The sequence below is a fragment of the Burkholderia sp. A9 genome (assembly GCF_000801975.1).
Genome location: NZ_JSZN01000004.1, coordinates 1 through 113,276 on the forward strand (window position 1 = coordinate 1; position 113,276 = coordinate 113,276).

Genomic DNA, 113,276 nt, shown 5'->3' on the forward strand with positions numbered 1-113,276 from the left:
CCTGTTACTGTTTTCGGTTCGGTTAAGAACCGGTCGCTCACTCAAAGCTGACAGGAATATGAATTGCTTCATAAACCTGACTTACTTTAGTGTGAGACTCTTGATACTTTCGCTATCTGATCCGAAGATCAGCTCGCTACCATCAAGCGCCCACACTTATCGGCTGTTAATTTTTAAAGAGCATTTCTGCGAGAAACTTCGTGTTTCTCAGCAGCGCTGCGTTTTCAGCAGCAGAGAAGCGAGATTATGAACCGTCTTTTTCAACTCGTCAACAACTTTTTTAACTACTTCGTTGCGACGGTTGGGGTTCAACTTCGTGTGCGCCTGGGCCTCTACCACCAACCCCGACGGCACCGCTTCCCTTCCCTCCCGCGCTGCGTTTCCGTTAGCGCGAAAGAGGCGTGATTCTATGCAGTAGCTGGCGATCGCGCAAGGGGTTTCTCGAAAAAAATTCAAGGCCCCGCACGCTACCGCGTGCGGGGCCTTGAATAGAGGCAGTCGAATCGTCAGGCGACACGCACCTGGCGTGCGACGATCTCCATATAGTGATCGAGGTCCGGCGTCGCCTTGCCCTCTTCCTTTGCCGTATCGTCCCAGCGGCGCAGGCGCAGCGCGTCCTCCGCAAACGGACGCCGCAGGAACGCCGCTGCCTCCTCTTCACTGAAGATGCCGCCCTGCAGCGCAAGGCTGCGCACCGAGTCCGGCGACAGGCTCTCGAAGTAGCCTGCGTCCGTCCGGCACAGGCAGCGCTTCGCATCGACGTGCAGCCGGATCGGCTCCAGCACCGCGTCGGTCAACAACGGCCGCAGGAACGGCAGCACGTAATACTGATGCAGATCGTCGATCCCCCGCGCGCTCGGCGTCTCGCCCTGCCGATTCAGCAAATGTCCGAGATCGTGCAGGAACGCCGCCGCGACCAGCGCCTCGTCGGCGCCCGCCTCCTCCGCCAGCAAACCGCTCTGCAACGCATGCTCCAGCTGCGTGACCGGTTCGCCGCTATAGGCCACATGGCCGTGCGCGCGATACAGCCCGTGTATCTCTTCTACCGTCAGTGCCATCCACTTACTCCCACGGCAGCGAAAACGTCTTCAGGTTCGTGAAGCTCTTCATCGCTTCCTGAACGCCTTCCTTATAGCCGAGCCCCGAATCCTTGATCCCGCCGAACGGCGACAGCTCGATCCGGTATCCGGGCACTTCCCATACATTCACCGTCCCGACGTTCAGTTCGTTCACGAACCGCACCACCGCCGCCGTGCTGTCGGTACACACACCGGACGACAGCCCGAACGCCGTTCCGTTGCTGATCCGGATCGCGTCGTCGATCGTATCGAACGTGATCACCGGTGACACAGGCCCGAAGGTCTCCTCGCGCACGATCGTCATCGACGGATCGACGTTGTCGAGCACGGTCGGCGAATACAGCGCGCCGCGCCGCACGTTGCCGGTCAACAGGCGCGCGCCCTGCGCGACCGCCTCGCCGACGCGCGCCTCGAACAGCCGCGCCGCCGCGTCGTCGATCACCGTGCCCATTTCGTTCGCCGGATCGAACGGATCGCCATACTTCCATGCGCGCGTCTTCTCGACGAGCAGCTCGGTGAACGCCGGGGCGATCGAGCGCTGCACCAGGATCCGCTTGACGGCCGTGCAGCGCTGCCCCGAATTCCGGTACGAACCGAGCACCGCCAGCGACGCCGCACGGTCGAGATCGGCATCGTCGAGGACGATCAGCGGATCGTTGCCGCCGAGTTCCAGCACGATGCGCCGGTAGCCGGCGCGCGCGGCGATCGCCTTGCCGATCGACACACCGCCCGTAAAGGTAATCAGCGACGCATGCGGATGCGTGACGAGCTCGTCCGCGATTTCACGCGGGTCGCCGGTCAGCACCTGCAGCATCGGCTCGGGCAAGCCGGCCTCGTAGAGCAGGTCCGCCAGATAGAACGCCGACAGCGGCACCTTCTCCGACGGCTTCACGATCACGCGGTTGTTGGTCGCGATCGCCGGTGCGATCTTGTGCGCGACCTGATTCATCGGGTGATTGAACGGCGTGATCGCGACGATCACGCCGTCGAGCGGCTGTCGCTGCGAGAACACGCGTCGCGCCTTGCCGTGGGGCGTCAGGTCGCACGAGAAGCTCTGCGCGTCGTCGCGCAGCGCCTCGACGGCTGCGAACTTCAGCACGTCGGCGACACGGCCGATCTCGTAGCGGGAATCCTGTTTCGACAACCCCGATTCGAGCGTGATCAGGTCGGACGCTTCCTCGGTACGCTCGCGCAGCAGCGCGGCCGCGCGCTCGAGGATCTGCGAACGCTCGTAACGCGTCAGCGCCGGCCGGTACGCCATCGCGTAATCGAACGCGGCGCGCACGTCGTCGACGCTCGCCAGCGGCGCCGTGCCGACACGCGTGCCGGTGTACGGATCGATGACGTCGAAAACGCGGTCGCGCGCTGCACGCGTGCCGCACCAGCGCAGCGCCTCGGCGCGAAACGCGGGGTGATCCTGTCGGGGATGAGCCATCATGATCCGATCCGGTTCAGCACGAAATCGAAAACGTCGAAGTTGCGCGGACGACGCGCAGGATCGTCCCGCTCGATCCGACGGTTGAACAGCAGCGGCACTTCCTGCTCGGACACGCCGCCGTGCGAACGCAGCGGCACGGTCAGGCCGGACAGATCGTGTTCGCGCTCGCGCGTGCCGAGCGTCATGTCGCGCCGACCGATCACGACGAGATCCCCGATCCGGTCGGCCGGCAGTTCGAAGCGCGCGGCCGCTTCCGCGTTGTCGAGCACGAGTTCGACGCCATCGAGCCCGCCGACGCGCCACATCGCGTCGGTCCGGTCGACGCCGGGCGCCAGATAGACGGTCGCGAACGAGCCAAGCGCGCCGTGGTGCACGACATACGGGTCGGTGATCGGCAGGATCACGCGTGCAGCCTGCGCACCGAACCAGCCGTCGAACGCGTCCTGCAGATAGATCACGTTCGGGCGGCCCGTTGCCGGATCGTGCTTCGCGTTCATCCCGTGATCGGCCGTGAGCCCGATCGCCCAGCCAAGCGCGTCGAGCTCCGCGAGATAGCCGTCCATCATCGAATAGAACGCGTTCGCGCCGGCGCTGCCCGGCTCGCACTTGTGCTGCACGTAGTCGGTGGTCGACAGGTACATCAGGTCGACCTGGCGCGTCTGCGCGAGCCGCACGCCGGCCGCGAACACGAATTCTGACAGCGCCGCGCTGTAGACGTCCGGCGACGGCAGGCCGACCCAGTCGAGCACGTCGACGATCCCGTTCTCCGCGAGGTTGGCCTGCGCGGCCTTCTCGGCGGAGAAACAGATGCCGTTCATCTGCCAGCCGAGCAGCCGGCGCAGCTTGTCCTTCGCCGTGACGACCGCCACCCGCGCGCCGGCGTCGGACGCCGCCGCGAGCAGCGTCCCGGCGCGCAGGTAGGCCGGATCGTTCATCATCACTTCCGCGCCGCGACCGCCGTCGGCGGCCGGATCCCAGAAGTAGTTGCCGCAAATCCCGTGGACCGACGGCGGCACGCCGCAGACGATCGACAGGTTGTTCGGGTTGGTGAAGGTCGGCACGACGCAATCGGCGCGCCACGCGGTGCCTTCCGCGATCATCCGGCCGATGAACGGTGCGACGCCCGCTTCCACCGCGCGCTCGAGATAGTCGTACTCGCAGCCGTCGACGCAGACGACGACGGTCGGTTCGACCGGCAGCCGGTAACGCCGGCCGTTGACGTCGACGGAACGTCCCGCGAGCTCGGCCGATACCTTGCCCGCCTCCGGTTGCGCGCCGGGCTGCCGCAATGCGAACGCGGCGTTCATGATGCCGCCCGCTTGCCGCGCGGCACGCGCGCGGCGATCAGCAGCAGCGCCGCGAGCGACGCGCCGAGCATCAGCAGCGACAGCGCCGAGGCGGGAAGGTAATAGCCGCGTTCGACCTGGCCGATCACGACGATCGGCACGGTCGCGAACCCGGGCGGGTAGACGGTCAGCGTCGCGCCGAGCTCGCCGAGCGACAGCGCGAAGCCGAGCGCGAGGCTCGCGCGCAGCGCCGGCACGAGCTGCGGCAGCAGCACGCGGCGCAGCACCATCGCGGGCGGCGCGCCAAGGCTCGCCGCCGCTTCCCGCAGCACGGTCAGCTCCGGGCGCAGCGCGGCGGCCGCGCAGCGATAGCAGAACGGCAGAATCAGCGCGAGCTGCACGAACACGACGATCGCCGCGGAACTCGACAGGTCGAGCGGCTTCTGGTGATACGCGATCAGCACCGCGAGCCCGAGCACGACGCTCGGCACGCCGTTCGGCACCATCACGACCGCGTCGACGACCGCGCCGAGGCCGCGCCGGTCCCGCCCTTCGAGCGCGAGGGCGAGCCACAGTCCGAGGATCGTGCCGATCGCCGACACGCCGAAGCCGATTTCGAGGCTCGTCAGCAGCGCGTCGTACTCCGGCGACCCGAGCCGCGCGAACCAGCGCAGGCTGTAGCCGGCCGGCAGGATCGTGCCCGACCACTGCGTCGACACGCTCGACAGTGCGACGACGACGACCGGCAGCACAAACAGCCAGAAGCAGGCGAACGCGGCGAGCGCGAGCGCCGCGCGCGACGCATGCTTGAGCAGCGTGTCGCCCCAGCCGATCTGGTGGCGTGGCACGGCTTGCCCGATACGGAATTCAGCGGACATCGTTCCCTCCCGTCGCACGCCGGTTCACCCGGCGATAAACCGCATACAGCGCCAGCGACAGCGCCAGCATCACGACCGCGCCGGCCGACGCGGTCGGCAGGTCGAGGTCGACGGTCGCGCTGCTGTAGATCGCGACCGGCAGCGTCACGAGCCGCGCACTGCCGAGCACGAGCAGGATGCCGAACTCGTTCAGCGTCAGCAGGAAGCACAGCACGGTGCCGGCGGCGATGCCCGGCCACGCGATCGGCAGCACGACGCGGCGCGCGAGCATCCAGCCGGACGCGCCGAGACTGCGCGCGGCTTCGATCAGGCGCAGGTCGAGCGTCGCGAACGACGCGAGCGTCGGCCGCACGACGAACGGCGTATAGAACACGGTCTGCGCGAGAATCACGCCGCCGATGCCGAACAGGAAGTCGAGCGGCGGATTCTCGAGATGGAACAGGTGCTGCAGCGCGATGCTGATCGAGCCTTGCGAGCCGTACAGGAAGATCAGCGTGAACGCGACGAGGAACGACGGGAACGCAACGTACAGTTCCAGGAAGCGCGTGACGAGCGACGCGCCCGGGAACGGCTTGAAGAACAGCAGCGCGGCCAGCAGCACGCCGAGCACCGATGCGGTGCCGGCGCTCGCGAACAGCACGCCGACGGTCGTCAGCAGCACGTTGCGCGTATCGGGGTTGCCGAAGAACGTCCGGTACGCGGCGAAGCTCAGCCCGTGATCGCCGGACACGCTCAGCAGCACGAGCCGCACCAGCGGATAGACGACGAGCGGACCCAGCACGACGATCGCGAGCGCGGCGAGGTGCAGGTCGCCCATGCGCTTGCGGCGCCGCGCAGCGGCGGCATGCGCGGCGGCCGACGCGAGCACGTGCGGCGGCAGGCCGGCTTCAGGGCTCGATAAGGACGACATCGTCTGCCTCGCAATGCAGGGAAACGCGCGCACCGCGCTCGGGAGCCGCGCCGCGGCCGCGTTGCATCGTGACGCGCACGGGTTCGTCGGGTGCCGCATCGATCACGACCGCAATCGACAGGTCCGCGCCCTGCCACTCGACGGACGACACCGTGCCGTGCAGCCCGCCCGCAGCGGGCGGCATCACGGTCAGGCGCTCGGGGCGCACGCATGCCACCTTGCCGCGCACGTCATGGCGCGGATCGCCGAGCGGAAAGATCACGTGCGGCGGCAGCAGGTTGGCCGGGCCGAGATAGCGTGCGACGTAGCCGTCCTTCGGCGCGTCGTACAGCTGCTGCGGCGTGCCGAGCTGCGCGATGTGACCGTCGCGCATCAGCAGCGCGCGGTCGGACAGCACGAGCGCGTCGTCGCGGTCGTGCGTCACGCAGACGACGGTCAGGTTCGGCAGGCGCTCGTGCAGCGCCTTCAGTTCGCTGCGCACCGACGCGCGCAGGTTGGCGTCGAGTGCCGACAGCGGCTCGTCGAGCAGCAGCACGTCCGGCTCGATCACGAGCGCGCGAGCCAGCGCGACGCGCTGCTGCATCCCGCCCGACAGCTGCGCGGGCAGGTGGTGGCCAGCATCGCCGAGCTGCACGAGCTTCAGCGCGTCGGCAACGCGGCGCGTCACTTCCGACGACGCCATGCCGCGGGCGCGCAGCCCGAATGCGACGTTCTCGAACACCGACAGGTGCGGGAACAGCGCGTAATTCTGGAACAGCAGACCAAGATTGCGCTTGTGCGGCGGCGCATAGGTCAGGTCGCGTCCGGCCACGGTCAGCGTGCCGGTCAGGCCGTCGGCCTTCACGAACCCGGCGATGAAGCGCAGCAGCGTGGTCTTGCCGCAGCCGCTCTTGCCGAGCACGGTCAGAAATTCACCGGCGCCGATCGACAGCGACAGATCTTCCAGCACCGTGCGTGCGCCGTAGCGCACGCTCAGGTGCTCGATCTGCACGCCGCCCGGCGCGCCGGACCGCAGCGTCGCTTGCGGTTCGGCGGCGCCGAATGCGCCGGGATGGGTCAAGGTGGTTTCCACCGGGTTCATCCTCTTGCTCACGAATACAGGCGGCGTGCGCCGATCACTTCGGCTTGACGACGTCGAGCTGCTTGCCCGAGCTGCCGATCACGTCCTTCTTCCAGCGCTCGATCCACACCGGCTTCTTCGCCATCACCTGGGTCCAGTCGACCGGAATCAGCTTCACGCCCGCGATCGCCTTCTTGACCGCTTCGCCGTTCTTGCCGGCCAGCGGCACGTCGGTGCGGCCCGGGATGCCGTACATGTCCGGCACCTTCGACTGCACGTCCGTCGACATCAGGTAGTCGATCAGCTTCTTGCCGACGTCCTGGTTCGGGCCGCTCTTGATCAGGCCGATGCCGTACGGCAGCTGGAACGTGGTCGGCTGGTCGCCTTCCTTCGCCGCCAGGAAGATCGGCTTGACGGACAGCGCGCCGTGTTCGGCGTCGTCGAGGTCCATCTGCAGGTCGCCGTTGGCGACGCTGATCTCGTTACGCGACAGCAGCACGTTCAGGTAGCCCGTGCCCTTGGTGTGGAACTTCACGCTCTGCGACAGTTTCGCGAGGTAGTCGAACGCCTTGTCCTCGCCCATCAGCGAGGTCGTCAGGATCAGCACGGCCATCCCGTCGCCGGCCGTGGCCGGGTTCGAGTAAGCGACCTTGCCTGCGTAGGCCGGCGACAGCAGGTCGGCGAACGTCCTCGGCTGGTTCTTCACGACGTCCGGGTTGATCGCGAACGAGAAGTAGTTGTTCACGAACGTCGCCCACGTGCCGTCTTCCGCCTTCGCGATCGCCGGCACGTTCTTGTAGTTCACGCTCTGGTACGGCTGCAGCAGACCCATCTGGCCGGCTTGCTGGATGAACGGCGGCAGCGTGACGATCACGTCCGCCTTCGGGGAATTCTTTTCGATGTTCGCGCGGTTGACGACCTCGCCGCTGCCCGCCGTCACGATGTTGACCTTGACGCCTTCCTTCTTCTCGAACGCCGGCAGCACATCGCGATAGAGGTTCTCGAGACCGTCCGCCGTATACAGCACGACCGCGTTCGCCGCATGCGCGGGCATCGCCACGCCTTGCAGCAGACCGGCGGCGCAGGCGGCCAGCGCGAGCTTGCGGAACGCGCCGGCAGCGGCGCGCGAGGAATTCTGCAGTGTCATCTCACTTCTCCGTAGGCGGAACACCAAACGGCCGGGGCACGATCCGGCTCCTTTTAGTCGGGCAAGCCGACAACCGGCCTGCCTCGCTGCCGCGCTGCAGGTGGTTTCGCGCGGCAACCGAAGGATCACAGCGTTCGATGACAACGCCGTGACGAGTGCCACAATTTCCAAAAAATGACACATTTTGCCAATATCATGCAAGTCATTCAGAAATGCCGCCCCGGCGTTTCGTCCGACCTTTGCCGGAGAAAAACCATGTCCGACCCGATTCTGCTCACGCCCGGCCCGCTCACCACGTCCGCCACAACACGCCACGCAATGCAACATGACTGGGGCTCGTGGGACGCTGCTTTCAATCAGTTGACGGCCAGCGTCTGCGCGGATCTCGTCGCGATCGCAGGCGGTGGCGACGAATACGTGTGCGTGCCGATGCAAGGAAGCGGCACGTTTTCGGTCGAGGCCGCGCTCGGCACGCTGGTGCCGCGCGACGGCGTCGTGCTCGTGCCGGACAACGGCGCGTATTGCGCGCGCATCCTGAAGATCCTCGGCCGGCTCGGCATCGACGCAATCGCGTTGCCGTTCGGCGAGGACGCAGCGGTCGACCCGGCGGCGGTCGAAGCCGCGTTCGCGCGCGAGCCGCGCATCACGCATGTCGCGCTGGTGCACCTGGAAACGAGCGCCGGCATCCTGAATCCGCTCGACGCGATCGCCGCCGTGTGCCGTCGGCACGGCAAGCGGCTGATCGTCGACGCGATGAGTTCGTTCGGCGCGCTGCCGATCACGCTGGCGGACAGCGGGATCGACGCGCTGATCTCGGCGAGCGGCAAATGCCTGGAAGGCGTGCCGGGGATGGGGTTCGCGATCATGCGGCGCGACGCGCTCGACGCGTGCGAAGGCAACTCGCCGTCGCTCGCGCTCGACCTCCACGATCAGTACGCGTACCTGCGCAAGACGGGCCAGTGGCGCTTCACGCCGCCGACGCACGTGATCGCCGCGCTGCGCGCCGCGCTCGACCAGTACCTGGGCGAAGGCGGCCAGCCCGCGCGCGGTGCGCGCTATGCGGAGAACTGCCGGACACTGGTCGAATCGATGCGTGCGCTCGGCTTCACGCCGTTCCTCGACGCCAGCGTGCAGGCGCCCGTGATCGTCACGTTCCACGCGCCCGACCATCCGGCCTACGACTTCCGCCGCTTCTACGACGCGGTGCGCGACGCGGGCTTCATCCTGTATCCGGGCAAGCTGACGCAGCTCGAGACGTTCCGCGTCGGCTGCATCGGCGCGATCGATGCGGGCGACATCCGGCGCGCGGTCGCGGCGATCGCGCAGGCAGTCGAATCACTCGGCATCGCGGTGCAGCGCGCATAAGGCGCCGGCGGCGCGCCAGCGGGCACACCGCCGGCGCGCAAACAAAAGCCCGGCGGCCAACCGGCCGCCGGGCGAACGCACTGGATGTGCGTGGAGCCGGTACTTACAGCTCGATCCGCTTGATGTCGCCGACGACGAAGATGTACGACAGCGCGCCGATCAGCGCGATCACGCCGATGAACACGAGCGCGCCGACGAACGAACCGGTCGATGCGACGACGAAGCCGACGACCAGCGGCGTAACGATCCCCGCAAGGTTCGCCGCGAAGTTGAAGATGCCGCCCGTCACGCCGAGCAGGCCGTCCGGCGCGATGTCCGACACGAGCGTCCAGCCGAGTGCGGCCATCCCCTGCGCGAAGAACGCAACCGACATGATCGCGATCACGGCTTCGTTGCTCTTCACATAGTTCGCGAGAATGATCGTCGACGCGAGCAGCAGGCCCGCGATGATCGGCAGCTTGCGCGCCAGGTTCGCTGACTTGCCGCGACGCAGCAGCCAGTCGGAGAAGATCCCGCCGAACATCACGCCAACCGACGCGGCGATGAACGGCATCACCGCGAAGAAGCCGATCTTCAGCCAGCCCATGTGGCGTTCGGTCGCGAGATAGGTCGGGAACCAGGTCAGGAAGAACACGAGCGTCGAGTTGCCGGCGAACTGGCCGAGGCAGATGCCCGCGAGCTGGCGCTTCTTCAGCAGCCGGCCGGCCATCGACCAGCTGAACTTCTTCTGTTCGCCCTTGCCGGCCTTGTCGGCCGCTTCACCGTTGCCGCCCTTGCGCGCCCCGTGCACGAGACCACCGCCCGCTTCGATGTACGCGAGTTCCTCCGAGTTCGCACCCGGATGGTTGCGCGGCTCGTGGTAGAGCTTCCACCAGACGAGGCCGAACACGATGCCGACCGTGCCGACGACCCAGAACAGCGAGCGCCAGCCGAACGCACCCATCAGCGCGAACAGCACGGGGCTGAAGAATGCGAGCCCGATGTACTCGCCGACGGTATAGGTGCCGGTCGCCATCGCCCGTTCGTTCTGTGGGAACCACGTCGCGACGACGCGGCTGTTGGTCGGGAAGCACGGTGCCTCCGCGACGCCGAGGCCGAGCCGGCATGCGAGCAGCGTCCCGACGCCGGGCACGAAGCCCTGCAGGAACGTGCACAGCGACCACAGCGTCATCGACCAGTAGTAGGTGACCTTGCTGCCGAAGCGGTCGAGAAAGAGGCCGCCGGGCACCTGCGAGGCGACGTACGTCCACGAAAACGCGGAGAACATGATGCCCATCACCGCCGCATTGATGCCGAGCTCCTTGGTGAGCTGCGGCGCAGCCACCCCCAGCACGGTGCGGTCGAGATAGTTGATCATCGTGCCGATTGCAAGCAGCGCGAGAATCTTGTAGCGCGCCGACGTGCGGCGGACCGCGCCGGCCGCCTGCGCGGGCGCGGCGTTCGTGTGGGTAGTGTGCTGCATGGTCGTCTCCTGGTCTCTCTTTCCAGCTAGAAATTAGGGTCAGCGCGCGACGAGCGACTGAAAGTGATCGAACATCCGCTCGTCGTCCGGCGTACGTCCGGTGAAGATCTCGAATGCGTCGACGGCCTGGTACACGGCCATTCCGCCGCCCGGCAGCGTGGCGCAGCCGGCCGCGCGCGCGGCGCGGATCAATTCGGTTTCGAGCGGGAAATACACGATGTCGGCCACCCACATCCCCGCATGGAGCAGTTCGGCAGGCAGCGGCAGGCCCGGGTGCTTGGCCATGCCGGTCGGCGTTGCATGGATCAGGCCCGTCGCGGCGTGCATCGCGGCCGCGAGATCGCTGCCCGGCGCGACCCGGGCTGCCGGGAAGCGCTGCTGCAGCTCGGCCGCGAGCGCGGTGGCGCGCGTGGCGTCGACGTCGAAAATCGTCAGTTCCGCTGCGCCCATCTGCAGGGCCGCATGCGCGACAGCCGCGCCCGCGCCGCCCGCGCCGAGCTGGACCACGCGTTCGAGCGACACGTCGGGCAACCCGCGGCGGAACGATTTCGCGAAACCCGACCAGTCGGTGTTGTGGCCGATCCGCTTGCCGTCCTTGAACAGCACGGTGTTCACCGCGCCGAGCGCGCGCGCGTCGTCCGACAGCGCGTCGAGGTGCTCGATCACGCGCTGCTTGCACGGATGCGTGATGTTGAGCCCGTTGTAGCCCATCCGCTGCGCGGCATCGAGCAGTTGCGGCAGCGCGTCGACGGTCACGCCGAGCGCGTCGAGATCGATGCGCCGGTAGACATAGCCGAATCCCTGGCGGAAGCCTTCTTCCTCATGCATCGCGGGCGACAGCGAACCGCCGATGCCCTGGCCGATCAGGCCGATCAGAAACGACGGGCGGCTCATCGTGCGGCTCCTTGCGTGAAAAGGGTCGACAGGCGCTGCAGCGCAAACACGTAGCCTTCGGTGCCGCAGCCGCAGATCACGGCTTCGGCGACGGCCGACACATACGAGTGGTGACGGAATGCCTCGCGGCGATGCACGTTCGAGATGTGCACCTCGATCACGGGTTTCGCGATCGCGGAAAGCGCGTCGGCCAGCGCGACCGACGTGTGCGTATAGGCGGCCGGGTTGATCACGATGCCGTGCGTGTCGTGACGCGCGGCATGCAGCCAGTCGATCAGCTGGTGCTCGGCGTTCGACTGGCGGAAGTCGATCTCCAGACCGAGCCCCTCGGCCGCCACGCGGCAGCGCTGCTCGACATCGGCGAGGGTTTCCGCGCCGTAGATATGGGGCTCGCGGGTTCCCAGCAGATTCAGGTTCGGGCCGTTCAGCACCAGCACCTTGTACTTGCTCATGATGATTTCTGCTCCAAAAACGGGGGCGGAGCGTTGCCGGCACCACCCCGTGACAACAGGAAGTGACGCTAGTGTGCGCCGGCACGCGCACGCTGTCTTTTCGGGTTTTCGCTAATTTGTACCATCTAGTTAGTTTGTATAATTCACCTCACTTCCCTAGTAAATTCGGGATATGGCGCGTACCCTGAATTCAATGACTGGTTCATTTGGGTCCGGTTCAGCCGACGCCACACCCCGCTCATCCGCAGGATTCGCCCATGCAGCGCTCGATCGCCACCGTGTCACTGTCCGGCACGCTCGCCGAGAAGCTCGCCGCCATCCAGGCCGCAGGCTTCGACGGTGTCGAAATCTTCGAGAACGACCTCGTCTACTTCGACGGATCGCCCGCCGACGTGCGGCGCATGGCCGCCGATCTCGGCCTCGACATCGTGCTGTTCCAGCCGTTTCGCGACTTCGAGGGCGTAAGCCCGGCCCAGCTCGCCCGCAATCTCGACCGCATCCGGCGCAAGTTCGACGTGATGCACGCGCTCGGCACCGACCGCATCCTCGTGTGCAGCAACGTATCGCCCGACACGATCGCGGACGATGCGCTGCTCGTCGACCAGCTCGGCGCGCTCGCCGAAGCCGCGCGGCAGGCCGGCGTGGTCGCCGCGTACGAGGCGCTCGCGTGGGGCCGGGTCGTGAACCGGTACAGCCACGCGTGGCAGCTCGTGAACGCGGTGAACAGCCCGCACCTCGGCCTCGCGCTCGACAGCTTCCATACGCTGTCGCTCGACGACTCGCCGGACGCGATCGCCGACATTCCGGGCGACCGGATCGCGTTCGTGCAGATCGCCGATGCACCGAAGCTCGCGATGGACGTGCTCGAATGGAGCCGCCACTACCGCTCGTTCCCCGGCCAGGGCGACTTCGACCTCGCGCGCTTCACGGCGCGCGTGATCGAGTCCGGCTATACGGGGCCGCTGTCGCTCGAGATCTTCAACGACGGCTTCCGCGCGGCGCCGACTGCGATCACGGCCGCCGACGGCCACCGCTCGCTGCTCTATCTGGAAGAACTGACGCGCGCGCGGCTCACGCAGGACGGCCGCACGCCGGCCGCCGATCAGCCGCTGTTCGCGCCGCCGGCGCCGCCCGCGCACGTCGGGTTCCAGTTCATCGAATTCGCGGTCGACGCGCAGGCGGCGGCCACCGTCGGCGAGTGGCTCGGCCGGATGCGGTTCCGGCTCGCGGGCCGCCATCGGTCGAAGGACGTGACGCTGTTCCAGCACGGCGCCGCCTCGATCGTGCTGAACGCCGAGCGCGACTCGTTCGCCGACGCGTTCTTCCAGCAGCACGGGTTGTCGCTGTGTGCGTCGGCGTTCAGCGTCGACGACGCGAAAGTGGCATTCGAACGCGCGGCCGGTTTCGGCTATGCGCCGTTTTCAGGGCGCGTCGGCCCGCACGAACGCGTGCTGCCGAGCGTGCAGGCGCCGGACGGCAGCCTCGAGTATTTCGTCGACGAAGCGCCGAACGCGCCGACGCTGTATGAATCGGATTTCGTGCTGACCGACATCGACGGCCCGAGCGAGGTCGGCCCGCTGACGGGCATCGACCACGTCTGCCTCGCGCTGCCGGCCGACGCGCTCGATACGTGGATCCTGTTCTTCAAGACCGCATTCGGTTTCGAGGCCGAGCGCAGCTGGCTCGTGCCCGATCCGTACGGCCTGATGCGCAGCCGCGCGGTGCGCAGCGCGGACGGCTCGGTGCGGATCGCGCTGAATGCGTCGGTCGACCGCCATACGGCCGTCGCCGAATCGCTCGACCGCTATCACGGCACGGGACTGAACCACGTGGCGTTTCGCACCGACGACATCGTGAAGGCGGTCGCCTCGTTCGCGGCCGACGGCGTGCCGTTCCTGCGGATTCCGCCGAACTACTACGACGACCTCGCCGCGCGCTACGCACTGCCGGACGAACTGATCGACACGCTGAGCGCCCACCACCTGCTGTACGACCGCGACGAGCACGGCGGCGAATTCCTGCATGCGTATACAGAACTGGTCGACAACCGCTTCTCGTTCGAGATCGTCGAGCGGCGCGGCGGCTACGACGGCTACGGCGCGACCAACGCGGCCGTGCGGCTCGCCGCACAGGCCCAGCGCAGAAAATAAGGGCGCGAAGGGAAATTTGCCGGGGGTCGGATCGGATGTGCAAACCGCGCCGCCCGCGGCACGGACGCACCATCGTGGTGAATCCTGCGGCGCGGCCCCGCCCGGCAAGGCCGACCGCTTTCGATCCGAAACGGCCGCCCGGCGGGGGTTACATCCGGTAATGTTTGCCGCGTCGCAGCATCCGCGCCGTCGCCGCGGTTTTAAGAATCGCTTAAGTCTTCGTGGGCACCATCCGCAACCAGTACCCGATGGATATCTCGAAAAGGAGGACAGCGATGAGCGCCGTAGATGCACCCGCGGGCCGCCCGGCCGCCCCACCTGCGAAGAAGACGATGCTGCGCCGTTTGCTCAGCCATCACGAAATCGCGACGCTGCTCGTGCTGCTGCATGCACCGATCGGCGCGAATGCCAAACCCGAATTGCCGGCGCTTCAGGAAGCCGGCCTCGTCGAGATGGTCAAGCTCGACGCCGACACCGCACCGAGCTTCCGGCTCACCGAAGACGGCACGGCCGTCCTGAAAGGGCTCGGCTACCGCTGAGCCGCCGCTTTCCCGTTCCCGTCCTACCCCCGATCATTGCGGCACGCCGGCCTGGCCGGCGCGTCGCGTCACACTGCCCGGTCCTGCTGCATCAGCCGGTATTCCGTCGGCGTCACTCCCACCGTCGCCTTGAACTGGCGCGTAAACGCACTGTGATCCGTATAGCCGCATAGCGCCGCGACGTCGGTGACCTTGTCGTGCGTGACGAGCAGCGCGGTGGCCGCATCGAGCCGCGTTTTCAGCAGCACCTGGCGCGGCGTCAGGTGAAACACCTTGTGGAAGTAGCGTTCGAGCTGCGCGACCGACATCCCGGCCATCTGCGCGAGCTGCTTCAGGTTCAGCGGCTGCACGTAGTGATCCTGGATATGCTGGACCACGTCGGCGAGCTTGCTGTAGGCCGGATGCGAACCCTCATGCGCCTTCAGGTCGCGCGAGATGCCCGCGAGGCCGACCACCTTGCCGGCCGCGTCGCGCAGCGGCTCCTTGCAGGTCAGGCACCAGCCCGGCTGGCGGCCCGGATACAGATGCAGCTCGAGCTGGTCCATCAGTTGCTGGCCGGCGTTGATCGTCGCCATGTCCTGCTCGAAATAGGTACGGCCGAAGCGGCGCGGAAACACTTCGTCGGTCGTCTTGCCGAGCAGGTCGCGCTTGTCCTTGTAGCCGCAGCGCAGCGCCAGCGTGCGGTTGACGAGTGCGTAGCGGCCGTTCGCGTCCTTCACGAAGAAGGCGACGTCGGGCAGCGCGTCGAACACCGGTTCGAGCAGGCGGAAGTGCGCGAGCATCGCGCCGAAATCGGCATTGTCGGGCTGGTAGCGCAACGTATCGGACAAGCTCATGGGCGGTGCGGCAAGAAAGGTCGTCATCCCGGCATCTGCGAAGGGCGTGGCTGATGGCGTCGATTATAGGAGCGCACCCTCGAACGCGTCGCGGCGATCGCGGGGCGGATGATCCCGGGCGCGTGATCGGGTGTTCGCGAACGGTGGCCCGCGCGCCGCGCCGCCGATCGACGACGAGCGGACGACCGCAGGCGGTGGCGCGTAGTGCGTGGCGCGGTTGTGCGCGCAACCACTGCGCCGCTCGCGTGCCCGGCGGCGGCGATTTCGCATCGGGTCGCCGCCTGCCCGCGCGGATCCGTCGGCGCTGCCGGCGCACCGCACGGGCACCGAGACAACGCGCGCCCGAACCCGCCATCGTAAAAATGCCGACGTGTCGCGTCTTGGCGCGTTTGCGCATTCAGAATGACGATTTCAGCATATATCAGGGTAATCGACGATATGCCGAAATCGTCGCCAGCCACGCACCGAACGCGCAAGACGCGCGCATTTTCGCTACCTAGACTTCGATCAACGGTTACGAGACGACATCCCGCCACCGCGGCGCACGCCGATTCCGGCACAACCCGCGCAGCGCACGGCACACCCCGCACGGCTTTCGCAAAGCCCTGCAAACCGATACGTCTCGCCCGGTTTACCGCACCGGCCCGCTGGCCGGCGGCGGCCCAACCACGCCATCAAGGGGAAGTGAAAGTGAAGCTGAAGGTATCGCACGTCGCGCTGGCTGCCGCCTGCGCACTGTCGGGCGCACACGCCATCGCCGCCGACGTCGTCAAGATCGGTTTCGCCGCACCGCTGACGGGGCCGCAGTCGAACTACGGCGCGGACATGCAGAAGGGCGTGCAACTCGCGATCGCCGATTTCAACGCGACGCATCCGACGATCGGCGGCAAGCCGGTCACGTTCCAGCTCGACTCGCAGGACGACCAGGCCGACCCGCGCACCGGCACGACCGTCGCGCAGCGGTTGATCGACGACAACGTCCGCGGGGTCATCGGCCACTTCAACTCGGGCACGAGCATTCCGGCGTCCGACCTGTACGATCGCGCAGGGCTGCCGCAGATCTCGATGGCGACGTCGCCGCAGTACACGGCGCGCGGCTACAAGACGACCTACCGGCTACTGACGAGCGACGCGCAGGCCGGCCGCATCGTCGGCATGTATGCGGTGAAGACGCTGCACTTCAAGCGCATCGCGATCATCGACGACCGAACCGCCTACGGCCAGGGCATCGCCGACGAATTCGCGAAGGCCGTGGAAGCCGCGGGCGGCACGATCATCAAGCGCGACTTCACGAACGACAAGGCGCTCGACTTCTCGGCGATCCTGACCAACCTGAAGGGCGTCAACCCCGACGCGATCTTCTACGGCGGCGGCGATGCGCAGTCTTCCCCGATGATCCGCAAGATGCGCCAGCTCGGGATGAAGTCGGCATTCGTGACCGGCGAGATGTCGCGCTCGCCGACGTTCCTGAAGGTCGGCGGCGAAGCGGCCGAGGGTGCGATCGTCTACATGGGCGGGCTGCCGAAGGAAAAGATGCCGGGCTTCGCCGGCTACGCATCGCGCTACAAGGCGCGCTTCAATGAAGACGTGATCACCTATTCGCCGTACTCGTACGACGGCACGATCGCGCTGCTCACTGCGATGAAGGACGCGAACTCGACCGACCCGAAGGTCTATACGCCGTATCTCGGCAAGGTGTCGATCAAGGGCGTGTCAGCCCCCAGCATCGCATACGACGCGAAGGGCGACCTGAAGGATGCACCCGTGACGATCTACAAGGTCGAGCACGGCGCGTTCAAGCCGGTCGACACGATCGCCGGCAACTGATCACGCAGATCCTGTCCCGCGCGGCGCGGCAAGCGGTTCCCCCGCCTGCCGCGCCGCGTGCGTTTCGGCATCACGAAGTCCGAAGCATTCCTCGGCACGCCCCCGCGCGCGCGCATTTCGCGCTCCTGTAGAATCCTCCCACCCGCTTTGACGCTTCGTCTCCGTCGTGCCCCATCCCGGTGCGACGGCGCGTGTCACGTGCCCTATCCGGCGCTCGGCACACGCTCGACGATGCAGGCCGCGCCTAGCCAGTCCATGCCGATAGCGGGCCCTGGAGACGCAGCACCGACAACAACATTCGAAAACCGATCGTCCTGACCATGCAAGCTTCCGAATTGAGCGGCGTGCCTCGCGCCGCCGACCGCGCACTCACGCGCAGCGACTACAAGACCCTCGGCCTCGCCGCACTCGGCGGCGCCCTCGAGTTCTACGACTTCATCATCTTCGTGTTCTTCGCGCCCGCGATCGGGCAGCTGTTCTTCCCGCACGACATTCCCGACTGGCTGCGCCAGTTGCAGACGTTCGGCATCTTCGCGGCCGGCTATCTCGCGCGCCCGCTCGGCGGCGTGATCATGGCGCACTTCGGCGACCTGTTCGGCCGCAAGCGGATGTTCACGCTGAGCGTGCTGATGATGTCGGTGCCGACGCTGCTGATGGGCCTGCTGCCGACCTACGACTCGATCGGCATCTTCGCGCCGGTGTTGCTGCTGCTGTTCCGCGTGCTGCAAGGCGCGGCGGTCGGCGGCGAAGTGCCGGGCGCATGGGTGTTCGTGTCGGAGCACGTGCCGTCGCGCCACATCGGCTACGCGTGCGGCACGCTGACCGCGGGCCTCACGGCCGGCATCCTGCTCGGCTCGCTGGTCGCAGCGGGCATCAACAGCCGTTACTCGGGCGCCGAAGTGACCGCGTTCGCATGGCGCATTCCGTTCCTGCTCGGCGGCGTGTTCGGCCTGTTCTCCGTGTACCTGCGCCGCTGGCTGCACGAGACGCCGGTGTTCGCCGAGATGAAGGCGAAGAAGGCGCTCGCGGCCGAGATTCCGCTGAAGGCCGTGCTGCGCGACCACGGCCGCGCGGTGATCGTGTCGATGCTGCTCACGTGGATGCTGTCGGCGGCGATCGTCGTCGTGATCCTGATGACGCCCGCGCTGCTGCAGAAGCAGTTCCACCTGACGCCCGCGACCACGCTGTTCGCGAACAGCGTCGCGACGCTGTGCCTGACGGCCGGCTGCATCACCGCCGGCTCGCTCGCGGGCTGGATCGGCGCGAAGCGCGTGCTCGGCATCGGCGGCCTCGTGCTGGCCGCGTGCTACTACCTGCTGTTCGCGCAGGTCGCGGCCGACGCGTCGACGCTGCCGCTGTACTACGGGATCGCCGGCTTCATGGTCGGCACGATCGGCGCGGTGCCGTTCGTGATGGTCCGCAGCTTCCCGGCCGTCGTGCGCTTCTCGGGCATCTCGTTCTCGTACAACGTCGCGTATGCGATCTTCGGCGGCCTCACGCCGGTGATCGTGTCGCTGATGATGAAGTCGAATCCGCTCGCACCGGTCGTCTATGTCGCAGCGATCTGCGTGCTCGGCGCGATCGCCGTGCAGTTCTCGAAGGATGCAAAGGACCTGAAGGACGCACGCTGAACGTCGGCGCGCACGCGCCGGCTGCATGAACAAAGGGCCGAATCCCGCGGTGCGCAGGATTCGGCCCTTTTGTCTTGCTTCGGCGCGACGCCGTGCGTGCGTCCGACGCTCAGCTCAACTCGGTTCAACTCAGCGCAGCGCGCCGTACGACGAACTCGGCCGGCGCAGCGCGTCGATGCTGGCGCTGCCTGCGCCGGTCACGAACAGCAGCAGGAACCCGCCGGCGATCGCGATGTTCTTCCAGAAGTGGATCACCATGTCGTGCTGGACCGCGGCGTCCGTCGCGTCCCAGAAATTGTGCCCGACCATCGCGGTCGCGACCGTATAGAACGCCATCAGCAACGCGAGCGGCTTCACCTTGTAGCCGACGATCAACAGCAGGCCGCCGAGCGCTTCGATCGTGACGACGACCGGCCCGATCACCTGCGGATAGGGTACGTTCAGCCCGTGCAGATAGCCGATGAAATCGCCATAGCCGAGCAGTTTCATCACGCCACCCCACAAGAACAACGCCGCCAGCGCCAGGCGTGCGAACAAGATGACGCCGGAATCGACGGAACGCGTCATGCCTTTCTCCTCGTATGCAATTCGGCCGCCTGCACGAGTCGCGCCCGTGCGGTCCGGGGCCGCGCGGCCCTGCTGGGCCCGCGGCAAATGGGCCAGCATAGAGGGTCTTTCCGCGCTGTCCAAGAAAAAGGTTGTAGCAAATCTTTACACTGCGGCGGTGCCGCCGGCAGGGCTGCGCCACGAAAAACGGCGTGACGGCCATTCCCGCCGATAACGGGAACAGGCCCTATTCAGCATCGCTCAACAGTACACCTTTCTTGAACAGGAAGCAGCCGTAGCCGCGCAGCTCGCCGGTGACGATCACCGCGTACGCCTGCTGCGCGCGCTCGTAGAACGCGAAACGGTCGACACCCGCGAGCGGCACCGCGCGCCCTTCCGCACGATCGATCTCGGCCTGCACCTCGCGCTGCACCGGCGGCACCGCGGCCGGATCGCCGACGACCTCCATCCGCCACGCGGGCGTGTCGACGAACGTGTCGAGCGGCAGCACCGACAGCACCGCGCGCGCGACACGCGCCGAGTCGGCGCCGTCGATGCGCAGCGCGCGGCCGACCACCGTGTGCTCGGCGACGGATTCCGCCGGAAAATTCGCATCGCAGATCGCTACTTCATCTCCGTGGCCCATCGCGCGCAGCGCGTGCAGGATGTCGGCGTGCAGCAGCGGATCGAGATTCTTCAGCATGTCGGCAAGTCTCCGGGATCAGGAACGAATTGCATAACGTTACCCGATCCCGGACGCCGCCGGGCATGCGCGGCTCGCGTCACGACGCCGCGACCGGCATTTCGTCGATGAAGCCCGTGACCGACTTCAGGCGGCCGGACGCGTCGACCGTGCCGAAATCCGAGCCCTTCACGATCGCCGCGCCATCGGGCGACACGAGCGCCCACGAGAAACGCAGGTGCTGGCCAAACGCGTCGACGTCGGTCGTGCGACGGAAGCGATACGCGGGGAAGCGCGCCTGCACCGCTGCGATCATCGTATCGATGCCCGCGTGGCCGTCGCCGGTCATCAGCGGGTCGCGATACGCCGCGTCGCTCGCGTAGGTCGCATCGATCAGCGCGCGCCGGCGCGCGACGTCGGGTTCGTTCCATGCATCGATATAGCGGTCGATCAGGTCGGCGTGAGCGGACGGGACGGTTTGGGCGGTGTGCATACGAGGCTCCTGGTCTGGATGAAGGGAGGACAGCGCCGCGGACGTTTCAGGTTCGCGTGCCGCTATCGTCGCCGGCCTCGCGCGGGCGGTCGATTACGTACGAGGTAAGGAAATCGCGCCGCCCCAACGAAAACGGGCGCCCGAAGGCACCCGCATCGGCTGTCGTCGCAACCGCGCGCGTCAGGTCACCGGCGCCGGGTTGAACAGCGTCAGCGCATTCGCGAGCTTCCATTGCTCGGCCCACGTGCGGCGCTTGCCGCTCGCGACGTCGAGCATCAGCCGGAACAGCTCCCAGCCCACGTCCTCGATCGAGGCCGCGCCGGTCGCAATCTGCCCCGCGTCGAGATCCATCAGGTCGTGCCAGCGGCGCGCGAGATCGCTGCGCGTCGCGACCTTGATCACCGGAACCTGCGCGAGGCCGTACGGCGTGCCGCGGCCCGTCGTGAAAATGTGCAGGTTCATCCCCGCCGCGAGCTGCAGCGTGCCGCAGATGAAGTCGCTCGCGGGCGTCGCCGCGTACAGCAGCCCCTTCTGCCGCGCCCGATCGCCGGGACGCACGACGCCGGCGATCGGCGCGCTGCCCGACTTCACGATCGAACCCATCGCCTTCTCGACGATGTTCGACAGGCCGCCCTTCTTGTTGCCGGGCGTCGTGTTCGCACTGCGGTCGACGCGGCCGCGCTCCAGGTAGCGGTCGTACCAGTCCATCTCGCGGATGATCTCGCGGGCGACGTCCTCGTTCGCCGCGCGCGACGTGAGCTGCGCGACGCCGTCGCGCACTTCGGTCACTTCCGAGAACATGATCGTTGCGCCGGCGCGCACGAGCAGGTCGGCCGCGAAGCCGACCGCCGGGTTCGCGGTGAGCCCCGAGAACGCGTCGCTGCCGCCGCACTGCACACCGACGACGAGATCCGACGCCGGGCAGGTTTCGCGACGGCGGCGGTTCAGCCGCTCCAGATGCGATTCGGCCATCTTCATGATCGAATCGATCATCGAGTTGAAGCCGACATGCGCGGCGTCCTGCAGGCACACGACGCCGCCGTTGTCCGTCGCGCCGTCGGCCGCCACCGGAATCACGCCGGGCGGCAGCAGGCGCTCGGGCTGCAGCTTCTCGCAGCCGAGGCTCACCGTCATCACCTCGCCGCCGAAGTTCGGGTTCAGGCTGATGTTGCGCAGCGTGCGGATCGGGATGTCGGCGTCGGGCGCGTCGATCGCGACGCCGCAGCCGTACGTGTGCTCGAGTCCGACCACGTCGTCGACGTTCGGGTAACGCGGCAGCAGTTCCTCCTTGATCCGCTTGACCGCATGCTCGACGACACCCGACACGCACTGCACGGTCGTCGTGATCGCGAGGATGTTGCGCGTGCCGACCGAACCGTCGGGATTGCGGAAGCCCTCGAACGTATAGCCCTCGAGCGGCGCCAGCGACGGTGCGGCGCGCGTGGCGAGCGGCAGGTCGTCGAGCCCCGGCGGCTCGGGCATCCGCATCGTGCGCTCGTTGACCCAGCTGCCGCGCCGCAGCTCGGTGAGCGCGTAGCCGATCACGACGTTGTAGCGGACGATCGGGTCGCCGGCCGCGAGATCGGCCAGCGCAACCTTGTGCCCTTGCGGCACGCCTTCGCGCAATGTCAGCCCGTCGGCGAACGTCGCGCCCTCGGGCAGGCCGCCGTCGTTGACGACGATCGCGACGTTGTCGTCCGGATGCACGCGGATATAGAGAGGGGAAGCAGTCATCGGAATTCCTGGGAGGCTACCGGTCAAATCGTTAGTCATCATACGACATTCGACACCAATCCGCGATGCTACGTAAACCCTTATCCGGAAAGACCCTACCTTCGATCGGCCAGCAAACCGCTTGCGTCACCCCTCCCCTCGTTGTACGATGACATACAACGACATCGCCAATGTGGCCCGGATGCCGTGCCCGACGAACCCAGCACTCGCGCTAGACGGACGACCCAACCATGACTTCACCGCAAGAACTCAAACAGATCATCTCCCACGGCCTGCTGTCGTTTCCGCTGACGGATTTCGACGCAGACGGCAGCTTCCGCCCGACCACCTATGCCGAGCGCCTGGAATGGCTGGCGCCGTACGGCGCGACCGCGCTGTTCGCGGCCGGCGGCACCGGTGAATTCTTCTCGCTCACGCAGCGCGAGTATTCGGATGTGATCCGCGTCGCGACGGAAACCTGCAAGGGCAAGGTACCGATCCTCGCCGGCGCCGGCGGCGCGACGCGCGTCGCGATCGAATATGCGCAGGAAGCCGAGCGCCTCGGCGCGAGCGGCGTGCTGCTGATGCCGCACTACCTGACCGAAGCGAGCCAGGAAGGGATCGCCGAGCACGTCGAACAGGTGTGCCGTGCGCTGAAGATCGGCGTCGTGGTGTACAACCGCGCGAATTCGAAGCTGAACGCCGACATGCTCGAGCGCCTTGCCGACCGTTGCCCGAACCTGATCGGCTTCAAGGACGGCGTCGGTGAAATCGAGAGCATGGTCACGATCCGCCGCCGGCTCGGCGACCGCTTCGCATACCTCGGCGGCCTGCCGACGGCCGAAGTCTACGCAGCCGCTTACAAGGCGCTCGGCGTGCCGGTGTACTCGTCGGCCGTGTTCAACTTCATCCCGAAGACGGCGATGGAATTCTACGAAGCGATCGCGAAGGACGACCACGCAACCGTCGGCCGCCTGATCGACGAGTTCTTCCTGCCGTACCTGAAGATCCGCAACCGCCGCGCGGGCTACGCCGTCAGCATCGTGAAGGCGGGCGCGAAGCTCGTCGGCCACGACGCGGGTCCGGTGCGCGCACCGCTGATCGACCTCAACGACGACGAACTGGCCGAACTCGACGTGCTGATCAAGAAGATGGGCCCGCAGTAAGCGGGGGCGGCCGGCGCGGCGCCTTCGGTGGCGCGGCGGCCGGCTTGTGTGCTTGTGTTGCATCGCGGCCGGCGCTTGCCGGCCGCGGTCGTTTGCAGCGACAGCGATGCCACGCATCCCGCCGCGCTGCGCGCCGTCACATCTGCGCGATGACTCCGATGATCCGGTAACGCACGTTGCCAAGCTTGATCCGGGTCGCTTCGATCTGTCCCTGCGCGCCCGCACGCACGCGTGTGCTCGATTCGCCGCCAAGAATCTGCCCCAGCACGTCGCGGTCGACGACCGCATCGAAGAACCGGCCGACCGTGATCGTTGCCGACTGCTTCGCGGTCAGGAGCGCGCTGTTGGCCTGCATCAACGCTTCAGTGCGCAGGCTCTGGTCGCGTTCGTCGATGCCGCGGCGGTGCTCGAGCGCGAACACCAGCGCTTCCATGTCCTGCCTGAAACGGCGCACGGCGAGGCCGAACACGAGCGAATGCGCGTCGGAGCCCGTGACGGGCCGCCCCTGGTTGATGGTCACGTCGAATTCGCTGCCGCCCAGGTCGCGCTGGAATTCCAGCAGCGCATTCGCGAGCACGCGCCCTTCGCTGTATTGGCCGATCCGGCTGCGCACCGAATGCGCGACGTCGCCGATCGCCTTCCACAATCCGGCGGCGAACAGGTGGTCGCCGCGCTTGCTGATGTTCATCGGATGGTTCCCTCTTGGTCTTTTGTCGGTCTCTCAGGCCCGCCTGCGGGCCGGTCGGCCCGAGGCCTCGCTACTGTAGGAGAAATTCCGTCGACGCGGAAGCCGACGCCCATCTCGTCAAGGCGACACGTCATTGAAAGCATCATTTGATGCCGCAATTGATGCATCGACGTTCTCGGAGGCCGCTCATGCGCACCACCTTGTCCCTCGACGACGCACTGCTCGCCAAAGCGCAGCAATTAACCGGCATCACCGAAAAATCGGCACTGTTGAGAGAAGCGCTGCGCGCATTGATCGCGCGCGAAAGCGCACGACGACTCGCCCGCCTCGGCGGTACCGAGCCCGACCTTGGTTCTGTTCCGCGCCGCCCATCGGAGCCCGCATGATTCTGGTCGACACTTCAGTGTGGATCGACCACCTGCGGGCCGGTGACGCAACGCTCACGACATTGCTGGAAGCTGAACGGGTGCTGATCCATCCGTTCATCATCGGCGAGCTTGCGCTCAGCAGCATGCGCGATCGCCAGACCGTACTGGATGCGCTGCGCGACCTTCCCGCCGCCACCCCGGCAACCGACGACGAAGTCCAGCGCATGATCGATGTGATACCGCTTCACGGGCTAGACATCGGTTACGTCGACGCACATCTGCTTGCCTCGGTCAGACTGACCGGAGACAGCAAGCTGTGGACACGCGACCGGCGCCTGCTGGCCGCAGCCGAGCGCCTGCAACTTGTCGCTCACCCCGCTCACTGACCGAGCGGAACCGGCGGGCGCCAAAGCCAGCCATCAATAAAAAAGGCGGAAGCGGCCTATAGGGCCACGTCCGCCGCCGTGTTTCAACGTGCCTGAACGCGCCCCTCGCGGGACGCTGCCTTCAGCCGTTCCTCCTCGTCACTCCGCCTTCCCGTCCCGCAGCCGCGGAATCGCGAGCGGATTGCTTTCCTGCAGCCCTTCGGGCAGCAGGTCGTCCGGGAAATCCTGGTAGCACACGGGCCGCAGGAAGCGGTCGATCGCCGTCGCGCCGACCGACGTGACGGCCGGGTTCGACGTCGCCGGGAACGGGCCGCCGTGGACCATCGCGTCGCATACCTCGACGCCGGTCGGGTAGCCGTTGACGAGCAGGCGGCCGGCCTTGCGTTCGAGGATCGGCAGCAGGCGGCGCGCGAGCGGCTTGTCGTCAGCGTCCATCTGCAGCGTGGCGGTCAGCTGGCCCTCGAGCGCGTCGAGCACGCGCGCGACTTCGTCGAGATCGCGGCAGCGCACGATCAGCGACGCCGGCCCGAACACCTCGTGGCTGAACGCCGGCTCGGCCAGGAACGCCTGCGCGCCGGCCTGGTAAAGCGCACCGCCCGCCTGGCATTCGGTCTGCGCCGGCTCGCCCGCACCGATTTCGCGCACGTCCGGCAGGTCGGCGAGCTTGCCGCGACCGTTGCGATACGCGTCGGCGATCCCGCGCGTCAGCATCACGCCGGCCGGCTTGTTCGCGAGCGCCTGTGCGGCGACGGACTCGAAGCGGTCGAGGTCGGGGCCATCGATTGCCAGCACCAGGCCCGGGTTCGTACAGAACTGGCCGACGCCGAGCGTCAGCGAATCGACGAAGCCGGTCGCGATCGCGTCACCGCGCGCCGCCAACGCGGCCGGGAACAGCACGACCGGGTTGATGCTGCTCATTTCCGCGTAGACGGGAATCGGCTGCGGGCGCGCGTTCGCGAGCTGCACGAGCGCCATGCCGCCCTGCCGCGAACCGGTGAAGCCGACTGCCTGGATCGCCGGATGGCTGACCAGCGCCGCGCCGATCACGCGGCCGGGGCCGATCAGCAGCGAGAACACGCCGGCCGGCATCCCGCATTTCGCGACGGCTGCGCGGATCGCACGGCCGACCAGCTCGGACGTGCCGAGGTGTGCCTCATGGGCCTTCACGATCACCGGGCAGCCGGCCGCCAGTGCCGACGCGGTATCGCCGCCGGCCACCGAGAACGCGAGCGGGAAGTTGCTTGCGCCGAACACGGCGACGGGCCCGAGCCCGACCTTCTGCAACCGCAGGTCCGAGCGCGGCAGCGGCGTGCGCGCCGGCTGTGCGGGATCGATCGACGCGGCGAGGAACCGCCCGTCGCGCACCACGCGCGCGAACAGCCGAAGCTGGCCGACGGTGCGGCCGCGCTCGCCCTGCAGGCGGGCGACCGGCAGGCCCGTCTCGGCGTGTGCGCGCTCGATCAGCGCGTCGCCGAGCGCGACGATTTCGTCGGCGATCGCTTCGAGAAACGCCGCGCGGGCCGCGAGGGGCTGCGTGCGGTACGCGTCGAATGCGTCGCGCGCGAGTTCGCATGCGCGCTGGACATCGGCCAGCGTCGCGACGCCGAATGCGGGCGCATCGATCGGCGCGCCCTTCGACGGGTCGAACGCGCGCAAGGTACCGGCCGAGCCGGCCACCGCGTCGGCGCCGATCAGCATCTCTCCAGTCAGTTGCATGGGGTGTGCTCCGTGGTTCGGGAATGATTCGGCCATTGTAGCGCAACAGATACGATGTCTGCCGACATTGTTTCAATATTCCCGCGCCCCGCCTGCCACGGAGCAACAACCCGGAATCCCTTATCCATCGGGCAAAGTCGCGATTTTTACGGCCTGGCACTACGTTTCAAAGGGAAAACCCGAGGTTTATGCGTGCGGGCATTGCCAATAAACTTCCGTCCATGTCATACGACGACGTACATTAAAGTGCCCAATCAGACCACCCCCCGCGATCTTCCGATCGATCTCGCCGGCAGCGCGCGCCGCACCGCCGTGCGCTACTGGATCCTGGCGATGCTGTTCGTCGTCACGACGCTCAACTATGCGGATCGCGCGACGCTGTCGATCACCGGCACGCCGATCCGCAAGGCCTTCGGCATCGATCCGGTGACGATGGGCTACATCTTCTCGGCGTTCAGCTGGGCGTACGTGCTCGCGCAGTTGCCGAGCGGCTGGCTGCTCGACCGCTTCGGCGCCCGTCGCGTGTATGCGACCAGCATCTTCCTGTGGTCGGCGTTCACGCTGCTGCAAAGCACGATCGGCCTCGGCGGCAGCGCCGCGTTCGCGGTGACCGCGCTGTTCGTGATGCGCTTCGCGGTCGGCATCGCCGAGGCGCCCGCGTTCCCCGCGAACGCCAAGGTCGTCGCGAGCTGGTTCCCGACCGCGGAGCGCGGCACGGCGTCGGCGATCTTCAACGCCGCGCAGTATTTCGCGGCGGTGGTGTTCTCGCCGCTGATGGCGTGGCTCACGCACGCGTACGGCTGGCACCAGGTGTACCTGTGGCTCGGCCTCGCCGGCATCGCGCTCGCGTTCCTGTGGCTGCGCGTGATGAAGGACCCGGTCGACCATCCGGCGGTGAACCGCGCGGAACTCGAGCATATCGAGCAGGGTGGCGGCCTCGTGCGCACCACGGCGCACCGCAACGGCGCGGCGTCCGAAGGCAGCCGCGTCGCGGGCTGGTACTACGTGCGCCAGCTGCTGTCGAACCGGATGCTGCTCGGCGTCTATCTCGGCCAGTACTGCGTGAACGTGCTCACCTACTTCTTCCTCACGTGGTTCCCGATCTACCTCGTGCAGGCGCGCGGGATGTCGCTGCTGAAAGCCGGCTTCATGACGTCGCTGCCGGCGATCTGCGGGTTCCTCGGCGGCGTGCTCGGCGGGATGCTGTCGGACACGCTGATCCGTCGCGGCGTATCGCTGACGCTCGCGCGCAAGATTCCGATCGTCGGCGGGATGCTGCTGTCGATGGTGATCATCGGCTGCAACTACGTCGACAGCGAAGCGCTGGTGATCGTGCTGATGGCCGTGTCGTTCTTCGGCAAGGGAATCGGCTCGCTCGGCTGGGCCGTCGTCGCGGACACCGCGCCGAAGGAAGCGATCGGCCTGTCGGGCAGCCTGTTCAACATGTTCGGCAACACGGCCGGCATCGTCGCGCCGATCGCGATCGGCTACCTGGTCGGCGCAAGCGGCTCGTTCAACGGCGCACTCGTGTTCGTCGGGCTGAACGCGCTCGTCACGGTGCTCAGCTATCTGGTGATCGTGAAGGACATCAAGCGCGTCGAGCTGCGTCATCGCGACGCCTGAGCTGCGGCGGGAACGGCAGGGAGACGACGGCGGCCGCGCAAACGGCCGCCGTTGTTACATCAGGCCGCGGAATGCGTGACGCGCAGCATGTCGTGCACGCCGGAAGTCATGAGCGCGAGAAACGCGAGCAGGCCGACGTAGCAGAGCGCGTAGGTCGTCTTCGTCTCGATCGACGTCGCGTAGTACGCGCGGTTCTCCGGTGCGTCCGGATCGTAGCGCCAGGCGCGCTTCAACTGCGGCAGCGCGAGGATCGCCATCACGATCAACAACGGGCTCGGCCGGTACGCGAACAGCACGATCAGCACCGGCACGCCCGCGAACCAGATGCGCGGCGACAGCACCGCGGTGATCCGCCCGCCGTCGAACGGCGACAGCGGAATCATGTTGAACAGGTTCAGGAAGAAGCCCGTATAGGACAGCGCGAGCAGCAGGTTGCTGTCGTAGTGCCGTGCAGCCGCGTAGCAGGTCAGCGCGCCGAGCGTACCGACGAACGGGCCGGCCAGGCCGACATACGCCTCGGTTTCGGCGTCGTGCGGCATGTCCTTCAGCTGGATCCACGCGCCGACGAACGGGATGAAGGTCGGCAGCCCGACGTCGAGCCCGCGCCGCCGCGCGGCCACATAGTGACCGGCTTCGTGCACCAGCAGCAGTGCGCCGAAGCCGGCCGCGAACCGCCAGCCGTAGAACAGCGCGTAGACCGCGATCGACGCCAGCATGGTGCCCGCCGACATGAGCACCTTGCCGAGCTTCAGGCCGCCGAAGAGCAGCAGCAGCAACTTCGTCATTCCTTGCGCTCCGCGCCGGACACGGCGGCTGAGTCAGTTGCATCGGCGACGACCGGCACGGGTTCCTGCTTCGGCCTGGCGCCGAAGAAGCGCTTCAACGCCGCGCCGCCCGCCAGCAGCGCGACCGCGCCGATCTTGAAGAACTTCACGGCGAACGCGCCGATCAGCGCGAGCAGGCCGAGCTTCTTCGCGCCGACGCCGACGATCAGCGCCGCGAGACCATACTCGGCGACATGGTCGGTCGACTTGTTGAAATCGGCGTAGCGCTTGCCGTCGTTGAAGCGGATGTTCGCGAGCAGGTCGTCGGCCGAGGCCTTGTATTTCGGCAGCTCGGCGAGCGTCGACGCCATCGTCAGCGACAGGTAGCCATCGCGGCCGAGCACGAGCGTCCGGTAGTTCACGCCGTCGTGCTCCGCGTTCGCGGTCGCGCCCTTGTCGCGGATGATCGCGGACCATACGAGCCGGTGCGTGGCGGCGTCGTACGCGGGCGCCTGCGCCCAGCCGACCACCTCGGTTTCGGGCAGGCCGCGCTCCTTGCGTGCCGGGTTGTCTTCCTCGGTACCGGCCTGCAGGCTTTTCAGCAATTCGTCGGGCTTCCAGTCCTTCGCGTCGTCGTCGCGGATGTAGCCGCTCGGCTCGAACGACACGACCGAGATCCAGTCGGCGTCCGGATCCTCGGGCAGCACGAGGCCGACCAGCTTCGACTCGTCGATCGAGTTGCCCATCGAGCGCAGGTAGCGGCCGGCTTCGGCGGCCGGCACGAACGATTCGCCTGCCTTCAGCTTCAGCACCGCTTCGTGCTTCACGTCGATATCGGCCGGCCCGTTCACGACGGCCTTGTTCGCTGCCGCGGCGGCGGCTCTCATTTCGACCTGCGCGGCTTCGGTTTGCGCGTGGCCGCTGGTCGCGGCGCATGCGAGCATCGCCACGCAGGCGACGCGGACGGCGAGTTTTTTCATTATTGGATTCCCCTGGACTGCCTTGTCGTGAATGTGCGCGGCGTCCGGGCCGGGCGCTGTGGTCGCAGGTCCGGCGCCGCCTCTCAGGTGGCACGGGGGCTATGGTAACGCAGCGTCGGGGCGCTTCCGGGAACGAAATGCGGCGGGTGGGACGGGAGCCGCAGGCAGCGGCAGGCGCGATCGGCTACGCACGTCGAACCGGATTGCTTACCTGGCAGGTAATGCCCGGCGCGCACAGGATTGCCTATCATCGTCCTCATGAACTCGACCGCCGCCCGCCACTCGCTTCCCCCGTCCGCCGGCCGCGCGTCCGGCGTCGGCCCGCTGCTGCGCACGTGGCGCCAACGCCGGCGCCTGAGCCAGATGGCGCTTGCGGTCGATGCGGAGGTGTCCGCGCGGCACCTGAGCTTCGTCGAATCGGGTCGCGCACAGCCGAGCCGCGACATGGTGCTGCATCTCGCGGAGCGCCTCGACGTGCCGCTGCGCGAGCGCAATGCGCTGCTCGTCGCGGCCGGCTATGCGCCGCTGTTTCGCGAGCGGCCGTTCTCCGATCCGCAGCTCGACGCGGCGCGCCACGCAGTCGAAGCCGTGCTGCGCGGCCATGAGCCCTACCCGGCACTCGCGGTGGATCGCCACTGGACGCTGCTCGCAGCCAACCGGATGCTCGGCGCACTGGTCGCGCAGGCCGATCCCGCGCTGTTGCAGCCGCCCGTCAACGTGCTGCGCCTGAGCCTGCATCCGGACGGCCTCGCGGCGCAGATCGTCAACTGGCACGAATGGCGCGCGCATCTCCTGCATCGGCTGCAACGACAGATCGACGCGAGCGGCGACCGCATGCTGCATGCATTGCGCGACGAACTCGCCGCGTATCCGGCGCCGGCCGGCCAGCCTGACGACCCCGACGCGCGCGCCGACCATGCGGACTTCGCAGTGCCGCTGCGGCTGCGCACGGCGGCCGGCGAGCTGACGTTCTTCAGCACGACGACGGTGTTCGGCACGCAGGTCGACGTCACGCTGTCGGAGTTGGCGATCGAGGCGTTTTTTCCGGCGAATCCGGAGACGGTGGACGCGATGCGGGCGCTGGCGGACACGTTGCCGGCGTAGTGAGCATCGTCAGCGGCGCTCGAACGCCAGCTTCACGCCAAGCGCGAGCAGCACCACGCCGCTCACCCGGTGCATACGGGTCAGGATGCGCGGATTACGCCGAATCGACGTCGACAACAGGCCCGCGAACAGCGCGACCGGCCCCTTGACGAGAAACGTCAGGCCGGCAAACGTCGTGCCGAGCACGAACAGCGACAGCATCGGATGCGCGGCGCCCGCGGGGACGAACTGCGGCAGAAACGCGAGGTAGAACAGCGCGACCTTCGGATTCGACACGTTGGACAGCGCGCCTTGCGCGAACGTGCGCAGCCGCGATGCCGGCGCGTCGCGACTGCTTGCGAGCGTCAGCTCGCCCGACGAACGCAGCAGCGTGATGCCGAGATACAGCAGATACAGCGCGCCGACGACCTTCAAGGCCGTGAACAACCATTCGGAAGCCTGAAGAATTGCACCCAGACCGAGCGTCGCGAGCATCGTATGCACGAGCAGCCCGACGCTGACGCCCGCCGCGGTCACGAGGCCGGCGCGCGTTCCGCCGGATAGCGTGCGCGACATGACGAGCACCATGTCCTGGCCCGGCGTCAGAATGATCAGAAGGGATGTCGCCATGAACGGCAACCAGGCTATGTGCGGCATCGGGACTCTCCTGAAAGCGGCGCCGGGCGGGACGGGCGGGAATCGCACGCGTCCACGGAGCCGTGGCAGTCATCCGATTATCGGCAACTTGCCGTGGAGAATGGCTGCGAAGTCGGCTACTTTCGATGGCGGATTTGGAGTTACCCTCCATCATCAGCCATATCGGTAGTCAAAAATGCCAATCAAACTGGACGCGATCGATCGGCGCATTTTGCGTGCGCTGCAACGGGATTCGAACCAGACGAACGCCGAACTCGCGCAGCAGGTCGGTCTGTCGCCCACACCCTGCCTGCGCCGCGTTCATCTGCTCGAGGAACAGGGCGTCATCGACGCCTACGTCGCGCTGCTGAACCCGGCGGCCGTCGAACTGCGATTTACGGCATTCGTGCGCGTCACGCTGGAGCGCCAGGACAAGACGACCGTCGAACGCTTCGCCCGCGAGATGGAGCAGGCGCCCGAAGTGCTCGAATGCCACCTGATGGCCGGCAGTTACGACTATCTGCTGCGGGTCATCGCGAAGGATCTCGATGACTATCAGCGCTTTCAGATGGAGACGCTCACGCAGATCGAAGGCGTACGCAACGTCGAAACCGAGATTCCGCTGAAGCGCATCAAGCAGACGGTGCGTCTGCCGATCTAGGCATCCAGAAACGCGACGGGCTGCCCCGCCGGCCGGCTGGTCAGCGCGCCGTCGCGCACCGCGACCTGCCCGCGCAGACCGTATGCACCGACCTGCCGGTCAGCGCCCAATCGTCGTACGGCGTCCAGCATTCAGGCGCTGTAACCGTAGGCAACGAAAGGAGCGGCCGCAACGCTGCGCAAGGCATGCCGATTGAAAGGTGTGGTTGCTAAGCTGCCTGGCGAGTCCGTCGGTCCCTCGTCGGCCCCTCCTGCACACCATGAAAAATAAAACGCTTGCCACGCTGTTACTGTGCGCCGCCGTGCCCGGCGTGGCGCTCGCACAATCGATCGCCGCGCCGGCGCTGAAGCCGGGCGACACCTGGACCTACGTCAACACGGTTGAAATCGGCCCGAACGGCTGGCACCAGACACGCGACCAGATTTCCGTGCAGCGTACGACCGCCGACCACATCTATATCGAAACGCAGCAGAGCGGCGCGACCCAGGCGCCCCGCGAATTGATCGTCGACGCGGACTGGAGCCGCGCGCGCAGCGTCAACGGCACCGAAACCGTGGTGAACCGCCCGCTGGCGTTTCCGCTGACGGTCGGCAAGACGTGGACGATCAGGTATAGCGAAGCGCATCCGAATCCGCAGCACGCATCGGAAACGTACGACACGCATTACAAGGTCGTCGGGCCCGACACCGTCACCGTGCCCGGCGGCAAGTTCGATGCGGTCAAGATCGAGGCCGAAGGCACGTGGAAAGCCGAAACCGCGTCGCGACAGTCGACCGTGTCGGGCGTATCCCGCAATGCAGGCGGTTCGACGATCGTGATGCAGAGCCGCAACAGCGGGACGGCGGAACAGACCGGCAAGACCTACAAGGCGTTCTGGTACGTGCCGGCGGTCGGCCGCTGGGTCAAGTCGGTCGAGGAGTACTACGACGTGAACGGCGTACGGACGGCGCGCTATTCGAACGAACTGGCGTCGTACAAGCGCGCAGGTACGGACAGCGGCTCGCGGTTGGCCGGCGGGCCCGCACCCGTGACGCCGGAAGGCCCGCCTCCCGGCGATCAATGACGGAGCGCGCGCGCACTTACGTATAAAGCGACGCCTGCGGCAGCTCCCCCGTCAGCGCGAACCGGCCGACATCGCGCAGCCGATAGTCGAGCGGATCGTGCAGCGTATGCGTGCGCGCATTGCGCCAGAAGCGGTCGAGGCCGAGCGCTGCGGCCGTCGCCCGCGCGCCGCACGCATCGAACAGCGCCTCGCCGTTCTCGAGCGCCGCGCGTTGCGCGACGATCTTCGCGTCCGACACGGCGAGCGCCACTTCGGCGCGTTCGTCGGCCGTCAGCGCTTCGCGCCGCGACCATGCGCGCTGCAACGCGACGGCCGCGCGATCGGCCAGTGACGCCGCGGCAACCGCCTGCACGCGCATGTCGCCGAAGCGCTGCAGCGTGTAGGGATCGTCGCTCGCCTGCGCGGCGCCCGAGTGAATCCACGGCCGGCCATGTGTCAGCACATAGTCGCGCGCCTCGGCGAGCGCACCTTCCGCGAGCCCGACGAACAGGTTCGTCAGCACGAGCTGCGACACCAGCGTGCGCAGCGTCGCGCGCGGCGTCGGCGGCACTTCGGACCGGTGCAGCACTTCGTCGGGCGCGAGCGTCACGCCGTCGAAGCGCACGCTGCCGCTATCGGTCTGGCGCTGGCCGATCGGGTCCCAGTCTTCGTTGACCGTGATCCCGCGACGATCGGTCGGCACCACGCCGAACACGGCGCGGCCCGTTGCGGGATCGTGCGCGGACACCGTCATCCGCTGCGAGCCGCGCGTGCCCGAACAGAAAACCTTCACGCCGTCGAGCCGGTAGCCGCCATCCGGCGTTGCAGTCGCCACCAGCCGCGTGTCGAGCGGATTGACCGCATTGCCCCACCACCAGCGATGCTCGACCGTGCCGCGCAGATAGCGTTCGCGCTGTGCCGGGCCGCCCCACACGTCGACGCTGACCACCTGCAGGATCTGAAACCCGACCAGATGCGCGAGCGCGCTGTCGACGCGCGCGATCCGCCGGATCGTGTCGTAGATCGCCGGCCACGCGGCTTCCTGTCCGCCGAATTCGCGCGGCACCGCGAGCGTCAGCAGGCCCGCGTCGGCGAGCCGCTGCTTGTCGTCGGCCGCGTGACCGCCCGTGCGATCGCGCGCGGCAGCCGTCGCGCGCAGCGCATCGAGCGCGCGCGCCAGCACGTCTTCGTCGACGGCAGGCGCCCCGCTATCCGGCGCAAGCGTCGCCGGGCCGCGTGGATCGTTCATGCGACGGCTTCCTGTGCAAGGGTTTCGTCCGACAGCGGCACCAGCGCGCCGAGCCGGCGACCGGTCAGCCGCGACAGGATCTCGCGCCGCCAGTCGTCGTAGATCGTGCGGTATTCGGCGATATCCGCGCCGAATACGTGTGCGGTATGCGCGTATTCGTCATGCAGATAGCCGTCGAGCCGCGCCTGCGTTTCCTCGTCGGCCGCGATCACGCGATCGATCAGCGCGTCGCGGTCGGCAGCGGGCAGCGCCTCCAACGTGTCGAACCACCACTGGACGATCTGCACGCGATGCCACTCTTCGTCCGGGCGAATCCGGTTCTCGCCGTGCTCGCGCATCGCGCCGTCGGCGATGCGGCCGGTCTTGCGCTGGATCCACAGCTTCGCGAGGATGTGCAGCTCGTAATGCCATTCGAACGCGAGGAAGCCCGCGACGTCGCGCACCGCGATGTCGCCGATGCGTTCCCAGTGCGCGGCGACGAGCCGCTCGACTTCCGGCAGCGGATCGCGCCCGGTCAGTTCGGTCACGCGTTCGCGGCCGATCACCGCATGCGCGCCGTCGTCGCCGAGCTGGCGCGACAGGATCAGCTGGAAATGCGGATCGTCGCGAAACAGCGTGTCGATCGCCTTCGCGACGACCTGCACGATGAACAGGTCGTGCGACGCCATCTTCGTGTAGTAGTCGGCGACGGCGGCCAGTTCGTCCTCGCTGCGCGGCTCGCGCGGCGGCGTCGCGAGCTTGTCCGGAAAGCCGGGACGATGGCGTCGTGCGACATCCAGAAACAGCGCTTCCTCGAATTGTCCGTTCCATTCGCGCGGCGCGCCGATGGGTAAGGTCATAGGGTTCGTTCTCTCAGGGTCTTGAATGAAAGGAGTCGGCGCTCGTGGCGCCGCTCAGGTGCGCCGGGTCAGATGTCGGACCAGACGGTCGCCCGTGATTTGCACGGCCGAGACGAGCGCGATCAGGATCACGATCACGGTTGCCATGACGGTGGTGTCGAAGCGCTGATAGCCGTAGCGGATCGCCAGATCGCCGAGCCCGCCCGCGCCGACGGCACCCGCCATCGCGGTCGAGCCGATCAGCGCGACGACGGTGATCGTGAAACCGCCGAGCATGCCGGGCAGCGCCTCGGGCAGCAGCACGTGCCACACGATGTGGCGGCGCTTCGCGCCCATCGCGAGCGCGGCCTCGATCAGCCCGCGATCGACTTCGCGCAGGCTCACCTCGGCAATCCGCGCGAAAAACGGAATCGCGGCGATCGACAGCGGCACGACGGCCGCCCATACGCCGATCGTCGTGCCGATCAGCACGCGCGTGAACGGCAGCAGCGCGACGAGCAGGATGATGAACGGCGTCGAGCGGAACACGTTGACGAGCGCGCCGAGCACCGCGTTCACGCCACGTCGCGCGTAGATGCCGCCGGGCGCGGTCGTCACGAGGACCACCGCGAGCGGGATGCCGAGCAGCGCGGCGATCGCGGCCGATGCGGCGACCATCGACAGCGTGTCGCGGATCGCATCGAGCAGTTCGGGCCACCAGAGTTCAAACATAGCCGAGCACCTCCGCGTGATTCGCGTGGCGGCGCGCGCGTTCGAGCAAGGCGGCGACCGCGCCGCCGCCTGCGGGCGACTGACCGGGCGACGCAGCGATCACGAGGCGCCCCTGCGCATGCCCCTGAATGCGCTCGATCCCGCCGTGCAGGAAGCGCACCGAGCCGCCGAGTGCCGCCGCGAGCGCGCCGACGTCCGGTTCGCCGCCGCTTTCGCCCGTATAGCGGACGTCGAGCACGACCTGCGCGCCATCGGGCAGCGCGGCCTGTGCCGGCAACGGCTGCACGCGCGCGGCCAGTTCGGCCGGCAGGTCGTGCACGAGCGTGCTGAGCAGCGCGCGCGTCGCGCCGTGGCGCGGATCGCCGAACACGCGCCACACCGGGCCCGTTTCGACGACTTCACCCTGCTCGATCACCGCGACCGTGTCGCACACCGCGCGGATCACCTCCATTTCGTGCGTGATCAGCACGATCGTCAGCCCGAGGCGGCGATTGATGTCGGCGAGCAGCGCGAGGATCGATTGCGTCGTCTCGGGATCGAGCGCCGACGTCGCCTCGTCGCACAGCAGCACCTCCGGATCGTGCACCAGCGCCCGCGCGATGCCGACGCGCTGCTTCTGGCCGCCCGACAGGCTCGCCGGATACGCGTCGCGCTTCGCGGCGAGCCCGACGAGCTCGAGCAACGCATCGACCTTGCGCGCGCGCTCGGCCTTCGGCACGCCGGCGATCTTCAGCGGCAGCGCGACATTCTCGAACACCGTCTTCGCCGACAGCAGGTTGAAATGCTGGAACACCATGCCGGTGCGGCGACGCAGCGCGACGAGTCCGTCCTCGTCGAGCGCGCCGACGTCGACGCCCTGCACGCGCACGCTGCCCGAACTCGGGCGTTCGAGCCCGTTGACGAGCCGCAGCAGCGTCGACTTGCCGGCGCCGCTGCGGCCGATGATCCCGAACACCTCGCCGCGCCGCACGTCGAGCGTCACCTCGCGCAGCGCGGCGGCCTGGCCGCGCGGCGTCGCGAACACCTTGCCGACGTTCGCCAGCGACACGGCAGGGCCGTCGGCCGACACGGCCTTTTCCTCATGCGCGCGTGCGCCGACGCCGACGCCGGCGCCGGCACGCACGGCCGATGCCTCGATAAAACCCAGCGTATCGAACAATTGCGTCATCGCTTCGCTCCATCAGGTTCATGCATGCGCGGGATGCGCCGGTTCCGGTGCCGGCGCGGCGGCCGGCCGGTGCTGCGCGCCCGTATGCCATGCGGGCAACCGCGCGCCCGCGCCGAACAGCTTCTCGCGCAGCGTCGGCGCGGGATCGTAGTCTTCCTTGTAGATGCCGCGGTTCTGCAACTCGGGCACGACCCAGTCGACGAAATCCTCGAACGACTCGGGCATCACGGTGCGCGTCAGGTTGAAGCCGTCGATGCCGGTCTCGTCGATCCACGACTGCAGTTCGTCCGCGACTTGCGACGGCGAGCCGACGATCGGCGCATAGCGGCCGCCGAGCGACATCTGTTCGAGCATCCTGCGCACGGTCCACGTGCCGGTCGTGCTCTTGCGCGAGATCGCGTCGACGGCCGACTGGATCGAATCGGTCTTCACGTACGAGATCGGTTCGTCGAGGCCGTACTTCGCGAAGTCGATGCCGGTCGAGCTCGCGAAGTGCGCGAGCCCTGCCTCCGGGCTCGCATAGCGCCGGTATTCGTCGAATTTCTCGCGAGCGAGCCGCTCGGTCTCGGCCGTCACGACGCTCACGCCCGCGAAAATCCTGATCGACGCCGGATCGCGGCCCTGCCGCGCGGCAGCCGCGCGGATGTCGAGCGCCGCCGCGCGCGCGGCGGCCTTGCTCTGGCCATTCACGAACACGCATTCGGCGTGACGGCCCGCGAACTCGACGCCGCGCGCGGACGAACCGGCCTGGTACAACACCGGCGTGCGCTGCAGCGACGGCTCGCTCAGGTGAATCGCATCGATCGAATAGAACGGCCCGTCGTGCTTCACGCGCCGCACCTTGCCAGGCTGCGCGAACACGCGCGCCTGCGCGTCGCGGATCACCGCGTCGTCGTCCCAGCTCTGTTCCCACAGCTTGTAGACGACGTCCATGTAATCGTCCGCGCGTTCGTAGCGGTCGTCGTGGCCGATCTGCTGTGCCAGGCCCATCCCGCGCGCGGCGCTGTCGAGATAGCCGGTGACGATGTTCCAGCCGACGCGCCCCTTCGTCAGGTGATCGAGCGTCGACATGCGGCGCGCGAACAGGTAAGGCGGTTCGTAGGTCAGGTTCGCGGTCACGCCGAAGCCGAGATGCCGCGTGACCTGCGCCATCGCGGGCACGAGCAGCAGCGGGTCGTTGACCGGCACCTGCACCGATTCGCGCAGCGCCGCGTCGGGGCCGCCGCCGAACACGTCGTACACGCCGACGATGTCGGCCAGAAAGATCCCGTCGAACTTGCCGCGTTCGAGCGTCTTCGCGAGATCGGACCAGTAGTCGAGATCGGTGTAGTGCGCGGAGCGGTCGCGCGGATGCGTCCACAGTCCGTGGTTGATGTGCCCGACGCAGTTCATGTTGAACGCGTTGAGCAGGATCTTCTTGCGGTTCGCCGTCGTCATGTCCGCCTCCGTCACCACGCGATTGCGTACAGCGAGCCGAACGCGTTGTCGAGCGCACGGCGCACCGCCGGCGAGTGCTGGTAGATCGCGATGAACTTGCGGATGCGCGGATCGTTCACGCTGTCCGGCCGCACGACCCACTGGATCGCGAAGCTCTTGTTCTCGGTGCCGTCGAACAGCAGCGCGCTGTTCGGGTCGGTCGTGCCGGCGAGCTTGATGAAGCTCGGGTAGCCCTGCGCGAGATCGACGTCATCGAGCGAGCGCGCGAGCTGCGACGCTTCGAGCGGGATGATCTTCAGGTGCTTCGGGTTGGACACGATGTCGTGCGTCGTCGCGCGGTAGTCGGTGCCCGGCTTCAGCGTGATCAGCCCCGCGCGCTGCAGCAGCAACAGCCCGCGCCCGCCGTTCACCGGATCGTTCGCGATCGCGACCCGCGCGCCGTCCTTCAGCTCGTCGAAGCGCTTCACCTTCTTCGAATAGAGGCCGATCTTCATGATCGTGCCGGGTGCGATCGATACGAAGTCGTAGCCGCCCTGCTTCTTCGCGTTCTCGAGAAACGGGATGTGCTGGAAATAATTGACGTCGATGTCCTTGTTCGCGAGCGCCGCGTTCGGCGTATTCCAGTCGGTGAATTCGACGATCCGCACGTCGAGCCCCTGTGCCTTCGCCTCCTTCGCGGCGATCTTCAGCGCGTCGATCTGCGGGCTGGTCGAGATGCCGACCTTCAGCGGCGCGGTGTCGGCGCGGGCGCCGTTCAGCATCACAACGCCGAGCAGCGCGGCTGCCAGCAGGCGGGCAACACGGCCGGAGGAAAAGCGGGCGGAAAAAACGGCATGCAGCATGGGAACCACTCTCCTGTCCATAGACGGTATCGACGGATGAGCGACGCCGCGGCGAACGCACGGGCGTTCTCCGGACAGTCGTCGTCGCATCGGAAAAGGATCAGCCGATGATAGAGAGCGGCGCGGGGGCGGTCTACGAAGCGATTCTGCGAAGAAAATCGCGTGCGGCGATATGGCGCGCGATCACCCGGGACCTGGCGCCCGGCCGGCTGCCAGGCCGAAATCTCGGCCTGGGCGCCGGGCGAATTCCGAAATCTCGGCCTGCCGGTCGCGGCGGCCCTTTCCACAGACGAAACAAATCCATTATGAATCAATGAATTAGAAATATTCCGTCAGACCGGATTCCTGGCACGGGGGTTGCGTAATAGACGTCACACGATGCCGCGAAGCAATGCAGGCATTCCAACATCAGGAGACACGTCTTGCAGACCTCTATCCATACCCAATCCCGTCCGGAGGCGATTGCCGAAGCCGGTCCCGCCACGCGCGAACGCTTCTGGCCGGAAGGCTGGTGGAAGCTGATGGAAATCCGCGTCGGCATCATCCCGCTGCCGGTTTACGTGATCCTGCTCGCGCTCATCGTCGGCTTCTCGGTGACGGGCAAGGTGCCCGGCGAGATCTCGATGGCGATCGCCGTGCTCGCGTTCTTCGGCTTCACGTGCGCGGAACTCGGCAAGCGCCTGCCGCTGTTGCGCAACATCGGTGCGGCCGCGATCTTCGCGACCTTCGTGCCGTCGGCGCTCACCTACTATCACGTGCTGCCGAAGCCGGTGCTGAACCTGACGGTCGAGTTCACGAAGTCGACAAACTTCCTGTACCTGTTCATCGCGTCGATCATCGTCGGCAGCATCTTGAGCATGGACCGCCGCGTGCTGATCCAGGGCTTCGTGAAGATCTTCATCCCGCTCGCCGCCGGTTCGGTCGCGGCCGCGATCGTCGGCACGGCGGTCGGGACCGCGCTCGGCCTCGGCGCACGCCACACGCTGCTGTACATCGTCGTGCCGATCATGGCCGGCGGCGTCGGCGAAGGCGCGATTCCGCTGTCGATCGGCTATTCGGAACTGATGCACCTGCCGCAGGGCGAGATGTTCGCGATGGTGCTGCCGCCGGTGATGCTCGGCAGCCTGACCGCGATCATCCTGTCGGGCGCGCTCGACATGCTCGGCAAGCGCATGCCGCACCTGACCGGCAACGGCCGCCTGCAGGTCGGCGAAAGCGGCGACATGACGCCGGAAAACGAGGAAATCCGCGGCCACGTCGACGTCACGCACATCGCAGGCGCCGGCATCACGGCCATCACGCTGTATCTGGTGGGCCTGATGGCGCACAAGCTGTTCGGCCTGCCCGCGCCGGTCGCGATGCTGTTCCTCGCGGTGCTGGTCAAGCTCGCGCGCGCGGTGTCGCCGCCGCTGCAGGAAGGCGCGTTCGTGGTCTACAAGTTCTTCTCGACCGCCGTCACGTATCCGCTGCTGTTCGCGATCGGCGTCGCGATGACGCCGTGGGACAAGCTGACCGCAGCTTTCACGGTCGTCAACGTCATCACGATCGTGTCGACCGTCGCGACGCTGATGGGCACCGGTTTCGTGGTCGGCCGCCTGCTGAAGATGTACCCTATCGACACCGCAATCGTGAACGCCTGCCACAGCGGCCAAGGCGGCACCGGCGACGTCGCGATCCTGACCGCCGCGAACCGGATGCAGCTGATGCCGTTCGCGCAGATCGCGACGCGCATCGGCGGCGCGATCGTCGTCACGGTGACGCTGATCCTGGTCGCGCACTTCGGATAATGCGCGGTCGCGCGCACCGTCGCGCAGGCTGCTTCGCACGCGCCGCCGCCGGCTCTGCCGGCGTGCGGCGCGCGTCGTTGCTGACGGCCGGTAGCGGACGGCCGGTTGCTGACGGCCGGTAGCGGACGGTTGCGGGCTTCGATGAGGGCGAACGTGCAGAAGAGCTTCAAGGGAATCCCGTGGTGGGGCTGGGCGTCGGCCGCCGTGCTGTATGTCGGCGTAGCGGGCGCGGCCGTCGATTTCGCGTGGGAACGCGCGATCGACGCGCTCGAGGAAACCGGCGAGCACCGGCTCGACCTGTATGCGTCGAGCCTGAAAAGCGAACTCGGCCGCTTCGAGATCCTGCCCGGCCTGGTCGCGCGACAGGACGGCGTACGCGCGATGCTGAAGGCCGCGCCGCACGACGCACCCGGTCTCGTGCATTCGGTGAACGCCTATCTCGAAGCCGTGAACCGCGATGCGGGCAGCGGCGCCGTCGACGTGATCGACCTGCAGGGCGAAGTGATCGCCGCCAGCAACTGGAACGAGACGATCAGCTTCGTCGGCACCAACGTGTCGTACCGGCCGTACTTCAAGGACGCGCTCGCGCGCGGCAGCGGCCGCTTCTTCGGAATCGGCACCAACACCGGCGTGCCGGGCGTCTACTTCGCGAGCGCGGTGCGCGACGACGGCGTGCCGATCGGCGTCGCGGCCGTGAAGATCAGCGTCGACCCGCTCGAATCCGCATGGCGCGCGCCGGGCGTCGCCGCGATGGTGGTCGACGGCAACGGCGTGGTCGTGATCTCGACCGAACCGGCGTGGAAATTCACCGCGCTGCGTCCGATCACCGCGCAGCAGCAGCGCGACATCCAGGCGTCGCGGCAATACGCGGGCCGCACGGTCGACGCGCTGCCGTACCGCCGGATCGGCGATCGCAGTGCCGCCGCGTGGTTCGGCACGTTTCCCGATCCGCGCCACGCCGGCCGCAGCACGCGCTATCTGGTGATGTCGCGCCCCGCGCCGCAGGCCGGCGATTCGCTGATGGTGCTGCTCGACATCGCCGGCGCGCGACGGCAGCAGCAAACCGCATTCGTGTTCGTCACCGGCGCGTTCCTGATCGCCGCGCTGCTGGTCGGCTACGCGATCCAGCGACGCCGGGCGATCGTCGCGCGGCTGAGGGCGCAGGACGCGCTGCGCCGCGCGAACGACCGGCTCGAGCTGACCGTCGCGCAGCGCACGGCCGCGCTGACGGCCACGAACGAGCGGATGCAGCGCGAGATCGTCGAACGCGAACGCACCGAGCAACGGCTGCGCGATTCGCAGCAGGAAGTCGTGCACGCGGGCAAGCTCGCGGTGCTCGGGCAGATGGCCGCCGGCCTCACGCACGAGCTGAACCAGCCGCTCGTCGCGATCCGCACGCTGTGCGACAACGCACGCACGTTCTTCGAGCGCGGCCAGCCGGCACCGGCGTACGCCAATCTCGAACGGATCGGCAAGCTGGTCGACAGCATGGCGGTGCTCACCGGCGAGCTGAAGACCTTCGCGCGCAAGCCCGATGTCGAGCGCGTCGCGGTGTCGCTGAACGAGGCCGTCGCGCATGCGCGGCTCATCTACGATGCGCGGATTCGCGACGAAGGCGTGCAGCTCGACGTGAACATCGCGCCGGGCACGGCGGTCTCCGCCGAATCGAGCCAGTTGCAGCAGGTGATCGTGAACCTGCTCGGCAACGCGCTCGACGCGGTGCGCGACGCGCCGGTACGGCGCATCGTCATCGAAGCCGCCAAAGCGGACGATGTAGACGACGCGGACGAAGCCGGCCGTGTGCGCTTCACCGTCGCCGACAGCGGCACCGGCATCGCACCCGAGGTGCTGCCGCACCTGTTCGAGCCGTTCGTCACCACGAAGCCGCGCGGCCAGGGCCTCGGGCTCGGCCTCGCGATCACGTCGCGCATCGTCGAGGGGTTCGGCGCGAAGATCGCCGCGACGAACCGCGACGAAGGCGGCGCGCAGTTCAGTATCGAATTCGCGGCGGCGACGCTGCAAAGGACAGAGCATGGAAGATGAGATTCGGGTGCTGGTCGTCGAGGACGATGAAAACGTCCGGATCGGCGTCGAGCAGGCCGTCGAGCTGGCCGGGTTCCCGGTCGACGCATTCGCGTCGGCCGCCGACGCGCTCGCGCACGTCGCGCCCGGCGCCCCGATCGTGATCGTGTCGGACGTGCGGATGCCGGGCATCGACGGGCTGCAGCTGCTCGAACGCGTGATGGCCGTCGATGCGCAGATCCCGGTCGTGCTGATCAGCGGCCATGCCGATATTTCGACGGCCGTCGGCGCGATGCAGGACGGCGCGTACGACTTCATCGAGAAGCCGTTTTCGTCGGACGTGATCGCCGGCCGGGTCGCGCGCGCGGTCGAGAAGCGCCGGCTCACGCTCGAGGTGCAGGGGCTGCGCGCGGCGCTCGACAACTGGCAGGGCATCGAGGCATTCGTGCTCGGCAAGTCGCCCGCGATGGCCGACGTGCGCAAGAAGATCCTGCGCCTCGCCGATACGTCGGTGTCGGTGCTGATTACCGGCGAGACCGGCACTGGCAAGGAACTGATCGCGCGCAGCCTGCACGACTTCGGCGGCCGGCGCGATGCGCATTTCGTCGCGCTGAACTGCGGCGGCCTGCCCGAGCAGATCTTCGAGAGCGAGCTGTTCGGCCACGAGGCCGGCGCGTTCACCGGCGCGATCAAGAAGCGCATCGGCAAGATCGAGTGGGCGCACGGCGGCACGCTGTTCCTCGACGAGATCGAGACGATGCCGATTCCGCTGCAGATCAAGATGCTGCGCGTGCTGCAGGAGCGTGTGGTCGAGCGGCTCGGCGCGAACGAGCTGATTCCGGTCGACTGCCGCGTGGTGGCCGCATCGAAGGCCGATCTCGCCGAACTCGCGGCCGACGGGCGTTTCCGTGCGGACTTGCTGTATCGCCTCAACGTCGCGCAGATCGAGCTGCCGCCGCTGCGCGAACGGCGCGAGGACGTGCCGCTGCTGTTCGAGCATTTCGTGCTCGCGGCCGCACGCCGCTTCGGACAGCCGGCGCCGGTCGTCACGGCTGCGCAGGTGTCCGAACTGATGACGCATGCGTGGCCCGGCAACGTGCGCGAACTGCAGAACGTGGCCGATCGTTTCGTGCTCGGCCTGACCGGCGACAGCCTGCTGTCGTCCGGTGGCGCAGCCACGGCGAGCGGCACGCTCGCGGAACAGCTCGCGTATTTCGAGCGGATGCTGATCGAGGACATGCTGCGGCGTCACAACGGCAACGTTGCGAACGCAAGCGTTGCGCTCGGCATGCCGAAGAAGACGCTTTATCACAAGCTGCGCCACCTGCGGATTCCCGCGCGCGGCGACGCGGCGGCCGACGGCGGCGAATGACGCGAACGAGGATACGCACACCAGCATGGATCGCATCGACATCACCGAACCTGGCCGCCTCATCGGCCAACCCCTCGGCCACCTGATCCGCGGCGTCACGCACGCGCAGAAAACCTTCCGCCCGAGCGACTGGCCCGAGCGGCTCGCGGGCGTCATCACGCTGTTCGTCGGCGAACGGCGGCCCGGCTATCCGTGTGCGCTGTCGCGGCTCGCGATGCCGGTCGTCGACGGTGGCGTCAAATGCCTGCTCGTGTCGGACGAATTGCGCAACGTATGCGCCGACGCATTCGACTTCGCGATGCAGTTCGCCGCCGACAACGATCTTCCCGTCGAGCTTCAGGCCGCCCCCGCGCTCGCGGTGCGGTGACAGCGGGCCGCGTTCGGCGGCCTTTTCCCTGCCTTTTTCCTGCCTTTTCCCCCGCTGCGATGCGCGCGTGCGCAGGCGCTCGCACGCGCTTTCGACCGCAGAATCAACCGTCAGACGATTGAAGGCTTCGACCTATCCCCACGCTGCGACAAGGGTTTTCAGCCGAGCCATCAATAAAATTGATCGTCGCGATGAAAATTATGCGTTTTCCTTGCAGGTCGCCGTGAGGCATAGTTGCGTCGTGATGACGCACCCATTGAGTTTTCAGTCATGAACATGCGAATCGAGCCTTCGGTGCTCGCGAACCCCGACCTGCAATTTGCAACGCTTTCGTCAGGCATCAGCCTGCCGTATGTCGAGCGGGGCAGCGGCGCACCGATGGTGTTCGTGCACGGATCGTTGTGCGACTACCGTTACTGGGATCCGCAACTCGCGTCGCTGTCGGCGCAGTACCGCTGCATCGCACCGAGCCTCAGCCACTACTGGCCGGCCGTCGAAGCGGGCATCCAGGACGAGTTCAGCTGGCAGAACCACGTCGACGAGCTCGCCGAATTCATTGACGCGCTCGATCTCGGCCCCGTGCATCTGGTCGGCCATTCGCGTGGCGGCAGCGTCGCGTTCAACGTCGCGCGCCAGCATCCGGAACTCGTCGACACGCTGACGCTCGCCGATCCGGGCGGCCCGCTGCAACAGCCGGGCGTGCGCGAAGCCGCACTGCCGGCTACCGCGATCGCACTGCGCACCAAGGCCGTGAACCTGATCGGGCAAGGCGAAGTGGAAGCCGGTCTCGAGATGTTCGTCGACTCGGTGAGCCTGCCCGGCGCATGGAAGAAGAGCACGTCGCGCTTTCGCACGATGGCGATCGACAACGCGAGCACGCTGCCAAAGCAGCTGCAAGATCCGCTGCCCGCGTATTCGCAGCACACGGCAGCGGATATCGCGTGCCGCACGCTGCTGATCGACGGCCAGCGCAGCCCGAAGATGTTCCGCAACAACGTCGACACGCTGTCGCAGTGGATCGGCGATGCGCAACGGCAGACCGTCGCCGGTGCATCGCACGGGATGAACGCGGCGAGCCCCGCGGTGTTCAACCGCTACGTGCACGAGTTCATCGCCGCGTAACGCCCGCGGGCGGCATTCGTCCCGCCCGCCCTACCCGCTCTTCCCCCTCTTTTCCGAAGCGATGCGGGCCCTGCTCTGCATCGCTTCGTGTCGCATTGCCGGCCCTCGCGTTACGCAAGCGGTTCGGCCTTGCGCGTGACCGCATCCGGCAACCCGAACACGCTGTCGAACGACCAGTTGTACGCGAACGTGAAGATCGGGAAGAACACGATCAGCACCGCATCGAACAGGAACGCCTGCAGCAGCGGCACGTCGAGCCACCATGCGATCAGCGGAATCAGGAACGTCACCAGCGCGACCTGGAACCCGATCGCGTGCACGACACGCCGCGCGACGGTGCGCGTGGTTTCGGCACGCCGCCGTTCCCACGCCTCGAACCCGAGGTTGTACAGAAAATTGACGACGACGCCCGTCGTCGAGATCATCACGCCGAGCAGGCCGCTCGTCGTCGCGCTCGCGCCGCTCAGCATGCCGAGCACCGACGATGCGACGAGGATGCCGAGCGCCTCGAACATCACGACGTAGACTATGCGTCTCTTCCATCCCTGCATGACCCACCACCTTCATATCGAACAAGGTGGCGAGACTACCGCGGGCACTTCGCCCGCAAAAGTCAGGTCCTTTCAATTTTTCTGACAGGAGGCCCGCGCATGCTGACCAGCGACCACATCGACATGCTGCTGAGCGTCATCGACAAAGGCTCGTTCTCGGCAGCGGCGCGTGCGCTCGGCCGCACGCCGTCGGCGGTCAGCATGGCGATCGCGAACCTCGAGGCCGAACTGGACCTCGTGCTGTTCGATCGCGGCACGCGCGAGCCGACGCCGACCGCCGCGCTGGCCGCGCTGCTGCCCGACGCCCGCTCGATCGCCGACCGGCTGCACGCGCTGCGCGCGCATGCGCAGCATCTGTCGGTAGGCGTCGAGGACACGCTGCGGCTCGGGCTCGCGGCCGAGCTGGACGGCGCCCCCGTCGCCCGCGCGCTGAGCGCCGTTGCCGCGAAGTATCCGGCGCTCGCGATCAGCATCGTCACCGCGCCGCAGGACGCGATCGTCGACGCGCTGCATCGCGGCGCCGTCGATCTTTGCGTCGCGTACGGCGGTCTCGACCTGCATCCGCAGGAACAGATCCACGCGCTGTGGACCGAGACGCTCGTTGCCGTCGCCGCGCCGGACCATCCGGCGATCGCAGAAGCCGCGCAGCCCGAGGCGATCGAACGGCTGTCGGGCTTCCGGCAGATCGTGATCGCCGATCCGGAGCGGCCGCTCACCGACGTGCGACCCGTGATCGGCAGTCGCACGTGGAAGGTGACCGACCTGGCGACCGCGATCGCGCTCGTGAAGGCCGGGCACGGCTGGGCGAACCTGCCCGAATCCGTGATCGGACGGCATGTCGCCGACGGCGCGCTCGCGCCGCTCGTGTTCGCGAACATCCGCAACGGGCTGCCGCTGCCCGTGTACCTGCGCCGGCCGAAGCACACGGGGCTCGGCAAGGCGGCCAGCGAACTGGCACGGGCACTGCGTGCTGAAGAGCACGCCGCCACCTGAGCGGGGCAGGCGGCGGGACACCGCCGCATGCCCCGTCTGAAGATGGCGGATGAACTTGACCGTTAGTTGCGATACAAACCCGACGCACGATGAAAAAACCCCGGTCACGCAGGCCGGAGCCTGCATGCCGGGGCGCTTCGATTCACGGCCGACGGGCGACACACCGCCCGCCGTTCACGCTCAGCGTGCAGCCACCTCCGCCTTGCCCGTTGCCGCATCGCCGAGCGCGGCCGGGGCCGGCGCCGCGCCCCACCCGCCGCCCAACGCGCGGATCAGGTTGACGGTCGACACGGCCTGCGCGCCGGTCAGCTGGTTCGCCTGCAGTTGCGACTGCAGCACCGACCGTTCGCTGTCGATCACGTCGAGATAGGCGACCTCACCTTCCTGATACTGCGTACGCGACAGCGTCGCCGCACGGCGCGACGCGTTGACGGCCGCATCCTGCGCGCGAATCTGGTCGTCGAGCAGACGCAGATCGGCGAGATTGTCCTCGACCTCGCGGAACGCGACGAGCACCTGCTGCCGGTAGTTCGCGACCTGCTCGTCATACTGCGCGCGGGCCTGCTGCACGCCGGCCGCACGCCGCCCGCCGTCGAACAGCGGCAGCGTCAGCGCGGTACCGGCGAACGGCCCGAGCAGGAACGTGCGGCTCGACCACATGAACAGGTTGCCGAGCGTCGACGCCTCGTAGCCGAATGCGCCGGTGATATCGAGCTTCGGGAAATACGCCGACTTCGCCAGGCCGATCCGCGCGTTCGCGGCCGCCATCGCGCGCTCGGCCGCCGACACGTCCGGACGACGTTCGAGCAGCGCCGACGGCAGGCCCGGCGGAACCTTCACCGCGACCGGCACGATCGGCGTTTCCTTGAACGCGAAGTCCGCGGGCGCCTTGCCGAGCAGGATCGCCAGCGCATGCTCGGATGCCGCGCGCCGGCGCGCGACGCCGACCGCATCGGCCTGCGCGGACGCCAGTTCGTTCTTCGCACGCGACACGTCGAGCTCGCTGATGTCGCCTTCGTTGAAACGGCGCTGCACGAGCTTCAGCGCCTGGTCGCGCAGTTCGACAGTGCGGCGGTACAGGTCCTGGTCGGAGTCGAGCTGGCGCAGTTCAAAGTAGTTCTGCGCGACGTCCGCCTGCAGCGCGAGCTGCACCGAACGGAACAGCGCTTCGCTCTGCGCCTGGTCGGCGCGCGAGGCCTCGACGTTGCGGCTCACGCGGCCGAACAGGTCGGCCTCGTACGACACCGTGCCCTGCGCGCGCCACAGCGTCGCGTTGGTCGGGCCCGTGCCCTGCGGCTGGAACTGCGACGCCGACGACAGCCCCTCGCGCGTCGGCCCGAACCCGGCGCCGACCTGCGGGAACCACTGCGAACGCGCGGTGCGGGTCGACGCACGCGCTTCCTCGACACGCGCGGCCGCGGCCTTCAGGTTCTGGTTCGCGGCAAGCGCCTGCGACTCGAGCGAGTCGAGCACCGGATCGCCGAACACCTTCCACCATTCGCCGCGATGCTCGCCATCCGCCGGCTCGGCGGTCTTCCACGTGCCGGCCTGTTCGCCGGCCGCGAGCGTCGGCGCTTCCTTGAACGCCGCGGGCGTCGCCACATCCGGGCGCTTGTAGTCGGGCCCCACCGCGCACGCGGCGAGCAGCGTCGCGAGCAGGGTGCTCGCGGCCGCCACCTTCGCGAAGCGGATCAGGCCATTCGGGTTGTGCATGTTGTCCATCTTGTTATCCTCAAGCATCCGTAGCCGGCGTGCCCGACGGCGACACACCGTAGCCCGCCGAATCCTTGCCGGCGACGTGGATCTTGCCGCCCGCCAGCGTGCGCAGCACGACGTAGAACACCGGCGTCAGCATCAGCCCGAACAGCGTCACGCCGAGCATCCCGAAGAACACCGCGATACCCATCGCATGCCGCATCTCCGAGCCCGCACCCGTCGACGTGACGAGCGGCACGACGCCCATGATGAACGCGATCGACGTCATCAGGATCGGGCGCAGCCGCAGCCGGCTCGCCTCGATCGCGGCCTCGAGCGGGGTCCTGCCGTCATGCTCCAGTTCGCGCGCGAATTCGACGATCAGGATCGCGTTCTTCGCCGACAGACCCACCAGCACCATCAGGCCGATCTGCGTGAAAATGTTGTTGTCGCCCTGCGTGAGCCATACGCCCGTCAGCGCCGACAGAATGCTCATCGGCACGATCAGGATCACCGCGAGCGGCAGCGTCAGGCTTTCATACAGCGCGGCGAGCACGAGGAACACGAGCAGCACGCTGATCGGGAACACATACATCGCCGAATCGCCCGCCAGGATCTGCTGGTACGTGAGGTCGGTCCATTCGAACCGCACGCCCCGCGGCAGCGTTTCATGCGCAATGCGCTCGATCGCGGCCTGCGCCTGCCCCGACGAGAAGCCCGGCGCCGGGCCGCCGTTGATATCGGCCGCCGTGTAGCCGTTGTAGCGCACGACCATTTCCGGGCCGAACGTCGGCGTCACCGTGACGAGCGACGACAGCGGCACCATCTCGCCCTTGTCGTTACGCGTCTTCAGCTGCAGGATGTCGTCCGCGCGCTGGCGGAACGGCGCATCGGCCTGCACGCGCACCTGGTACACGCGCCCGAAGCGGTTGAAGTCGTTCACGTACAGCGAGCCGAGATACACCTGCATCGTGTTGAACACGTCGGTGACCGGCACGCCGAGCTGCTTCGCCTTCACGCGGTCGAGATCGACGTTGAGCTGCGGCACGTTGATCTGATAGCTCGTAAACAACGGGCCCAGCTCAGGCGCTTGCTGCGCGCGCTTGATGAAGTCGTTGGTCGCATCCGACAGCTTCGCGTAGCCGACCGCACCGCGATCCTCGATCTGCATCTTGAACCCGCCGAGCGTGCCGAGGCCGAGCACCGGCGGCGGCGGGAACACCGCGACGAACGAGTCCTTCATCGTGCTGTACTGCTGGTTCAGCGCCCCCGCGATCGCACCGGCCGACAGCGCCTTGCCATGCCGTTCCGAGAACGGCTTCAGCGTGACGAACACGATGCCCGCGCTCGAGCTGTTGGTGAAGCCGTTCACCGACAGCCCCGGGAACGCGACGGCGCTCTCGACGCCCGGCTGCTTCAGCGCGATCGAGCCCATGTCGCGGATCACCTTCTCGGTGCGGTCGAGCGACGCGCCGTTCGGCAGCTGCGCGAACGCGATCAGGTATTCCTTGTCCTGCGCGGGCACGAAGCCGCCCGGCACGACCTTCGACACGAGCACGGTCGCGCCTACCAGCACGAGGTACACGCCGAGCATCAGCGTCTTGCGCGACAGCACGCCGCGCACGCCGCGGCCGTAGTTTTCCGCGCCGCGATGGAACACCTTGTTGAAGCCGCGGAAGAAGCCGCCGAGCAAGCGGTTCATCACGCGCGTGAGCCAGTCCTCCTTGTCGCCATGGCCCTTCAGCAGGATCGCGGACAGCGCCGGCGACAGCGTCAGCGAGTTGAACGCCGAGATCACCGTCGAAATCGCGATCGTCATCGCGAACTGCTTGTAGAACTGGCCGGTCAGGCCCGACATGAACGCGAGCGGCACGAACACGGCGACGAGCGTCAGCGCGATCGCGATGATCGGCCCGCTCACTTCCTGCATCGCCTTGTAGGTCGCCTGCCGCGCGTTCATCCCGCTTTCGATGTTGCGCTCGACGTTCTCGACGACCACGATCGCGTCGTCGACCACGATCCCGATCGCGAGCACCATCCCGAACAATGACAACGCATTGATCGAATACCCGAACGCGAGCAGCAGCGAGAACGTGCCGATGATCGACACCGGCACCGCGATCAGCGGAATCAGCGACGCACGCCAGGTCTGCAGGAACACGATCACGACGATCACGACCAGCGCAATCGCTTCGAGCAGCGTGTGCACGACGGCCTTGATCGACGAACGCACGAACTGCGTCGGGTCATAGACGATCTTGTAGTCGACGCCCGCCGGCATGTCCTGCTTCAGCTCGGCCATCGTCTTGCGCACTTCGTCGGAGATCTGCAGCGAGTTCGCGCCCGGCGACTGGTTGATCGCCATTGCGACGGCCGGCTTGTTGTCGAGCAGCGAGCGCAGCCCGTACTCGGACGCATCCAGCTGGATCCGCGCGATGTCGCGCAGGCGCGTGACGCCGCCGTCCGGCGTCGTCTTCACGACGATGTCGCCGAACTCGTCTTCCGTCTGCAGACGGCCGCGCGCGTTCACCGACAGCTGCAGCGGCGTGCCGGGCAGCGACGGCGACGCGCCGATCACGCCGGCCGCGACCTGCACGTTCTGCTCGCGGATCGCCTGTACGACGTCCTCGGCGGACAGCCCGCGCTGCGCGACCTTCTGCGGATCGAGCCATACGCGCATCGCATAGTCGCCCGAACCCCACAGCTGCACCTGACCGACGCCCTGGATCCGCGACAGGCGATCCTTCACGTTGATCAGCGCGTAGTTGCGCAGGTAGGTCATGTCGTAGCGGTTGTCCGGCGAGATCAGGTGGACCACCATCGTCAGCGTCGGCGAGCTCTTCACCGTGGTGATGCCGAGCCGCTGCACGTCTTCCGGCAAGCGCGGCAGCGCCTGGTTCACGCGGTTCTGCACCAGCTGGGTGGCCTTGTCCGGATCGGTGCCGAGCTTGAACGTGACGGTGATCGTCATGTTGCCGTCGCTGTTCGCCTGCGACTGCATGTAGAGCATGTCCTCGACGCCATTGATCTGCTCTTCAAGCGGCGACGCGACGGTCTCGGCGATCACTTTCGGGTTCGCGCCCGGGTACTGCGCCTTCACGATCACGGAAGGCGGCACGACTTCCGGATATTCCGAAATCGGCAGCAGGAACATCGCGATCACCCCGCCGAGCAGGATGATCACCGATAGGACTCCTGCAAAGATCGGCCGGTCGATAAAGAATTTTGAAATGTTCATGTGTGGCTCTGTCTGGTTGAACGCGGAAAACGTAGCGGCGTGCCGCTTACGATTCCGCCTTCGCCGGTGCGGCCGGCTTCGCGTTGTCCGCGAGCGGCGCGGACGGCGCATCGCCGCCCGTCATCGGGACCATGTGCGGCTTCACCTGCTCGCCCGGCCGCACGCGCTGCGTGCCGTTCACGATCACGCGATCGCCGGCGGCGAGGCCGCTCACGATCACGCGCCGGTTGCCGTGCTGCATGCCCTGCTGCACTTCGCGATACGACACGCGGCCCTGCTGGTCGACCACGAACACGAACTTCTTGTCCTGGTCGGTGTTGATCGCCGCATCGTCGACGAGCAGTGCCTGGTGCGGTTCGCTGCCGCCCACCTTCACGCGCGCGTAGAGGCCCGGGACCAGCGCGCCGTCCGCGTTGTCGAAGCGTGCGCGCACGCGGATCGTGCCGGACGACGTGTCGAGCCGGTTGTCGACCGAGTCGATCACGCCGCTGCGCGAGTAGCCCGTTTCGTTCGCGAGGCCGAGTTCGACCGGCACCTTGCGGCCGTCGCGTGCGCCGTTGATGTATTGCAGGTAGGTCTGCTCGTCCGCGTCGAACGACGCGTAGATCGGCGACACCGACACCAGCGTCGTCAGCGGCGCGGCGGATGCCCCGGCCGACACGACGTTGCCGACCGTGATCTCCGCGCGCGACACGCGGCCCGAGACCGGTGCCGTGATCCGCGTATAGCCGAGGTTGATGCGGGCCGTTTCCAGCGCGGCGTCGGCCGCCTTGAGGTTCGCGTTCGCTTCGCGCGCGGCGTTCTGCTTCTCGTCGTAGTCGCGCTTCGCGATCGCGTTGTCGCCGATCAGCCGCTGCGCGCGCTGCCAGTCGCTCTGCGCGTAGCCGTTGCGTGCCTGCGCGGCCGCGAGCTGCGCGGCCGCGCGGTCGGCGTCCGCCTGGTACGGGCGCGGATCGATCACGAACAGTACGTCGCCCTTCTTCACGAGCGCGCCGTCCTTGAAATTCACCGCGACGATCGTGCCCGACACCTGCGGGCGCACGTCGACTTTCTCGACCGCTTCGAGGCGGCCCGAATAGCCTTGCCAGTCGGTGACGGTCTGCGGCACGACGGTCGCGACGTCGACTTCGGGCAGCGGTGCCGCCGCTTTCTCGGGCGCGTTCGCGTTCACGCGCATCGCGCCGAACGTGCCGAGGCCGACGACGGCGAGCGTCACGATCGCCGCGGTCGCGATTCGGGAACGGGAGGTGCGTAGGATGGCCATATGGATCTCCGGTAAGCGTGGATTGGTCTGGTTATTCGGAACGGTTCGGCTGACGCGCCTGGAAGCGGCACTGGAAGAAGCGCACGGCTTCCTCGAGCGCGGCTTCGTGCGTCGCGAGCGCCGCGTGCGTGACGTCCGGGTAGCGGATCACCTGCGTGAGCACGCCCGACGAAATCAGGCAGCCCGCATATTTCTCCGCTTCGACGTGCAGCACGTCGTTCTGCGCGGTGACGACGAGCGTCGGCGGCAGCCCCGCGAGGCGCACCGATTCGAGCGGCGCCGCGTATGGGTGCATGCGCTGCGCCGCCTCCGGCAGATAGGCGCGATAACAGGCCGCGCATTCGCGCGCGGTGATATCGGATGAAAGGCGTTCGGCGTCGCCGATGCGCGTCATGCTCGGGTCGAGCATCGGCCCGAACAGCGCCTGCGCGGCGATCGACACTTCGCCGCGATCGCGCGCGATGAATGCGAGACAGTTCGCGAGCTGGCCGCCCGCATCGTGCCCCGCGACGCCGATCTTCTTCGGATTGCCGCCGAACGCGCGGGCGCGTGTCGCGGCCCACACGGCCGCGCGATACGCATCCTCCGGCGCGGCCGGAAAAGGAAAGGCCGGCGCGAGCGAATAATCGACCGACACTACGAGAGCTGGTAAGCGTTCTGCTAAAAAGCGCGCGGCGAAATCGGCGTCGTCGAGCGTGCCGCGCACGAAACCGCCGCCGTGGAAGTAAAGCACTACCGGCAATCCGGTCTTGTCCGCACGCCGATACAGGCGCAGCGCGATGTCCTGCGCGTAGCCGGGAATTTCCACCTCCGCGACCGTCAGCGCCGCGCCGGCTCTGGCTTCGGCGGGCAATGCGGCTTTCAGGAATTTGCTGAATTCAGAAGCGTCCATGACGATGCAGCATCCATTTCGAGATGGAACGAATTCTGGGTCCGGCAGACATTGGGATAAATGCCTATAATCCGGCAACACAATTCAACGCCCCCGAACAATCCCAGGCTGCGTCGCCTACAAAGCGACGCAGCCTCTTTGTTCCGGGGGCTCATTAGATTGCGGAGGTTGTGATGGACCGGCTTCAGGCCATGCAGGTGTTTACTCGCGTCGTCGATACAAGCAGCTTCACCAAGGCAGCAGAAACGCTCAGCCTGCCGCGGGCGTCCGTCACGACGATCATCCAGAATCTCGAAGCCTTCCTCGGCGTGCGCCTGATGCACCGGACCACCCGCCGGCTGTCGCTGACGCCGGACGGCGCTGCGTACTACGAACGCTGCGTGCGGATCCTCGCCGATGTCGAGGAAACCGAAGCAAGCTTCCAGAACAACAACCGGAAGCCGCACGGAAAGTTGCGTATCGACATGCCGGGCTCGATCGGGCGGCTGCTCGTGATTCCGTCGCTGTGCGAATTCCACTCGCGCTATCCGGACATCGACCTGCAGCTCGGCCTGTCCGACCGGCCGGTGGACCTGCTGCAGGAGGGCGTCGACTGCGTGATCCGCGTCGGCGCGCTGCAGGATTCGTCGCTCGTCGCACGTCGCGTCGGCCTGTTCGAAGGCGTGACGGTGGCCGCGCCGGCGTATCTCGAGCATCACGGCGAGCCGCAGACGATCGAGGACCTGAACGACCATAAGGCCGTCAACTATTTCTCGAGCCGCACGGGCCGCACGATCGACTGGACCTTCCTGAGCGAAGGCAAGGAAGTCGAGGTCAAGATGAACAGCATCGTGTCGGTGAACGACGCGGATGCGTACGTGACCTGCGGCGTCGAAGGCTTCGGGCTGATTCAGCCGCCGCTCTTCATGGTGCTGCCGCACCTGCGCGAAGGCCGGCTCAAGGAAGTGCTGCCGGGCATCAAACCGCTGCCGATGCCGATCTCGGTCGTGTATCCGCACAGCCGGCACCTGTCGCCGAAGGTACGCGTATTCGTCGACTGGATCGCCGAGGTGTTCGACCGCTGCCCGCTGCTGAGCGGCAAGGGCAGCCTCGACGCGACGTGCAGCAAGCGCACGTTCGAGGAAGCCGAGCGCGCGCCGGCGCTCGACACGCCGGTCATCAACGAGTGGGTCGCGTAATCGTCTGAACCGCGGCGCGCGGGCCTCCGGCGCCGCGCGCCGTCCCGCCTTCGCGCCGCTCCGGTGTCACCTTCCTGGCCCCCTCCCCGCCGCACACAGCGTCTTTCCCGAATCCGCATCACACCTTTGCACCGCGCGCGGCAATCGTCTGCGCACGCCGTTGCGCGAGCCGCGCCATATCGCCGCGAGCCCCGCTGCAGGCGGCTGCGGGCGATTTCGATATAACCCTGCCGACGCTGCGGATCGCGATTGTTCCTCTATCACGACAAATCAATTCGCGTCTGCCGCATTTATCGCGCCCGAACAGATACCTAGAGTAAACCCTGTCGCGCACCTCATAGCGCATCGAACAGACCCGTTTGACGGGACCGGAGCAAGCGCTCACGCGCCAACTCCGACCAACACAGGAGTTACGTCATGAACCGCCGCCACCTTCTCTCCGCCGTCGCTCTCGCACTCGCCGTGTCCGCACCGGCCTTCGCCGATACGAACACCCCGCATGCCGGCGACTACGGCAACACGTCGTGGTACACGCAGCACAACAACGGCCCGCGCACCCGCGCCGAAGTCAGCGCAGAAGTCGAGCAGGCACGCCGCGACGGCACGCTGGCCTGGCTGCGCAAGGCGAATTCGTATCCGCAAGGGCTCGAACTCGCGCAAGGCCCGTATCGCTCGATGCCGGAAAGCAACCAGCTCGCAGGCGGGGGCCGGTAAACGTGCAACGCCGCGCAGCGGATGATCCGGTGCGCGGCGTCGTGATACCGCTGTCGAACATTCGATTAGTCAGTTAGTTGCAGGAGCATGTGATGAACGATCAACTTCCTTCGCCGCTCGATCATTGGGACGACACCACGCCTGTGTGGACCCCGTTCCGGGCCACGCCGCAAGCGCATTGACCTTCGCGTCGGCGTGTCGCTGAAGCCGGCTCCGGCCGTCAACGGCGCGGCACGCTGTCGCGCCACTCGCCCCAGCGCGTGACGATGTCCTGCACGAGCGGGTTGCCCGCGCGATACAGGTTCTCGGTTGCCGGTGCGAAGCCGCCCTGGTCCGCGTAGTTCAGCAGGTTGTCGGCGCTCGTCTGCCCCGCATACGGCCGGTCGAAATCGGACCCGGTGCGCAACACCGCGACGCGCGACAGGTCGACCCGCTTCACGCTCGCCGCGCGCTTGAGCGCTTCGTAGGTCGCGTTGTCCTCCTGCGCGGTCATGCAGTAGGTGCCCTTGCCGTCGGTCAGGATCTTTGTCCACTGGCGTGCGCGCTCGCCGATCAGCGTACCCGAGAACCACGTGTTGCCCGATGACGTGTCGCACTGGATCACGGTCGGCGGACGGTTCGCCGGCGCATACGTGAACTTCGCGCGTGCGGCCTGGGCCTGCGCGCTGTCGGCGAGCACGACGTTGCGCGACAGCGCATACGCGGCGTCGGTCAACTGCGGGTTGAGCTGGAACACTTCGGTGCGGTAGTCGAGCGGCGGCTTGTCGTTCGGGCTCTTCGTATTGATGCCGAGAAAGCCGGTGTTCCAGCCGGCCGGGATCTCGCGTGCATCGAGCTCCCACTGCAGGCTGAAATCGACCAGGTATTTCGACCACGCGGCGGAACCGACCGTACCTTGCGCGGGGTCGACGCCCGCGATGCCGGACACCAGGAAGTACGTGCGACGCAGGTCGAAGCGCTGCGAGAACGTCAGCGCCATGATCGTCGCGGAGGCGTTCGCGTAGCCCATGCCGGTGGTCACCACGCATACGTCCTGCTTGTTGCAGTGAACGGCCGGGTAGTCGGGTGACAGGCCGGGCACGGTGATGTCGCGCCACGGGCCGAGCCGGTCGAGCCATGCCTGGCCCTCCGGACCGAACATCGTGATGATCATGACCTTGACCGGGCGGCCCTGTGCACCGGTCTCGGCGAATGCATCGTTGCCCGCGTCGTTGCCCTGGTTGTTCTGCGCGATCGACGGCGCGGTCGCGCAGGCCGCAAGCGAGAATGCAGCGGCGGAAAGAATGGAGCGAGTCAGCATCGGCGTCCCTTGTTTCAGTAATGTTGGGTGAGAACGGCTCTCGGAGACTGCGCGAGGGAGTATAGAACGCGCGTGCGCGATGCGGAACCCGACTACGAAACGGCCGGCGGCGTGCGGCCATGCAATGCGAGGCACGTGTTTCGCACGCCATTCGACACAAAAAAACATCAGGAATACTATCTGGTTTGTAGATTACGGCGCGACGATAAAGGTCACCGCCGCTCACGAACGTCGACGCTCGACGGCAGCCGATTCGCTACCCGCGCACGATCCCCGCGACGCCATAACCGAGCACGACCAGCGCGGCGACCACATGGCTCGCGGCGAGCCATCGCGGCGACTTCACGATGCGGCCGATCGCGCTGCCGCCGAACGCGAACACGAGCTGCCCGGTGAGACTGCCGGCAAACACGCACGCGGCGCCGAACAACCAGTGCCGATGCGCACCGGCCGCAGCAGTCGCATAACCGTAGAACAGCAGGATGGTCAGCGGATTCGCCAGCGTGACGAAGAACATCGACGTGAACGGGCGCGTGCCCGGCGGCGGCGCAGCGCCGTCCAGCGTGCGGCGCCGGTCCTTCAGCGCCTGCCATAGCATGCGTGTGCCCATGGCGAGCAACACCAGCGCGCCGCTGAAGCGGAACAGCGACAGATGCGACGCGAGCGTGCTCGCGAGCATCGCGCCGATCGTGAACGCGACGACCGCGTAACAGCCGTCGGCCGACGCCACGCCCGCCGCCGCGCGCACGCCGCTGGCGGTGCCGGCGCGCATCCCGTAGTTCGCGATCATCAGCGCGACGGGCCCGACCGACAGCGCGATCATCAGCCCGAACAGGAAATCGTTCATCGGTCGCCGATGCCTTCGAGCGAAGGCATCGATTCCAGCGACCGCCAGCCATCCGGCGTGCGCAACGCCGTGTCAGGCGACATCGACGCGCGCGGGCCCGTCCGCCATCTCGCCGATCACCGCCGCGCGGTCGAAACCGTCGGCACGGAAGCACGCGAGCACGTCGTCGACCGCCTCCGGTGCGCACGCGACCAGCAGGCCGCCGGACGTCTGCGGATCGGTCAGCAGCGCCTGCGCGACCAGCGGCAGCCCGTCGGCGAGCCGCACGTCGGTGCCGTACGCGGCCCAGTTGCGACCCGATGCGCCGGTGAACACGCCGTCGGCGACGAACGCCTCGACGCCCGCCAGCCACGGCAGCGACGCGTAGTGCACGCGTGCGGTGAGGTTCGCGCCGCGTGCGAGCTCGAGCGTGTGGCCGAGCAGCCCGAAGCCCGTAACGTCGGTCAGTGCATGCACGCCCGGCAGCGCGGCGAGCTCGGCGCCCGGCCGGTTCAGCTTGGTGGTCGTCGCGACCATCTGCGCGTAGCCCGCGTCGTCGAGCTGGTTCTTCTTCAGCGCGGCCGACAGCACGCCGACGCCGAGCGGCTTGCCGAGCACCAGCACGTCGCCCGCGCGCGCGGCCGCATTGCGCTTCACGCGCGACGGATGCACGACGCCGATCGCCGCGAGCCCGTAGATCGGCTCGACCGAATCGATCGAATGGCCGCCCGCGACCGGAATGCCGGCCTCCGCGCACACCGATTCGCCGCCGCGCAGCACGGCCGCGATCGTCTCGTGCGGCAGCACGTTGATCGGCATCCCGACCAGCGCGAGCGCGAGAATCGGCTTGCCGCCCATCGCGTAAACGTCCGACAGCGCGTTGGTCGCCGCGATGCGGCCGAAGTCGAACGGATCGTCGACGATCGGCATGAAGAAGTCGGTGGTCGCGACGATCGCCTGCTCGTCGTTCAGCCGGTAGACGGCCGCGTCGTCGGAGGTCTCGGTGCCGACCAGCAGATCAGGGAACAGCGCCGGCGGCGTCGCGCGCTTCAGCAGCTCGGACAGCACGCCCGGCGCGATCTTGCAGCCGCAGCCGCCCCCGTGCGACAGGCTCGTGAGGCGCGGAACGGCGGGCGGGGTGAGGGTGGCTTCGGTCATCGTCGGCATCCGGTGAATAACAACGTTCTATTATCGACAATTCCGCGCGAGCGCGCCGGATACCCACATAATTGATCGCGCCCGCCCTCCGCCGCCTTCGCCCGCACCTTCTGTGATGGATCACCTCTTCATCGGCCTCGTGCTGTGCTCCGCGCTGCTGCACGCGGTCTGGAACGCGTTCCTGCATGTGAGCGAGGACCGGCTCGTCCAGCTCGGCACGATGTCGCTGCCGTATCTCGCGTTCGGGATCGCCGGCGTCGTGCTGCTGCCCGCGCCGGCACCCGCCGCCTGGCCGTATGTCGCGGCGTCGGCAGTGCTCGAGGTCGCGTATTGCTTCACGCTCGTGCGCGCGTACCGCAGCGGCGAGTTCGGGCAGATCTACCCGATCGCGCGCGGAATGTCGCCGCTGCTCGTGTCGGTGCTCGCGTTCGCGGTGCTGCACGAGCAACCGACACCATTCGGCTTTGCCGGCATTGCGCTCGTGTCGTTCGGCATCATGTCGCTCGCGCTGCGGCGCGGGTTCCGGTTCTCCGCGGAAGGCGTGCCGTACGCGCTGCTCACCGGCGTGTTCATCGCGTCGTATTCGATCTGCGACGGAATCGGCTCGCGCGTGTCGGGCAGCGCGCTCGGCTACATCGCGTGGGTGTACCTGCTGTGGAGCGTGCCGCAGCTCGTGCTGGTCTGCGCGGTGCGCGGCGGCCCGCGCGCGGTGCTCGGCTCGCGCACGGCGCTGCGGCAGGGCGCGATCGCGGGCACGATCTCGCTCGCGGCCTACGCGATCGTGATCCTCGCGTACCGGCACCTGCCGGTCGCAACCGTGTCGGCGCTGCGCGAGACAAGCTCGATCTTCGCGGTCGCGATCGGCTGGTTCGTGATGCGCGAGCGGCCCGGTGCGCAGCGGCTCGCCGCGTGCGCGCTGGTGGTCGCCGGGGCGGCGTTGATCCGGTTGTAACGTCCGCACCCGCGCCCACAGTCAGCGCTGGCGTTCACAACAGGTTCGACGCGGGGGCCCACCTCCGTACCGCCACTTTTTGCAATACTGTCCGCGCTCTCTTGTCCTACCGGAAAGCGGCATCAATCCGTTGGCAATTTCTGTTCGATGACGCAGGGGCAGGCCGGCCAGTAGAGCGCGGAAATTCTCTCCGCACGGCGGAGAGAAATCAACATTGGTCTTTGACGGAATCGCAACGAGGCGATCTTGCCGCCCACACATCAAGCCGCCGCAATCATCCTGTTGAACGCCCGCTCGTCGATCGCCTCGGCCAGCGTCGCGAACGCCGCCGCGATCTCGTCCTCCGGCACGCACGCATAGCCGAGCAGCAGGCCCGACGCCGCGCGCGTGCGCTCCGCGTAGTAGCCGGACAGCGGCCGCACGACGATGTTGCGTTCGAGCGCGGCCTGCGCGACCGCGCGATCGTCGACACCGTCCGGCAACTGCGTGACGAGATGCAGCCCCGCATCGCTGCCGAGCGCGTGCAGCGTGTCGCCGTAGCGGCGCGCGACCGCATCGAGCAGCACCTCGCGGCGTTGTCCGTACAGCGTGCGCATCTTGCGGATATGCGACACGAAGTGCCCTTCCGCGATGAATTCGGCGAGCACGGCCTGCTGCAGCAACTGGCCTTCGCGATACAGCTCGGCGCTCGCGGTCGCGAAGCTTTCCGCGAGCGGCTCCGGCGCGACGAGATACCCGACCCGCAGCCCCGGGAACAGCGTCTTGCCGAAACTGCCGACGTAGATCACCTGCCCGGCCGTATCGAGCCCCTGCAACGACGCGAGCGGCCGGCTGCCGTAGCGGAACTCGCTGTCGTAATCGTCCTCGATGATCCAGCAGCCGTGCTGGCGCGCGTATTCGAGCAGCATCCGGCGCCGCGCGAGACTCATCACCATCCCGAGCGGATACTGGTGCGACGGCGTGACGAGCATCAGCTTCGGCGGCTCGGCGAGATCGGCGGCGGACGGCGCGATCCCTTCGTCGTCGACCGGAATCGGCCGCGTGGTGAGCCCTGACACGTTGAGCACGCTGCGCACGCCCCAGTAGCACGGATCCTCGGTCCAGATCGCGTCGCCCGGATCGGTCAGGAGCCGCACCGCGAGGTCGATCGACTGGTGGATCCCGGTCGTGATCACGATCTGCTCGGGCGTGCAGCGCACCGACCGCGACGTGCGCAGGTAATCGGCCAGCGCCTCGCGCAAGAGCGCGAGCCCGCCGCCCGGCGCGTAGGTCAGCAGGTCCGGGCGCAGGCGCCGCCAGTACTTGTTGTGCAGCCGCGTCCACACGCGCGCGGGAAATCGCGACACATCGGGCACGCCCGGCATGAACGCGCCGCCCTGGCGCTTCGACACGCCCGCGCCTTCGACGAGCCGGGTGCCGCGCGCGGACAGCCGCCGCGCGGGCGATTGCACCAGCGCCGGGCCGGCGGCCGGGTCGAGCGGCGCGCCGACGATCTCGTCCGGCGCGCTGTCGGCGACGAACGTGCCGCGGCCCGTCGCCGAGTTCACATAGCCTTCGAGCGCAAGCTGTTCGTAAACCTGCGTGACCGTGTTGCGCGCGATCCCGAGTTCGGCCGCGAGCAGCCGCGACGATGGCACGCGCGTGCCGGCCGGCAGTTCGCGCGACAGGATCGCCTGCTGCAGCAGCCGGTGCAACTGCCGGTAGATCGGCTGCTCGCCGCCGCGCATGAGGCGCTGCGCCAACCAGTCCGACAACACGCTTGCGCGCATGATTGGCTCCTGATTATTTATTGAAATGGCTCTGATTGTCAGAGCCAAATGTGATTATAGTCGCCTCCATGGGCTGCCAACGCGGCCGATTTTTACCTCACCGGACAGAACATCAAGGAGATGACCGTGAAGAATGCCGACCTGCAGGCCCGCAAGAACGCCGCCACCCCGCGCGGCGTCGGCGTGATGTGCGATTTCTACGCAGCCCGCGCCGAGAACGCGGAACTGTGGGATGTCGAAGGCCGCCGCTTCATCGATTTCGCCGCCGGCATCGCGGTGCTGAACACGGGCCACCGCCACCCGAAGATCGTCAAGGCGATCGCGGATCAGCTGAACAGCTTCACGCACACCGCTTACCAGATCGTCCCGTACGCGTCGTACGTCGAGCTGGCCGAGAAGATCAACGCCCGCGCGCCGGGCGACTTCCCGAAGAAGACCGCGTTCTTCACGACCGGCGCCGAAGCCGTCGAGAACGCGATCAAGATCGCGCGTGCAGCGACGGGCCGTCCGGGCGTCATCGCGTTCTCGGGCGGCTTCCACGGCCGCACGATGATGGGCATGGCGCTGACCGGCAAGGTCGCCCCGTACAAGCTGAACTTCGGCCCGTTCCCGGGCGACGTGTTCCACGCGCCGTACCCGAACGCGCTGCACGGCGTGACGACGGCCGACTCGATCAAGGCGATCGAGATGCTGTTCAAGGCCGACATCGATCCGAAGCGCGTCGCCGCGATCATCTTCGAACCGGTCCAGGGCGAAGGCGGCTTCAACCCGGCACCGGCCGAATTCGTGCGCGCGCTGCGCAAGATCTGTAACGAACACGGCATCCTGCTGATCGCCGACGAAGTGCAGACGGGCTTCGCGCGTACCGGCAAGCTGTTCGCGATGCAGCACTACGACGTACTGGCCGACCTGATCACGATGGCGAAGAGCCTCGCGGGCGGCATGCCGCTGTCGGGCGTCGTCGGCCGTGCGGACGTGATGGACGCAGCGGCTCCCGGCGGCCTCGGCGGCACCTACGCGGGCAACCCGCTGGCGGTCGCATCGGCGCACGCGGTGCTCGAGATCATCGACGAAGAGAAGCTGTGCGAGCGCGCGACGCAACTCGGCGACGTGCTGAAGGCGAAGCTGAATTCGCTGCAGGCCGACGTGCCGCAGATCGCCGACGTGCGCGGCCCGGGCGCGATGATCGCGGTCGAGTTCCTGAAGCCGGGCTCGGGCGAGCCGGACGCGGAATTCACGAAGCGCGTGCAGACGCGCGCACTCGAGCGCGGCCTGCTGCTGCTCGTCTGCGGCGTGTACTCGAACGTCGTGCGCTTCCTGTTCCCGCTGACGATCACGCAGGCCGTGTTCGACGAAGCGCTCGTGATCCTCGAGGAAGTGCTGAAGGAAACGGTCGGCGTGCCGGCCTGAGGTCCAGTCAACTGAATGCGCCGCTGCCGTCGTGACGATGGCAGCGGCCGTTTCTTCTTCAAAGCAGGCTACTTATATGAGCACTGTTCAGGAAACCCTGGCACTGAAAGATCCGTCGCTGTTCCGCCAGCAGGCATACGTCAACGGCGAATGGCAAGGCGCGACGAACGGCGAGACGTTCGACGTCCGCAACCCGGCAACCGGCGGCCTGCTCGGCACGGTGCCGGCGATGGGCACGGCCGAGACGCGTCACGCGATCGACGCCGCGAACGCCGCATGGCCGGCGTGGCGCAAGAAGACCGCGAAGGAACGCGCGGTCATCCTGCGCAAGTGGCACGACCTGATGATGGAAAACGCCGACGACCTGGCGCTGATCCTGACCACCGAGCAAGGCAAGTCGCTGGCCGAGGCGAAGGGCGAGATCGGCTATGCGGCATCGTTCCTCGAGTGGTTCGCGGAAGAAGGCAAGCGCGTGTACGGCGACACGATCCCGACGCCGGCGAGCGACAAGCGCATCGTCGTGACGAAGGAAGCGATCGGCGTGTGCGCGGCGATCACGCCGTGGAACTTCCCGGCGGCCATGATCACCCGCAAGGTCGGCCCGGCACTCGCCGCAGGCTGCCCGATCGTCGTGAAGCCGGCTGAAGCGACGCCGTTCTCCGCACTCGCGATGGCCGTGCTGGCCGAGCGCGCGGGCGTGCCGGCCGGCGTGTTCAGCGTCGTCACGGGCGACCCGAAGGCGATCGGCGGCGAGCTGACGTCGAACCCGATCGTGCGCAAGCTGTCGTTCACCGGCTCGACGCCGATCGGCCGCCTGCTGATGGCGCAATGCGCGGCGACGGTCAAGAAGGTGTCGCTGGAGCTCGGCGGCAACGCGCCGTTCATCGTGTTCGACGATGCCGACCTCGATGCGGCCGTGCAGGGCGCGATCGCATCGAAGTACCGCAACAGCGGCCAGACGTGCGTGTGCACGAACCGCTTCTACGTGCATGAAGCCGTGTACGACCAGTTCGCGCAGAAACTCGCGGCGGCGGTCGGCCAGCTGAAGGTCGGTCGCGGTACGGAGCCGGGCGTCACGCAGGGTCCGCTGATCAACGAAGCGGCCGTGCTGAAGGTCGAGGCGCACATCGAGGACGCGCTCGCGAAGGGCGCGACCGTCGTGACGGGCGGCAAGCGCCACGCGCTCGGCCACGGCTTCTTCGAGCCGACCGTGCTGACGGGCGTCACGCCGGCGATGAAGGTCGCGAAGGAAGAGACGTTCGGGCCGCTCGCGCCGCTGTTCAAGTTCAGCAGCGACGACGAGGTGATCCGCCTCGCGAACGACACCGAGTTCGGTCTCGCCGCGTATTTCTACAGCCGCGACATCGGCCGTGTGTGGAAGGTCGCCGAAGCGCTCGAATACGGGATGGTCGGTGTGAACACGGGCCTGATCTCGAACGAAGTCGCGCCGTTCGGCGGCGTCAAGCAGTCGGGCCTCGGCCGCGAAGGCTCGCACTACGGCATCGACGACTACGTCGTGATCAAGTACCTCTGCCTGGCCGTCTGACGGTTCGGGGCCTGTCGCGTCCGTGACAGGCCCCGACCGCCCGGCCGGAACCGGGCGGTCGCGACGCGGGCCGGCGCCCCTCTCCGCCGTGCCCGCGTCACCTTGCCGCGCGCGATCTCGCCATGCGCTGCATGCGCGACTTCGACGCTGCATCGGCCGAACGTCATGCCGTTCGGCAATTTCGTTCAAGTCTCATTTCTCGTTCCGCTGCCAGCCGCTAGATTGAGCATTCCACCTCGATCCGGTTTGCCCGCGCATGAACACTTCTCCCGTCCGCCTGACCTGCGTAACACCCGCGCGCAGCATCCCCGCACCGCTGCCATGTACCCGCCCCGGAATCGCGATTCGCACGCAAGGAGCCCGCACATGATCGTCAGAACAACCGATCGTCGCACGGGCCCGCCGGTGGAAAAGTCCGGCGGCCCGAGCAATCACCAGCCGTTCAACGTCGTCTACGACGGTCCCGCCCTCGGCGAGCACCGGATGGACGTGCGTGACCTCGCGCCGGTGCTGCTCGCGATCGCCGATCTGTTCGCGTCCGCCAACAAGGAACTCAATGGCGAGCACTCGGCGGTTCGTCTCGAGGTCAGGGGCAGCTTCAAGGCTGGCTCGTTCTACGCCGAACTGATCTTCGTCCAGTCGCTCGCGAGCCAGATCCGCGACCTGTTCGCGGGGCCGAACGCCAATGCGTTCAGCAACGCGCTGGCGATCCTCGCCGCACTGGGGATTGTCGGAGGCGGCGGCCTGATTGGCCTCATCCGCACGCTGCGCGGGCGCAAACCACTCCGCACCGAGCCGGATGGAACGAACGTCAGGATCTGGACGTCCGAGCAGGAATGCTTCGTCGTCGATGAACCGATCGTCCGGCTGTATCGGAACCGCGCCGTTCGCGTCAGCCTGCAGAAAGTGCTGTCGCCGCTCGAGCGCGACGGCATCGACAGCTTCGGCATCGTGCGCGACGACATCGTCGAACTCTCGATCGAGCGCGACGAACTCGGTACGTTCGCGAGCAGCGACGATCCCGGTGAGGTGGTCACCGACACCATCGCGCGCAAGATGCTGACGCTCGAATCCGTCGTGTTCAAGGACGGCAACAAATGGCGCGTGCACGACGGCACATCCGCGTTCTATGCCTCGCTCGACGACGAACAGTTCATCGCGAAGGTCGATGCCGGCGAGCGCTTCGGAAAGGGCGACGTGCTGGTCGTCGATCTGCGTCAGACGCAGATCATCAGCGCTGAAGGGCTCCGCAACGAATACCGGATCGTCAAGGTTCGCGAGCACCGTGCGCCGCTGCAACCGGCGCTGATCTAACCGTCTCCGGCATGGTACGCAGGCCGGCGCCTCTGTCTGCCGCGCCCGCGTCGTCTGCTGCTTCAGACCCTCCGACGCCGCCCCCCCGCTCGATCACCCTTCGCCTCAGTCTTGATGATCGTTGCCCAATCTCAATTTCAGTCGGAATCCGAACGAAAAATCGTACTCGTTCCATAGACAAAGAAAATATTGCCGTCCACTGTCTATGGCTCGTCCATACATAAAGTATTCGAGTCCGTGGAACAAGCACATGCCGCCTGCCCTTGCTTTCTTCACTCATCGATCCGGCTTTACGCGATGGTGCAGCAGCTACACACGCCGCCGACCGATGCGCCCGACTCGATCGATCCGACGTATAGCGGCAACATGCAGATGATCTGCACGCGCGATCCGTTCATTTTCACCTACCTCTCTCCACTTGACGCGGTCATAGGCTCGAGAACGCTCGCGCGCGACGATGACCATTATTGGCCGATCGATTTTCAACAAGTCGATACCCGTCGCTTCATGGAACAGCATGGCCGGCTACTGGTCGCCGTGAACTATGCATACGGGGCAACCAACGGACGTCTGGTCGTTTCCGATGCGGGGCATCCCTTGATGGTCTACTTCGCTTCGTCTTTTGATGTGCCAATCGCTCGACGCGACCATTTCACGATCCAATTCGAGGATAACGTAGCGGAACAAATCGAAGCCGCCTATCAGCGCGCGGGGATTTCCGGGTTCGGCGACACACTTGGCATGATGCGCACGTGGACCGCCGAGCAGATAGCCGATGCAGAGGCCGAAGCACTGGCATGCATGCCACCAACAGTCACAGTCGCAAGTGCTGCCGTCGATCAATATGCGATCTATGACCCCGAGTCGGGCGAATGGGTCATTACCAACTTCGATTGAGGACATAGCCATGAGCCGACGCGCGATCAGGAACGGCGACGCGACGACGACCGGTGGAATCGTCATCGCGGGCACTGCAAGCATATTCGTAAACAACAAGCACATTGCCCTGGACGGCGACAAAGCGACATGCGGAAATTGCGAGGGCATATTTCCGATAGCAGGAAGCGCGGTATCCGTTGTCGGTAGCGGACGTGCCGTAGCCGTCGAAGGCGACGCGGTACTTTGTCCATGCGGGCAAAACCTTTTAGTCGCGGGCAACGACTGCACGTTTTTCATTGGGGGCGACGGCGGCCATGATTCGGCGCCTCCCTTCACCGGATATTCGGCATTCTCACCCACGCGATACGCGCCTGCATCGAACATTCACAACGATCAATTTGTGATCCGCGATGTGAGGACGAAGCAACCTTTAAGCAACGTGCGCTATTGGATCAAGGATCGATCCGGGAACGTGCTTGCATCCGGCGTGAGCGATCGGCACGGCTGTACCGTGCGCGTGCGAACCGAACGCGCGCAGACATTGAAGCTTGTAATCGAGGATTGAAACGATGGGAAACCAAACTACCGTCGCCGAGACGACAACAAACACCATCGAGGGATCGCAGACGTTCGCGGATGTAGATTTGCGACCGATCTGCGAAAACATGACCAACTCGGAATTCCGTGCGGTGTTCGCGAAGGCACAAGCTAAAGCCGTCGAGAAGCTAGGCGTACGCACCGTCGCTTTACAAAGGTGGTCGCCGTCCGAAAAAGATCGCGTGTTCAAGTGGTTCGGCCGTAACGACGAGCGAACGCGTATGTATCTGCTCACCGGCTTAACGAAAGTGCTTCGCGTAATTCGAGCATTCAACGAAAACAATGTAGTTCGAAGCGGCAGCGCTGGCGATCTGGCGACGGGTTGCACGCCTCATCCGCGCGGAACGGCTAACGAAGCCGCGCATGTATGCGCACCAGACACGGCAACACATACCATCGCCATCAGCGCGCTATTTTGCACGATGCGCCCATGGACCGAAGGTGCTGATTCTCATGTATCTACTATCATCCATGAGGCAACCCACTTCCACGACACCATGGCTTCGACGGACGATCGATACACCATCACGCCATTTCTCGCGCCTTGGGGCCGGTCAAATCCTGACTTGGCAATCCACAACGCCGACAGCATTGCGGGGTATGTTGTCGATGGCGACTAAATTCCTAACCGCCGCCGCGCTCGCGTTGAGCTGCGCACATGCAGCGTTCGCCTGTGACGGCGCGTCGAACATGCCCGCCCATTACATCGATATTGTTTTCGATGCTGATTCGAGTGCGATTTCTCCGACCGAACTGTCGAGGTTGTCGGCATGGTCGAGCGACATGCACAAGCGCTTTCCGATCATTGATACGGTATGGCTTATCGGACTGGCCGAACAAACCGAACGCGACGCGCAACAGCTTGCAACGCAACGAGCGGAAAACGTGATGGCGGTCCTGGATCAGCATTCGATCCGTGGTGAGAAAAGCGCCTTGGCGGGGAAAATTTTCAAGCCGGACGAGTTCGGTCAATCCGGGCGACGCGTCGAAGTGAACGTCAGTCCGGGATGCCCGGACCACTGTTGCCCGAACCTGAATCCCATACCCAAGGCGAAATGACGTAGCACGACGTACCCACGCCGGCCCGCGCAATGCGGGCCGCCTTCCTCCTACCTCCCCCGTCCCCGCTCATCAACGAAACACGTTCACCGCATCCACGAGCCGCGTCGCCTGCTGCTTCAGGCTTTCCGATGCCGCCGTGCTCTGCTCGACCAGCGCCGCGTTCTGCTGCGTGATGTTGTCCAGATGCACGACCGCCTGGTCGACCTGCGCAACCCCCGTGCTCTGTTCGGCCGTCGACGAGCTGATCTCCGCGATCAGGTCCGACACGCGCTTCACCTGCGTGACGATGTCCTCCATCGTCTTGCCCGCGCCGTCGACGATCCGGGCACCCGATTCGACCCGGTCGACGCTCGCGCCGATCAGCGTCTTGATCTCCTTCGCCGCGTTCGCGCTGCGCTGCGCGAGCGCCCGTACCTCGCCCGCGACCACCGCGAAACCGCGCCCCTGGTCGCCCGCGCGCGCGGCTTCGACCGCCGCGTTCAACGCGAGGATGTTGGTCTGGAACGCGATCCCGTCGATCACGCCGATGATGTCGGCGATCTTGCGCGAGCTGTCAGTGATGTCGCTCATCGTCGTCACGACTTCGCTCACCGCCTGCCCGCCGCGCTCGGCCGCCTCGCTTGCCGAAACCGACAACTGGTTCGCCTGCAGCGCCGTCTCCGCATTGCTCGACACGGTGGCCGTCATCTCGGCCATCGACGCGGCCGTCTGCTGCACGCTGGTCGAAGCCTGTTCGGTGCGTGCGCTCAGATCGTTGTTGCCCTGCGCGATCTCGTTGCTCGCGCGCTGCACGTTGAGCACCTGTTCGCTGACGTCGTCGACGAGCCAGCGGAACATCAGCCCGAGCTGGTTGATCGTGCGCAGCGTCATGCCGATCTCGTCGACGCGGTTCATCGCCACGCCGCTGCGGCTCTCGCCGGTCGCGACGCGCAACGCCTGGTCGCGCAACTGCATGAGCGGACGCGCGATCTGCGCGTCGAGCCACAGGCCGGCGGCAATCGATACGCCGGCCGTCGCGGCGGCAAACGCCGCGAGCCCGCCGCCGGCCAGCCCGCATGCCCAGCCCGCGCCGACGACGGCCGGCGCCAGTACGCACAGCGTTGAATGCAGCCGTGCGCGCACCGACATCGTCTGGAACAGCGACGCAATGCGCATCAGCCCGGTACGGACGATCAACCCCTTGTGGAAGCGGCGATTGCCGGCCTTGCCTTCGCGAAACGCTCGGTACAGCGCATCGGCGGCCGCGATCTCGTCGCGCGATGCCTTGGTGCGCACCGACATGTAGCCCGTCGGCTGCCCGTTGCGCATTACCGGCACCGTATTCGAACGCACCCAATAGTGGTCGCCGTTCTTGCGGCGGTTCTTCACCAGCGCGGTCCACGGTTCGCCGTTCTTCAGCGTCGCCCACATGTCGGCGAACGCCTCCTTCGGCATGTCCGGGTGCCGCACGACGTTGTGCGGCTGACCTTCGATCTCCTCGGGGGAAAATCCGCTGACCTGGATAAACGCGGCGTTCGCGTACTGGATGTAGCTGTTCGCGTCGGTAGTCGACATCAGCGTCGCGTCGTCGGGAAAATCGAATTCGCGTTGCGTGACAGGCTGGTTGTTGCGCATGGTGTGGAGTTCCGGGTTGCGGATCTTGCGTCCGCTTGTGGATGGGATCGAGACCGTACGCTTCGCAGTCGGCCCGCTTGCGTTTGATCAGACTCCTGCGCTTTCGGCAAATTTGGCGAAAACATTATGCCGGCCACGGGTAAATATGCATCTATTTCGCATCATCCTGTTTCAGCCGAACACTTTGTTTATATGTGAATCAAAAATCCAGTTTGATCAAAGACCCGGACGCCAATCATCCGATCATTGATAACACCGCTTCCGACCGGACTCACGCATAAATCGAAAATCGCGAATGCGAATCTCTCTCGTTTATCGCATTCGAATCCATTCGGAAACCGGAGATTTGCCGCCGCGCCGCGACGGGACGCGCAAGCGCGCCCGCGGCGATTAACGAAACACGTTCACCGCATCCACGAGCCGCGTCGCCTGCTGCTTCAGGCTTTCCGATGCCGCCGCGCTCTGTTCGACCAGCGCAGCGTTCTGCTGCGTGATGTTGTCCAGATGCACGACCGCCTGATCGACCTGCGAGACCCCGGTGCTCTGCTCGGCCGTCGACGAGCTGATCTCCGCGATCAGGTCCGACACGCGCTTCACCTGCGTGACGATGTCCTCCATCGTCCTGCCCGCCTCGTCCACCCGCCGCGCGCCCGACTCGACCCGCTCGACGCTCGCGCCGATCAGCGTCTTGATCTCCTTCGCCGCGTTTGCGCTGCGCTGCGCAAGCGCCCGCACCTCGCCCGCGACCACCGCGAAACCGCGCCCCTGCTCGCCCGCACGCGCCGCCTCGACCGCCGCGTTCAACGCGAGGATGTTGGTCTGGAACGCGATCCCGTCGATCACGCCGATGATGTCGGCGATCTTGCGCGAGCTGTCGGTGATGTCGCGCATCGTCGTCACGACTTCGCTCACCGCCTGCCCGCCGCGCTCGGCCGCTTCGCTTGCCGAAACCGACAGCTGGTTCGCCTGCAGCGCCGTCTCCGCATTGCTGTCGACGGTGGCCGTCATCTCGGCCATCGATGCGGCCGTCTGCTGCACGCTCGACGCGGCCTGTTCGGTGCGCGCGCTCAGGTCGTTGTTGCCCTGCGCGATCTCGTTGCTCGCGCGCTGCACGTTGTGCACCTGCTCGCTGACGTCGTCGACGAGCCAGCGGAACATCAGCCCGAGCTGATTGATCGTGCGCAGCGTCATGCCGATCTCGTCGACCCGGTTCATCCGCACGCCGCGGCGGCTCTCGCCGGTGGCGACGTTCAGCGCCTGGTCGTGCAGCCGCTTCAGCGGACGCACGATCTGCGCATCGAGCCACAGTCCGGCGGCGACCGACACGCCTGCCGTCACCGCGGCAAACGCCGCAAGCCCGCTGCCGGCCAGCCCGCATGCCCAGCCCGCGCCGACGACAGCCGGCGCCAGCACGCACAGCGCCGAATGAACGCGCGCGCGCACTGACATCGTCTGCGGCAGCGACGCGATGCGCAGCAGCCCGGTCCGGATGATCAATCCCTTGTGGAAACGGCGCTGGCCCGCCTTGCCTTCGCGGAATGCGCGGTACAGCGCGTCGGCGGCCGCGATCTCGTCGCGCGGCGCCTTGGTGCGCACCGACAGGTAGCCGTGCGGCGCGCCGTTACGCATCACCGGCACGGCGTTCGCGCGCACCCAGTAGTGATCGCCGTTCTTGCGGCGGTTCTTCACCACCGCGGTCCACGGCTCGCCGTTCTTCAGCGTCGCCCACATGTCGGCGAACGCCTCCCTCGGCATGTCCGGGTGCCGGACGGCGTTGTGCGGCTGGCCGACGAGTTCGTCGTTCGAGAAGCCGCTCACGTACGAGAACGTCGTATTCGCGTACGTGATGATGCTGTCGGCATCGGTGGTCGACATCAGCGTGACGTCGTCGGGAAATTCGAATTCTTGTTGGGTGACAGGCTGGTTGTTGCGCATGCAGGGCTCCGAAAGGCGGATCCGGCTGCGGGATCCGCACGGCGCGAAAATCACGCTCAGTAGCCGAAAAACGGTTTATCGCTTTACGACGGTGTCGTCCTTACTGTCGGCACATCCCGGGAAAACCTTAATCCGGAACCGCGTGAAATATCGAATTCGTTCGCCAGGATGATTTCGATCAAATAATCCCGTGATAATCGCAGCCGGCGCTGTGCGGATACGGCTCGTATGCTTTATGGGATAACGCCGGGCGGCGCACCAATGCAGGCAGTCGTTGCGCGCGGTGAAACGATTCAGCCTGGTCGACGCCATTCAACCGGCATTCGAATTCGATGAAAAAGTCCCGGCATGAATTGAATCGATTGCGCCGAAATACGGTAGTGGTCGTGCATCACGGCGAAAAACATCGTCAGGCGGCCCGGTGCCGTGATGGCAACGCGATGCCGCCTTCCTGAAATGCGTGAGATACGCGGCGCCGTTGCAGCACACGATCGACTTCTACCTGCGGCTCGGTTTCACAGTCAGCGCGTCGCCCGACCCGGCGCTGGATGCGCTCGAGCCGGACGACATTCATCTGGAAGGACCGACGAACTGACGCGCGTGAATGCGAGCCGCGCGTAGAATTTCCGCTCGATCAAGGCCGCCATCACGGAGAACGACATTGCAAAACGCGCCGCGGCAGCCGGCCACGCCGAAGATCCTCGTCAGCATGTGCGTGCTCGGTCACCCCGTCCGTTACAACGGCTCGGCGAAGACCGCCGCGCATGAAACGCTCGCACGATGGCAGCGCGAAGGGCGTCTGGTGCCCGTGTGTCCGGAACTGGCAGGAGGATTGAGCGTGCCGCGACCGCCCGCCGAAATCGCGAACGGCGAATCGGGGCAACGCGTGCTGGCAGGTGCCGCGCGCATCGTCGACGTACACGGCACCGACGTCACCGCGCCGTTCGTCGACGGCGCGCACACCGCGCTCGCACTGGCACGCGCGCACGACTGCCGCTTCGCGATCCTGGCGGACGGAAGTCCGTCGTGCGGAAGCAGTTTCATTTACGACGGGAGTTTTGCGGGCCGGCGGCATGCCGGTGCCGGTGTGACCGCGGCGTTGCTGCGCCAGCATGGCGTCGAGGTGTTCGCGGACACCGAGATCGACGCGCTCGCGGCACGCCTCGCGCAACTCGCTCAGGCTGAATGACGAAGTGGCCGGCACGACGATCTCGTGCCGGCCACTTCGTTTGAAAAGGAAACTCGGCGAAGCGGGTCAAACCCGGCCGCTTCGCCGCATGACGCGATTACACGCGTTCGATCGCGATCGCGATACCCTGGCCGACGCCGATGCACATCGTACACAGCGCGAAGCGGCCGTTGGTGCGATGCAGCTGGTACATCGCGGTCGTCACGAGACGTGCGCCCGACGCGCCGAGCGGGTGCCCCAGCGCGATCGCGCCGCCGTTCGGGTTCACGCGGGGATCGTCGTCGGCGACGCCGAGCATGCGCAGCACCGCGAGACCCTGCGACGCGAACGCTTCGTTCAGCTCGATCACGTCGAACTGGTCGATCGTCATCCCGAGCCGCGCGAGCAGCTTCTGCGTGGCCGGCGCGGGGCCGATGCCCATCACGCGCGGCGCGACGCCGGCCGTCGCGATGCCGAGCACACGCGCACGCGGCGTCAGGCCGAAGCGCTTCGCGGTTTCCTCGTTCGCGAGCAGCAGCGCGGCGGCGCCATCATTGACGCCCGACGCGTTGCCGGCCGTCACCGAGCCGTCCGGGCGCACGACACCCTTCAGCTTCGCGAGCGTCTCGAGCGACGTCTCGCGCGGATGCTCGTCACGCGAAAAGACGACCGGATCGCCTTTCTTCTGCGGAATCGTGACCGCGACGATTTCCTCGGCGAGCGTGCCGTCCTGCTGCGCACGCGCGGCCTTCTGCTGGCTGCGCAGCGCGAACAGGTCCTGATCGGCGCGGCTGATGTTGTAATCGACCGCGACGTTCTCGGCCGTCTCCGGCATCGAATCGACGCCATGCAGCTGTTTCATCAGCGGATTGACGAAACGCCAGCCGATCGTCGTATCGTGGATGTCGGCCTGGCGTGCGAACGCGCTGGCGGCCTTGCCCATCACGAACGGCGCGCGCGTCATGCTCTCGACGCCGCCCGCGACCATCAACGCGGCCTCGCCCGACTTGATCGCACGCGCGGCCACGCCGACCGCGTCCATCCCGGAACCGCACAGCCGGTTGATCGTCGAACCCGGCACCCCCTCCGGCAGGCCCGCCAGCAGCGCGGACATGCGCGCGACGTTGCGGTTGTCCTCGCCGGCCTGGTTCGCGCAGCCGTAGATCACGTCGTCGATCGCCGTCCAGTCGACGTCGCGGTTGCGCTCGACGAGCGCCTTGAGCGGCACCGCGCCGAGGTCGTCGGCGCGCACGCCGGACAGCGCACCGCCGTAACGGCCGATCGGGGTACGAATCGCATCACACAGAAAAGCTTCAGTCATCAGTGTCTCCGGTCTCATGCAAGGCTGGGAAGTGAATGAAACGCGCCCCTTGCATTGCCCGCCGGGATGCGCTTAAATGTTCTATATACGAACATAAGATCGTGTATCGAACGTTCAACGCATCATAGGGAGTGCGGGGACGACCTGTCAAGCGCCCGGTCCGCGGTGCGGTTGGCGTGTCAGGCCCCATGCGCTATCTTCTCGGCTGCACGACAATCCGACCGTTCATGACAACCGAAGACATCCAGACGAAACCCGGCGACTCCTATGTGCAGTCGTTCGCGCGCGGCCTTGCGGTGATCCGCGCGTTCGACGCGCAGCGCCCGGAGCAGACGCTCACCGAGGTCGCATCGGCCACCGGGCTCACACGCGCGGGCGCGCGCCGGATCCTGCTCACGCTGCAGACGCTCGGCTATGTCGAGGCCGACGGCCGGCTGTTCCGGCTCACGCCGAAGATCCTCGAGCTCGGCTTCGCGTACCTCACCTCGATGCCGTTCTGGAATCTCGCCGAACCGGTGATGGAACAGCTGTCCGCGCAGATCCACGAAAGCTGCTCGGCCGCCGTGCTCGATCGCACCGAGATCGTCTACGTGCTGCGCATGCCGACCCACAAGATCATGACGATCAACCTGTCGATCGGCAGCCGCCTGCCCGCGTACTGCACGTCGATGGGCCGCGTGCTGCTGTCGGCGCTCGACGACGCAGCGCTCGACGAAACGCTCGCGCAAAGCGGCATCCGCGCGCACACGCCGCGCACGATCACCGACCTCGGCGAGCTGAAGGCGACGATCGCGCAGGTGCGCCAGCAGGGCTGGGCGGTGGTCGACCAGGAACTCGAAGTGGGATTGATGTCGATCTCCGCGCCGATCCGCAACCGGCGCGGGCAGGTGATCGCCGCGATGAACATCAGCGGCAACGCACAGCGGCACACCGCGAAGCAGATGGTGAAGGAGTTTCTCGGCCCGCTGCAGCAGGCCGCGCAGACGGTGTCGGAGCTGGTCGCGCGGCGCGGTTGAGCGCCCGGCCCGATTGCCGGATCGGCCATGCGCGGATAAAAAGACGGGCGGCACACAGCCGCCCGCTCAACTCTCTGACTCTACTGCAGCCCCGTCTCACAGGGCGCGGAGCGAACTCCGCATTACCCAATTTAGTCACGCCGCGAAGCCCGGTCAATTTGACGAAGACGAAATTGCACGGTGCCGCTCGGACAGCGGCACAGCGCATCAGTCCATCGTCTCCCGCGCCGTTTCCCGCAGCATCGCGACCGCGATCAGCGACAGCACCACGCACGCGGCCACGTAGCCGGCCGGTGCGAGCTTGCTGCCGGTCGTCTGCACCAGCCAGGTCGCGATCAGCTGCGCGGTGCCGCCGAAGATCGTCACCGCGAGCGCATACGCGATCGAGATGCCCGTCGCGCGCACGTGGCGCGGCAGCGATTCGCACATCAGCGCCATTTCCGATGCCGACCCGAGCGAATAGAACAGCAGCAGCAGCGCGGTCAGCGGCAGGATCACCGACAGCGTCGGATGATGGTTCATCAGCCAGAACGCCGGGAACAGCAGCAGGACGAGCACGCCGCGCCCGACGAAGATCGGCATGCGCCGGCTGCCGAGGCGGTCCGACAGCCAGCCGAACAGCGGGCAGGTCACCAGCATCACGCAGCCCGACGCGACGCCGACGAACATCGACAGCTTCATCGGCAGGCCGAGCGTATGGATCGCATAGGTCGGCATATAGAAGGTCAGGATGTAGGTCGACACCGTGCCGCCCATCACCGTCAGCATCAGCAGCAGCACCGTGCGCGCGTGCTGCGAGAACAGCTCACGCAGCACGCCGCGTTCGACCCCGTGATGGCTGTCGCCGGGCGCATCGTCCGCCAGCCGGCGGCGCAGAAACATGCCGACCGGCGCGATCAGCACGCCCACCAGGAACGGCAGGCGCCAGCCCCAGCCCTCGAGCGCGTCCCGGGTCAGCGTGTTCGACAGCAGCGCCGCGAAGCCCGAGCCCATCAGCGCGGCGCCGCCCTGCGTCGCGAGCTGCCAGCTCGCGCGGAACGCGCGGCGCGACGTGCCGCCCTGCTCGATCAGCGTGGAGGTTGCCGCGCCGAACTCGCCGCCCTGCGAGAAGCCCTGCATCAGCCGCGCGCACACCACCAGCAGTGGCGCGGCCACGCCGACCTGCGCGTAGGTCGGCGCGACCGCGATCGTCGCGGTGCCGAGCGCCATCAGCATGATGGTCAGGTTCAGCGCGGCCTTGCGGCCCTTGCGATCCGCGTAGACGCCGAGCACGACGCTGCCGAGCGGCCGCGTGAAGAAGCCGGCGGCGAACGTCGCGACCGACAGCAGCAGCGACGTGGTCGGGTCGCTCGACGGGAAGAACAGCTTGCCGATCAGCACCGCGAAGAAGCCGTACACGGTGAAATCGAAGAACTCCAGCCAGTTGCCGATCACGGCCGCCGCGATCGCGCCGCGCCGGGTGACGGCCGGTGCGCCGCCCGTAGCGATTTCGGCGGCCCCCGTCGACGCGGGGTGCAGCGCGAGATGGTCTTTCTGCATGGTTCGTGTCTCCTCTCAATGCGGCCGGAAGCGCCGGCCGCCGGTCGCCCGCCGCCGGTCGCCCGCCGCCGCGCTCACTGCCCCAGGTAACGCTCCACGAGACGCGTCCAGAATGCCGCGCCGATCGGCAGGTTGCGATCGTTGAAGTCGTACTTCGGGTTGTGCACCATGCAGCCGTCCTCACCTTCGCCGTTGCCGAGCCGCACGAACGAGCCGGGCCGCTGCTGCAGCATGAACGCGAAATCCTCGCTGCCCATCAGCAGGTCGGTCTGCTCGACCACGTGCGCGTCGCCGACCAGCTCGCGCGCGACCTGCGCGGCGAAATCCGTTTCGGCATCCGTATTGACCACGACCGGGTAGCCTTCGATGTACTCGACGTGCGCGGTCGCGCCGTAGCTCGCGGCCTGCGTCTCGGCGAGCTCGACGATGCGGCGCTTGAGCAGCGCACGCACCTCGGGGCTGAACGAACGCACGCTGAGCTCGAGGCGCGCGCCGTTCGGGATCACGTTGTTCGCGGTGCCCGCGTGCATCGAGCCGACCGTGACGACTGCCGGCTGTGCCGGATCGACGTTGCGCGCGACGATCGTCTGCAACGCCATCACGATGCTCGCCGCGACCACCACCGGGTCGACCGTCAGGTGCGGCCGCGCCGCGTGGCCGCCGACGCCCTCGACCGAGATGATCGCCTTGTCGCCGGCCGACATGAACGGGCCGCGCCGCGTGAGGAACACGCCGGGCGCCGCGCCCGGATGGTTGTGCATGCCGAACACCGCATCGCACGGAAAGCGCTCGAACAGGCCGTCGTCGATCATCTTCTTCGCGCCGCTGTCGACACCGTGCTCTTCCGCCGGCTGGAAATACAGCTGCACGGTGCCGGAAAAGTTGCGCGTCTTCGCGAGGTGCTGCGCGGCGCCGAGCAGCATCGTCGTGTGGCCGTCGTGGCCGCACGCGTGCATCTTGCCGTGCGTGCCGCTCGCATACGGCAGGCCGGTCGCCTCGAGGATCGGCAGCGCGTCCATGTCCGCGCGGATGCCGATGCTGCGCTTGCCGTCGCCCACCCGCAGCGTGCCGACGACACCCGTCTTGCCGACCCCGCGCGTCACCTGCCAGCCCCATTGCTCGAGCTTGTCCGCGACGAGCGCGGCCGTCTCGTGCTCCTCGTACGCGAGCTCCGGGTGATGGTGGATGTGATGGCGGATCTCGCGCAGCCCGCCGGCGGCGGGCATCAGATCCTCGATTTCGGTGAATCGGGCGTCGGTGGTCATCAAGCGGCTCCTGCTGATCGTCAGTGTGTCAGCCGCACGCGGACGGTTGCGTGCGGGAAAGCGAGCCACTATAGCGAGCCGATATCGGTTCAATAAGATGCGGAATTTTTCACCGCGATAAGCTTTATTAATCAGGGTTAATACGGGCAACGACGGCCGGACGCCCGTCGCTCGACGCGATCGGCTCACAGCCGGTTGATTTTTGAGACGAACGGTCTATTATTCGCACATGGACGTTCGAACTGATCCGCCTCGCCGTCGCGGCAGGCCACCCAAGCAGCACGAAGACCTCGTCGCGACGCGTGACATGCTGTTGCGCAGCGGGCTGGAGGTGCTCACCGAGAAGGGCTTTTCCGCCACCGGGCTCGACGAGATCCTCGGGCGCGCCGGTGTGCCGAAGGGCTCGTTCTATCACTACTTCGACAGCAAGGAAGCCTTCGGCCTCGAGCTGATCGACCGCTACGCCGAGTTCTTCGCGCGCAAGCTGGACCGCCATTTCAGCCAAACGGAACGCTCGCCGCTGGCGCGCGTGCGCGCGTTCGTCGACGATGCACGCGACGGCATGGCCCGCTACGCATACAGCCGCGGCTGCCTGATCGGCAACCTCGGACAGGAAATGGGCGCGCTGCCCGAGAGTTTCCGCGCGCGTCTGCGCGCGACGTTCGAAGACTGGCAGCGCCGGCTGGCCGAGTGCCTGGTCGCTGCGCAGCAGGCCGGCGAGTTGGCGGTCTCGGCCGATCCTGCCGAACTGGCCGCGTTCTTCTGGATCGGCTGGGAAGGCGCCGTGTTGCGCGCGAAGCTCGAGCGCAGCGACGCGCCGCTCGTGCTGTTCGCGCAGTTTTTCTTCAATGGATTGCCGCGCCGCTGAGTTTTTTTACCATTAACTAGACGATCGGTCTAGAAAGGAGGACGGATGTTCCAGGGCATCGTGATCGACAAGAACGAAACCGGCCAGCACGCGCGGCTGCAAACACTGGACGACGCGCAGCTGCCTGCGGGCAACGTGACGATCCGGGTGGGCTATTCGACGCTGAACTACAAGGACGGGCTCGCGATCACCGGCAAGAGCCCGGTGGTCCGCAAGTTCCCGATGGTGCCGGGCATCGATCTGGTCGGCGAAGTCGAGGACAGCACGCATCCGGATTACCGCACCGGCGACCGGGTCGTGCTCAACGGTTGGGGCGTCGGCGAAACGCACTGGGGCGGCCTGGCCCAGAAGGCGCGCGTCGATGGCGACTGGCTGGTGCCGCTGCCGTCCGCGTTTTCCCCGCAACAGGCGATGGCCATCGGCACGGCCGGCTACACCGCGATGCTGTGCGTGATGGCGCTGGAACGGCATGGCGTGCGCCCCGATGACGGTGAGATCGTCGTGACCGGCGCGGCGGGCGGCGTCGGCAGCGTCGCCACCGCCCTCCTCGCGCAGCTCGGGTATCGCGTCGTCGCCGTGACCGGCCGCCCGGCCGATGCCGACTACCTGCGGCAGCTCGGCGCGGCGGACATCCTCGACCGGTCGCAATTCAGCGCGCCCGGCAAACCGCTCGGCAAGGAACGATGGGCCGGCGCGGTCGACGTCGCAGGCAGCCACGTGCTCGCCAACGTGTGCGCGACGACGCGCTATCGCGGCGTGGTGACAGCCTGCGGGCTGGCCGCGGGCATGGATTTCCCCGCCACCGTCGCACCGTTCATCCTGCGCGGCGTGACGCTCGTCGGCATCGACAGCGTGATGTGCCCGCGCGCCGAGCGTCTGGAGGCATGGCGTCGGCTCGCGTCCGATCTCGATGTGGAGAAACTGGGTACCATCAGCCACCAGGTCGGCCTCGCGAACGTCATCCCGCTTGCCGAGGAACTGATCGGCGGCAAGGTGCGCGGCCGCATCGTCGTGGACGTCAACGCGTGACGCCCGCAACGCCAACGCATCGATTCGATTCAGGCCGGCGGCTCGTGCATCGAGACCGCTCGCGCCACGTCATTCAGGAGACCCCATGACTGCCGCAGACAACGCTCCCATCAGCCGCTTCCCGGTGCCGGCGCTTGAAGACCTGCCCGACGACATCCGCGCACGCATCGCGGCCGTCCAGGAAAAGTCGGGCTTCATCCCGAACGTGTTCCTCACGCTCGCGTATCGCCCGGACGAGTTTCGCGCGTTCATGGCGTACCACGACGCATTGATGGACAAGCCGGGCAACCTCAGCAAGGCCGAACGGGAAATGATCGTCGTGGCCACCAGCAGCGTGAACCAGTGTCAGTACTGCGTCATCGCGCACGGCGCGATCCTGCGCATTCGCGCGAAGCATCCGCTGATCGCCGACCAGGTCGCGACCAACTACCGCAAGGCCGACATCACCGCCCGGCAGAAAGCGATGCTGGACTTCGCGATGAAGGTTTCGCAGACCGCGCACCAGGTGGGCGAAGCGGACTTCGACACGCTGAAGTCGCATGGCTTCACCGAAGACGACGTCTGGGACATCGCGGCGATCTCGGCGTTCTTCGGGATGTCGAATCGCCTCGCGAACGTGACGAACATGCGACCCAACGCGGACTTCTACGCACTGGGCCGCTGAGCGCACCGGCAACGGCGATCGTTACGGAAGACCTGGCGCGCATGCGCCCGGTCTTCTGCGGGCCGCCGCGCGCACCGGCGACGGCAACCGGCGCGGCGCTCACACGCGCGCACAACGCCGCAGTTCCCGCGCTTACCCGATCTCCTGCTGCGCCTTCAGCCCGTCGGGCAGCTTCGCGTCCGGAAACATCGTGGACAGCGTCGTATCGCGCCACCGCGCCGCCTCCTCCGCGCGCTCCGTTTCCGCCTGCTGGCACACGAACAGCGCATCGCCGCCAAGCAGCAAACGCATCGGCACGTCGTCGCGACGCGACAATTCGACGATCAGCGCCGCGATCCGCACGGGATCGCCGACCTCGTGGCCGCCGTATGCGCCGAGCAATTCGAGCATCGCCCCGACCGACGGCTGATAGTCGGGCAGCAGGCCATCGACCGCGCGCCTCGCCTCCGCGGCCCATTCGGTCCGCATGCCGCCCGGCTCGAGCGTGCAGACGCGCACGCCGAACGGCGCGACTTCCTTCGACAGCACGTCGCTGAAACCGCCGACCGCCCACTTCGCGGCCTGATACGCGGACAGGCCGGCCATCGACGTGCGCCCGCCGACCGACGACACCTGGAAGATGTGGCCCGCGCGCTGCGCGCGCATCGTCGGCAGCACCGCGCGCGTCAGGTTGACCACGCCGAACAGGTTCGTTTCGATCTGGTCGCGGAAATCGTCGGCGCCCATCTGCTCGAACGGCGCCGTATGACCGTAGCCCGCGTTGTTCACCAGCACGTCGATCCGGCCGAACGCGTCGCGGGCGGCCGCCACCGCATGCGCGGCCGCCGCTGCGTCGGTCACGTCGAGCGCCATCGGCAGCAAGCGGTCGCCGTACCGTTCTTCCAGATCCGCGAGCCGCGCGGGATCGCGCGCCCCGGCCACCAGACGATCGCCCGCCGCCAGCACCGCTTCCGCGATCGAACGCCCCAGGCCGCGTGCGGCCCCCGTTACCAACCAGACTTTCGACATTTTCCACTCCTCGACCAAATTGAAACCACAAAAATGAATGATTACTCACTCATTAATATGAGCGATGCAGCGATCGTTTTCACCGTGCGTCGCCCTGCCTGAAACCGCCTTCCATCCGTGCGGCAACGCCCGAACCTGATGCGCCGCCGATCCCCCATCCTCAGCTTTCCGTTACGCCGACCGCCCGCTCACACCGCGTGCAACACGGCCCACAGCGCGCGAAACCCGGCATCCCGGTACCCATCGGCCAGCGCCGGCTCGCGCGTGATCGACTCCATCGCCGTTTCCGCGATCGACGTGAACAGCGCGGCGCAGAACGCATGTGCGTCGTCGTCCTTCAACCCGTCCGACGCGCTGACTTGTGCGCGCAGCAACGCGCTGATCGCGCCGAAGCCTTCGGCGCCGGCCTCGCGATGCGTGTCGTCGATGCGGCCGCTCACCCGCAGCTGCTGCAATGCGTGCCGCCCCTCCGGATGCGCGACGCCCCACGACACATAGCCGTTCCACGCATGCCGCATCGCCTGTTCGGCCGGCGCGTGCTCCGGAAACCCGGTCATCATCGCCTCGCGCATGTCGGCCTTCAGGCTCAGGTACAGCGCGTTCAGCAACGTATCCTTGGTCTCGAAATAGGTGAACACCGTGCCTTCCGCGACGCCGGCGAGCCGCGCGATGCGCGCGGTGGTCGCGCTCGCGCCGTCCTCCGCGAGCGCGCGGGCGGCCGCGGCGAGGATGGCGTCGTGCTTGTCGGGACTGCGCGGTCGGGCCACGTTCGATTCCTTTAATGAGTGAGCGCTCAATCATAATCAAGCCAACCGATGCATTGCAAGCCCTGTTACATACGGACGAACCCATCCACAATCGATCAAAAGCGTGCACTATTAGCGTTTTCACGTACTGACGCGCCAACGCACCGGCCGTCCGGCGCTTCGACGTTCGTTCCACGCTCACACCGCATCAGACCGCGAACCACTCATGACGAATAAGCCCAACCAGACCGAAGCCGACCAGCCCGTCGACATGATCATCTTCGGCGGCGGCGGCGACCTGGCCGCCCGCAAGCTGTTGCCCGCGCTGTACATGGCGCACCTGCACTGCAACCTGCCGCCGGAGACACGCATCATCGCGGTCGGCCGCCGCGACTGGGGCATCGACGGCTATCGCAAGTTCATGGACGAGCAATCGCGCCCGTTCATCGACGACAAGGCCTTCGACGCCGACGCGTGGGGCCGTTTCCTCGACCTGTTCAAGTACGTGCTGATCGACGTCAGCGCGCCGGAAGACTACGCGCGGCTCGCCGAAGCGTCACGCGGCGATGCGATTCGCGTGTTCTACCTGTCGACGTCGCCGGAGCTGTTCACGACGATCTGCAACAACCTGTCGGCCGCGCACCTGGTCGACGCGCGCTCGCGCGTCGTCCTCGAAAAGCCGCTGGGCCACGATCTCGCGTCGGCGAAGGCGATCAACGATGCGGTCGGCAAGCATTTCGAGGAATCGCAGATCTACCGGATCGACCATTACCTCGGCAAGGAAACCGTGCAGAACCTGATGGTGCTGCGCTTCGGCAACCCGATCTTCGGGCCGCTGTGGCAGGCACCGAGCATCCGCAGCGTGCAGATCACGGTGGCGGAGACGGTCGGCGTCGGCAGCCGCGCGGGCTTCTACGACCATACCGGCGCGCTGCGCGACATGGTGCAGAACCACCTGCTGCAATTGCTGTGCATCGTCGCAATGGAGCCGCCGGTGTCGCTCGACCCGGACGCGGTGCGCGACGAAAAGCTGAAGGTGTTGCGTTCGCTGCGGCCGATGGCGCTGTCGGACGTCGCGCGCGACACGGTGCGCGGCCAGTACACGGCCGGCGCGGTCGACGGCCAGCCGGTCAAGGGCTATCTCGACGAGGAGAACGTGCCGGCGGACAGCCACGCGGAAACCTTCGTCGCGCTGCGCGCGCACATCAACAACTGGCGCTGGGCGAACGTGCCGTTCTTCCTGCGCACCGGCAAGCGGCTGCAGCGCCGCCAGTCGGAAATCGTGATCGAGTTCGCGGACATGCCGTTCTCGATCATCCCGAGCGGCCCGCGTCACTACAGCAACCGCCTCGTGATCCAGCTCCAGCCGGAAGAATCGATCCAGCTGCAGATGCTCGCGAAGGAACCGGGCAGCGGGATGAAGATGGTGCCCGTGAGCCTGAACCTTGACCTGCAGCAGGCGATTCCGGAACGGCGCGCGGAAGCGTACGAGCGGCTGCTGATCGACGTGATCCGCGGGCGCCTCACGCACTTCATGCGCCGCGACGAACTCGAAGCCGCATGGTCGTGGGTCGAGCCGATCCTCGACGGCTGGCAGCAGCTCGGCGATCGTCCGCGCCTGTACACGGCCGGCACGTTCGGGCCGGCGGCCTCGTCGGCGCTGCTGGCGCGCGACAACATGTCGTGGTCTGAAGAAGCGTAAGAAGCGCAGCACACGACGGCATGCCGGCGGCGCGAGCGCCGTTGGCATGCCGGGTCACGTCAGTGCGCCCGCCGCACACCGCCCGCCTCCCGGCCGTTACCTTCGGCCAGGGGAAATCCCCTGACTCGTCCCGCGTCGGAACGGCACCCGGCCTCCACGCTGCAGCGACACCGGCTATACCGGCCCCATCCACGCCGCCTTGCGCCGCGGCGTCGCATCGCTGCCGGCGCTCCCGCCGCCCAGCACCTCGATCATGTAATCGACGAACGACGCGATCCGCGACGAAATCGCGGTGTTCCGGTAATACACCGCGTTGATCGGCTGCTCGACGTCGAGCGTCTGCCGCGCGAGCACCTGCACGAGCCGCCCGGCCTCGCGATCGTGCGCGGTCATGAAATCCGACAGGCACACGACGCCCGCGCCATCCAGCGCGAGCTGCCGGAGCGTCTCGCCGCTCGACGACCAGATGCCGGGCTCGATGCGGCTCGGCTCGCCGTCCGCGCCGAGGATCGGCCACACGTTCAGCGATTCGGGCTGCGTGAAGCCGAGCAGCGTGTGCTTGTCGAGATCCTCGACCTTGCGCGGCTGGCCGTGCGCTTCGATATACGCGGGGCTCGCGAGGATGCGCAGCCGGCTGTTGCCGATCCGCCGGCTATGCAGGGTCGAATCCTTGAGCCGGCCGATCCGGATCGCGACGTCGGTGCGCCGTTCGAGCAGGTCGATGATCCCTTCGTTGCTGTTCAGTTCGAGGTCGACCTTCGGGAAGCGTTCGCGGTAGCCGCGCACGAGCGGCACGATCACGTGCAGCATGAACGGCGTCGCGGCGTCGACGCGCAGCCGCCCGGACGGCATCTCGCGCCGCGCGAGCATCTGCTCCTCGGCATTCTCGACCGATTCGATGATCGCGCGCGCATCCTGCAGGAACGCGCGCCCCTCTTCGGTCAGTTCGAGCCGGCGCGTGGTGCGGCGCAGCAGCGTGGTCTTCAGCTTCTCCTCGAGCCGCGCGAGCGTGCGGCTCGTGGCCGACACCGTGAGGTCGAGCTGCTGCGCGGCGGCGGTGATCGAGCCGGTGTCGACCACGGCCGCAAAGGCCTGGAGTTCGTCGAGCGTGATTTTCATTGTTGATCTGAAATCAAAACAATTTGGTTTATAGACCAGTTTTTCCGCAAAAGTAAAGGCGGCACACTGCGATCCATCCTTACTGGAACCAGGATCCCATCATGCCACTCGCCCTGCTTGCGCTGACCATCAGCGCCTTTGCCATCGGCACCACCGAGTTCGTGATCGTCGGGCTGATCCCGACGATCGGCGCCGATCTCGGCGTCAGCCTGCCATCGGCCGGCCTGCTCGTCAGCCTCTACGCGCTGAGCGTCGCCATCGGCGCGCCGCTCCTCACCGCGCTCACCGGCCGCGTGCCGCGCAAGACGCTGCTCGCCGCGCTGATGGCGCTGTTCACGGTCGGCAACCTCGTGGCCTGGCAGGCGCCGAGCTACGACTCGCTGATCGTTGCGCGCGTGCTCACCGGCCTTGCGCACGGCGTGTTCTTCTCGGTCGGCTCGATCATCGCGACCACGCTCGTGCCGAAGGACAAGGCCGCCAGCGCGATCGCGACGATGTTCAGCGGGATGACCGTCGCATTCGTCGCCGGCATTCCGCTCGGCACCTTCATCGGCCAGCACTTCGGCTGGCGCGCGACGTTCCTGATCGTCGCGCTGTTCGGCCTGATCGCGTTCCTCGGCGCAGTGGCCTTCGTGCCGCGCGGGCTGCCGCAGACGCCGCCGGCGCCGCTCGCCCGCCAGTTCCGCGTGCTCGCCCAGCCGCGCCTGCTGCTCGTCTATGCGATGACGGCGGTCGGCTACGGCGGCTCGCTGATCGCGTTCACCTACATGGCACCGCTGCTCGAACAGATCGCCGGCTTCACGCCGTCGCAGGTCAGCCTCGTGCTCGTCGGCTACGGCGTGTCGGTCGCGGTCGGCAACGTGTGGGGCGGCAAGCTCGCCGACAGCGTCGGCCCGGTCAAGGCGCTCAAGCGGATCTTCCTGCTGCTCGCGATCGTGCTGCTCGCGCTGACCTTCACGGTGCACGTGAAGTGGCTCGCGGTGCTGACGATGCTCGCCTGGGGCGCGGTCGCCTTCGGCAACGTGCCGGGCCTGCAGGTGTACGTCGTCAAGCAGGCGCGCCACTTCGCGCCGGACGCCACCGACGTCGCATCGGGCTTCAACATCGCCGCCTTCAACCTCGGCGTCGCCGGCGGCTCGTCGCTCGGCGGCCTGATCGTCGCCAACATCGGTCTCGGCCATACGCCGTGGATCGCCGCCGCCGTCACGCTCGGCGCCTTCGCGCTGACCGCGCTGAGCGGCCGTCTCGACCGCGGCCAGGGCTTGCCCGAACGTACGGCCGAACCCGTCGAACTCGCACATTGAACGTCGCTTACTTTTGCAGGAGCAAAACAGCATGAACGCATCGACCCAACGTCCGCCGTTTGCCGGCAAGACTTTCGAAGTCCGTTACGACGGCCTCACCGCCCTCAACGCGTATGACGAGGACGGCCTCCACATGCGCTACGAGATCACCGAAGGCGCGTACGCCGGCGCGAAGGGCGAAGTCGCCTACACGTGGCAGCACGTCGCCGGCGAGACCTACGCGATCTCGTGGCAGGAAGCCGACCGCGCGACGGTCGTCCACCTCGACGACTTCGCCGCCGGCACGTCGCGCTCGTTCTTCACCGCGTCGTCGCTCGATTTCTACCGGCTCGAAGGCAGCCTGCGCGCGGTCTGAACGGAGGCGCCCGATCATGTCCACTTCACTCGACAAGCTCGCCGACGGCAGCTTCAGCGTCGGCATCGAACTGCCGCTCGACAACGATTGGTCGCCGGCCGGCGACGCGAAGCGCCAGCATGACGGGCGCCGCCCCGGCGTGCCCGACCTTGAAAACCACTCGGCGCTCGCGCAACTGGCCGACACGCTCGGCTTCCGCGCGCTCTGGGTGCGCGACGTGCCGGTGTACGACCCGTCGTTCGGCGACGCCGCGCAGGTGTTCGAGACGTTCTCGTATCTCGGCTACCTCGCCGGCATCACACGCGACATCCTGCTCGGCACGGCGGCCGTCGTGCTGCCGCTGCGCGAACCGCTGCTGACGCTGAAATCGGCCGCGACGATCCAGGAACTGAGCCGGGGGCGCCTGCTGCTCGGCGTCGCGAGCGGCGACCGGCCGGTCGAATATCCGCTGTTCGGCCGTGACTTCGCGTCGCGCGGCGCGAACTTCCGCGACCAGATCGCGCTGCTGCGCGACGGTGCGCACGGGCACCTGCCGCCCGGCCTCGAGGTCCTGCCGGCCGCGCGCTCGCCGGTGCCGCTGCTGGTCGCGGGTCTCGCGCAGCAGACGCCGGCGTGGATCGGCGAACACATGGACGGCTGCCTCGCGTATCCGGGTACGCCGGCCGACCACACCCAGCGCGTCGCGAACTGGCGCGCGGTGGCCGGCAACAAGCCGTACGTGAGCTTCATCCACCTCGACCTCGCGGAAGATCCGCACGAACCGCTGCAGCGGCACCGCTTCGGCGCGCGCGCCGGACGCATCGCGCTGGCGGAAGAACTCGCGGCGATGCGCGACGCAGGCGTGCAGCACATCGGCCTGCATTTCCGCCGCAACCGGCGTCCGCTCGACGAGACGATATCCGAGATCGCAGCGGACGTGCTGCCGCTGTTCCATGTGAACGCGCAAGCCCGCGTCGCATAGGGCCGGCGGTCGCCGGAAACGGGCGAATCACCGACCTATATTTGATTTTAAATCAAATATTTTTGACCTCTGAAGGCGTTTATCTCATCAGTCTCAAGCGCCAGAATGACTCCCATACCGCAACCGTTCCACCCCTCCCAGGAGCACATGATGAGCAACATTCCCGCATTCGGCCTCGGTACTTTCCGCCTGCAAGGCCAGGTTGTCATCGACTCGGTCCGTAACGGCCTCGAAGTCGGCTACCGCGCGATCGACACCGCGCAGATCTACGGCAACGAAGCCGAAGTCGGCGAAGCGATCGCCGCCTCGGGCGTGCGCCGCGAAGATCTGTTCCTCACGACCAAGATCTGGGTCGACAACTATGCACCGGAAAAGCTGGTCGCCAGCCTCGAAGAAAGCCTGCGCAAGCTGCGCACCGACTACGTCGACCTGACGCTGATCCACTGGCCGGCCCCGGGCAACGGCGTGTCGATCCAGGCATTCATGACCGCGCTCGCTGAAGCAAAGGCGAAGGGCCTCACGCGCCAGATCGGCATCTCGAACTTCAACATCGAACTGACGAAGGAAGCGATCGCGGCCGTCGGCAAGGATGCGATCGCGACGAACCAGATCGAACTGAGCCCGTACCTGCAGAACCGCAAGCTGGTCGAGTTCCTGAACGCCGAAGGCATCCACGTGACGTCGTACATGACGCTCGCGTACGGCAAGGTGCTCGGCGACCCGGTGATCGGCGCGATCGCCCAGCGTCACAACGCGACGCCGGCGCAAGTCGCGCTCGCCTGGGCACTGCAGCTCGGCTACTCGGTGATTCCGTCGTCGACCAAGCGCGAAAACCTCGCGAGCAACCTGCTCGCGCAGACGCTGCGCCTGACCGACGAAGACATGGCGCAGATCGCCGCGCTCGAGCGCAACGGCCGCGAAGTCGACCCGGCCGGCCTCGCGCCGAAGTGGGACTAAGCGCGCCACACCCTCAATCGACCCGTCCGCGGCCAGCCGGCCGCGGCACCGACAGGACACCATCATGACCCAGGACCCGCTTTTCCAACCGCTGCAATTCGGCGCGCTGACGCTGCCGAACCGCATCGTGATGCCGCCGATGACGCGTTCGCGCGCCAGCCAGCCCGGCGACGAAGCCAACGAACTGATGGCCGCGTATTACGCGCAGCGCGCGAGTGCGGGCCTGATCGTCAGCGAAGGCACCTATATCGCGCCGCTCGGCAAGGGCTACGCATGGACGCCCGGCATCCATACGCCGTCGCAGGTCGCCGGCTGGCGCAAGGTGACGGACGCCGTCCACGCCGCGCACGGCCGCATCTTCGCGCAGCTGTGGCACGTCGGCCGCCTGAGCCACACGAGCCTGCTCGGCGGCCAGCAACCCGTGTCGTCGTCGCCGCTCCAGGCGAAGGGCGTGAACGTGTTCGTCGCCGGTGAAGACGGCAGCACGCCGGGCTTCGTGCAGGCTTCCGAGCCGCGCGCACTGACCATCGACGAGATCCGCGAGATCGTCGAGCAATACCGCGCCGCCGCCCGCAACGCGATCGAGGCCGGCTTCGACGGCGTCGAACTGCATGGCGCGAACGGCTATCTCGTGAACCAGTTCATCGACTCGAACGCGAACACGCGCACTGACGCGTACGGCGGCTCGCTGGAAAACCGGCTGCGCTTCCTGCGCGAAGTCGCGCAGGCGCTGATCGAAGGCACCGGCGACGCGTCGCGCGTCGGCATCCGCCTCGCGCCGCTGACCACGCTGAACGGCTGCGTCGACGATGATCCGGAAACGACCTATCTCGCCGCCGCGAAGCTGCTCGGCGAACTCGGCGTCGGCTACCTGCACATCGCGGAAGCCGACTGGGACGACGCGCCGCTGATGCCGGTCGAATTCAAGCAGCAGCTGCGTGCCGCGTACCCCGGCGTGCTGATCTATGCCGGCGCCTACACCGCCGAGCGTGCCCGCGAAGCGATCGCCGCCGGCTGGGCCGACCTCGTCGCCTTCGGCCGCCCGTTCGTCGCGAACCCCGACCTGCCCGAGCGCCTGCGCACCGGCGCCACGCTCACGCCGCACGACCGCAACACGCTGTTCGGCGGCGGCGCACAGGGCCTGACCGACTATCCGACGCTCGCGCAAGCCGCTGCGTAAACGATCCGAAGGAATCCTGCATGAAAGCAGCGCTCGCCCGGCTCGCGCTCGCCGCGATCCCGCCGTTCACGGCGGCCCGGACGGCGCACGCCGCGCGGCTTGCATGCTTGCAACGTCTCGCCGCTCAGCCGATCCGCATCGACAGCTCGACATCGCCGCCGAACGGCACCGACAGGTAGCCGTTCTCCGGCGCACGCACGTAGGCGAGGTAGTCGGGGCTGTATTCCGCGTTGTCGGCGACGACGAACGCGCCGGGTCGCAGCCGCGGCTCGACCCGCGCGAGGATCTCCGGATACAGCGCCTTCGCGCCGTCGAGCAACACGAGATCGACGGTCTCCGGCAGATCGGCCGCCAGCGTGCGCAGCGCATCGCCCGCGCGGATTTCCACCAGATCGGCCAGCCCGGCCGCCGTCAGGTTCGCTCGCGCCCGTTCGACCTTCGACGCTTCGAACTCGCTCGTGATCACCCGACCGCCGCCGTTGTCGCGCAGCGCGGCCGCGAGGTGCAGCGTCGAGATGCCGAACGACGTGCCGAATTCGACGATCGAGCGCGCACCGCAGCCGCGCGCGAGCATGTACAGCAGCGTGCCCGTCTCGCGCGACACGGCGAGCGGATAGTCCTTCAGGCGTGCATAGAAATCGGCGTAACCGGTCTTGCTGCGCATCAGCCGCGCGTGCTCGTCGTGCGACAGGTCGGCAAAGTCCGGGCTCGACGCGGGCGACGATGCCTCGGCTTCGTCGAACAGGCGCGCGAGCAGCGACGCCAGCGGGTCGTGAATCAGGGTGGTCATGCGGATCTCCGGTGTCAGGTTGAGTGCGTCAGGGCACCCGACTAGAATATGACGAACTATTCATGTTTTACTATTCGCATTGGCAGACCCGTCATGACCGACCGCCGCAACACCCCGATCGCCTCGCGCAGACTGCCTCGGCAGGCCCGCTCGACCCAGCTCGTCGACGCCGTGCTGCAGGCCGCTATTCAGGTTCTGGCGACCGAAGGCGCGCAGCGCTTCACCATGGCGCGCGTCGCCGAGCGCGCCGGCGTGAGCGTCGGCTCGCTGTACCAGTACTTCCCGAACAAGGCGGCCGTGCTGTTCCGGCTCCAGCACGACGAGTGGCGGCAGACGTCCGGGATGCTGTGCGCGATGCTGCAGGACCCGCGGCAGACGCCGCCCGAGCGGCTGCGCACCGCCGTCCACGCGTTCATCCGTTCTGAATGCGACGAAGCGCCCATGCGCATCGCACTCGACGACGCCGCGCCCCTTTATCGCGACGCCCCCGAGGCGCAGGAAGTGAAGGCCGCCGGCCACCGGGTCTTCAGCGCGTTCATGCGCGAAGCGCTGCCCGGCGTGCCCGACGCCACGCGTGCGCTCGCCGGCGAGCTGATCATGACGACGCTCACGACAGGCGGCAAGGCGTTCTCCGAAGCCGAACGCACGCCGGCGGAAATCGACGCGTACGCGACCGCGATGGCCGACATGTTCTGCGCGTATCTCGCGCAACTCGCGCACGGCTGACGCCGCGCGCGCGGCCCCGGTTTCATCCGGATGCAGGTTGCGCGCCGCGGCGCGCCGCGTCATGCGCGGCCGTTTTCGCGCATCTGCGCAGCCGCAATGAAAGACATGCGTAAGACTCGACGCGTCATCCGCTTTGGCCCTGCCCGCCGACCCGGCATTCAAATAATCGCCTTAACGGATTCGAACTAGGCGTATACACGCGTTCCGCGACGACGAAGCCCCGTAGCACGCCGATATAAGCGCTGCGACATGCGCTGCATGCTCTTCCCCCAATGGGACGTGATGGGCCATTCGCCTAACCTTCGCTACGGCAAAGCACACGTGACGGGGTCGACCACACCACGCGTCGTCCGACGCGACACACTCGCGTCCTTCGACGCGCGTACGACGACGCGAATCACGCGTGATGCGTCCCCACGACGTTGCCGATAAATCCCAACCAGATTCGAGACACCCTGACGACGGTCCGCTACAGGCCGTTTCAGCATGCTGATAAAGGAGCAAGCTCATGAGTGATACCCCGGTGCAGCCGACGGTCGGCGTCGGCGCGGAAGAAACTGACTTCGGCACCAAGGGAGTCATCGACCGGTACTTCGGCATTTCGTCGCGCGGCAGCACGCAGCGCCGCGAAATCGTCGCGGGCGTGACCACATTCCTCGCGATGGTCTATTCCGTGTTCGTGGTTCCCGGCATGTTCGGCAAGGCCGGCTTCGACACGAGCGCCGTGTTCGTCGCGGTCTGCCTCACCACCGCATTCGGCTCGCTGCTGATGGGCCTGTGGGCGAAGCTGCCGATCGCGATCGGCTGCGCGATTTCGCTGACCGCGTTCACCGCGTTCGGCCTCGTGCTCGGCAAGGGCCTGCACCCGACCGTCGCGCTCGGCGCCGTGTTCCTGATGGGCCTCGTATTCACGGGCATCTCGGTCACCGGCGTGCGGTCGTGGATCCTGCGCAACCTGCCCGCGGGCGTCGCGCACGGCACCGGGATCGGCATCGGCCTGTTCCTGCTGCTGATCGCGTCGAACGACGTCGGGCTCGTGATCAAGAACCCGGGCGCCGGCCTGCCGGTCTCGCTCGGCCAGATCACCGCACTCCCGGTCATCATGTCGGTCGTCGGCCTCGCCGCGATCTTCGGTCTCGAGAAGCGTCGCGTGCCGGGCGGCATCCTGCTCGTCGTGATCGCGATCTCGATCTTCGGCCTGATCTTCGATCCGGCCGTGAAGTACCGCGGCATCTTCGCGCTGCCGTCGCTGAGCGCACCGGGCCACGCATCGCTGATCGGCGCGATGGACATCAAGGGCGCGCTGTCGATGGCCGTGCTGCCGAGCGTGCTGGCGCTCGTGATGACCGCCGTGTTCGACGCGACCGGCACGATCCGCGCGGTCGCGGGCCAGGCGGGCCAGCTCGACGAGAACGGCCGCATCATCAACGGCGGCCGCGCGCTGACCGCCGATTCGATCAGCTCGATCTTCTCCGGCTTCCTCGGCGGCGCGCCGGCGGCGGCATACATCGAGTCGAGCGTCGGCGTGGCCGCCGGCGCGAAGACGGGCCTCGCTGCTGCGGTGGTCGGCCTGCTGTTCCTGGTCGTGATGTTCTTCTCGCCGCTCGCGGGCCTCGTGCCGTCGTACGCGACCGCCCCCGCGCTGATGTACGTCGGCCTGCTGATGCTCGGCAGCGTGAGCAAGCTGCACATGGACGACATGGTCGATGCGATGTCGGGCCTCGTATGTGCGGTGTTCATCGTGCTGACCGCGAACATCGTGACGGGCATCATGCTCGGCTTCTCGACGCTCGTGATCGGCCGCATCGCCAGCGGCGAATTCCGCAAGCTCAACGTCGGGACCGTGCTCATCGCAGCCGTGCTCGTCACGTTCTACCTCGGCGGCTGGGCAATCTGACCGCGGATCATGCGCGACGCTGCCGGCAGAAGGGCGGCGCGCATCGAGACGATAGCGTCTCCTCCACCATCATCGTTGATGGTCTCCAGGCCTGGAAACGGATGTTTCCAGGCTTTTTTTGTCGGTACGGCACGGGATTCCGCGGTGCTGTCCGGCAAAGACGGGAAGTCGTGTGCGCCCCGTCGCATCGCGAATCCGCATGCGGTGCTACGATCGCGCTTTATCCTCCGGAACCCGCATGAATCCGCTCGGCATCGTCTCCGAATCAGACACGCGGACCGCGGCGCACAAGCCGCCGTTCATCCCGTCGTTCGGCTTCGTCGAGATTCATGAATCGCGGCCGATCGACGCGCCGCCGTCGCGCATCATCGACGCGGTGGCGGCGCTCGACATGCGCGCCGATCCGGTCATCGACGCGCTGCTGGCCGTGCGCGAATCGCCGGCGGCCATCGCCCGCGCGCTGGGCAACCGCCCCGCCGCCGCTCGCGAGCGCTTCGGCTTCGATACGTTCACGCTGCTGCATCGCGACGACACGTCGCTGTCGCTGGGGCTCGTCGGACGCTTCTGGCGCCCGACGCCCGACGTGCGGACGATCGACGACGCCGCGGCCTTCATCCGGCACGACGATCCGCACGACGCGAAGCTGGTGCTGCGGTTCGAAGTCGTCGGACTGCCCTCCGGCACGCGGCTGCTGCGCACCGAAACCTTCGTCCATTGTCCGAGCACCCGCACGCGCCTGCTGTTCATGCCGTACTGGCTCGCGATCCGGCTCGCGAGCGGCTGGATCCGCCGCCGCACGCTCGCAGCCGTCGAACTGGCGCTCGCCTGATACGCCTGATACGCCTGATACGCCTGATACGCCGGGTCGCCGCCACGTCGCTACGTCGCTACGCGGCGCGTCGTATCGCAACGTACCTCGACCACGTCACGCACGCGCCGTCATTTGCGATCCTGATCGGTGTGCCGCGAAAAGCGGCGAAGAACGCCGCGCACCGATCAGCGATGCTTGCGCCGCCCGCCGTCCACCGTCCACCGTCGCGGCACGCTACCCTATCGGTCTTCGCGCCGCCGCCCCGGCCCGCCGTCAGATCCCAACCCCGTCGATGACCCGCATCCGCAACCAACTGAACATCGCGCAGCTCCAGGCGTTCGTCTCCGCCGCGCATCACAAGAGCCTGCGCGCCGCCGCGCGCGAGCTCGGCGTCACGCAGCCCGCGATCACGCACACGATCCGCGAACTCGAGACGGCGCTGAACGCCGAACTGCTCGTGCGCAGCGTGCGCGGCGTCGAGCTGACCGCGTGCGGCCATGCGCTGCTGCCGCGCGCCGAACAGCTGCTCGGCGACATGCGCCGCACCGTCGAGGCCGTCGAGCAGGTGAAAGGGGAAATGTCGGGGCGTGTCGCGGTCGGCACGATGCCGTCGATCGCGCTGACCGCGCTGCCGCACGCGGTCACGGCCTTCCGCCGGTCGATGCCGAACGTCAGCCTGCATCTCGAGGAAGTGACGGTGCCCGACGCGCTCGCGCAGCTGCGCAACGGCACGCTCGACATCGCTGCGATGCACCATGTGCCCGCGCTCGACCGCGATTTCACGCAAGTGCCGCTGCTGTCGACCGAATTCACCGTCGTGATGCGCGAAGGCCATCCGCTCGCGCATGCGCGCCGGTTAGAGGAGTTACTCGACGCCGAGTGGATCGTCACGGTCGGCGCCGAGCAGTTCCCGCACAGCGTGATGATCGCGATGTTCGAGGCCCGCGGGCTGCCGCTGCCGAAGCGCCTGCTGCGCTCGCCGATGTCGTTCGCGGTGACGCTCGGGCTCGTCGCGCGCTCCGACGTGATCGGCTGCTTCACGCGCCCGCTGGCCGCGATGGTGGCGCCGCTCGGGATCCGCACGGCCGAACTCGACGAAAGCATGCCGCGCTTCGACCTGTCGATCATCGCGCGGCGCGACCTGCTGCCGACGCCCGCCGTGTCGCAATTCGTCACGTGCCTGCAGCGCGCGGTCAACGAAACGCTGGGTTGAATCGTTCCTACCTCTGAAACGGTCGCGCGCACGCCGCGCCACCGTCGGGTCCGGTATCGGGGCATTTCCTAGGCGCCCTGCCGGTATTTTGTCTTGATAATCTTGCGCACGTCGCGCGCCCGCATCGGGCAAGCGAAACGGACCGTCCGACGCGAAACCGCGCCGGACCGAAAGCTTACGGCGCGGCACAACCGCGCACCCATCGAACAACAGAGGAGTCACCGAGTGAAAAAGATTCTTGCGGCTGTGACCGTGGCCCTGCTCGCCGTATCGGCCGGCACTGCATACGCGAAGGACTGGACGACCGTGCGCTTCGGCGTCGACGCCAGCTACCCGCCTTTCGAATCGAAAGGGGCTGACGGCAAGGTGGTTGGCTTCGACGTCGATCTCGGCAACGAAATCTGCCGCCGCATGAACGCGAAGTGCGTGTGGATCGAAAACGACTTCGACGGGATGATCCCGGCGCTGAAGGCGCGCAAGTTCGACGGCGTGCTGTCGTCGATGTCGATGACGCCGGCGCGTCAGGAACAGATCGCGTTCTCGGCGAAGCTGTTCAACACGCCGACGCGCCTCGTCGCGAAGAAGGGTGCCGGCCTGCTGCCGACCGCCGAATCGCTGAAGGGCAAGTCGATCGGCGTCGAGCAAGGCACGATCCAGGAAACCTACGCGAAGACCTACTGGGCCGCGAAGGGCGTCAACGTCGTGCCTTACCAGAACCAGGACCAGGTCTATGCCGACCTGATCGCAGGCCGTCTGGATGGCGCGCTGCAGGACGCGGTGCAGGCTGACATCGGCTTCCTGAAGACGCCGCGCGGCGCGAACTTCGATTTCGCCGGCAAGGACATCGACGATCCGAAGACGCTCGGCGAAGGCGCCGGCATCGGCCTGCGCAAGGAAGACGCCGACCTGAAGGCGAAGATCGACGGCGCGATCGCCGGCATGCGCAAGGACGGCACGTACCAGAAGATCGCGAAGAAGTACTTCGATTTCGACGTGTACGGCAAGTAATACCGCGCAACAGCGCGCTTCGCATCCGCGCACACGGGCTCCGCAAGGAGCCCGTTTTTTTTGCGCGCGTGCGACCGGAAGCTGCGGAAAACGCCGCTGCGAAGGGCCGCGTGAACGTTATTTTTTACGCGCCAACCCGATGATTCGCAACGGAAAACGACGTGCCGGGGAGCCGGTTTGATAGGTTCGCGGAAGGCAACGTACAATCAATCTTCCACGCACACGGATCATTCGCGGCTGCGCCGCACTCCCCTCATCATGCAAACGCAGACCCATCCGCTGGTTTCCCCCGCCGTCGGCACCGAACGCCAGATCACGAGCTTCCACTACGGCCCCCGCGGCGGCAAGAAGGTGTATATCCAGTCGTCGCTGCACGCGGACGAACTGCCCGGCATGCTGGTCGCCACCCTGCTGCGCCGCAAGATCGCCGCGCTCGAGACGGCCGGCAAGCTGCGCGGCGAAGTGGTCATCGTGCCGGTGCCGAACCCGATCGGCCTGTCGCAGCACGTGTTCGGCGATCATCTCGGCCGCTTCGAGCTCGGCTCGATGCAGAACTTCAACCGCAATTTCTACGATCTCGCCGCGCTCGTGCTGCCGCGCATCGAACGCCACCTGACGAACGACGCGCAGCGCAACCTCGCCGCGGTACGTGCCGCGATGCGCGACGCGCTCGACGAGCAGAAGCCGCGCACCGAGCTCGAATCGCAGCGCCTCGCGCTGCAGAAGCTGTCGTTCGACGCCGACATCGTGCTCGACCTGCATTGCGACAGCGATGCCGTGATGCACCTCTACACGAACCCCGATCTGTGGCAAGACGTCGAGCCGCTGTCGCGCTATCTCGATGCGCAGGCGTCGCTGCTCGCGCTGAATTCGGTCGGCAATCCGTTCGACGAGATCCACAGCTTCTGCTGGTCGGACCTGCGCAGCCGGTTCGGCGATCGTTTCCCGATCCCGAACGGCGCGATTTCCGTCACGGTCGAACTGCGCAGCGAGCGCGACGTGTCGTACGAACTCGCGGAGAAGGACTCGCAAGGGATCGTCGAATACCTGACCGAGCGCGGCGTCATCGACGGCACGCCGGCGCCGCTGCCGCCGCTCGCGCATCCGGCCACGCCGCTCGCGGGCACCGATCCGCTCGTCGCGCCGGTGTCGGGCGTGATCGTGTTCCGCACGCCGGTCGGCGCGTGGATCGAGGCCGGCCAGGAAGTGGCCGACATCGTCGATCCGCTGACCGATCGCGTGATCACGCTGAAGAGCAGCGTGTCGGGCGTGCTCTACGCGCGCCAGATCGTGCGCTTCGCGACCGCCGGGATGGAAGTCGCGCGGATCGCCGGCGCCACGCCGATCCGCACCGGGTCGCTGCTGTCGGCCTGAACGGCCTGAGCCGCCGTTACCGCCTGGGCTGCCGGCCCGCGCGCCGCATCACGGCGCGCACCAACGAAATCGCCCGCTTGCGCGGGCGATTTGCTTGTCGGGATGCCCGGCGACGCGGCCGGGCGGCGGCTTGCGCCGATCTTCAGAACGCCGGCACGATCGCGCCGCCGAACTTCTGGTCGATGAACTTGCGCACGTCGTCCGATTCATAGGCCGCGACGAGCTTCTTCACCCACGGCTTGTCCTTGTCCTGCGCGCGTACCGCGATCAGGTTCGCGTACGGCCCGCGCAGGTCCTCGATCGCGATCGCATCCTTCACCGGCGTGAGCCCGGCCTTCACCGCGTAGTCGGTGTTGATCGACGCGGCGTCGAGGTCAGGCAGCGCGCGCGGCAGTTGCGCGGCGTCGAGCTCGACGATCCTGATCTTCTTCGGATTCTCGGCGACGTCGAGCGGCGTCGCATTCACGCCGTTCGTGCCGGCGCCCGCCTTCAGCTTGATCACCCCGTATTTCTGCAGCAACAGCAGCGCGCGGTTGCCGTTGGACGGATCGTTCTGGATCCCGACCTTCGCGCCGGCCGGCAAGTCCTTCAGCGACTTGAGCTTGTTCGAGTAAAAGCCCATCGGCGCCGTGTAGGTCAGCCCGACGTTGATGATCCGGTAGCCGCGCTGCTTGATCTGGCTGTCGAGAAACGGCTGGTGCTGGAAGCCGTTCGCGTCGAGGTCGCCCGAGTCGAGCGCCGCGTTCGGCTGCACGTAGTCGTTGAATTCGATGACCTTGATCGCGAGGCCTTCGCGGGCGGCGACCTTCGTCACCTCGCTCCAGATCTGCGCGTCGGGGCCGCTCATCGTGCCGATCTTCAGCGTCTGCGGGTCGGCGTGCGCGCCGGGTGCGGCAAAGGCCAGCGCCGCGGCAAGCGCGCCGAGGCCGGTCAGGATCAAACGTCGCATGGTGTCCTCTTGTCCCGTGTCGTTGTTGAAGCGCGCATCGTGGCACGGGGCCGGAACAGCACCAACCAAGCTTATTTCATGTGCATATTCCAACTCCCGATCGAATCTCAGGCGGAATCGGTATAACTCCCTGCTATACAACCGGGCAAAATCCAGTGTCGCATCGGCACCACAGATTCGTAATATGACAGTGGCTGTCACATTCATTACGTGGCCCGCCGATAAAGTTGCCGCCGGTCCGTGAAAGCGCCCACAGAGAGCGCCGGAACCGCAACTGGACACGCCATTTATTCGCTCGGAGAATCCTTTGAACAAGAAACTGTTGACCATCGCCATCCTCGCAGCAACGGCCGGCACGGCACACGCGCAAAGCAGCGTGACCCTGTACGGCGTGATCGACGCCGGTATCAGCTACGTGAACCACAGCAAGACCGCAAACGGCGGCAGCGGCAAGATGTTCAAGTACGACGACGGCGTGGCCCAGGGCAGCCGTTGGGGCCTGCGCGGCACCGAAGACCTCGGTGGCGGCCTGAAGGCGATCTTCGTGCTCGAAAACGGCTTCAACAGCGGCAACGGCACGATCGGCCAGGGCGGCGCGATCTTCGGTCGTCAAGCCTACGTCGGCCTGAGCCAGGCTCAGTACGGCACGGTCACGTTCGGCCGCCAGTACTCGTTCTCGACCGACATCCTCGGCTCGAACTACTCGACGGGTGGCAACACGGTCGGTGGTAACTACGCGTACCACGTGAACGACATCGACCAGCTCACGTCGAGCCGCATCAACAACTCGGTGAAGTTCCAGAGCGCGAACTACGCCGGCTTCACGTTCGGCGCGTTGTACGGCTTCTCGAACTCGACCGACTTCGCAGGCGCACCGTCGACGACGACGGGCACCACGACGACTGCCGGTTCGTCGCGTGCATACAGCTTCGGCCTGAACTACGCGAACGGCCCGTTCGCCCTCGGCGCCGCTTACACGGACATCCGCTTCCCGAGCCAGTCGACGCCGGCATTCTCGACGTCGATCGCGAACATCGCGCTGACCAACATCCGCGACCTGCGCACGTACGGCGTCGGCGGCCGCTACGTCTTCGGCCCGGCAACGGCATGGCTGCTGTGGACGCGCACGCAGTTCACCCCGATCGCGAGCGGCGCGTCGGGCACGTTCTACAACGCGTACGAAGCAGGCGTGAAGTACGCGATCACGCCGGCCCTGTCGGCAGCTGCCGGCTACACCTACACGAACGCGACGCAAAGCGGCAACTCGGCGCACTGGAACCAGGGCAACCTGGGCCTCGACTACGCGCTCAGCAAGCGTACGGACGTGTACGGCCTGGTCGTCTACCAGAAGGCGTCGGGCAACAACGTGCAGGCACAGATCGGTTCGAGCACGAGCTACTTCAGCACGTCGGGCAACGGTTCGTCGAACCAGCTCGCCGCTCGCGTCGGTATCCGTCACAAGTTCTAAAGCATCCGCTTAATTCGCGGATCACGACGGCAAGAAGCGCCCCGCTCCACGCGGGGCGCTTTTTTATGTGCTTTTAAGTTTCGCTTAATTCTGGGTTGAGAGGATGCTCTCACCCCCCCTGTTGGCCGCCTGAGCATCGGCGGCTTTTTTTTGACCTACTGCGGCACCGCCATCAACTGCCCACAAGACAGGATCGGAGGCCAGGATGATCGAAGATACCGTTTACAGCCATCTGCACGCGATTCTGACGCGCCAGCATTCGCTTCCGGTCCAGAGTTGCCGCGTGTCGGTGGAAATGCAGCGTCCGTGGGGCCGCCCGTACCGGCTCGTCGAATGGACGATGCATCTCGACGCGCCCGCGCGGCGCCAGATCGTGCCGGCCGAATCGACCGACGAAGAGATCGCCGAGGTCGTCGCGTCGCATGTGCCCGGCCGCCTGTACGGCGACGGCCGGCTGCAGTTCTGACGGCCGCCTTCGTCCCGCTGCTGCCCGCATCGCGGCCGGCCCGCACGCGCCGTGCGGCACTCGGTCTCGTTTGACGCGGCAACGAAGTCTGCTACGCTGCGCGTTTTCGTCCACGCCCCACACGATGGAAAACGCATTCAACGAACGCGGCGTCATGGTCACCCGCAGCGGCCTGTCCGCCGCCGGGCAAGTCTTCCCGCTGCGTGACATCCGCAACGTCGATGTCGTCAAGATCCCGAAGAATCGCCTCGTGCCGTGGCTGATCTCGCTGACCGGTGCGGCCACCGCCATCGCCGGCGGCATCGGCGCATCGAGCGCGGCGCTCGTCGTCGGCGTGATGCTCGCCGTCGTCGGCTATCTCGCCTGGACCACCCAGGACGTCACGTACCGGCTGATGGTCGAGATGCCCGACGGCAAGCGTGAAGCGCTGTCGAGCGTCGACGCCGCGTTCGTCGAGCACGTCGCGCAGGTCGTGCGCGACGCGCGGGCGGCGACGGCCGCCGGCTGAGTCCCGCTGCGTGCGCCGACCACCTACTATTCAATGAGCGGCACGCCGCCGCATCGTTCGAGGAGGTCGGCATGAACCCCCAATCGCTGTCCGGCATGCTGCGCGCGCAGGAACTGCTGCTCGTCTCGATGATCCGCGCGCTTCCGCCCGACGCCCGCAGTGCGCTCGTCGAGCTCTACGCCGAACAGCTCGCGTTCGCCGAACAGGCCGGCTTCGAAGGCCACGGCGATCGCGCGACGCACGATGCGTTCATCGCACATGCGCGCAACCTGCTGATTCGCCTCGAATCGCTCGCCTAGGGCCGGCCCCGGCCCGTGTCTCCCGAATGCTTCCGCGCGCGGCTCGCACGAACCGCGCAGGCAGGCGCTCGCCCGAGCGGCCCGTGGTCCTGCCTTTAGTTAATAATAATTCTCATTTGCACTGATAAAATTATCCGTTTCCTTTCATTTCCAGGAGCGCTCGTTCGGCGGCTCGGCGTTCGCCGAAAGCGGCTTCTCGACCGGCCCGCCCGCGACGGCGTCACGGTACGCAAGCTCAAGCGCTACGACGGATTCGCGTACCGGATCTATGACGGCGTCGATCCGGAGGGAAATGTCTTTCAGGTCATGCAGCTCGATTGAATTGCGACGCGACGCGGGGTGTGCATCCGCGTGCCGCGTCCCCTCAAGCCGCCCCGTCACTCAATGCTCGACGTCCGCGACGCCGAACGTGCGCATCTTCCACCCGAGCCGCACGGCCAGCATCCGCATCGAGAAGCCCGCCGCCAGCGCGACCACCGTCGCGACCCCAGCGTCGATGCCCAGATGCTGGATCCCGACGTAGAGCGTGCCGGTGACGAACGCGACGCTCGCGTACAGTTCCTCGCGCAGGATCAGCGGCATCTCGTTGCACAGCAGGTCGCGCAGCATCCCGCCGCACACGCCGGTGATCGCACCGGCCAGCACGACGATGATCGGCGCGGTGCCCGTCGACGCGCCGATGTCGCAGCCGATGATCGTGAACGCCGCGAGGCCGATCGCGTCGACCGTGACGAACAGCGTCTTCATGCGCGCGACGTGCCGCGCAGCCCACGACGCGACGGTGGCCGCGGCGAGCGTGATCACGAGGTACTCGGGATGCGCGATCCAGCCGAGCGGATAGTGACCGAGCAGCACGTCGCGCACGGTGCCGCCGCCGAGCGCGGTCACCGCGCCGACGAGTGCGAGCCCGAAGCGGTCCATCCCGCGCCGCATGCCCATCAGCGCGCCCGACATCGCTTCCGCGACGATCGCAAGCAGATAAAGCGTATGCATCGCGCGCCTCAGTCTTCGGTACGGAACAGGTCGAGCACGCGTTCGCGCTCGGCCGCATCGACGGCCGCGGGCATCGGCTCGCCGCGCTCGTCGTGATCGTCGTGATCGCCCGACGCCTCGGAAGCCGGCGCACCGCTGCAGGCAAAACGGCTGCGGATGAACGGCGGCACGTCGGCCGTGCACGTGCCGCGGGTGTATTCGGCGTACACGAAATCGCCGTCGACGAGCGCAACGTCCTGCGGCGGCGTCGCATCGACCGGCGTGCGTCCGTCGACGGCCACCTTCATGTTGTCGAGCCAGACCGGCAGCGCAAGCGTCCCGCCGGTCGCGCGTCCCATCGGGCGCGGCGTGTCGTGGCCGAGCCATGCGACCGCGACGATACCCGACGAATAGCCGGCGAACCACACGTCCTTCGAGCCGTTCGACGTGCCGGTCTTGCCGGCCGCGTCGTCGCGGCGCAGTGCGAGCGCGCCGCGCGCGGTGCCGGCGCGCACGACGTCGCGCAGCATGCTGTCCATCACGAACGCGTTGCGCGCCGACACGACGCGCGTGCCTTCCGGCGCCGGCGCGTCGTACAGCGCGCCGCCGTGACGCTGCTGCACCGACAGGATCAGCCGCGGCACCCTCCGCATGCCGCCGTTCGCGAACACGCCGTACGCGCTCGCGAGTTCGAGCGGCGTCACGGCGCCCGCGCCGAGCGCGAGCGGCAGCGACGCCGGATTGCGCGGCGCATCGAAACCGAAGCCCACCGCATGCTGCTGCACGTAGCGCGCGTCGGCCGCCTGCATCAGGCTGACCGCAACGAGATTCTTCGAGCGCACGAGCCCGCGCCGCACCGGGATGAAGCCTTCGTAGCGGTTGCCGAAATTGCGCGGACGCCACGGCCGCGCACCGGTTTCAGCATGCGTGAGCGTGCGCTGTGTGTCGTCGACCAGCACGCCCGGGAAGTAGCCCTTCTCCAGCGCCGCCGAGTAGACGAATGGCTTGAAGCTCGAACCCGGCTGGCGATACGCCTGCAGCGCGTGGTCGAACCCATTGCGGTTGAAATCCGCGCCGCCGACGAGCGCGAGCATGTCGCCCGTCGCCGCATCCAGCGACACGAGCGCGCCTTCGAGCCCGTTGCGCGCATCGCGCTGCGCAGGCTGTCGGCGCAGCGTGCGGTCGAGTGCGGTTTCGGCCGCGCGCTGGTCGCGCATCGAGATCGTCGTCGTCACGTCGAGGCCGAGCGTATAGGCGTCGTCGTGAAAGCGCTCGACCATCATGCGGCGCGCACGCTCCACGACGTACGGCGCCGCAATGATGCCGGGCGGCGGCGTGGTCGCCAGCGCGATCGGCGCGGCGACGGCCGCGCGGTAGGTCGCGTCGTCGAGCTCGCCGAGCGCATGCATGCGGCCGAGCACGTAGTTGCGCCGGGCAGTCGCGCGCGCCGGGTTGACGACCGGGTTGAACGCCGACGGCGCCTTCGGCAGCCCGGCGAGCACGGCCGCCTCGCCCGCGCTCAGCGCGTCGAGCGGCTTGCCGAAATACACGCTCGCGGCCGCCGCGAAGCCATACGCACGCTCGCCGAGATAGATCTGGTTCATGTACAGCTCGAGCAGCTTGTCCTTGCTGTATTCGCGTTCGAGCTTGATGGCCGTCAGGATCTCGGCGAGCTTGCGGCTCAGCACCTTGTCGCGCGTCAGGTAGAAGTTGCGCGCGACCTGCATCGTGATCGTGCTGCCGCCCTGCCCCGGCTGCCCCGTCACGACGTTCGCGAACGTCGCGCGCGCGAGGCCGCCGACATCGATCGCGCCATGCCGGTAGAACTTCGCGTCTTCGGCTGCGAGCAGCGCCTGCCGCATCAGCGGCGGAATGCGTTCGAGCGGCACGAACTCGCGGCGCTCGACGCCGTATTCAGCCAGCAGCTCGCCGCCCCGCGCGAATATCCGCAGCGGCAGCGCGGGCCGATAGACGGCCAGATGTTCGACGGACGGCAGTTGCGTCCAGATGCGATGGATCGTCCATGCGCCGATGCCCGCGCACGCGAGCGTCAGGCCAAGCAGCGCGCCCGCGAGCATGCGCCAGGCACGGCGCGGCGACGCAGGAGGCGGTGCCGGGGGCGGCGGAGGGGTAGCGGTGTGGTCGGTCATGCAGGCTCCTTCTTCAATGCGGCGACAGCGGGCGCTCGAGTGGCGCCCGTCGGTCACGAAAGGCGCGCATTGTCGAAGGGATGCCGGGATACCGGAACATTCTTTAGCCAAAGTTTGGCTGGCTAAATTTTATTTAGGAAAGGATGGGAGACGCCGGTGGCAACCTCTACCGAACCGCATCGCAAACAAAAAAGCCCGCCGGCAGGCACCGGCGGGCTGTTCGATCCGACGCGCGCGACGTTTAGCGCGCGGGGTTCAGCGTCAGGTTCATGTGACGGTTCACATCCTTGTACAGCAGGTAACGGAAACGGCCAGGGCCACCCGAATAGCATGCCTGCGGGCAGAACGCGCGCAGCCACATGAAGTCGCCTGCTTCCACCTCGACCCAGTCCTGGTTCAGGCGATAGACGGCCTTGCCTTCGAGCACGTACAGGCCATGCTCCATCACGTGCGTCTCGGCGAACGGAATCACGCCGCCCGGCTCGAACGTCACGATGTTCACGTGCATGTCGTGACGCATGTCGCTCATGTCGACGAAGCGCGTCGTCACCCATGCGCCGTTGGTGCCCGGCATCGGGATCGGCTCGACGTCCTGCTCGTTGGTCACGAACGCTTCCGGCAGCGGAATGCCGTCGACGACCTGGTAGTGCTTGCGGACCCAGTGGAAACGCACGGCGGCATCGCTGACGTTGTGCAGCGTCCAGTCGGCGCCCGGCGGAATGAATGCGTAGCCGCCCGGCTTCAGCGTGTGCTTGTTGCCCTGCAGCGTCAGCTCGGCCTCGCCTTCGACGACGAACAGCACGGCTTCGGCGTTCCTGTCCTGCTCCGGCTTGTCGCTGCCGCCGCCCGGGTTCACTTCGACGATGTACTGCGAGAAGGTCTCGGCGAAACCCGACAGCGGACGCGCGATCACCCACAGGCGCGTGTTGGTCCAGAACGGCAGCCAGCTCGTGACGATGTCGCGCATCACTCCCTTCGGAATAACCGCGTACGCCTCGGTGAACATCGCGCGATCGGTCAGCAGATCGGTCTGCGGCGGGTGGCCGCCATGCGGCGCGTAATACGTTGTCTTAGACATAAAGCATCCAGGCAATGGGTTGGTCCGGCCCCGGGGATCAACGGCAGCCGCGGCATCATGCGCGTGGGGCACGCATGCGGCGGCGGAACATCGTTGCCGGGGTGGCTTGAAAGCGCGGGCGCCTTCGTTCGGTCGGCCAGGCTTCGCGACGGGTCCGTCCGGTTCAGCGGGCGGGGCGACCCATGCTTGTGGGTCCGGCGGCCGGGCCGCGGACACTCGGGTCATGCGGCGGGGCACGGGGGACGGCACGGTTCGATTCCGTACGCGGGCAGCGTTGACGATAGCGAAGACGATCCTGATCGACCAATTAAATGTTGCGATGACATCCATTCGATTTCCCACTACCCGCCCGCGCCCGCGACGGCCGGAGGACGCGTGTCACGAGCAGCCCGCGCATCAGGGAAATCCTGATGGCCGGATGGATTTCAACGGCTCGCTGGAACGATGCCGGTGACGCGTCCGAGCGCGTCGAACGTAGCCATCGAGGCTCCGTCGCGATACACGCGGTTACGCAAATGAAGGATGACCCGGACGATCGACGCGCGCGTGGCGACAGACCGCCGCGTACGGACCACGCGCGATGATCCGGCCGCGCTCGGCCGGCGTGTCGACAACGAGACGAATGGCGTGAGCCGACCCTGCCCGAGTGCAGTTCAATGCAACTGGCGATGTCGTCGATCAGCGGGAGAGGTGCAGCGGGAGGGAGCGTGCCGGCCCGTCGAGCGGGGCTGGGCAGGGATTGCTGAAGGGGGTGAAACTCGCCGGACTTGCCGGACTTGCCGGACTTGCCGGACTTGCCGGCGATGGCGGCCCGGCTGAGGCCGCCGGGCCGGCGGTCGGATCGGGTGCCGATGCGTCGGGCGCGCCGGTGCGCAAGCTGCGCACCGTGCCGCGCCCGCGGCAATCAGTCCCAGTCGCGGTGATGGCGATGCTTGTGGTGATGATAACCGCGATCGCCACGATCGCCACGGTCGTACGAGTTGCGCGACAGGTTGCCGCCGAGCGCCGCGCCGGCGCCGCCGCCGACGGCCGCGCCCAGCAGGCCGCCCGTGCGGCCGCCCATCGCGTTGCCTGCCGCGGTACCCGCGCCGCCACCGAGGGCGCCGCCGATGATCGCACCGGTGCGTTCGCGACGGTTCGACGTCACCGCGCCACCCGCGCCGCCGCCGATCGCGCCGCCGATCACGGAGCCCGTGCTGCCGCCGACTGCGCCGCCGACCGCTGCGCCGGCGACCCCGCCGAGCGCGCCGCCGAGCGCGTTGTTCATGTCACCGGCCAATGCCGGCACTGCGGTCGCGCCGGTCAGCACGGCAACGACGAGAGCGGGGGCGATTTTCTTCCACATTCCCGTATTCTTCCTTGTTCGCAATCTGGTTATTGAAGGTCCGCTCGATACGACGATCTGAATCGATCGACGTCGACTCCGGCATTGTGCCGAATCCCGGACCAATTCATTTCAATGAGCTTGCGGCGAAGAATAGCACCGCTCGAGCCTCCTTGCCGTCGACATTCTGGTAACAAGTTGTTTACCGAAACAGGGCCCGAAAATCTCGGCGGAAACCCGTGCGAAGCCTGCCGGCAAAGGCTCCGGCCGGGGTCCGGCCCCGCGGAATCACGACCCGGAACGCGCCCGCGCCGCGCGTTCGGACACACGTGGCAACACATCGGGCGAGCGGCGCGCGCCGGGCCGGCGCGACCCGGCCGTTCAGGCGCCATGGAGGGTCAGTACACGCCGGGAAGCAGCCGCCAGGTATGCGCGCAATACGCGTCGTATTCGGCGCCGAATTGTGCGCGCAGCAGCGCTTCCTCGGAACGGATGCGGGCGACGAGCGGCACCATCGTCAGCGCGACGAGCAGCAGCCCGACGCCCGAGCGGAACGCGAACGCCCAGCCGATCGAATTGACCACCAGGCCGAGATAGCTCGGATTGCGGATGCGGCGGTAGATGCCGCCTGTCACGAGCGTGTGACCCGGCTGGATCGCGACGAGCCCGCTGAAACGCTTGCCGAGCACGAACACGGGCCAGATGCGCAGCACCCCGCCCGCGACAAACAGCACGACGCCGATCCAGCGCACCGTGTCGCCGCCGAAGGTCCACACCTCGAGCCGGTCGGTCAGCGCGGGCAGATAGGCCTGCAGGAAGCCGCTCGCCGCGAATGCCGCGAGCACCCAGCGGTTGTCGCGGTTCTCGCGTTCGCCGGCGCTCAGGTTGCCTTCGGTAAACAGCGCGGCGACGGCCAGCGCGAGCGTCGCGACGACGATCACGGTCAGTTGCGGATGCGAGAAGAATGCGGCGAACCCGCCGATGCCGAGCACGGCGAGCCCGAGATAGACGAGCGTGGAGACGCTCGACACGATTGCGACCTTGCGCGTCACGGCCATGGCTGCCTCGCCGGGGTGGGCTTTCCTGTGAAGTATAGGAACCCGGGCGAGCGATGCGCACCCGCGCCGTCATGCGACGCGCGCGTCGTCCCTGCGGGAAGCGGCGGCAGCGCGTCGAGCGACGCGGCCTGGCGACCCGCGGGCTCAGCCCGCGCGCGCCGCGTACTCAGCGGATGCGGAAGTTGCCGCCGATCCCGACACTGACGGGCGGGGCGTAATACGCGGGCGCATAGCCGTAGTAGGCCGGTGCGGGTGCGTAGCCGTAAGGCGGCGCGACGTAGCAGCCGGACAGACCGGCGATCAGCGCAAACGTGATGAGAACTTTGTACATGGCTCGATTCCCGGCGAAGAGGACACATGGCACCTTGCGAAGGCCGTGCCGCCGCGACCTGCGATGGCCGGCACGAAGGGGCGATCCGCCCTTCCTGTCGCTCGATGAAGCAATGCGCGGAGTCTAGCGCCGGGGCCGCCGGGCCGAGTTTCGCGAGCGGTTACACGTGTTACCTGGTGTGACCGCCGAAACAGGCTCCCACAGTGCGGCGGCACGCGTGCGCTGCCGCCGGTCTGCGCCGCGGGTCATGCACGCGTTACACGAAACGGGCGCGGATCCGCTGCGCGACCGACTCGAGCGTCGCCGAATCGACGATGTCGCGCGCGTGCATGCGCAGTTCGACGCCTTCCCAGCGCGGGATCACGTGGAAGTGCACGTGCGGGACCGTCTGGCCCGCCGCCGCGCCGTTGAACTGGCCGATGAACACGCCGTCCGGCCCGAGCGCCGCGCGCACGGCCGCCGCGACGCGCTGCGTCATGCGGATGCCGGCCGCGGCTGCGTCGCCGGACAACTCGAAGATCTGCGCGGCCGGCTCCTTCGGGATCACGAGCACGTGACCGTCGGCCTGCGGCATGAGATCCATGATCGCGAGGGTCGCGTCGTCTTCGGCGACCTTCACGCACGGCAGTTCGCCGCGCAGGATCCTGGCGAACGGGTTGTTGTTGTCATAGGACATGGCGTGTTCCGTTTTTTCCGGTTGCGGTTTGACTGGGAGCGATGCCGGACGATTATCGGCCGACGACGGGTCCGATTTCAACTTGTCAGGCCGTGTCGCCATTGCGACGAACAATGCGTGCCGGCGCGCATGCAACAGGCGTAACGGGATGGAATATGCAGCCGCCGTCATGCGTTTACTTCGAGCGTGGGTTCGCGTTGCACGATCGCGAACCCGCGCCGGACACCCGTCGGCTGCGCAGGCCGGCAGCCGGGATGACTGATCGCGATCATCAACCGGAGTCATGCCATGGACCCTCTCCCCTCCTGTCGTTCACCCGCCCCGCCCGTCTTCGCCGCTCAGCCGCCGGTCTTCGCGCACGCCGGTCGCACGCTTGCGCGCACGCTATGCCGCGCGGCTTGCGGCGCCGGGCTGGTCGCCTTGTCGTCGGCTTTCGCGTGGGCCGGCGGCAGCGACTCCATCCTGCCGGTCTCGGCGGTCACCGCGTCGACCGTGCCCGCCAATGGCGATGTCAATCCGTACGGCATCGCGTTCGTACCGCGCGGCGTGCCGAGCTGGGGCACGCTGAAACCGGGCGACGTCGTCGTGTCCAACTTCAACGCGGCGTCGAACGCGCAAGGCACCGGCACGACGGTCGTGAAGCTGTCGCCCGGCAAAACGCCGACGACGTTCTTCCAGGGCAGCAATCTCGGCCTGACGACCGCGCTCACGGTACTGCGCAGCGGCTTCGTGCTGGTCGGCAACGTCCCCGCGCCGGACGGCAAGACCGTGGTCGCCCCGGGCTCGCTGCTCGTCATCGGTCCGCAAGGCAATCTCGTCACGCAGTTGTCCAGCGGCACCCTGCTCGACGGGCCGTGGGACATGACCGTGATCGACCGCAGCCCGCGCGTGACCGCGTTCGTGTCGAACGTACTGAGCGGGACGGTCGCACGGATCGAGCTGGCGATCGGCGACGACGGCGTCAGGATGCTGTCGAGCTCGCGCATCATCGCATCGGGCTACGTGAACCGGACCGATCAGAACGCGCTCGTCGTCGGCCCGACCGGCCTCGCGTACGACCCGAACATAGACGTCCTGTATGTCGCCTCCACCGGCGACAACGCGGTGTTCGCGATCCAGAACGCCGCGTCGACGAATCGCGACGGCGGCCGCGGACGGATGATCTACTCCGACGCGGGGCACCTGCACGGCCCGCTCGCGCTGGCGCTCGCGCCGAACGGCCATCTCGTGACCGCGAATGGCGACGCGGTCAACCCCGACCCGCTGCAGCCGAGCGAGATCGTCGAATTCACGGTCGACGGGCGCTTCGTCGCGCAGATGCAGGTCGATTCCGTGCCGGGGGCGGCCTTCGGGCTCGCGTTCGGGCAAGGCAGCAAGGGCCAGCCGGAATTTGCGGCCGTCGACGACAACACGAATACCGCGACGGTCTGGACCCTGCGTTCGGACAACAACAACGCACAATGACGCACCTCGCGAACGGGCCGCATGCGGCCCGTTCGAACCTGCGCGATCGACACATGCGATTCGCAGACGCCGGGCAACATGCCGCCTGATCGACGCCGCCCGGCGTCGCCAGCCCCCGCGATTGCCACCGCTTGCCCGAACCTGCGACACTGCCGGATCGTTGCCGGCCGGCACGCCACCGAGGACGCTCGCGCATGACGATCCCCTTCAAATCGCTGATCCTGCGCGGTACCGCAGTCGCGCTCGTCGCCGCGGTCGGCTACACCGGCTACATGCTGTCGCGGCTGGCACCGATCGCGACGGGCTATGCCGCGAAGGCACTGTGTTCCGGCGTGTTCGTTTCGGGCCGTCCGGCCGCGTCGGTGATCGACGTCGACATCATGGCCGGCGTGCATCCGCTGCTGAAACTGGTGCGCCCGTCGCTCGATCCCGAGCACCATCGCGCGGTCGCGACCTTCGCCGGCTTCGCGCAACGCGAGGCTGACTTCCGGCCCGGGCTCGGCTGCACGCTCGCGCTGGGGCCGTCGCCCGGCGTGCTGCCGGCCGCGCTGCCGCCCGACGCCGATCCGCCGGCCGCACAAGCGGCAGCGGCCGTACCGCCCGCCGCCATCGACGCCAGCAAGCTGCAGACCGCGCTCGACCGCGCATTCGACGAACCCGATCCGGCGCGGCCGCGGCGCACGCGCGCGGTCGTCGTGATGTGGCGCGGCCAGGTGATCGCCGAACGGTATGCGCCCGGCTTCACGGCCGACACGCCGCTGCCCGGCTGGTCGATGACGAAGACCGTTACGGCCGCGCTGGTCGGCATGCTGGTCGCGCAGCACAAGCTGTCGCCGGATTCGTCGGCGCTGCTGCCCGAATGGCGCGGCGGCGGCGATCCGCGCGCGGCGATCACGCTAGACGAGCTGCTGCGGATGACGAGCGGCCTGCAATTCAACGAGGACTACGACGATCCGCTGTCCGACGTCGCCGTGATGCTGTTCACGCAGCCCGACACCGCACGCTTCGCGTCGGCCAAGCCGCTCGCCGCGACGCCCGGCACCCGATGGCATTACTCGAGCGGCACGAGCGCGATCGTCGCGCGCGTGATGCGCGAAGCGATGGGCGGCACCGAGGACGACTACCTCGCGTTTCCGCGCCGCGCGCTGTTCGCGCCGCTCGGGATGCGCAGCGCGGTGTTCGAGCCCGATGCGGCCGGCACGCTCGGC

General features: G+C 67.2%; 103 protein-coding genes and 1 pseudogene (1 of these 104 running past the window's edge). 52 read left to right on the forward strand and 52 right to left on the reverse strand.

Annotation, left to right across the window (positions count from 1 at the left end; translation table 11 throughout):
- Positions 1 to 506: 506 nt before the first annotated feature.
- From PI86_RS01965 to phnS, 7 genes are read right to left on the reverse strand one after another with little or no spacing between them, the layout of a single operon-like run.
- Entirely contained in the window at positions 507 to 1,058 is a 552-nt protein-coding gene (locus PI86_RS01965; protein ID WP_039318253.1) for a phosphonate degradation HD-domain oxygenase, read from the reverse strand.
- 4 nt (positions 1,059 to 1,062) lie between these two features.
- Positions 1,063 to 2,517: a phosphonoacetaldehyde dehydrogenase gene (gene phnY, locus PI86_RS01970; RefSeq protein WP_039318257.1), complete on the reverse strand. Its 1,455-nt coding sequence runs from the start codon at positions 2,515 to 2,517 to the stop codon at positions 1,063 to 1,065.
- Positions 2,514 to 3,824: a phosphonoacetate hydrolase gene (phnA, locus tag PI86_RS01975; protein WP_039318261.1), complete on the reverse strand. Its 1,311-nt coding sequence runs from the start codon at positions 3,822 to 3,824 to the stop codon at positions 2,514 to 2,516. The genes phnY and phnA overlap by 4 nt, the downstream gene beginning before the upstream one ends.
- Positions 3,821 to 4,681 (reverse strand): 2-aminoethylphosphonate ABC transport system, membrane component PhnV, encoded by an 861-nt coding sequence (gene phnV / locus PI86_RS01980; protein WP_014901037.1) that lies wholly within the window; start codon positions 4,679 to 4,681, stop codon positions 3,821 to 3,823. Before phnV ends, phnA begins: the two co-directional genes overlap by 4 nt.
- Complete coding sequence (locus PI86_RS01985; RefSeq protein WP_039318267.1) at positions 4,671 to 5,591, reverse strand: 2-aminoethylphosphonate ABC transporter permease subunit; 921 nt, start codon at positions 5,589 to 5,591, stop codon at positions 4,671 to 4,673. The genes phnV and PI86_RS01985 overlap by 11 nt, the downstream gene beginning before the upstream one ends.
- Entirely contained in the window at positions 5,569 to 6,672 is a 1,104-nt protein-coding gene (gene phnT / locus PI86_RS01990; RefSeq protein WP_014901035.1) for a 2-aminoethylphosphonate ABC transport system ATP-binding subunit PhnT, read from the reverse strand. The genes PI86_RS01985 and phnT overlap by 23 nt, the downstream gene beginning before the upstream one ends.
- A 34-nt stretch (positions 6,673 to 6,706) precedes the next feature.
- Complete coding sequence (gene phnS / locus PI86_RS01995; RefSeq protein ID WP_039318270.1) at positions 6,707 to 7,798, reverse strand: 2-aminoethylphosphonate ABC transporter substrate-binding protein; 1,092 nt, start codon at positions 7,796 to 7,798, stop codon at positions 6,707 to 6,709.
- A 255-nt stretch (positions 7,799 to 8,053) separates the two neighbouring features.
- Here phnS and PI86_RS02000 point away from each other — a divergent pair, with 255 nt between their 5' ends.
- Positions 8,054 to 9,163 (forward strand): 2-aminoethylphosphonate--pyruvate transaminase, encoded by a 1,110-nt coding sequence (locus PI86_RS02000; protein WP_039318274.1) that lies wholly within the window; start codon positions 8,054 to 8,056, stop codon positions 9,161 to 9,163.
- A 103-nt stretch (positions 9,164 to 9,266) separates the two neighbouring features.
- Here the strand turns inward: PI86_RS02000 and PI86_RS02005 are convergent, their stop codons facing one another.
- Genes PI86_RS02005 through aroQ form a run of 3 tightly spaced genes read right to left on the reverse strand, consistent with a single transcriptional unit; the run spans position 9,267 to position 11,971 of the window.
- Positions 9,267 to 10,625 (reverse strand): MFS transporter, encoded by a 1,359-nt coding sequence (locus tag PI86_RS02005; protein WP_039318277.1) that lies wholly within the window; start codon positions 10,623 to 10,625, stop codon positions 9,267 to 9,269.
- A gap of 39 nt (positions 10,626 to 10,664) precedes the next feature.
- Entirely contained in the window at positions 10,665 to 11,519 is an 855-nt protein-coding gene (locus PI86_RS02010) for a shikimate dehydrogenase (protein ID WP_014901031.1), read from the reverse strand.
- Positions 11,516 to 11,971: a type II 3-dehydroquinate dehydratase gene (gene aroQ, locus PI86_RS02015; protein ID WP_039318281.1), complete on the reverse strand. Its 456-nt coding sequence runs from the start codon at positions 11,969 to 11,971 to the stop codon at positions 11,516 to 11,518. The genes PI86_RS02010 and aroQ overlap by 4 nt, the downstream gene beginning before the upstream one ends.
- Positions 11,972 to 12,228: 257 nt before the next feature.
- Between aroQ and PI86_RS02020 the strand changes: the two genes are divergently transcribed.
- The gene (locus PI86_RS02020) at positions 12,229 to 14,121 is read left to right on the forward strand and encodes a bifunctional sugar phosphate isomerase/epimerase/4-hydroxyphenylpyruvate dioxygenase family protein (RefSeq protein ID WP_039318284.1); all 1,893 of its coding nucleotides are present in this window, start codon (positions 12,229 to 12,231) and stop codon (positions 14,119 to 14,121) included.
- Between the two features lie 275 nt (positions 14,122 to 14,396).
- On the forward strand, positions 14,397 to 14,660 hold the full coding sequence (locus PI86_RS02025) for a hypothetical protein (RefSeq protein ID WP_014901028.1): 264 nt from the start codon (positions 14,397 to 14,399) through the stop codon (positions 14,658 to 14,660).
- Between the two features lie 68 nt (positions 14,661 to 14,728).
- Here the strand turns inward: PI86_RS02025 and PI86_RS02030 are convergent, their stop codons facing one another.
- On the reverse strand, positions 14,729 to 15,523 hold the full coding sequence (locus PI86_RS02030) for an AraC family transcriptional regulator (RefSeq protein WP_039318288.1): 795 nt from the start codon (positions 15,521 to 15,523) through the stop codon (positions 14,729 to 14,731).
- Between the two features lie 663 nt (positions 15,524 to 16,186).
- On the opposite strand from PI86_RS02030, the gene PI86_RS02035 reads away from it, so the two are divergent.
- Together PI86_RS02035 and PI86_RS02040 are read left to right on the forward strand one after the other, a co-directional pair.
- Positions 16,187 to 17,323 carry a branched-chain amino acid ABC transporter substrate-binding protein gene (locus tag PI86_RS02035; protein ID WP_039318712.1) on the forward strand — a complete coding sequence of 379 codons (1,137 nt, stop codon included), beginning with the start codon at positions 16,187 to 16,189 and terminating at the stop codon, positions 17,321 to 17,323.
- A 320-nt stretch (positions 17,324 to 17,643) separates the two neighbouring features.
- Positions 17,644 to 18,954, forward strand: coding sequence for an MFS transporter (locus PI86_RS02040; protein WP_039318290.1), 1,311 nt, complete (start codon positions 17,644 to 17,646; stop codon positions 18,952 to 18,954).
- A 129-nt stretch (positions 18,955 to 19,083) separates the two neighbouring features.
- On the opposite strand, the gene PI86_RS02045 is transcribed toward PI86_RS02040, so the two are convergent.
- The 4 genes from PI86_RS02045 to garD all read right to left on the reverse strand — a co-directional run bounded on the left by PI86_RS02045 (position 19,084) and on the right by garD (position 22,409).
- Positions 19,084 to 19,521, reverse strand: coding sequence for a DoxX family protein (locus PI86_RS02045; protein ID WP_014901023.1), 438 nt, complete (start codon positions 19,519 to 19,521; stop codon positions 19,084 to 19,086).
- Positions 19,522 to 19,747: 226 nt separating this feature from the next.
- Positions 19,748 to 20,203, reverse strand: a complete 456-nt coding sequence (locus PI86_RS02050) for an RbsD/FucU family protein (RefSeq protein WP_014901022.1) — start codon at positions 20,201 to 20,203, stop codon at positions 19,748 to 19,750.
- A gap of 79 nt (positions 20,204 to 20,282) precedes the next feature.
- Positions 20,283 to 20,675, reverse strand: coding sequence for a nuclear transport factor 2 family protein (locus PI86_RS02055; protein ID WP_039318292.1), 393 nt, complete (start codon positions 20,673 to 20,675; stop codon positions 20,283 to 20,285).
- A 180-nt stretch (positions 20,676 to 20,855) separates the two neighbouring features.
- Positions 20,856 to 22,409 carry a galactarate dehydratase gene (gene garD, locus PI86_RS02060; protein ID WP_014901020.1) on the reverse strand — a complete coding sequence of 518 codons (1,554 nt, stop codon included), beginning with the start codon at positions 22,407 to 22,409 and terminating at the stop codon, positions 20,856 to 20,858.
- Positions 22,410 to 22,639: 230 nt separating this feature from the next.
- Between garD and kdgD the strand changes: the two genes are divergently transcribed.
- The gene (gene kdgD, locus PI86_RS02065; RefSeq protein WP_014901019.1) at positions 22,640 to 23,554 is read left to right on the forward strand and encodes a 5-dehydro-4-deoxyglucarate dehydratase; all 915 of its coding nucleotides are present in this window, start codon (positions 22,640 to 22,642) and stop codon (positions 23,552 to 23,554) included.
- 136 nt (positions 23,555 to 23,690) lie between these two features.
- Here the strand turns inward: kdgD and PI86_RS02070 are convergent, their stop codons facing one another.
- The gene (locus tag PI86_RS02070; RefSeq protein WP_039318293.1) at positions 23,691 to 24,242 is read right to left on the reverse strand and encodes a hypothetical protein; all 552 of its coding nucleotides are present in this window, start codon (positions 24,240 to 24,242) and stop codon (positions 23,691 to 23,693) included.
- Between the two features lie 188 nt (positions 24,243 to 24,430).
- On the opposite strand from PI86_RS02070, the gene PI86_RS15885 reads away from it, so the two are divergent.
- Positions 24,431 to 24,628 (forward strand): type II toxin-antitoxin system VapB family antitoxin, encoded by a 198-nt coding sequence (locus PI86_RS15885; protein ID WP_082012111.1) that lies wholly within the window; start codon positions 24,431 to 24,433, stop codon positions 24,626 to 24,628.
- Complete coding sequence (locus PI86_RS02075; protein ID WP_039318297.1) at positions 24,625 to 24,996, forward strand: type II toxin-antitoxin system VapC family toxin; 372 nt, start codon at positions 24,625 to 24,627, stop codon at positions 24,994 to 24,996. Before PI86_RS15885 ends, PI86_RS02075 begins: the two co-directional genes overlap by 4 nt.
- 138 nt (positions 24,997 to 25,134) lie before the next feature.
- On the opposite strand, the gene PI86_RS02080 is transcribed toward PI86_RS02075, so the two are convergent.
- On the reverse strand, positions 25,135 to 26,712 hold the full coding sequence (locus PI86_RS02080; protein WP_039318300.1) for an aldehyde dehydrogenase (NADP(+)): 1,578 nt from the start codon (positions 26,710 to 26,712) through the stop codon (positions 25,135 to 25,137).
- 246 nt (positions 26,713 to 26,958) lie between these two features.
- On the opposite strand from PI86_RS02080, the gene PI86_RS02085 reads away from it, so the two are divergent.
- The gene (locus PI86_RS02085; RefSeq protein ID WP_039318305.1) at positions 26,959 to 28,335 is read left to right on the forward strand and encodes an MFS transporter; all 1,377 of its coding nucleotides are present in this window, start codon (positions 26,959 to 26,961) and stop codon (positions 28,333 to 28,335) included.
- Between the two features lie 59 nt (positions 28,336 to 28,394).
- Here the strand turns inward: PI86_RS02085 and PI86_RS02090 are convergent, their stop codons facing one another.
- A complete protein-coding gene (locus PI86_RS02090; protein ID WP_039318307.1) occupies positions 28,395 to 29,120 on the reverse strand; it encodes a site-2 protease family protein in 726 nt (241 codons plus the stop codon).
- Entirely contained in the window at positions 29,117 to 30,079 is a 963-nt protein-coding gene (locus PI86_RS02095) for a DUF2167 domain-containing protein (RefSeq protein ID WP_039318308.1), read from the reverse strand. Before PI86_RS02095 ends, PI86_RS02090 begins: the two co-directional genes overlap by 4 nt.
- A 258-nt stretch (positions 30,080 to 30,337) precedes the next feature.
- Between PI86_RS02095 and PI86_RS02100 the strand changes: the two genes are divergently transcribed.
- The gene (locus PI86_RS02100) at positions 30,338 to 31,183 is read left to right on the forward strand and encodes a helix-turn-helix domain-containing protein (RefSeq protein WP_039318310.1); all 846 of its coding nucleotides are present in this window, start codon (positions 30,338 to 30,340) and stop codon (positions 31,181 to 31,183) included.
- Between the two features lie 9 nt (positions 31,184 to 31,192).
- Here PI86_RS02100 and PI86_RS02105 read toward each other — a convergent pair whose 3' ends face one another.
- Positions 31,193 to 31,819, reverse strand: a complete 627-nt coding sequence (locus tag PI86_RS02105; protein ID WP_039318313.1) for a LysE family translocator — start codon at positions 31,817 to 31,819, stop codon at positions 31,193 to 31,195.
- Between the two features lie 175 nt (positions 31,820 to 31,994).
- Here PI86_RS02105 and PI86_RS02110 point away from each other — a divergent pair, with 175 nt between their 5' ends.
- Both PI86_RS02110 and PI86_RS02115 read left to right on the forward strand, forming a co-directional pair.
- Positions 31,995 to 32,459: an Lrp/AsnC family transcriptional regulator gene (locus tag PI86_RS02110; RefSeq protein ID WP_014901010.1), complete on the forward strand. Its 465-nt coding sequence runs from the start codon at positions 31,995 to 31,997 to the stop codon at positions 32,457 to 32,459.
- Positions 32,460 to 32,718: 259 nt separating this feature from the next.
- Entirely contained in the window at positions 32,719 to 33,522 is an 804-nt protein-coding gene (locus PI86_RS02115; RefSeq protein ID WP_039318318.1) for a hypothetical protein, read from the forward strand.
- 16 nt (positions 33,523 to 33,538) lie between these two features.
- On the opposite strand, the gene PI86_RS02120 is transcribed toward PI86_RS02115, so the two are convergent.
- From PI86_RS02120 to PI86_RS02145, 6 genes are read right to left on the reverse strand one after another with little or no spacing between them, the layout of a single operon-like run.
- On the reverse strand, positions 33,539 to 34,750 hold the full coding sequence (locus tag PI86_RS02120; RefSeq protein ID WP_039318320.1) for an acyl-CoA dehydrogenase family protein: 1,212 nt from the start codon (positions 34,748 to 34,750) through the stop codon (positions 33,539 to 33,541).
- Positions 34,747 to 35,589, reverse strand: coding sequence for a hypothetical protein (locus PI86_RS02125; protein ID WP_039318323.1), 843 nt, complete (start codon positions 35,587 to 35,589; stop codon positions 34,747 to 34,749). Before PI86_RS02125 ends, PI86_RS02120 begins: the two co-directional genes overlap by 4 nt.
- A gap of 54 nt (positions 35,590 to 35,643) precedes the next feature.
- Positions 35,644 to 36,300, reverse strand: a complete 657-nt coding sequence (locus PI86_RS02130) for a methionine ABC transporter permease (RefSeq protein WP_039318325.1) — start codon at positions 36,298 to 36,300, stop codon at positions 35,644 to 35,646.
- The gene (locus PI86_RS02135; RefSeq protein ID WP_039318327.1) at positions 36,293 to 37,468 is read right to left on the reverse strand and encodes a methionine ABC transporter ATP-binding protein; all 1,176 of its coding nucleotides are present in this window, start codon (positions 37,466 to 37,468) and stop codon (positions 36,293 to 36,295) included. Before PI86_RS02135 ends, PI86_RS02130 begins: the two co-directional genes overlap by 8 nt.
- Before the next feature lie 18 nt (positions 37,469 to 37,486).
- On the reverse strand, positions 37,487 to 38,905 hold the full coding sequence (locus PI86_RS02140) for an LLM class flavin-dependent oxidoreductase (protein WP_039318329.1): 1,419 nt from the start codon (positions 38,903 to 38,905) through the stop codon (positions 37,487 to 37,489).
- An 11-nt stretch (positions 38,906 to 38,916) separates the two neighbouring features.
- A complete protein-coding gene (locus PI86_RS02145) occupies positions 38,917 to 39,747 on the reverse strand; it encodes a MetQ/NlpA family ABC transporter substrate-binding protein (RefSeq protein WP_039318331.1) in 831 nt (276 codons plus the stop codon).
- A gap of 422 nt (positions 39,748 to 40,169) precedes the next feature.
- On the opposite strand from PI86_RS02145, the gene PI86_RS02150 reads away from it, so the two are divergent.
- From PI86_RS02150 to PI86_RS02170, 5 genes are all read left to right on the forward strand, one after another.
- On the forward strand, positions 40,170 to 41,534 hold the full coding sequence (locus tag PI86_RS02150; RefSeq protein ID WP_039318334.1) for a 2-hydroxycarboxylate transporter family protein: 1,365 nt from the start codon (positions 40,170 to 40,172) through the stop codon (positions 41,532 to 41,534).
- A 141-nt stretch (positions 41,535 to 41,675) separates the two neighbouring features.
- A complete protein-coding gene (locus PI86_RS02155) occupies positions 41,676 to 43,577 on the forward strand; it encodes a sensor histidine kinase (protein ID WP_039318338.1) in 1,902 nt (633 codons plus the stop codon).
- Positions 43,567 to 44,928, forward strand: coding sequence for a sigma-54-dependent transcriptional regulator (locus PI86_RS02160; RefSeq protein WP_039318341.1), 1,362 nt, complete (start codon positions 43,567 to 43,569; stop codon positions 44,926 to 44,928). The genes PI86_RS02155 and PI86_RS02160 overlap by 11 nt, the downstream gene beginning before the upstream one ends.
- Positions 44,929 to 44,953: 25 nt before the next feature.
- The gene (locus tag PI86_RS02165) at positions 44,954 to 45,295 is read left to right on the forward strand and encodes a DUF3579 domain-containing protein (RefSeq protein WP_039318343.1); all 342 of its coding nucleotides are present in this window, start codon (positions 44,954 to 44,956) and stop codon (positions 45,293 to 45,295) included.
- A 270-nt stretch (positions 45,296 to 45,565) separates the two neighbouring features.
- Entirely contained in the window at positions 45,566 to 46,417 is an 852-nt protein-coding gene (locus PI86_RS02170) for an alpha/beta fold hydrolase (protein WP_039318346.1), read from the forward strand.
- A 110-nt stretch (positions 46,418 to 46,527) separates the two neighbouring features.
- Here the strand turns inward: PI86_RS02170 and PI86_RS02175 are convergent, their stop codons facing one another.
- Complete coding sequence (locus PI86_RS02175) at positions 46,528 to 46,968, reverse strand: PACE efflux transporter (protein WP_039318350.1); 441 nt, start codon at positions 46,966 to 46,968, stop codon at positions 46,528 to 46,530.
- 99 nt (positions 46,969 to 47,067) lie between these two features.
- On the opposite strand from PI86_RS02175, the gene PI86_RS02180 reads away from it, so the two are divergent.
- Positions 47,068 to 47,961: a LysR family transcriptional regulator gene (locus tag PI86_RS02180; RefSeq protein ID WP_039318352.1), complete on the forward strand. Its 894-nt coding sequence runs from the start codon at positions 47,068 to 47,070 to the stop codon at positions 47,959 to 47,961.
- Between the two features lie 180 nt (positions 47,962 to 48,141).
- On the opposite strand, the gene opcM is transcribed toward PI86_RS02180, so the two are convergent.
- From opcM to PI86_RS02200, 4 genes are read right to left on the reverse strand one after another with little or no spacing between them, the layout of a single operon-like run.
- Positions 48,142 to 49,683, reverse strand: a complete 1,542-nt coding sequence (opcM, locus tag PI86_RS02185; protein ID WP_039318355.1) for a multidrug efflux transporter outer membrane subunit OpcM — start codon at positions 49,681 to 49,683, stop codon at positions 48,142 to 48,144.
- A gap of 10 nt (positions 49,684 to 49,693) precedes the next feature.
- On the reverse strand, positions 49,694 to 52,894 hold the full coding sequence (gene ceoB, locus PI86_RS02190; RefSeq protein ID WP_039318358.1) for a multidrug efflux RND transporter permease subunit CeoB: 3,201 nt from the start codon (positions 52,892 to 52,894) through the stop codon (positions 49,694 to 49,696).
- Between the two features lie 46 nt (positions 52,895 to 52,940).
- Positions 52,941 to 54,158 (reverse strand): multidrug efflux RND transporter periplasmic adaptor subunit CeoA, encoded by a 1,218-nt coding sequence (gene ceoA, locus PI86_RS02195; RefSeq protein ID WP_039318360.1) that lies wholly within the window; start codon positions 54,156 to 54,158, stop codon positions 52,941 to 52,943.
- A gap of 31 nt (positions 54,159 to 54,189) precedes the next feature.
- A complete protein-coding gene (locus tag PI86_RS02200; RefSeq protein WP_039318362.1) occupies positions 54,190 to 55,050 on the reverse strand; it encodes an alpha/beta hydrolase in 861 nt (286 codons plus the stop codon).
- A gap of 173 nt (positions 55,051 to 55,223) precedes the next feature.
- Between PI86_RS02200 and ceoR the strand changes: the two genes are divergently transcribed.
- Both ceoR and PI86_RS02210 read left to right on the forward strand, forming a co-directional pair.
- Entirely contained in the window at positions 55,224 to 56,228 is a 1,005-nt protein-coding gene (ceoR, locus tag PI86_RS02205; RefSeq protein WP_039318365.1) for a putative multidrug efflux transcriptional regulator CeoR, read from the forward strand.
- A gap of 417 nt (positions 56,229 to 56,645) precedes the next feature.
- On the forward strand, positions 56,646 to 56,942 hold the full coding sequence (locus PI86_RS02210) for a DUF4148 domain-containing protein (RefSeq protein WP_014900990.1): 297 nt from the start codon (positions 56,646 to 56,648) through the stop codon (positions 56,940 to 56,942).
- Positions 56,943 to 57,162: 220 nt separating this feature from the next.
- Here PI86_RS02210 and PI86_RS02215 read toward each other — a convergent pair whose 3' ends face one another.
- The 3 genes from PI86_RS02215 to selD all read right to left on the reverse strand — a co-directional run bounded on the left by PI86_RS02215 (position 57,163) and on the right by selD (position 60,226).
- Positions 57,163 to 58,242 carry a purine-nucleoside phosphorylase gene (locus PI86_RS02215; RefSeq protein WP_039318367.1) on the reverse strand — a complete coding sequence of 360 codons (1,080 nt, stop codon included), beginning with the start codon at positions 58,240 to 58,242 and terminating at the stop codon, positions 57,163 to 57,165.
- A 256-nt stretch (positions 58,243 to 58,498) separates the two neighbouring features.
- On the reverse strand, positions 58,499 to 59,089 hold the full coding sequence (locus PI86_RS02220) for a LysE family translocator (RefSeq protein ID WP_014900988.1): 591 nt from the start codon (positions 59,087 to 59,089) through the stop codon (positions 58,499 to 58,501).
- A 72-nt stretch (positions 59,090 to 59,161) separates the two neighbouring features.
- Entirely contained in the window at positions 59,162 to 60,226 is a 1,065-nt protein-coding gene (selD, locus tag PI86_RS02225) for a selenide, water dikinase SelD (protein WP_014900987.1), read from the reverse strand.
- Positions 60,227 to 60,341: 115 nt separating this feature from the next.
- On the opposite strand from selD, the gene PI86_RS02230 reads away from it, so the two are divergent.
- Positions 60,342 to 61,178, forward strand: coding sequence for a DMT family transporter (locus PI86_RS02230; protein ID WP_039318373.1), 837 nt, complete (start codon positions 60,342 to 60,344; stop codon positions 61,176 to 61,178).
- 260 nt (positions 61,179 to 61,438) lie between these two features.
- Here the strand turns inward: PI86_RS02230 and pdxR are convergent, their stop codons facing one another.
- Positions 61,439 to 62,947, reverse strand: a complete 1,509-nt coding sequence (gene pdxR, locus PI86_RS02235) for a MocR-like pyridoxine biosynthesis transcription factor PdxR (RefSeq protein ID WP_039318375.1) — start codon at positions 62,945 to 62,947, stop codon at positions 61,439 to 61,441.
- 126 nt (positions 62,948 to 63,073) lie between these two features.
- On the opposite strand from pdxR, the gene PI86_RS02240 reads away from it, so the two are divergent.
- From PI86_RS02240 to PI86_RS02260, 7 genes are all read left to right on the forward strand, one after another.
- Positions 63,074 to 64,357 (forward strand): 4-aminobutyrate--2-oxoglutarate transaminase, encoded by a 1,284-nt coding sequence (locus tag PI86_RS02240; RefSeq protein WP_039318714.1) that lies wholly within the window; start codon positions 63,074 to 63,076, stop codon positions 64,355 to 64,357.
- A gap of 76 nt (positions 64,358 to 64,433) precedes the next feature.
- A complete protein-coding gene (gene gabD, locus PI86_RS02245; RefSeq protein WP_039318377.1) occupies positions 64,434 to 65,903 on the forward strand; it encodes an NADP-dependent succinate-semialdehyde dehydrogenase in 1,470 nt (489 codons plus the stop codon).
- A gap of 366 nt (positions 65,904 to 66,269) precedes the next feature.
- Positions 66,270 to 67,217, forward strand: a complete 948-nt coding sequence (locus tag PI86_RS02250) for a hypothetical protein (protein WP_039318378.1) — start codon at positions 66,270 to 66,272, stop codon at positions 67,215 to 67,217.
- Between the two features lie 237 nt (positions 67,218 to 67,454).
- The gene (locus PI86_RS02255) at positions 67,455 to 68,114 is read left to right on the forward strand and encodes a hypothetical protein (RefSeq protein ID WP_235362669.1); all 660 of its coding nucleotides are present in this window, start codon (positions 67,455 to 67,457) and stop codon (positions 68,112 to 68,114) included.
- Positions 68,115 to 68,124: 10 nt separating this feature from the next.
- Positions 68,125 to 68,661 carry a PAAR domain-containing protein gene (locus PI86_RS15890; protein ID WP_082012112.1) on the forward strand — a complete coding sequence of 179 codons (537 nt, stop codon included), beginning with the start codon at positions 68,125 to 68,127 and terminating at the stop codon, positions 68,659 to 68,661.
- 4 nt (positions 68,662 to 68,665) lie between these two features.
- Positions 68,666 to 69,313, forward strand: a complete 648-nt coding sequence (locus tag PI86_RS15895; RefSeq protein ID WP_082012113.1) for a M35 family metallo-endopeptidase — start codon at positions 68,666 to 68,668, stop codon at positions 69,311 to 69,313.
- Positions 69,303 to 69,752, forward strand: a complete 450-nt coding sequence (locus PI86_RS02260; RefSeq protein ID WP_039318717.1) for an OmpA family protein — start codon at positions 69,303 to 69,305, stop codon at positions 69,750 to 69,752. The genes PI86_RS15895 and PI86_RS02260 overlap by 11 nt, the downstream gene beginning before the upstream one ends.
- Positions 69,753 to 69,824: 72 nt before the next feature.
- On the opposite strand, the gene PI86_RS02265 is transcribed toward PI86_RS02260, so the two are convergent.
- Both PI86_RS02265 and PI86_RS02270 read right to left on the reverse strand, forming a co-directional pair.
- Positions 69,825 to 71,369 (reverse strand): methyl-accepting chemotaxis protein, encoded by a 1,545-nt coding sequence (locus PI86_RS02265; protein ID WP_014900981.1) that lies wholly within the window; start codon positions 71,367 to 71,369, stop codon positions 69,825 to 69,827.
- A 390-nt stretch (positions 71,370 to 71,759) separates the two neighbouring features.
- Positions 71,760 to 73,304, reverse strand: a complete 1,545-nt coding sequence (locus tag PI86_RS02270) for a methyl-accepting chemotaxis protein (protein WP_039318380.1) — start codon at positions 73,302 to 73,304, stop codon at positions 71,760 to 71,762.
- Positions 73,305 to 74,013: 709 nt separating this feature from the next.
- On the opposite strand from PI86_RS02270, the gene PI86_RS02275 reads away from it, so the two are divergent.
- On the forward strand, positions 74,014 to 74,493 hold the full coding sequence (locus PI86_RS02275) for a DUF523 domain-containing protein (protein ID WP_442854564.1): 480 nt from the start codon (positions 74,014 to 74,016) through the stop codon (positions 74,491 to 74,493).
- 97 nt (positions 74,494 to 74,590) lie between these two features.
- Here PI86_RS02275 and pcaF read toward each other — a convergent pair whose 3' ends face one another.
- On the reverse strand, positions 74,591 to 75,793 hold the full coding sequence (pcaF, locus tag PI86_RS02280) for a 3-oxoadipyl-CoA thiolase (RefSeq protein WP_039318385.1): 1,203 nt from the start codon (positions 75,791 to 75,793) through the stop codon (positions 74,591 to 74,593).
- A gap of 227 nt (positions 75,794 to 76,020) precedes the next feature.
- Between pcaF and PI86_RS02285 the strand changes: the two genes are divergently transcribed.
- Complete coding sequence (locus tag PI86_RS02285; RefSeq protein WP_014900977.1) at positions 76,021 to 76,809, forward strand: IclR family transcriptional regulator; 789 nt, start codon at positions 76,021 to 76,023, stop codon at positions 76,807 to 76,809.
- Between the two features lie 207 nt (positions 76,810 to 77,016).
- On the opposite strand, the gene PI86_RS02290 is transcribed toward PI86_RS02285, so the two are convergent.
- Together PI86_RS02290 and PI86_RS02295 are read right to left on the reverse strand one after the other, a co-directional pair.
- Positions 77,017 to 78,348, reverse strand: coding sequence for an MFS transporter (locus PI86_RS02290; protein ID WP_039318386.1), 1,332 nt, complete (start codon positions 78,346 to 78,348; stop codon positions 77,017 to 77,019).
- A gap of 74 nt (positions 78,349 to 78,422) precedes the next feature.
- Complete coding sequence (locus PI86_RS02295; protein ID WP_039318388.1) at positions 78,423 to 79,613, reverse strand: M20 aminoacylase family protein; 1,191 nt, start codon at positions 79,611 to 79,613, stop codon at positions 78,423 to 78,425.
- A gap of 229 nt (positions 79,614 to 79,842) precedes the next feature.
- Here PI86_RS02295 and acuR point away from each other — a divergent pair, with 229 nt between their 5' ends.
- From acuR to PI86_RS02310, 3 genes are all read left to right on the forward strand, one after another.
- Positions 79,843 to 80,481: an acrylate utilization transcriptional regulator AcuR gene (gene acuR, locus PI86_RS02300; protein WP_039318391.1), complete on the forward strand. Its 639-nt coding sequence runs from the start codon at positions 79,843 to 79,845 to the stop codon at positions 80,479 to 80,481.
- A 45-nt stretch (positions 80,482 to 80,526) separates the two neighbouring features.
- Positions 80,527 to 81,510: an acrylyl-CoA reductase (NADPH) gene (gene acuI / locus PI86_RS02305; RefSeq protein ID WP_039318394.1), complete on the forward strand. Its 984-nt coding sequence runs from the start codon at positions 80,527 to 80,529 to the stop codon at positions 81,508 to 81,510.
- 85 nt (positions 81,511 to 81,595) lie between these two features.
- Positions 81,596 to 82,174 carry a peroxidase-related enzyme gene (locus PI86_RS02310; protein WP_039318397.1) on the forward strand — a complete coding sequence of 193 codons (579 nt, stop codon included), beginning with the start codon at positions 81,596 to 81,598 and terminating at the stop codon, positions 82,172 to 82,174.
- 132 nt (positions 82,175 to 82,306) lie between these two features.
- Here the strand turns inward: PI86_RS02310 and PI86_RS02315 are convergent, their stop codons facing one another.
- Positions 82,307 to 83,182, reverse strand: a complete 876-nt coding sequence (locus PI86_RS02315) for an SDR family NAD(P)-dependent oxidoreductase (RefSeq protein ID WP_039318400.1) — start codon at positions 83,180 to 83,182, stop codon at positions 82,307 to 82,309.
- 188 nt (positions 83,183 to 83,370) lie between these two features.
- Entirely contained in the window at positions 83,371 to 83,949 is a 579-nt protein-coding gene (locus PI86_RS02320; RefSeq protein ID WP_039318402.1) for a TetR/AcrR family transcriptional regulator, read from the reverse strand.
- 205 nt (positions 83,950 to 84,154) lie between these two features.
- On the opposite strand from PI86_RS02320, the gene zwf reads away from it, so the two are divergent.
- Positions 84,155 to 85,630: a glucose-6-phosphate dehydrogenase gene (gene zwf, locus PI86_RS02325; RefSeq protein WP_039318405.1), complete on the forward strand. Its 1,476-nt coding sequence runs from the start codon at positions 84,155 to 84,157 to the stop codon at positions 85,628 to 85,630.
- A gap of 174 nt (positions 85,631 to 85,804) precedes the next feature.
- Here the strand turns inward: zwf and PI86_RS02330 are convergent, their stop codons facing one another.
- Positions 85,805 to 86,749, reverse strand: coding sequence for a LysR family transcriptional regulator (locus PI86_RS02330; RefSeq protein ID WP_039318408.1), 945 nt, complete (start codon positions 86,747 to 86,749; stop codon positions 85,805 to 85,807).
- Positions 86,750 to 86,850: 101 nt separating this feature from the next.
- Between PI86_RS02330 and PI86_RS02335 the strand changes: the two genes are divergently transcribed.
- The 5 genes from PI86_RS02335 to PI86_RS02355 all read left to right on the forward strand — a co-directional run bounded on the left by PI86_RS02335 (position 86,851) and on the right by PI86_RS02355 (position 91,506).
- A complete protein-coding gene (locus PI86_RS02335; RefSeq protein ID WP_039318411.1) occupies positions 86,851 to 88,053 on the forward strand; it encodes an MFS transporter in 1,203 nt (400 codons plus the stop codon).
- 31 nt (positions 88,054 to 88,084) lie between these two features.
- Positions 88,085 to 88,408, forward strand: coding sequence for a MoaF-related domain-containing protein (locus PI86_RS02340; protein ID WP_014900915.1), 324 nt, complete (start codon positions 88,085 to 88,087; stop codon positions 88,406 to 88,408).
- Between the two features lie 16 nt (positions 88,409 to 88,424).
- Positions 88,425 to 89,369, forward strand: coding sequence for an LLM class oxidoreductase (locus PI86_RS02345; RefSeq protein WP_039318416.1), 945 nt, complete (start codon positions 88,425 to 88,427; stop codon positions 89,367 to 89,369).
- Positions 89,370 to 89,519: 150 nt separating this feature from the next.
- Entirely contained in the window at positions 89,520 to 90,326 is an 807-nt protein-coding gene (gene dkgB, locus PI86_RS02350) for a 2,5-didehydrogluconate reductase DkgB (protein ID WP_039318719.1), read from the forward strand.
- 64 nt (positions 90,327 to 90,390) lie between these two features.
- On the forward strand, positions 90,391 to 91,506 hold the full coding sequence (locus tag PI86_RS02355; RefSeq protein ID WP_039318418.1) for an alkene reductase: 1,116 nt from the start codon (positions 90,391 to 90,393) through the stop codon (positions 91,504 to 91,506).
- Between the two features lie 124 nt (positions 91,507 to 91,630).
- On the opposite strand, the gene PI86_RS02360 is transcribed toward PI86_RS02355, so the two are convergent.
- The gene (locus tag PI86_RS02360) at positions 91,631 to 92,296 is read right to left on the reverse strand and encodes an O-methyltransferase (protein WP_039318420.1); all 666 of its coding nucleotides are present in this window, start codon (positions 92,294 to 92,296) and stop codon (positions 91,631 to 91,633) included.
- Positions 92,297 to 92,344: 48 nt separating this feature from the next.
- On the opposite strand from PI86_RS02360, the gene PI86_RS02365 reads away from it, so the two are divergent.
- From PI86_RS02365 to PI86_RS02390, 6 genes are all read left to right on the forward strand, one after another.
- Complete coding sequence (locus tag PI86_RS02365; protein WP_039318423.1) at positions 92,345 to 93,022, forward strand: TetR family transcriptional regulator; 678 nt, start codon at positions 92,345 to 92,347, stop codon at positions 93,020 to 93,022.
- A gap of 508 nt (positions 93,023 to 93,530) precedes the next feature.
- On the forward strand, positions 93,531 to 94,919 hold the full coding sequence (locus PI86_RS02370) for an NCS2 family permease (RefSeq protein ID WP_014900907.1): 1,389 nt from the start codon (positions 93,531 to 93,533) through the stop codon (positions 94,917 to 94,919).
- A gap of 238 nt (positions 94,920 to 95,157) precedes the next feature.
- Complete coding sequence (locus PI86_RS02375; protein WP_014900906.1) at positions 95,158 to 95,748, forward strand: hypothetical protein; 591 nt, start codon at positions 95,158 to 95,160, stop codon at positions 95,746 to 95,748.
- A gap of 274 nt (positions 95,749 to 96,022) precedes the next feature.
- A complete protein-coding gene (locus tag PI86_RS02380) occupies positions 96,023 to 96,943 on the forward strand; it encodes a LysR substrate-binding domain-containing protein (protein WP_039318425.1) in 921 nt (306 codons plus the stop codon).
- Positions 96,944 to 97,168: 225 nt separating this feature from the next.
- Positions 97,169 to 97,951: an ABC transporter substrate-binding protein gene (locus PI86_RS02385; RefSeq protein WP_014900904.1), complete on the forward strand. Its 783-nt coding sequence runs from the start codon at positions 97,169 to 97,171 to the stop codon at positions 97,949 to 97,951.
- 258 nt (positions 97,952 to 98,209) lie between these two features.
- A complete protein-coding gene (locus PI86_RS02390) occupies positions 98,210 to 99,325 on the forward strand; it encodes a succinylglutamate desuccinylase/aspartoacylase family protein (RefSeq protein WP_039318428.1) in 1,116 nt (371 codons plus the stop codon).
- A 142-nt stretch (positions 99,326 to 99,467) separates the two neighbouring features.
- Here PI86_RS02390 and PI86_RS02395 read toward each other — a convergent pair whose 3' ends face one another.
- Positions 99,468 to 100,274 (reverse strand): MetQ/NlpA family ABC transporter substrate-binding protein, encoded by an 807-nt coding sequence (locus tag PI86_RS02395; RefSeq protein ID WP_039318430.1) that lies wholly within the window; start codon positions 100,272 to 100,274, stop codon positions 99,468 to 99,470.
- 307 nt (positions 100,275 to 100,581) lie between these two features.
- Here PI86_RS02395 and PI86_RS02400 point away from each other — a divergent pair, with 307 nt between their 5' ends.
- The 5 genes and pseudogenes from PI86_RS02400 to PI86_RS17585 all read left to right on the forward strand — a co-directional run.
- The gene (locus PI86_RS02400) at positions 100,582 to 101,742 is read left to right on the forward strand and encodes a porin (protein WP_039318433.1); all 1,161 of its coding nucleotides are present in this window, start codon (positions 100,582 to 100,584) and stop codon (positions 101,740 to 101,742) included.
- Between the two features lie 205 nt (positions 101,743 to 101,947).
- Complete coding sequence (locus tag PI86_RS02405) at positions 101,948 to 102,208, forward strand: DUF2866 domain-containing protein (RefSeq protein WP_006757196.1); 261 nt, start codon at positions 101,948 to 101,950, stop codon at positions 102,206 to 102,208.
- 124 nt (positions 102,209 to 102,332) lie between these two features.
- The gene (locus PI86_RS02410) at positions 102,333 to 102,716 is read left to right on the forward strand and encodes a DUF6232 family protein (RefSeq protein WP_014900900.1); all 384 of its coding nucleotides are present in this window, start codon (positions 102,333 to 102,335) and stop codon (positions 102,714 to 102,716) included.
- A 71-nt stretch (positions 102,717 to 102,787) separates the two neighbouring features.
- Positions 102,788 to 103,015: a hypothetical protein gene (locus tag PI86_RS02415; RefSeq protein WP_014900899.1), complete on the forward strand. Its 228-nt coding sequence runs from the start codon at positions 102,788 to 102,790 to the stop codon at positions 103,013 to 103,015.
- 198 nt (positions 103,016 to 103,213) lie between these two features.
- Positions 103,214 to 103,336: pseudogene (locus tag PI86_RS17585) on the forward strand (VOC family protein); the annotation flags it as partial.
- A 60-nt stretch (positions 103,337 to 103,396) separates the two neighbouring features.
- Here PI86_RS17585 and PI86_RS02425 read toward each other — a convergent pair.
- From PI86_RS02425 to PI86_RS02450, 7 genes are all read right to left on the reverse strand, one after another.
- Entirely contained in the window at positions 103,397 to 104,008 is a 612-nt protein-coding gene (locus PI86_RS02425) for a trimeric intracellular cation channel family protein (protein WP_014900898.1), read from the reverse strand.
- Positions 104,009 to 104,016: 8 nt separating this feature from the next.
- Entirely contained in the window at positions 104,017 to 106,137 is a 2,121-nt protein-coding gene (locus PI86_RS02430) for a penicillin-binding protein 1A (protein WP_039318439.1), read from the reverse strand.
- 241 nt (positions 106,138 to 106,378) lie between these two features.
- A complete protein-coding gene (locus tag PI86_RS02435; RefSeq protein WP_039318442.1) occupies positions 106,379 to 107,215 on the reverse strand; it encodes a bifunctional allantoicase/(S)-ureidoglycine aminohydrolase in 837 nt (278 codons plus the stop codon).
- 904 nt (positions 107,216 to 108,119) lie between these two features.
- A complete protein-coding gene (locus tag PI86_RS02440) occupies positions 108,120 to 108,560 on the reverse strand; it encodes a hypothetical protein (RefSeq protein WP_039318445.1) in 441 nt (146 codons plus the stop codon).
- A gap of 377 nt (positions 108,561 to 108,937) precedes the next feature.
- Positions 108,938 to 109,597, reverse strand: coding sequence for a methyltransferase family protein (locus PI86_RS02445; RefSeq protein WP_014900894.1), 660 nt, complete (start codon positions 109,595 to 109,597; stop codon positions 108,938 to 108,940).
- 166 nt (positions 109,598 to 109,763) lie between these two features.
- Positions 109,764 to 109,928, reverse strand: coding sequence for a hypothetical protein (locus PI86_RS17425; protein WP_014900893.1), 165 nt, complete (start codon positions 109,926 to 109,928; stop codon positions 109,764 to 109,766).
- A gap of 256 nt (positions 109,929 to 110,184) precedes the next feature.
- A complete protein-coding gene (locus PI86_RS02450) occupies positions 110,185 to 110,604 on the reverse strand; it encodes an HIT family protein (protein ID WP_039318448.1) in 420 nt (139 codons plus the stop codon).
- Positions 110,605 to 110,892: 288 nt separating this feature from the next.
- Here PI86_RS02450 and PI86_RS02455 point away from each other — a divergent pair, with 288 nt between their 5' ends.
- Together PI86_RS02455 and PI86_RS02460 are read left to right on the forward strand one after the other, a co-directional pair.
- Positions 110,893 to 112,068 carry a hypothetical protein gene (locus tag PI86_RS02455; RefSeq protein ID WP_200885175.1) on the forward strand — a complete coding sequence of 392 codons (1,176 nt, stop codon included), beginning with the start codon at positions 110,893 to 110,895 and terminating at the stop codon, positions 112,066 to 112,068.
- A 194-nt stretch (positions 112,069 to 112,262) separates the two neighbouring features.
- A protein-coding gene (locus PI86_RS02460) for a serine hydrolase domain-containing protein (protein ID WP_039318450.1) crosses the window boundary here: on the forward strand, positions 112,263 to 113,276 show its 5' portion. It continues 387 nt past the right edge of the window; the window shows 1,014 of its 1,401 coding nt (coding positions 1-1,014); the start codon lies at positions 112,263 to 112,265; its stop codon lies beyond the right edge, outside the window.

Excerpts from the sequence above, each read along its gene's own strand:
- PI86_RS01965 (WP_039318253.1), bottom strand. The coding sequence starts at position 1,058 with ATGGCACTGACGGTAGAAGAGATACACGGGCTGTATCGCGCGCACGGC.
- phnY (WP_039318257.1), bottom strand. The coding sequence starts at position 2,517 with ATGATGGCTCATCCCCGACAGGATCACCCCGCGTTTCGCGCCGAGGCG.
- phnA (WP_039318261.1), bottom strand. The coding sequence starts at position 3,824 with ATGAACGCCGCGTTCGCATTGCGGCAGCCCGGCGCGCAACCGGAGGCG.
- phnV (WP_014901037.1), bottom strand. The coding sequence starts at position 4,681 with ATGTCCGCTGAATTCCGTATCGGGCAAGCCGTGCCACGCCACCAGATC.
- PI86_RS01985 (WP_039318267.1), bottom strand. The coding sequence starts at position 5,591 with ATGTCGTCCTTATCGAGCCCTGAAGCCGGCCTGCCGCCGCACGTGCTC.
- phnT (WP_014901035.1), bottom strand. The coding sequence starts at position 6,672 with ATGAACCCGGTGGAAACCACCTTGACCCATCCCGGCGCATTCGGCGCC.
- phnS (WP_039318270.1), bottom strand. The coding sequence starts at position 7,798 with ATGACACTGCAGAATTCCTCGCGCGCCGCTGCCGGCGCGTTCCGCAAG.
- PI86_RS02000 (WP_039318274.1), top strand. The coding sequence starts at position 8,054 with ATGTCCGACCCGATTCTGCTCACGCCCGGCCCGCTCACCACGTCCGCC.
- PI86_RS02005 (WP_039318277.1), bottom strand. The coding sequence starts at position 10,625 with ATGCAGCACACTACCCACACGAACGCCGCGCCCGCGCAGGCGGCCGGC.
- PI86_RS02010 (WP_014901031.1), bottom strand. The coding sequence starts at position 11,519 with ATGAGCCGCCCGTCGTTTCTGATCGGCCTGATCGGCCAGGGCATCGGC.
- aroQ (WP_039318281.1), bottom strand. The coding sequence starts at position 11,971 with ATGAGCAAGTACAAGGTGCTGGTGCTGAACGGCCCGAACCTGAATCTG.
- PI86_RS02020 (WP_039318284.1), top strand. The coding sequence starts at position 12,229 with ATGCAGCGCTCGATCGCCACCGTGTCACTGTCCGGCACGCTCGCCGAG.
- PI86_RS02025 (WP_014901028.1), top strand. The coding sequence starts at position 14,397 with ATGAGCGCCGTAGATGCACCCGCGGGCCGCCCGGCCGCCCCACCTGCG.
- PI86_RS02030 (WP_039318288.1), bottom strand. The coding sequence starts at position 15,523 with ATGACGACCTTTCTTGCCGCACCGCCCATGAGCTTGTCCGATACGTTG.
- PI86_RS02040 (WP_039318290.1), top strand. The coding sequence starts at position 17,644 with ATGCAAGCTTCCGAATTGAGCGGCGTGCCTCGCGCCGCCGACCGCGCA.
- PI86_RS02045 (WP_014901023.1), bottom strand. The coding sequence starts at position 19,521 with ATGACGCGTTCCGTCGATTCCGGCGTCATCTTGTTCGCACGCCTGGCG.
- PI86_RS02050 (WP_014901022.1), bottom strand. The coding sequence starts at position 20,203 with ATGCTGAAGAATCTCGATCCGCTGCTGCACGCCGACATCCTGCACGCG.
- PI86_RS02055 (WP_039318292.1), bottom strand. The coding sequence starts at position 20,675 with ATGCACACCGCCCAAACCGTCCCGTCCGCTCACGCCGACCTGATCGAC.
- garD (WP_014901020.1), bottom strand. The coding sequence starts at position 22,409 with ATGACTGCTTCCCCTCTCTATATCCGCGTGCATCCGGACGACAACGTC.
- kdgD (WP_014901019.1), top strand. The coding sequence starts at position 22,640 with ATGACTTCACCGCAAGAACTCAAACAGATCATCTCCCACGGCCTGCTG.
- PI86_RS02070 (WP_039318293.1), bottom strand. The coding sequence starts at position 24,242 with ATGAACATCAGCAAGCGCGGCGACCACCTGTTCGCCGCCGGATTGTGG.
- PI86_RS15885 (WP_082012111.1), top strand. The coding sequence starts at position 24,431 with ATGCGCACCACCTTGTCCCTCGACGACGCACTGCTCGCCAAAGCGCAG.
- PI86_RS02075 (WP_039318297.1), top strand. The coding sequence starts at position 24,625 with ATGATTCTGGTCGACACTTCAGTGTGGATCGACCACCTGCGGGCCGGT.
- PI86_RS02080 (WP_039318300.1), bottom strand. The coding sequence starts at position 26,712 with ATGCAACTGACTGGAGAGATGCTGATCGGCGCCGACGCGGTGGCCGGC.
- PI86_RS02090 (WP_039318307.1), bottom strand. The coding sequence starts at position 29,120 with ATGACGAAGTTGCTGCTGCTGCTCTTCGGCGGCCTGAAGCTCGGCAAG.
- PI86_RS02095 (WP_039318308.1), bottom strand. The coding sequence starts at position 30,079 with ATGAAAAAACTCGCCGTCCGCGTCGCCTGCGTGGCGATGCTCGCATGC.
- PI86_RS02100 (WP_039318310.1), top strand. The coding sequence starts at position 30,338 with ATGAACTCGACCGCCGCCCGCCACTCGCTTCCCCCGTCCGCCGGCCGC.
- PI86_RS02105 (WP_039318313.1), bottom strand. The coding sequence starts at position 31,819 with ATGCCGCACATAGCCTGGTTGCCGTTCATGGCGACATCCCTTCTGATC.
- PI86_RS02110 (WP_014901010.1), top strand. The coding sequence starts at position 31,995 with ATGCCAATCAAACTGGACGCGATCGATCGGCGCATTTTGCGTGCGCTG.
- PI86_RS02115 (WP_039318318.1), top strand. The coding sequence starts at position 32,719 with ATGAAAAATAAAACGCTTGCCACGCTGTTACTGTGCGCCGCCGTGCCC.
- PI86_RS02120 (WP_039318320.1), bottom strand. The coding sequence starts at position 34,750 with ATGAACGATCCACGCGGCCCGGCGACGCTTGCGCCGGATAGCGGGGCG.
- PI86_RS02125 (WP_039318323.1), bottom strand. The coding sequence starts at position 35,589 with ATGACCTTACCCATCGGCGCGCCGCGCGAATGGAACGGACAATTCGAG.
- PI86_RS02130 (WP_039318325.1), bottom strand. The coding sequence starts at position 36,300 with ATGTTTGAACTCTGGTGGCCCGAACTGCTCGATGCGATCCGCGACACG.
- PI86_RS02135 (WP_039318327.1), bottom strand. The coding sequence starts at position 37,468 with ATGACGCAATTGTTCGATACGCTGGGTTTTATCGAGGCATCGGCCGTG.
- PI86_RS02140 (WP_039318329.1), bottom strand. The coding sequence starts at position 38,905 with ATGACGACGGCGAACCGCAAGAAGATCCTGCTCAACGCGTTCAACATG.
- PI86_RS02145 (WP_039318331.1), bottom strand. The coding sequence starts at position 39,747 with ATGCTGCATGCCGTTTTTTCCGCCCGCTTTTCCTCCGGCCGTGTTGCC.
- PI86_RS02155 (WP_039318338.1), top strand. The coding sequence starts at position 41,676 with ATGAGGGCGAACGTGCAGAAGAGCTTCAAGGGAATCCCGTGGTGGGGC.
- PI86_RS02160 (WP_039318341.1), top strand. The coding sequence starts at position 43,567 with ATGGAAGATGAGATTCGGGTGCTGGTCGTCGAGGACGATGAAAACGTC.
- PI86_RS02165 (WP_039318343.1), top strand. The coding sequence starts at position 44,954 with ATGGATCGCATCGACATCACCGAACCTGGCCGCCTCATCGGCCAACCC.
- PI86_RS02170 (WP_039318346.1), top strand. The coding sequence starts at position 45,566 with ATGAACATGCGAATCGAGCCTTCGGTGCTCGCGAACCCCGACCTGCAA.
- PI86_RS02175 (WP_039318350.1), bottom strand. The coding sequence starts at position 46,968 with ATGCAGGGATGGAAGAGACGCATAGTCTACGTCGTGATGTTCGAGGCG.
- PI86_RS02180 (WP_039318352.1), top strand. The coding sequence starts at position 47,068 with ATGCTGACCAGCGACCACATCGACATGCTGCTGAGCGTCATCGACAAA.
- opcM (WP_039318355.1), bottom strand. The coding sequence starts at position 49,683 with ATGGACAACATGCACAACCCGAATGGCCTGATCCGCTTCGCGAAGGTG.
- ceoB (WP_039318358.1), bottom strand. The coding sequence starts at position 52,894 with ATGAACATTTCAAAATTCTTTATCGACCGGCCGATCTTTGCAGGAGTC.
- ceoA (WP_039318360.1), bottom strand. The coding sequence starts at position 54,158 with ATGGCCATCCTACGCACCTCCCGTTCCCGAATCGCGACCGCGGCGATC.
- PI86_RS02200 (WP_039318362.1), bottom strand. The coding sequence starts at position 55,050 with ATGGACGCTTCTGAATTCAGCAAATTCCTGAAAGCCGCATTGCCCGCC.
- ceoR (WP_039318365.1), top strand. The coding sequence starts at position 55,224 with ATGGACCGGCTTCAGGCCATGCAGGTGTTTACTCGCGTCGTCGATACA.
- PI86_RS02210 (WP_014900990.1), top strand. The coding sequence starts at position 56,646 with ATGAACCGCCGCCACCTTCTCTCCGCCGTCGCTCTCGCACTCGCCGTG.
- PI86_RS02215 (WP_039318367.1), bottom strand. The coding sequence starts at position 58,242 with ATGCTGACTCGCTCCATTCTTTCCGCCGCTGCATTCTCGCTTGCGGCC.
- PI86_RS02220 (WP_014900988.1), bottom strand. The coding sequence starts at position 59,089 with ATGAACGATTTCCTGTTCGGGCTGATGATCGCGCTGTCGGTCGGGCCC.
- selD (WP_014900987.1), bottom strand. The coding sequence starts at position 60,226 with ATGACCGAAGCCACCCTCACCCCGCCCGCCGTTCCGCGCCTCACGAGC.
- PI86_RS02230 (WP_039318373.1), top strand. The coding sequence starts at position 60,342 with ATGGATCACCTCTTCATCGGCCTCGTGCTGTGCTCCGCGCTGCTGCAC.
- pdxR (WP_039318375.1), bottom strand. The coding sequence starts at position 62,947 with ATGCGCGCAAGCGTGTTGTCGGACTGGTTGGCGCAGCGCCTCATGCGC.
- gabD (WP_039318377.1), top strand. The coding sequence starts at position 64,434 with ATGAGCACTGTTCAGGAAACCCTGGCACTGAAAGATCCGTCGCTGTTC.
- PI86_RS02250 (WP_039318378.1), top strand. The coding sequence starts at position 66,270 with ATGATCGTCAGAACAACCGATCGTCGCACGGGCCCGCCGGTGGAAAAG.
- PI86_RS15890 (WP_082012112.1), top strand. The coding sequence starts at position 68,125 with ATGAGCCGACGCGCGATCAGGAACGGCGACGCGACGACGACCGGTGGA.
- PI86_RS15895 (WP_082012113.1), top strand. The coding sequence starts at position 68,666 with ATGGGAAACCAAACTACCGTCGCCGAGACGACAACAAACACCATCGAG.
- PI86_RS02260 (WP_039318717.1), top strand. The coding sequence starts at position 69,303 with ATGGCGACTAAATTCCTAACCGCCGCCGCGCTCGCGTTGAGCTGCGCA.
- PI86_RS02265 (WP_014900981.1), bottom strand. The coding sequence starts at position 71,369 with ATGCGCAACAACCAGCCTGTCACGCAACGCGAATTCGATTTTCCCGAC.
- PI86_RS02270 (WP_039318380.1), bottom strand. The coding sequence starts at position 73,304 with ATGCGCAACAACCAGCCTGTCACCCAACAAGAATTCGAATTTCCCGAC.
- PI86_RS02275 (WP_442854564.1), top strand. The coding sequence starts at position 74,014 with ATGTGCGTGCTCGGTCACCCCGTCCGTTACAACGGCTCGGCGAAGACC.
- pcaF (WP_039318385.1), bottom strand. The coding sequence starts at position 75,793 with ATGACTGAAGCTTTTCTGTGTGATGCGATTCGTACCCCGATCGGCCGT.
- PI86_RS02285 (WP_014900977.1), top strand. The coding sequence starts at position 76,021 with ATGACAACCGAAGACATCCAGACGAAACCCGGCGACTCCTATGTGCAG.
- PI86_RS02290 (WP_039318386.1), bottom strand. The coding sequence starts at position 78,348 with ATGCAGAAAGACCATCTCGCGCTGCACCCCGCGTCGACGGGGGCCGCC.
- PI86_RS02295 (WP_039318388.1), bottom strand. The coding sequence starts at position 79,613 with ATGACCACCGACGCCCGATTCACCGAAATCGAGGATCTGATGCCCGCC.
- acuR (WP_039318391.1), top strand. The coding sequence starts at position 79,843 with ATGGACGTTCGAACTGATCCGCCTCGCCGTCGCGGCAGGCCACCCAAG.
- acuI (WP_039318394.1), top strand. The coding sequence starts at position 80,527 with ATGTTCCAGGGCATCGTGATCGACAAGAACGAAACCGGCCAGCACGCG.
- PI86_RS02310 (WP_039318397.1), top strand. The coding sequence starts at position 81,596 with ATGACTGCCGCAGACAACGCTCCCATCAGCCGCTTCCCGGTGCCGGCG.
- PI86_RS02315 (WP_039318400.1), bottom strand. The coding sequence starts at position 83,182 with ATGTCGAAAGTCTGGTTGGTAACGGGGGCCGCACGCGGCCTGGGGCGT.
- zwf (WP_039318405.1), top strand. The coding sequence starts at position 84,155 with ATGACGAATAAGCCCAACCAGACCGAAGCCGACCAGCCCGTCGACATG.
- PI86_RS02330 (WP_039318408.1), bottom strand. The coding sequence starts at position 86,749 with ATGAAAATCACGCTCGACGAACTCCAGGCCTTTGCGGCCGTGGTCGAC.
- PI86_RS02335 (WP_039318411.1), top strand. The coding sequence starts at position 86,851 with ATGCCACTCGCCCTGCTTGCGCTGACCATCAGCGCCTTTGCCATCGGC.
- PI86_RS02340 (WP_014900915.1), top strand. The coding sequence starts at position 88,085 with ATGAACGCATCGACCCAACGTCCGCCGTTTGCCGGCAAGACTTTCGAA.
- PI86_RS02345 (WP_039318416.1), top strand. The coding sequence starts at position 88,425 with ATGTCCACTTCACTCGACAAGCTCGCCGACGGCAGCTTCAGCGTCGGC.
- dkgB (WP_039318719.1), top strand. The coding sequence starts at position 89,520 with ATGAGCAACATTCCCGCATTCGGCCTCGGTACTTTCCGCCTGCAAGGC.
- PI86_RS02355 (WP_039318418.1), top strand. The coding sequence starts at position 90,391 with ATGACCCAGGACCCGCTTTTCCAACCGCTGCAATTCGGCGCGCTGACG.
- PI86_RS02360 (WP_039318420.1), bottom strand. The coding sequence starts at position 92,296 with ATGACCACCCTGATTCACGACCCGCTGGCGTCGCTGCTCGCGCGCCTG.
- PI86_RS02365 (WP_039318423.1), top strand. The coding sequence starts at position 92,345 with ATGACGAACTATTCATGTTTTACTATTCGCATTGGCAGACCCGTCATG.
- PI86_RS02370 (WP_014900907.1), top strand. The coding sequence starts at position 93,531 with ATGAGTGATACCCCGGTGCAGCCGACGGTCGGCGTCGGCGCGGAAGAA.
- PI86_RS02375 (WP_014900906.1), top strand. The coding sequence starts at position 95,158 with ATGAATCCGCTCGGCATCGTCTCCGAATCAGACACGCGGACCGCGGCG.
- PI86_RS02380 (WP_039318425.1), top strand. The coding sequence starts at position 96,023 with ATGACCCGCATCCGCAACCAACTGAACATCGCGCAGCTCCAGGCGTTC.
- PI86_RS02390 (WP_039318428.1), top strand. The coding sequence starts at position 98,210 with ATGCAAACGCAGACCCATCCGCTGGTTTCCCCCGCCGTCGGCACCGAA.
- PI86_RS02395 (WP_039318430.1), bottom strand. The coding sequence starts at position 100,274 with ATGCGACGTTTGATCCTGACCGGCCTCGGCGCGCTTGCCGCGGCGCTG.
- PI86_RS02405 (WP_006757196.1), top strand. The coding sequence starts at position 101,948 with ATGATCGAAGATACCGTTTACAGCCATCTGCACGCGATTCTGACGCGC.
- PI86_RS02410 (WP_014900900.1), top strand. The coding sequence starts at position 102,333 with ATGGAAAACGCATTCAACGAACGCGGCGTCATGGTCACCCGCAGCGGC.
- PI86_RS02415 (WP_014900899.1), top strand. The coding sequence starts at position 102,788 with ATGAACCCCCAATCGCTGTCCGGCATGCTGCGCGCGCAGGAACTGCTG.
- PI86_RS02425 (WP_014900898.1), bottom strand. The coding sequence starts at position 104,008 with ATGCATACGCTTTATCTGCTTGCGATCGTCGCGGAAGCGATGTCGGGC.
- PI86_RS02430 (WP_039318439.1), bottom strand. The coding sequence starts at position 106,137 with ATGACCGACCACACCGCTACCCCTCCGCCGCCCCCGGCACCGCCTCCT.
- PI86_RS02435 (WP_039318442.1), bottom strand. The coding sequence starts at position 107,215 with ATGTCTAAGACAACGTATTACGCGCCGCATGGCGGCCACCCGCCGCAG.
- PI86_RS02440 (WP_039318445.1), bottom strand. The coding sequence starts at position 108,560 with ATGTGGAAGAAAATCGCCCCCGCTCTCGTCGTTGCCGTGCTGACCGGC.
- PI86_RS02445 (WP_014900894.1), bottom strand. The coding sequence starts at position 109,597 with ATGGCCGTGACGCGCAAGGTCGCAATCGTGTCGAGCGTCTCCACGCTC.
- PI86_RS17425 (WP_014900893.1), bottom strand. The coding sequence starts at position 109,928 with ATGTACAAAGTTCTCATCACGTTTGCGCTGATCGCCGGTCTGTCCGGC.
- PI86_RS02450 (WP_039318448.1), bottom strand. The coding sequence starts at position 110,604 with ATGTCCTATGACAACAACAACCCGTTCGCCAGGATCCTGCGCGGCGAA.
- PI86_RS02455 (WP_200885175.1), top strand. The coding sequence starts at position 110,893 with ATGGACCCTCTCCCCTCCTGTCGTTCACCCGCCCCGCCCGTCTTCGCC.